Annotated in this window: 98 protein-coding genes, 1 tRNA gene, 1 other RNA gene and 1 pseudogene (1 of these 101 running past the window's edge); 42 read left to right on the top strand and 59 right to left on the bottom strand. The window is 62.3% G+C overall.

What is annotated here, in order from left to right:
• A protein-coding gene (locus E3N85_RS00495) for a DNA topoisomerase (ATP-hydrolyzing) subunit A (RefSeq protein ID WP_134458317.1) crosses the window boundary here: on the top strand, positions 1-1,330 show its 3' portion. The gene continues 1,160 nt to the left of window position 1, outside the view; the window shows 1,330 of its 2,490 coding nt (coding positions 1,161-2,490); its start codon lies beyond the left edge, outside the window; it ends in the stop codon at positions 1,328-1,330.
• Positions 1,331-1,356: 26 nt separating this feature from the next.
• On the opposite strand, the gene E3N85_RS00490 is transcribed toward E3N85_RS00495, so the two are convergent.
• A complete protein-coding gene (locus E3N85_RS00490; protein ID WP_134458315.1) occupies positions 1,357-3,492 on the bottom strand; it encodes a type IIA DNA topoisomerase subunit B in 2,136 nt (711 codons plus the stop codon).
• Positions 3,493-3,619: 127 nt separating this feature from the next.
• On the opposite strand from E3N85_RS00490, the gene E3N85_RS00485 reads away from it, so the two are divergent.
• A complete protein-coding gene (locus tag E3N85_RS00485) occupies positions 3,620-3,856 on the top strand; it encodes a hypothetical protein (RefSeq protein ID WP_134458313.1) in 237 nt (78 codons plus the stop codon).
• Positions 3,857-3,978: 122 nt separating this feature from the next.
• Here the strand turns inward: E3N85_RS00485 and E3N85_RS00480 are convergent, their stop codons facing one another.
• From E3N85_RS00480 to E3N85_RS00460, 5 genes are all read right to left on the bottom strand, one after another.
• On the bottom strand, positions 3,979-4,737 hold the full coding sequence (locus E3N85_RS00480) for a type 1 glutamine amidotransferase (RefSeq protein ID WP_134458311.1): 759 nt from the start codon (positions 4,735-4,737) through the stop codon (positions 3,979-3,981).
• Complete coding sequence (locus E3N85_RS00475) at positions 4,738-6,045, bottom strand: MurT ligase domain-containing protein (protein WP_134458309.1); 1,308 nt, start codon at positions 6,043-6,045, stop codon at positions 4,738-4,740.
• Between the two features lie 8 nt (positions 6,046-6,053).
• The gene (locus E3N85_RS00470; protein ID WP_134458307.1) at positions 6,054-7,334 is read right to left on the bottom strand and encodes an RNA polymerase sigma factor; all 1,281 of its coding nucleotides are present in this window, start codon (positions 7,332-7,334) and stop codon (positions 6,054-6,056) included.
• A gap of 196 nt (positions 7,335-7,530) precedes the next feature.
• On the bottom strand, positions 7,531-8,862 hold the full coding sequence (locus E3N85_RS00465) for a nitrate/nitrite transporter (protein ID WP_134458305.1): 1,332 nt from the start codon (positions 8,860-8,862) through the stop codon (positions 7,531-7,533).
• A 68-nt stretch (positions 8,863-8,930) separates the two neighbouring features.
• A complete protein-coding gene (locus E3N85_RS00460; RefSeq protein ID WP_134458303.1) occupies positions 8,931-9,854 on the bottom strand; it encodes a proteasome assembly chaperone family protein in 924 nt (307 codons plus the stop codon).
• Between the two features lie 115 nt (positions 9,855-9,969).
• On the opposite strand from E3N85_RS00460, the gene E3N85_RS00455 reads away from it, so the two are divergent.
• From E3N85_RS00455 to E3N85_RS00445, 3 genes are all read left to right on the top strand, one after another.
• A complete protein-coding gene (locus E3N85_RS00455; protein ID WP_134458301.1) occupies positions 9,970-11,463 on the top strand; it encodes a leucyl aminopeptidase in 1,494 nt (497 codons plus the stop codon).
• 100 nt (positions 11,464-11,563) lie between these two features.
• Complete coding sequence (gene lpdA, locus E3N85_RS00450) at positions 11,564-12,937, top strand: dihydrolipoyl dehydrogenase (protein ID WP_134458299.1); 1,374 nt, start codon at positions 11,564-11,566, stop codon at positions 12,935-12,937.
• A gap of 62 nt (positions 12,938-12,999) precedes the next feature.
• The gene (locus E3N85_RS00445) at positions 13,000-14,505 is read left to right on the top strand and encodes a 2-oxo acid dehydrogenase subunit E2 (RefSeq protein ID WP_134458297.1); all 1,506 of its coding nucleotides are present in this window, start codon (positions 13,000-13,002) and stop codon (positions 14,503-14,505) included.
• A 29-nt stretch (positions 14,506-14,534) separates the two neighbouring features.
• Here the strand turns inward: E3N85_RS00445 and E3N85_RS00440 are convergent, their stop codons facing one another.
• Positions 14,535-16,463 carry a protein kinase gene (locus tag E3N85_RS00440; protein ID WP_166783813.1) on the bottom strand — a complete coding sequence of 643 codons (1,929 nt, stop codon included), beginning with the start codon at positions 16,461-16,463 and terminating at the stop codon, positions 14,535-14,537.
• A gap of 150 nt (positions 16,464-16,613) precedes the next feature.
• Between E3N85_RS00440 and lipB the strand changes: the two genes are divergently transcribed.
• The 3 genes from lipB to E3N85_RS00425 are packed head-to-tail and all read left to right on the top strand — an operon-like array spanning position 16,614 to position 19,035.
• A complete protein-coding gene (gene lipB / locus E3N85_RS00435; RefSeq protein ID WP_134458293.1) occupies positions 16,614-17,294 on the top strand; it encodes a lipoyl(octanoyl) transferase LipB in 681 nt (226 codons plus the stop codon).
• Entirely contained in the window at positions 17,291-18,280 is a 990-nt protein-coding gene (lipA, locus tag E3N85_RS00430; RefSeq protein ID WP_134458291.1) for a lipoyl synthase, read from the top strand. The genes lipB and lipA overlap by 4 nt, the downstream gene beginning before the upstream one ends.
• Before the next feature lie 47 nt (positions 18,281-18,327).
• Complete coding sequence (locus E3N85_RS00425; RefSeq protein WP_134458289.1) at positions 18,328-19,035, top strand: DUF4191 domain-containing protein; 708 nt, start codon at positions 18,328-18,330, stop codon at positions 19,033-19,035.
• An 83-nt stretch (positions 19,036-19,118) separates the two neighbouring features.
• Here the strand turns inward: E3N85_RS00425 and E3N85_RS00420 are convergent, their stop codons facing one another.
• The gene (locus E3N85_RS00420) at positions 19,119-19,547 is read right to left on the bottom strand and encodes an RDD family protein (protein ID WP_134458287.1); all 429 of its coding nucleotides are present in this window, start codon (positions 19,545-19,547) and stop codon (positions 19,119-19,121) included.
• 144 nt (positions 19,548-19,691) lie between these two features.
• On the opposite strand from E3N85_RS00420, the gene glnA reads away from it, so the two are divergent.
• Positions 19,692-21,116 (top strand): type I glutamate--ammonia ligase, encoded by a 1,425-nt coding sequence (gene glnA, locus E3N85_RS00415; RefSeq protein ID WP_134458285.1) that lies wholly within the window; start codon positions 19,692-19,694, stop codon positions 21,114-21,116.
• A 137-nt stretch (positions 21,117-21,253) separates the two neighbouring features.
• Here glnA and E3N85_RS00410 read toward each other — a convergent pair whose 3' ends face one another.
• Together E3N85_RS00410 and E3N85_RS00405 are read right to left on the bottom strand one after the other, a co-directional pair.
• A complete protein-coding gene (locus E3N85_RS00410) occupies positions 21,254-24,349 on the bottom strand; it encodes a bifunctional [glutamine synthetase] adenylyltransferase/[glutamine synthetase]-adenylyl-L-tyrosine phosphorylase (RefSeq protein WP_134458283.1) in 3,096 nt (1,031 codons plus the stop codon).
• Between the two features lie 83 nt (positions 24,350-24,432).
• A complete protein-coding gene (locus tag E3N85_RS00405; protein WP_134458281.1) occupies positions 24,433-25,770 on the bottom strand; it encodes a glutamine synthetase family protein in 1,338 nt (445 codons plus the stop codon).
• Positions 25,771-25,869: 99 nt separating this feature from the next.
• Between E3N85_RS00405 and panB the strand changes: the two genes are divergently transcribed.
• Positions 25,870-26,754 carry a 3-methyl-2-oxobutanoate hydroxymethyltransferase gene (gene panB / locus E3N85_RS00400; protein WP_134458279.1) on the top strand — a complete coding sequence of 295 codons (885 nt, stop codon included), beginning with the start codon at positions 25,870-25,872 and terminating at the stop codon, positions 26,752-26,754.
• A gap of 24 nt (positions 26,755-26,778) precedes the next feature.
• On the opposite strand, the gene E3N85_RS00395 is transcribed toward panB, so the two are convergent.
• Positions 26,779-26,967, bottom strand: a complete 189-nt coding sequence (locus tag E3N85_RS00395; RefSeq protein ID WP_134458277.1) for an SPOR domain-containing protein — start codon at positions 26,965-26,967, stop codon at positions 26,779-26,781.
• Between the two features lie 12 nt (positions 26,968-26,979).
• Here E3N85_RS00395 and map point away from each other — a divergent pair, with 12 nt between their 5' ends.
• Positions 26,980-27,843 carry a type I methionyl aminopeptidase gene (map, locus tag E3N85_RS00390; protein ID WP_134458275.1) on the top strand — a complete coding sequence of 288 codons (864 nt, stop codon included), beginning with the start codon at positions 26,980-26,982 and terminating at the stop codon, positions 27,841-27,843.
• A 30-nt stretch (positions 27,844-27,873) separates the two neighbouring features.
• The gene (gene ppgK / locus E3N85_RS00385; protein ID WP_134458273.1) at positions 27,874-28,632 is read left to right on the top strand and encodes a polyphosphate--glucose phosphotransferase; all 759 of its coding nucleotides are present in this window, start codon (positions 27,874-27,876) and stop codon (positions 28,630-28,632) included.
• A gap of 69 nt (positions 28,633-28,701) precedes the next feature.
• On the opposite strand, the gene rnpB is transcribed toward ppgK, so the two are convergent.
• From rnpB to E3N85_RS00365, 4 genes are all read right to left on the bottom strand, one after another.
• Positions 28,702-29,094, bottom strand: an RNA gene (gene rnpB / locus E3N85_RS00380) — RNase P RNA component class A.
• Between the two features lie 48 nt (positions 29,095-29,142).
• Positions 29,143-29,880: a zinc ribbon domain-containing protein gene (locus tag E3N85_RS00375; RefSeq protein ID WP_134458271.1), complete on the bottom strand. Its 738-nt coding sequence runs from the start codon at positions 29,878-29,880 to the stop codon at positions 29,143-29,145.
• A gap of 59 nt (positions 29,881-29,939) precedes the next feature.
• Positions 29,940-30,758, bottom strand: a complete 819-nt coding sequence (locus E3N85_RS00370; RefSeq protein WP_134458269.1) for a Nif3-like dinuclear metal center hexameric protein — start codon at positions 30,756-30,758, stop codon at positions 29,940-29,942.
• Positions 30,759-30,840: 82 nt separating this feature from the next.
• Positions 30,841-31,176: a hypothetical protein gene (locus tag E3N85_RS00365; RefSeq protein WP_134458267.1), complete on the bottom strand. Its 336-nt coding sequence runs from the start codon at positions 31,174-31,176 to the stop codon at positions 30,841-30,843.
• Between the two features lie 1,222 nt (positions 31,177-32,398).
• Here E3N85_RS00365 and E3N85_RS00360 point away from each other — a divergent pair.
• Complete coding sequence (locus tag E3N85_RS00360) at positions 32,399-34,270, top strand: PA domain-containing protein (protein ID WP_134458265.1); 1,872 nt, start codon at positions 32,399-32,401, stop codon at positions 34,268-34,270.
• Positions 34,271-34,655: 385 nt separating this feature from the next.
• On the opposite strand, the gene E3N85_RS00355 is transcribed toward E3N85_RS00360, so the two are convergent.
• Together E3N85_RS00355 and E3N85_RS00350 are read right to left on the bottom strand one after the other, a co-directional pair.
• Positions 34,656-34,728, bottom strand: a tRNA-Val gene (locus tag E3N85_RS00355).
• 70 nt (positions 34,729-34,798) lie between these two features.
• A complete protein-coding gene (locus tag E3N85_RS00350) occupies positions 34,799-35,269 on the bottom strand; it encodes a peroxiredoxin (protein ID WP_134458263.1) in 471 nt (156 codons plus the stop codon).
• Between the two features lie 258 nt (positions 35,270-35,527).
• Here E3N85_RS00350 and aceE point away from each other — a divergent pair, with 258 nt between their 5' ends.
• The 7 genes from aceE to E3N85_RS00315 all read left to right on the top strand — a co-directional run bounded on the left by aceE (position 35,528) and on the right by E3N85_RS00315 (position 44,765).
• Complete coding sequence (gene aceE / locus E3N85_RS00345) at positions 35,528-38,254, top strand: pyruvate dehydrogenase (acetyl-transferring), homodimeric type (RefSeq protein WP_134458260.1); 2,727 nt, start codon at positions 35,528-35,530, stop codon at positions 38,252-38,254.
• A gap of 6 nt (positions 38,255-38,260) precedes the next feature.
• Positions 38,261-39,463 (top strand): CdaR family transcriptional regulator, encoded by a 1,203-nt coding sequence (locus E3N85_RS00340; RefSeq protein ID WP_241978230.1) that lies wholly within the window; start codon positions 38,261-38,263, stop codon positions 39,461-39,463.
• A gap of 90 nt (positions 39,464-39,553) precedes the next feature.
• On the top strand, positions 39,554-41,041 hold the full coding sequence (locus tag E3N85_RS00335) for an amino acid permease (RefSeq protein WP_134458258.1): 1,488 nt from the start codon (positions 39,554-39,556) through the stop codon (positions 41,039-41,041).
• A gap of 134 nt (positions 41,042-41,175) precedes the next feature.
• The gene (locus E3N85_RS00330) at positions 41,176-42,096 is read left to right on the top strand and encodes an ACP S-malonyltransferase (RefSeq protein ID WP_134458256.1); all 921 of its coding nucleotides are present in this window, start codon (positions 41,176-41,178) and stop codon (positions 42,094-42,096) included.
• A 17-nt stretch (positions 42,097-42,113) separates the two neighbouring features.
• Positions 42,114-43,118 (top strand): beta-ketoacyl-ACP synthase III, encoded by a 1,005-nt coding sequence (locus E3N85_RS00325; protein ID WP_134458254.1) that lies wholly within the window; start codon positions 42,114-42,116, stop codon positions 43,116-43,118.
• Positions 43,119-43,176: 58 nt separating this feature from the next.
• On the top strand, positions 43,177-43,425 hold the full coding sequence (locus tag E3N85_RS00320; RefSeq protein WP_104129202.1) for an acyl carrier protein: 249 nt from the start codon (positions 43,177-43,179) through the stop codon (positions 43,423-43,425).
• Positions 43,426-43,529: 104 nt separating this feature from the next.
• Positions 43,530-44,765 (top strand): beta-ketoacyl synthase, encoded by a 1,236-nt coding sequence (locus tag E3N85_RS00315; protein ID WP_134458252.1) that lies wholly within the window; start codon positions 43,530-43,532, stop codon positions 44,763-44,765.
• Between the two features lie 188 nt (positions 44,766-44,953).
• Here the strand turns inward: E3N85_RS00315 and E3N85_RS00310 are convergent, their stop codons facing one another.
• The 4 genes from E3N85_RS00310 to E3N85_RS16600 all read right to left on the bottom strand — a co-directional run bounded on the left by E3N85_RS00310 (position 44,954) and on the right by E3N85_RS16600 (position 47,228).
• Positions 44,954-45,475: a DUF3145 domain-containing protein gene (locus E3N85_RS00310; RefSeq protein WP_134458250.1), complete on the bottom strand. Its 522-nt coding sequence runs from the start codon at positions 45,473-45,475 to the stop codon at positions 44,954-44,956.
• A gap of 241 nt (positions 45,476-45,716) precedes the next feature.
• The gene (locus E3N85_RS00305; protein ID WP_134458248.1) at positions 45,717-46,403 is read right to left on the bottom strand and encodes a haloacid dehalogenase type II; all 687 of its coding nucleotides are present in this window, start codon (positions 46,401-46,403) and stop codon (positions 45,717-45,719) included.
• 160 nt (positions 46,404-46,563) lie between these two features.
• Complete coding sequence (locus E3N85_RS00300) at positions 46,564-47,037, bottom strand: class I SAM-dependent methyltransferase (protein WP_241978229.1); 474 nt, start codon at positions 47,035-47,037, stop codon at positions 46,564-46,566.
• The gene (locus E3N85_RS16600) at positions 47,034-47,228 is read right to left on the bottom strand and encodes a hypothetical protein (RefSeq protein WP_241978228.1); all 195 of its coding nucleotides are present in this window, start codon (positions 47,226-47,228) and stop codon (positions 47,034-47,036) included. The genes E3N85_RS00300 and E3N85_RS16600 overlap by 4 nt, the downstream gene beginning before the upstream one ends.
• An 83-nt stretch (positions 47,229-47,311) precedes the next feature.
• Between E3N85_RS16600 and E3N85_RS00295 the strand changes: the two genes are divergently transcribed.
• Positions 47,312-48,745 (top strand): NAD(P)/FAD-dependent oxidoreductase, encoded by a 1,434-nt coding sequence (locus tag E3N85_RS00295; protein ID WP_134458246.1) that lies wholly within the window; start codon positions 47,312-47,314, stop codon positions 48,743-48,745.
• A 153-nt stretch (positions 48,746-48,898) separates the two neighbouring features.
• On the opposite strand, the gene E3N85_RS00290 is transcribed toward E3N85_RS00295, so the two are convergent.
• Entirely contained in the window at positions 48,899-50,782 is a 1,884-nt protein-coding gene (locus E3N85_RS00290; RefSeq protein ID WP_134458244.1) for a bifunctional 3'-5' exonuclease/DNA polymerase, read from the bottom strand.
• Between the two features lie 162 nt (positions 50,783-50,944).
• Complete coding sequence (locus E3N85_RS00285) at positions 50,945-51,454, bottom strand: hypothetical protein (protein ID WP_134458242.1); 510 nt, start codon at positions 51,452-51,454, stop codon at positions 50,945-50,947.
• A gap of 208 nt (positions 51,455-51,662) precedes the next feature.
• On the opposite strand from E3N85_RS00285, the gene E3N85_RS00280 reads away from it, so the two are divergent.
• Positions 51,663-52,265, top strand: a complete 603-nt coding sequence (locus E3N85_RS00280) for a HutD family protein (RefSeq protein WP_370288911.1) — start codon at positions 51,663-51,665, stop codon at positions 52,263-52,265.
• A gap of 47 nt (positions 52,266-52,312) precedes the next feature.
• On the opposite strand, the gene E3N85_RS00275 is transcribed toward E3N85_RS00280, so the two are convergent.
• The 7 genes from E3N85_RS00275 to E3N85_RS00245 form a co-directional block, all read right to left on the bottom strand.
• Entirely contained in the window at positions 52,313-53,536 is a 1,224-nt protein-coding gene (locus E3N85_RS00275) for a NarK/NasA family nitrate transporter (protein ID WP_134458240.1), read from the bottom strand.
• 2 nt (positions 53,537-53,538) lie between these two features.
• Positions 53,539-54,291 carry a respiratory nitrate reductase subunit gamma gene (narI, locus tag E3N85_RS00270; RefSeq protein WP_134458238.1) on the bottom strand — a complete coding sequence of 251 codons (753 nt, stop codon included), beginning with the start codon at positions 54,289-54,291 and terminating at the stop codon, positions 53,539-53,541.
• Between the two features lies 1 nt (position 54,292).
• Positions 54,293-54,913, bottom strand: coding sequence for a nitrate reductase molybdenum cofactor assembly chaperone (narJ, locus tag E3N85_RS00265; RefSeq protein ID WP_134458236.1), 621 nt, complete (start codon positions 54,911-54,913; stop codon positions 54,293-54,295).
• Positions 54,910-56,667 carry a nitrate reductase subunit beta gene (narH, locus tag E3N85_RS00260; protein WP_134458234.1) on the bottom strand — a complete coding sequence of 586 codons (1,758 nt, stop codon included), beginning with the start codon at positions 56,665-56,667 and terminating at the stop codon, positions 54,910-54,912. Before narH ends, narJ begins: the two co-directional genes overlap by 4 nt.
• Positions 56,667-60,386 carry a nitrate reductase subunit alpha gene (locus E3N85_RS00255; protein ID WP_134458232.1) on the bottom strand — a complete coding sequence of 1,240 codons (3,720 nt, stop codon included), beginning with the start codon at positions 60,384-60,386 and terminating at the stop codon, positions 56,667-56,669. The genes narH and E3N85_RS00255 overlap by 1 nt, the downstream gene beginning before the upstream one ends.
• A gap of 166 nt (positions 60,387-60,552) precedes the next feature.
• Complete coding sequence (locus E3N85_RS00250; protein ID WP_134458230.1) at positions 60,553-61,194, bottom strand: NADPH-dependent F420 reductase; 642 nt, start codon at positions 61,192-61,194, stop codon at positions 60,553-60,555.
• A gap of 285 nt (positions 61,195-61,479) precedes the next feature.
• Complete coding sequence (locus E3N85_RS00245) at positions 61,480-62,382, bottom strand: glycerophosphodiester phosphodiesterase family protein (RefSeq protein ID WP_134458228.1); 903 nt, start codon at positions 62,380-62,382, stop codon at positions 61,480-61,482.
• A gap of 595 nt (positions 62,383-62,977) precedes the next feature.
• On the opposite strand from E3N85_RS00245, the gene E3N85_RS00240 reads away from it, so the two are divergent.
• A complete protein-coding gene (locus tag E3N85_RS00240; RefSeq protein ID WP_134458226.1) occupies positions 62,978-63,325 on the top strand; it encodes a DUF3140 domain-containing protein in 348 nt (115 codons plus the stop codon).
• A 116-nt stretch (positions 63,326-63,441) separates the two neighbouring features.
• Here E3N85_RS00240 and E3N85_RS00235 read toward each other — a convergent pair whose 3' ends face one another.
• The 3 genes from E3N85_RS00235 to E3N85_RS00225 all read right to left on the bottom strand — a co-directional run bounded on the left by E3N85_RS00235 (position 63,442) and on the right by E3N85_RS00225 (position 65,242).
• Positions 63,442-63,897, bottom strand: a complete 456-nt coding sequence (locus E3N85_RS00235) for an SRPBCC family protein (protein WP_134458224.1) — start codon at positions 63,895-63,897, stop codon at positions 63,442-63,444.
• Positions 63,898-64,080: 183 nt separating this feature from the next.
• Positions 64,081-64,521 (bottom strand): nuclear transport factor 2 family protein, encoded by a 441-nt coding sequence (locus E3N85_RS00230; protein WP_134458222.1) that lies wholly within the window; start codon positions 64,519-64,521, stop codon positions 64,081-64,083.
• Between the two features lie 13 nt (positions 64,522-64,534).
• A complete protein-coding gene (locus tag E3N85_RS00225; protein WP_134458220.1) occupies positions 64,535-65,242 on the bottom strand; it encodes an SDR family NAD(P)-dependent oxidoreductase in 708 nt (235 codons plus the stop codon).
• A 273-nt stretch (positions 65,243-65,515) separates the two neighbouring features.
• Here E3N85_RS00225 and E3N85_RS00220 point away from each other — a divergent pair, with 273 nt between their 5' ends.
• Both E3N85_RS00220 and E3N85_RS00215 read left to right on the top strand, forming a co-directional pair.
• The gene (locus E3N85_RS00220; protein WP_134458218.1) at positions 65,516-65,968 is read left to right on the top strand and encodes a hypothetical protein; all 453 of its coding nucleotides are present in this window, start codon (positions 65,516-65,518) and stop codon (positions 65,966-65,968) included.
• Positions 65,969-66,027: 59 nt separating this feature from the next.
• Positions 66,028-69,159, top strand: coding sequence for a beta-phosphoglucomutase family hydrolase (locus E3N85_RS00215; RefSeq protein ID WP_241978227.1), 3,132 nt, complete (start codon positions 66,028-66,030; stop codon positions 69,157-69,159).
• Positions 69,160-69,341: 182 nt separating this feature from the next.
• Here E3N85_RS00215 and E3N85_RS00210 read toward each other — a convergent pair whose 3' ends face one another.
• Positions 69,342-69,899 (bottom strand): hypothetical protein, encoded by a 558-nt coding sequence (locus E3N85_RS00210; RefSeq protein WP_134458216.1) that lies wholly within the window; start codon positions 69,897-69,899, stop codon positions 69,342-69,344.
• Between the two features lie 286 nt (positions 69,900-70,185).
• Here E3N85_RS00210 and E3N85_RS00205 point away from each other — a divergent pair, with 286 nt between their 5' ends.
• Together E3N85_RS00205 and E3N85_RS00200 are read left to right on the top strand one after the other, a co-directional pair.
• A complete protein-coding gene (locus E3N85_RS00205; RefSeq protein WP_134458214.1) occupies positions 70,186-70,509 on the top strand; it encodes a putative quinol monooxygenase in 324 nt (107 codons plus the stop codon).
• Between the two features lie 108 nt (positions 70,510-70,617).
• Complete coding sequence (locus tag E3N85_RS00200) at positions 70,618-71,256, top strand: MBL fold metallo-hydrolase (RefSeq protein ID WP_134458212.1); 639 nt, start codon at positions 70,618-70,620, stop codon at positions 71,254-71,256.
• Between the two features lie 420 nt (positions 71,257-71,676).
• On the opposite strand, the gene E3N85_RS00195 is transcribed toward E3N85_RS00200, so the two are convergent.
• The 6 genes from E3N85_RS00195 to E3N85_RS00170 form a co-directional block, all read right to left on the bottom strand.
• The gene (locus E3N85_RS00195) at positions 71,677-74,121 is read right to left on the bottom strand and encodes an HAD-IC family P-type ATPase (RefSeq protein ID WP_241978225.1); all 2,445 of its coding nucleotides are present in this window, start codon (positions 74,119-74,121) and stop codon (positions 71,677-71,679) included.
• 475 nt (positions 74,122-74,596) lie between these two features.
• Positions 74,597-75,250, bottom strand: coding sequence for a DedA family protein (locus tag E3N85_RS00190; RefSeq protein ID WP_134458208.1), 654 nt, complete (start codon positions 75,248-75,250; stop codon positions 74,597-74,599).
• A gap of 89 nt (positions 75,251-75,339) precedes the next feature.
• Positions 75,340-76,143, bottom strand: a complete 804-nt coding sequence (locus E3N85_RS00185) for a hypothetical protein (RefSeq protein ID WP_198412020.1) — start codon at positions 76,141-76,143, stop codon at positions 75,340-75,342.
• A 131-nt stretch (positions 76,144-76,274) separates the two neighbouring features.
• Positions 76,275-77,318 (bottom strand): sensor histidine kinase KdpD, encoded by a 1,044-nt coding sequence (locus E3N85_RS00180; protein WP_134458204.1) that lies wholly within the window; start codon positions 77,316-77,318, stop codon positions 76,275-76,277.
• Entirely contained in the window at positions 77,290-77,475 is a 186-nt protein-coding gene (locus tag E3N85_RS17050; RefSeq protein ID WP_370288920.1) for a helix-turn-helix domain-containing protein, read from the bottom strand. The genes E3N85_RS00180 and E3N85_RS17050 overlap by 29 nt, the downstream gene beginning before the upstream one ends.
• 126 nt (positions 77,476-77,601) lie before the next feature.
• Complete coding sequence (locus E3N85_RS00170) at positions 77,602-78,354, bottom strand: phosphatase PAP2 family protein (RefSeq protein WP_134458202.1); 753 nt, start codon at positions 78,352-78,354, stop codon at positions 77,602-77,604.
• A gap of 650 nt (positions 78,355-79,004) precedes the next feature.
• Here E3N85_RS00170 and E3N85_RS00165 point away from each other — a divergent pair.
• Complete coding sequence (locus E3N85_RS00165; RefSeq protein WP_166783812.1) at positions 79,005-80,240, top strand: acyltransferase; 1,236 nt, start codon at positions 79,005-79,007, stop codon at positions 80,238-80,240.
• Positions 80,241-80,532: 292 nt separating this feature from the next.
• On the opposite strand, the gene E3N85_RS00160 is transcribed toward E3N85_RS00165, so the two are convergent.
• From E3N85_RS00160 to E3N85_RS00155, 3 genes are all read right to left on the bottom strand, one after another.
• Positions 80,533-81,825, bottom strand: a complete 1,293-nt coding sequence (locus E3N85_RS00160) for an esterase family protein (RefSeq protein WP_241978224.1) — start codon at positions 81,823-81,825, stop codon at positions 80,533-80,535.
• A gap of 45 nt (positions 81,826-81,870) precedes the next feature.
• The gene (locus tag E3N85_RS16140; RefSeq protein ID WP_166783811.1) at positions 81,871-82,044 is read right to left on the bottom strand and encodes a hypothetical protein; all 174 of its coding nucleotides are present in this window, start codon (positions 82,042-82,044) and stop codon (positions 81,871-81,873) included.
• A gap of 90 nt (positions 82,045-82,134) precedes the next feature.
• The gene (locus E3N85_RS00155) at positions 82,135-84,648 is read right to left on the bottom strand and encodes a glycosyltransferase (RefSeq protein ID WP_134458198.1); all 2,514 of its coding nucleotides are present in this window, start codon (positions 84,646-84,648) and stop codon (positions 82,135-82,137) included.
• 174 nt (positions 84,649-84,822) lie between these two features.
• On the opposite strand from E3N85_RS00155, the gene E3N85_RS00150 reads away from it, so the two are divergent.
• The 5 genes from E3N85_RS00150 to E3N85_RS00130 all read left to right on the top strand — a co-directional run bounded on the left by E3N85_RS00150 (position 84,823) and on the right by E3N85_RS00130 (position 92,110).
• On the top strand, positions 84,823-87,321 hold the full coding sequence (locus tag E3N85_RS00150) for a glycosyltransferase (RefSeq protein ID WP_134458196.1): 2,499 nt from the start codon (positions 84,823-84,825) through the stop codon (positions 87,319-87,321).
• A gap of 326 nt (positions 87,322-87,647) precedes the next feature.
• The gene (locus E3N85_RS00145; RefSeq protein WP_134458194.1) at positions 87,648-88,991 is read left to right on the top strand and encodes an esterase family protein; all 1,344 of its coding nucleotides are present in this window, start codon (positions 87,648-87,650) and stop codon (positions 88,989-88,991) included.
• A 538-nt stretch (positions 88,992-89,529) separates the two neighbouring features.
• The gene (locus E3N85_RS00140; RefSeq protein ID WP_370288907.1) at positions 89,530-90,123 is read left to right on the top strand and encodes a Chromate resistance protein ChrB; all 594 of its coding nucleotides are present in this window, start codon (positions 89,530-89,532) and stop codon (positions 90,121-90,123) included.
• Entirely contained in the window at positions 90,120-90,899 is a 780-nt protein-coding gene (locus E3N85_RS00135; RefSeq protein ID WP_241978223.1) for a phosphatase PAP2 family protein, read from the top strand. Before E3N85_RS00140 ends, E3N85_RS00135 begins: the two co-directional genes overlap by 4 nt.
• Complete coding sequence (locus E3N85_RS00130; RefSeq protein ID WP_134458192.1) at positions 90,899-92,110, top strand: MFS transporter; 1,212 nt, start codon at positions 90,899-90,901, stop codon at positions 92,108-92,110. The genes E3N85_RS00135 and E3N85_RS00130 overlap by 1 nt, the downstream gene beginning before the upstream one ends.
• Before the next feature lie 319 nt (positions 92,111-92,429).
• On the opposite strand, the gene E3N85_RS00125 is transcribed toward E3N85_RS00130, so the two are convergent.
• From E3N85_RS00125 to E3N85_RS00105, 5 genes are all read right to left on the bottom strand, one after another.
• Complete coding sequence (locus tag E3N85_RS00125) at positions 92,430-92,786, bottom strand: VOC family protein (protein WP_134458190.1); 357 nt, start codon at positions 92,784-92,786, stop codon at positions 92,430-92,432.
• A gap of 409 nt (positions 92,787-93,195) precedes the next feature.
• Positions 93,196-94,608, bottom strand: coding sequence for an Ig-like domain-containing protein (locus tag E3N85_RS00120; RefSeq protein WP_134458188.1), 1,413 nt, complete (start codon positions 94,606-94,608; stop codon positions 93,196-93,198).
• A complete protein-coding gene (locus tag E3N85_RS00115; protein ID WP_370288905.1) occupies positions 94,598-95,311 on the bottom strand; it encodes a TIGR03943 family protein in 714 nt (237 codons plus the stop codon). The genes E3N85_RS00120 and E3N85_RS00115 overlap by 11 nt, the downstream gene beginning before the upstream one ends.
• 28 nt (positions 95,312-95,339) lie before the next feature.
• Positions 95,340-96,230 carry a permease gene (locus E3N85_RS00110; RefSeq protein WP_241978221.1) on the bottom strand — a complete coding sequence of 297 codons (891 nt, stop codon included), beginning with the start codon at positions 96,228-96,230 and terminating at the stop codon, positions 95,340-95,342.
• A gap of 595 nt (positions 96,231-96,825) precedes the next feature.
• Positions 96,826-97,410, bottom strand: coding sequence for a helix-turn-helix domain-containing protein (locus tag E3N85_RS00105; RefSeq protein WP_134458181.1), 585 nt, complete (start codon positions 97,408-97,410; stop codon positions 96,826-96,828).
• A gap of 300 nt (positions 97,411-97,710) precedes the next feature.
• On the opposite strand from E3N85_RS00105, the gene E3N85_RS00100 reads away from it, so the two are divergent.
• The 3 genes from E3N85_RS00100 to E3N85_RS16135 all read left to right on the top strand — a co-directional run bounded on the left by E3N85_RS00100 (position 97,711) and on the right by E3N85_RS16135 (position 100,325).
• The gene (locus E3N85_RS00100; protein WP_134458179.1) at positions 97,711-99,159 is read left to right on the top strand and encodes a cytosine permease; all 1,449 of its coding nucleotides are present in this window, start codon (positions 97,711-97,713) and stop codon (positions 99,157-99,159) included.
• Positions 99,160-99,171: 12 nt separating this feature from the next.
• Positions 99,172-100,026 carry a nitrilase family protein gene (locus tag E3N85_RS00095; protein ID WP_134458177.1) on the top strand — a complete coding sequence of 285 codons (855 nt, stop codon included), beginning with the start codon at positions 99,172-99,174 and terminating at the stop codon, positions 100,024-100,026.
• Positions 100,027-100,118: 92 nt separating this feature from the next.
• The gene (locus tag E3N85_RS16135; protein ID WP_166783810.1) at positions 100,119-100,325 is read left to right on the top strand and encodes a hypothetical protein; all 207 of its coding nucleotides are present in this window, start codon (positions 100,119-100,121) and stop codon (positions 100,323-100,325) included.
• A 209-nt stretch (positions 100,326-100,534) separates the two neighbouring features.
• On the opposite strand, the gene E3N85_RS00090 is transcribed toward E3N85_RS16135, so the two are convergent.
• Together E3N85_RS00090 and E3N85_RS00085 are read right to left on the bottom strand one after the other, a co-directional pair.
• Positions 100,535-101,158, bottom strand: coding sequence for a maleylpyruvate isomerase family mycothiol-dependent enzyme (locus tag E3N85_RS00090; RefSeq protein ID WP_134458175.1), 624 nt, complete (start codon positions 101,156-101,158; stop codon positions 100,535-100,537).
• A gap of 96 nt (positions 101,159-101,254) precedes the next feature.
• A complete protein-coding gene (locus E3N85_RS00085) occupies positions 101,255-101,653 on the bottom strand; it encodes an IS30 family transposase (RefSeq protein WP_198412018.1) in 399 nt (132 codons plus the stop codon).
• A 268-nt stretch (positions 101,654-101,921) separates the two neighbouring features.
• On the opposite strand from E3N85_RS00085, the gene lepB reads away from it, so the two are divergent.
• Positions 101,922-102,341, top strand: coding sequence for a signal peptidase I (gene lepB, locus E3N85_RS00080; RefSeq protein ID WP_241978220.1), 420 nt, complete (start codon positions 101,922-101,924; stop codon positions 102,339-102,341).
• On the opposite strand, the gene E3N85_RS00075 is transcribed toward lepB, so the two are convergent.
• The 3 genes from E3N85_RS00075 to E3N85_RS00065 all read right to left on the bottom strand — a co-directional run bounded on the left by E3N85_RS00075 (position 102,325) and on the right by E3N85_RS00065 (position 104,109).
• Complete coding sequence (locus tag E3N85_RS00075; RefSeq protein ID WP_134458171.1) at positions 102,325-103,068, bottom strand: hypothetical protein; 744 nt, start codon at positions 103,066-103,068, stop codon at positions 102,325-102,327. The genes lepB and E3N85_RS00075 overlap by 17 nt on opposite strands.
• 437 nt (positions 103,069-103,505) lie before the next feature.
• The gene (locus E3N85_RS00070; RefSeq protein WP_134458169.1) at positions 103,506-103,847 is read right to left on the bottom strand and encodes a HipA N-terminal domain-containing protein; all 342 of its coding nucleotides are present in this window, start codon (positions 103,845-103,847) and stop codon (positions 103,506-103,508) included.
• Positions 103,840-104,109 carry a helix-turn-helix domain-containing protein gene (locus tag E3N85_RS00065; RefSeq protein ID WP_134458167.1) on the bottom strand — a complete coding sequence of 90 codons (270 nt, stop codon included), beginning with the start codon at positions 104,107-104,109 and terminating at the stop codon, positions 103,840-103,842. Before E3N85_RS00065 ends, E3N85_RS00070 begins: the two co-directional genes overlap by 8 nt.
• Before the next feature lie 305 nt (positions 104,110-104,414).
• Between E3N85_RS00065 and yidC the strand changes: the two genes are divergently transcribed.
• The 3 genes from yidC (at position 104,415) to E3N85_RS00050 (ending at position 109,071) form a co-directional block, all read left to right on the top strand.
• Positions 104,415-105,245, top strand: a complete 831-nt coding sequence (gene yidC, locus E3N85_RS00060) for a membrane protein insertase YidC (RefSeq protein ID WP_134458165.1) — start codon at positions 104,415-104,417, stop codon at positions 105,243-105,245.
• A 412-nt stretch (positions 105,246-105,657) separates the two neighbouring features.
• Positions 105,658-107,472, top strand: coding sequence for an amino acid transporter (locus E3N85_RS00055; protein ID WP_241978219.1), 1,815 nt, complete (start codon positions 105,658-105,660; stop codon positions 107,470-107,472).
• A 690-nt stretch (positions 107,473-108,162) separates the two neighbouring features.
• On the top strand, positions 108,163-109,071 hold the full coding sequence (locus E3N85_RS00050; protein ID WP_166783809.1) for a glycerophosphodiester phosphodiesterase family protein: 909 nt from the start codon (positions 108,163-108,165) through the stop codon (positions 109,069-109,071).
• 183 nt (positions 109,072-109,254) lie between these two features.
• On the opposite strand, the pseudogene E3N85_RS00045 reads toward E3N85_RS00050, so the two are convergent.
• The 3 genes and pseudogenes from E3N85_RS00045 to E3N85_RS00035 form a co-directional block, all read right to left on the bottom strand.
• Positions 109,255-109,523: pseudogene (locus tag E3N85_RS00045) on the bottom strand (recombinase family protein); the annotation flags it as partial.
• Positions 109,483-109,716, bottom strand: coding sequence for a DDE-type integrase/transposase/recombinase (locus tag E3N85_RS16595; protein ID WP_241978231.1), 234 nt, complete (start codon positions 109,714-109,716; stop codon positions 109,483-109,485). The pseudogene E3N85_RS00045 and the gene E3N85_RS16595, both read right to left, overlap by 41 nt.
• A gap of 389 nt (positions 109,717-110,105) precedes the next feature.
• Entirely contained in the window at positions 110,106-110,306 is a 201-nt protein-coding gene (locus E3N85_RS00035; RefSeq protein ID WP_134458157.1) for a hypothetical protein, read from the bottom strand.
• 360 nt (positions 110,307-110,666) lie between these two features.
• On the opposite strand from E3N85_RS00035, the gene E3N85_RS00030 reads away from it, so the two are divergent.
• Both E3N85_RS00030 and E3N85_RS00025 read left to right on the top strand, forming a co-directional pair.
• Positions 110,667-111,935, top strand: a complete 1,269-nt coding sequence (locus E3N85_RS00030) for a PxKF domain-containing protein (protein ID WP_134458155.1) — start codon at positions 110,667-110,669, stop codon at positions 111,933-111,935.
• Between the two features lie 366 nt (positions 111,936-112,301).
• Positions 112,302-112,904, top strand: coding sequence for a DoxX family protein (locus E3N85_RS00025; RefSeq protein ID WP_134458153.1), 603 nt, complete (start codon positions 112,302-112,304; stop codon positions 112,902-112,904).
• Between the two features lie 553 nt (positions 112,905-113,457).
• On the opposite strand, the gene E3N85_RS00015 is transcribed toward E3N85_RS00025, so the two are convergent.
• From E3N85_RS00015 to E3N85_RS00005, 3 genes are all read right to left on the bottom strand, one after another.
• A complete protein-coding gene (locus E3N85_RS00015; protein ID WP_134458151.1) occupies positions 113,458-113,640 on the bottom strand; it encodes a hypothetical protein in 183 nt (60 codons plus the stop codon).
• Between the two features lie 326 nt (positions 113,641-113,966).
• A complete protein-coding gene (locus E3N85_RS00010) occupies positions 113,967-114,758 on the bottom strand; it encodes an MBL fold metallo-hydrolase (RefSeq protein WP_198412017.1) in 792 nt (263 codons plus the stop codon).
• 114 nt (positions 114,759-114,872) lie between these two features.
• Positions 114,873-115,238, bottom strand: coding sequence for an arginase family protein (locus E3N85_RS00005; RefSeq protein ID WP_134458147.1), 366 nt, complete (start codon positions 115,236-115,238; stop codon positions 114,873-114,875).
• Between the last annotated feature and the right edge of the window lie 105 nt (positions 115,239-115,343).

Genomic DNA, 115,343 nt, shown 5'->3' with positions numbered 1-115,343 from the left:
GCACCTCGTGCTCGGTCTGCTCGTGGCAATCCTCGACATCGACGAGGTCATCCAGGTCATCCGCGCAAGCGACGACACCGAACAAGCCAGGGCCAAACTCATCGATGTGTTCGACCTCAGCCAGATCCAGGCCGAGTACATTCTCGAACTGCGGTTGCGGCGCCTGACCAAGTTCTCTCGTATTGAACTCGCAGCCGAACGCGACCAGCTGCTCGCCGAGATCGCGAAACTCGAGAAACTGCTCGCGTCCAAGGCCGCCATCCGTTCCCTGGTCTCCGAGGAGTTGGGCGGGGTGGCCGAGAAGTTCGGCACCCCGCGCCGCACGGTGCTGACCGAGGCCAAGCCGAGCATCGCGGGACTGTCGGCGGCCGCCGCCAAACGCCAGGCCGCAGTCCTCGAAGTGCAGGACATCCCCACCCGGGTCTTCCTGAGCGTGACCGGGCGCATTGCCCGTGTCGATCTGGTCGCGGTCGACGACGCCATGCCTCCTCGGATCCAGCCGCCGCAGCGCCGCAGCAAGCACGATGCCGTGCTGTCGACGCTCGACACGACGAGCCGCACCGAGGTGGGCGCGGTGACCAGCCGGGGCCGGCTCATCCGCTTCTCCCCCGTCGACCTTCCGGTGATGCCGCCGACGTCCATTCAGTTGGCGGCCGGCGTGCGGATCAGCGAGTACCTCGTGCTGCCCGATAAAAAGGAACATGTGCTGGCCATCGTCTCGCTCGACTCTGATCGGGCAATCGCGCTTGGCACGCGGCAAGGCGTCGTCAAGCGGGTCACTCCCGGCGACTGGGCCAACAAACCCGACTTCGAGATCATCGCGCTCAAGCTGAAGGACGACGTGGTCGGTGCCGTGCAGGGCGCCGAGGACGACGACCTCGTCTTCATCTCATCGGATGCGCAGCTGCTGCGGTTCGCCGCGTCGGGTGTGCGCCCCCAAGGCCGAGCTGCCGGAGGCATGGCCGGAATCAAACTGACGCCGGGCGAAACCGTCGTGTTCTTCACCAGCCTTTCGACTGAGGACGTCACCACCGCCGTCGTGGCCACAGTGGCATCGAGCAGTCAGACGTTGCCAGGCACCGACCCCGGCAGCGCGAAGCAGAGCGATTTCTCGGAATATCCGGCCAAGGGACGCGCCACCGGCGGCGTGCGTGCCCAACGCTTCCTGAAGGGCGAAGACACCCTCGCGGTGGCTTGGGTCGGCCGCTCCCCCGCCCGCGCCGTCGCACCGGACGGCATCCCGCGTACCCTGCCGGAGTCCGGATCCCGCCGCGACGCCTCCGGGGTCATGCTCGACGCCATCATTGGCGCCATCGGGGCCGAAATCTAGCCTTCCGTGGTCGTGAAAGCGACTGGTTAGACGTCGATACGGTCGCGGGAGAGTTTGTCGGAGCTTTCGATGATGAACTCCTTGCGTGGGGCAACGTCGTTGCCCATGAGCAACTCGAACACCCGTCCCGCGGCCTCAGCGTCATCCACGCGCACGCGCCGCAGGGTGCGGTGGGCGCGTTCCATGGTCGTGGTCGCGAGCTGGTCGGCATCCATCTCACCGAGACCCTTGTAGCGCTGGATCGGGTCCTGATATCGGCGGTTCTTCTTCTCGAGTGCGCGCAACACCGAGTGCAGTTCGCTCTCGGAGTAGGTGTAGATGGTCTCGTTGGGCTTGCTGCCGGGATTCATGACGACGACCCGGTGGAGCGGCGGTACGGCGGCGAAAACGCGGCCCTCGGTAATCATGGGTCGCATGTAGCGGAAGAACAGTGTGAGCAGCAGGGTGCGAATGTGTGCACCGTCAACGTCGGCGTCGCTCATGATGATCACCTTGCCGTAGCGCGCCGCTGACAGGTCAAAGCTTCGACCGGAACCGGCGCCGATCACCTGGATGATGGAGGCACACTCGGTGTTGGAGAGCATGTCGGCAACGGAGGCCTTCTGCACGTTGAGGATTTTACCGCGGATGGGCAGCAGTGCCTGGTGCTCGCTGTCGCGGGCGAGTTTCGCGGTGCCGAGAGCCGAGTCGCCCTCCACGATGAACAGTTCGCTCGTGGACACATCGTTGCTGCGGCAGTCGACCAGCTTGGCCGGCAGGGAGGAACTTTCCAGGGCGTTCTTCCGTCGCTGGGTCTCCTTGTGCGCCCGGGCCGAGATGCGCGATTTCATCTCAGCGACGATCTTGTCGAGCAGCAACGCTGACTGTGTCTTGTCGTCGCGTTTGGGCGAGGCGTACCGCTCGGCCATAGCCTTCGCGACGACGTTCGCGACGATTGCTCGCACCGCGGGGGTGCCGAGCACTTCCTTGGTCTGACCCTCGAACTGCGGTTCGGGCAGGCGCACGGTGAGCACGGCGGTGAGGCCGGCCATCACGTCGTCCTTGTCGAGTTTGTCGCTGCCGACCTTGAGACGGCGGGCGTTCAGGTCGACCTGCGCTCGAAGAAACTTCAGCAGTCCCAGGTCGAAGCCGGCCTGGTGGGTGCCGCCCTTAGGGGTGGCGATGATGTTGACGAAGCTCTGCACGATCGTGTCGTAGCCGGTGCCCCAGCGCAGCGCGATGTCCACCTCGCAGTCTCGCACGAGCTCGGTCGGGACCATGGCTCCCTTATCGGTGAGAACGGGGACGGTCTCGCTGAAGGTTCCGCTCCCGGTCAGCCGCCAGGTGTCGGTGATGGGGGCATCCGGTGCGAGGTGTTCGACGAATTCGGAGATGCCGCCGTCGAATTGGAACAGGCTGATCACCGGCTCATCGGTGCGCCGGTCGGCGACCTCGATGGCGAGCCCTGGCACCAGGAATGCGGTCTGGCGGGCACGATTGAGTACCTCGTCGGTCTGGAACGTGGCCCCCTTGGTGAAGATCTGACGGTCGGCCCAGTAGCGGATGCGGGTTCCCGTGACACCGCGCTTGACCTTGCCGATCACCCGCAGTTCGCTTTGATTCTCGAACGGGGTGAACGGGGCATCGGGGCTTTTCTCTCCCAGGTCGGCAAACAAGCCCGGTTCGCCGCGGTGGAACGACATCGCCCAGGTCTTGCCGTCGCGGTCAACCTCGACATCGAGACGCTCGGAGAGCGCGTTGACGACGGATGCGCCAACGCCGTGCAGCCCGCCCGACGCGGCATATGACCCACTGCCGAACTTCCCGCCCGCGTGCAGCTTGGTGAAGACGACCTCGACGCCGCTCAGGCCGGTCTTGGGTTCGATATCGACCGGGATGCCGCGGGCCGTGTCGCGCACTTCGACGCTCTGGTCCGGGTGCAGCTCGATATTGATGCTGGCGCCGTGCCCGCCCAGGGCCTCATCGACGGAGTTGTCGATGATCTCCCACAGGCAGTGCATCAGTCCGCGCGAGTCGGTAGAACCGATGTACATGCCGGGGCGTTTGCGCACTGCCTCCAGTCCCTCGAGGACTGAAAGATGGCGCGCGGAATAGTCAGAGCTCACAACACCCAAGAATACCGGCCGCAACCGGCAATCTTTCGCGCCGGACTGGTCGGTCATTGCCGAGCGCCGCCCAGTGCACGTCTACGCGGTAAGCGAAATACCGGCCGTTCATCTCGTCATCTGCCCCACGGCGTGTTTACATTAGCTAAGAGGGTTCATGCATTTCAGTTTGGAGGAGGAGAATATGTCCCAAGACGTCACCGAAAATGGTGCGGTAAACAACCAGGGCCGCCCCCACCAGCTCACGGCAGCAGACCGCTGCGACGCGTGCGGCGCCCAGGCTTACATTCGTGTCGTCGTGAAGAACAGCGAACTGCTGTTCTGCGCGCATCACGGCCGGAAGCACCAAGAGAAGCTCGCGAGCATTGCCGAGAGCTGGCACGACGAATCAAGTCGTCTGCTCGAGGATCAGCGCTCCTAGCCGCTTACGCCGGTCACGCAGTGACCGCAAAACGATACCGCGCAGGCGGCTGGCTCCGGCCAGCTGGCTGCGCGGTTCTTTCGTATCCGGGATCGTGATTCGGATTCGATATTCATGATGTGTTATTCGGGGCTGTGGCCCACCCGCACGGCGACCTGATTGCGGGCGGCCTGCGCGGTCTCATCGACTGATTCCGCCGCTGTGCCACGTGAATACTCAAGTCCGTGGCGGGTGAACACCGCCCGCAGCAGGTGGTCCGCAAGTGCGGGGTTCCGCGCGAGTACGGGGCCGTGCAGGTGGGTGCAGAACACCTCCCCCATGGTCAGGCCCTCGATCCGTGGTCCGGATGTCCGATCGCCGTTGCCGGAGCCGTAGACCACCCGGCCGAGCGGACTGGCTACGGCGCCGACATAATCGCGCGCGTGGTTTTCGAACCCGATCAGACGCCCGTATTTCGATGCGACGATGATGTCATCGGTGGCGCGGGTCACCCGGGGCACGGCCTGACCGGCCACAAGACCCAGACCCTCCAGAACGGTGCCGTCGGCCAGGTCGATCCCCCAGCTGAGCAATTCCCAGCCGGTACCGACGGCCAGGATGGGCACGCCGGAGTTGGACCAGACGCGCAGATCCTCAACCAGGGTTCGTAGCGCGTCTCGGGCTGGCACGAGCGCAGCATCCGTTCCGGAACCGATCGACACTGCGTCCACGTGTTCGGGAAGGTCAGCGCGGGAGTGCACGTCGACGACCTGCGCGTCGTGACCGCTCCAGCGAATCCGCTGAGCGAGCACCCGGGCGTTGCCGGCATCACCGTTGGTGTCGAGCAGGCGCGGCAGCAACGAAACGACCGTGAACGGACGCTGAAGCGAAGTGACGGTCATTTACGATTCTCCAGCATTCGAGACGAGGCCGAGGTGCGCGCGGGTGCGCCGCATGCCGTCGGCGGAGAAGATAATGGTTTTCACCCCGGATGCGGGATCGGGCAGCGCCAGGAACGCATCGAGTGCGGTCGGGACATCGGGTTCAATGCGGTCCACCGTGACGTTGTCGTAGGCCAGCTGCAGGGCGATGTCGTGTGCCTTGAGCCCGGAGGCGATGAGCACATGGCCGAGGCCTGAGGTGTCCACCGGCCAAAAATAGGACGGGTCACGGACATCGGATCCGATGATCACGAGAATCTGCTCGGTGCCGGATTCGAGACTGTCGACGTTCAGCTGAAAGCTCGATGGGTTTTGTACGAGCACGAACTCGATGGTCTTGCCGCCAACGGTGACGACCTCGCCGCGACCGAAGACGGCCGGCATGGCTGACAATGCGGCGCACGCTCTGGCCGGATCAAAAAGCTGCCCCAGCGTTGCCTGTGCCGTGCTCAATGCTGTCAGGGCGTCGACGGCATAGTGGATGCCGCGGGCCGGCAAGCGAATGCTGTGGGCAACAGAGTCGAATTCCACGTCAGCGTCCCGACCGAGAACGCGGGTGAGCTGCATTCCGGTGCCGTGCGGCAGGCGGGTCGATGCGGTCTCGGCATAGCCCAGGCCGCGAGGATACTGGGCGAGAACCTCGGCGGAAACCCCGTACCGGGCCACCGGCACAGTGGGTTCGAGGGCGTCGCCAAGGTCGGCGAGGTATCGGTCATCGGCGTTGATCACGACGGTGTCCGCCGCGCGAGCGGCGATTTTCGCGAGCAGGGCGGCGACCATTTCGGAGTCGTGGAATCGGTCGATCTGGTCGACCATGACGTTGGTGAGGGCGACAACTCGCGGAGTCAGTGACGCGGCAATGAACGCCCCGTGTCCTTCGTCCATTTCCAGCACGGCGACATCACCGGTGATTCGCCCGGACAGGGAGACCCGTTCCAGGAGAGCGCTGGTCAGACCCTGGCTGATGTTGGCCGTCGACTGATTGGTGAATACGGCCAGGCCGTGGGCACGCAGGACAGCGACGAGCATCTTGGTCGTCGTCGATTTGCCACTGGACCCGGTCACGATAACAAGCCCGAGGGGAAATCCGTTGAGCGTTGTGGTTAGGAAGCCCGGGGCGATGCGGTTGACGACGACCCCGGGGATGGCTGAGCCACCGCCCGGTTTGCGCCAGCGAGCCAGAACCCGTACGCCACGACCGATGAGAATCGCGGGGGCGTACCGCAGGGACCGCACGAACCCGGTGTTGCGATGGGCTGGCCCTGTCACTGTCACGTTTACTCGAGGTAGTCGCGCAGGGACTGCGACCGGGATGGGTGACGGAGCTTGGCCATCGTCTTGGATTCGATCTGGCGGATGCGCTCGCGGGTGACACCGAAGGTGTCGCCGATCTGGTCGAGTGTCTTCGGCATGCCGTCGCCGAGGCCGAAGCGCATGCGGATCACGCCGGCTTCGCGCTCAGACAGCGAGTCGAGCAGGCTTTCCAGCTGTTTCTGCAGCATGGTGAAGCCAACGGCATCCGCCGGCACCACGGCCTCAGTGTCTTCGATGAGGTCACCGAATTCGCTGTCGCCGTCTTCACCGAGTGGCGTGTGCAGGGAGATCGGTTCGCGTCCGTACTTCTGTACCTCGACGACCTTTTCGGGTGTCATGTCGAGTTCGCGGCTGAGCTCTTCTGGGGTGGGTTCGCGACCAAGGTCTTGCAGCATCTGGCGCTGCACCCGGGCCAGCTTGTTGATGACCTCGACCATGTGCACCGGAATGCGGATGGTGCGCGCCTGGTCGGCCATGGCGCGAGTGATCGCCTGACGAATCCACCAGGTGGCATAGGTGCTGAACTTGAAACCCTTGGTGTAGTCGAACTTCTCCACGGCACGAATGAGGCCGAGGTTGCCCTCCTGGATCAGGTCGAGGAACTGCATTCCACGGCCGGTGTAGCGCTTGGCGAGCGAGACGACGAGACGCAGGTTGGCGCCGAGGAGGTGACTCTTGGCTCGCGCGCCGTCCTTGGCGACCCACTGCAGCTCGCGTCCGAGGGCGTTCTTCTTCTCGGCGTCGGTCATCTCCGACAGCTTGTCTTCGGCGAACAGGCCTGCTTCGATGCGCATCGCCAGCTCGACCTCTTCGGCAGCGTTGAGCAGGGCGACCTTACCGATCTGCTTCAGGTAGTCCTTGACCGGGTCGGCCGTGGCCCCGGTGATGGCGCTGGAATAGACCGGGACTTCGTCGTCGTCGTCGACGAGCGAGAGCACGAGGGCTCCCTTGGGCAGCGGTTCCGTGGACGCCGATCGCTTGGTGCTGTCATCGTCAGAATCGTCGTCGTCGGGTTCAGAGCCGCCCTCGACGTCGGCCTCGTCGTCTTTCTTGACGACCTTGGCCTTGGTAGCGCGCTTCTTCGGTGCCGCCTTCTCGGCGACCGCGCCGACAGCTGCAGTCTCCTTCGTCGCGGCGGCCTCGGCCTTTGCCGCTGCGGCCTTTGTGACGGCCTTCTTGGCCGCCGGTACGACGGAAGTCGTGACGGACTCGTCGGTCACCTCGGTCTTGACGGTGGTTACCATTCGAACACCTCTCATACGGAGTCTTACCTGCTTCTGATACCCGACGGGAGGCAGAAGCGTTTTTGGGCAGAACTTGGACCCATGTCAAGTCCGGGGATGCTCACACCGAAATGAATTCAGCGTTCCCCAGACCAGAACGGGTCCTAGCTATAATTATTGCACGGTTTGTCTGGACGACAAGCCACGTCGCGTACTACTATCGAGGACCTCGCCGTTTCCAGATGCGTGATAATGCAACCCAGACCGGTGCGACTTCTATTCCCTCGTCGCGGGAGAGTTGGCGCCGGGTTCGCCGCCGGGCCTGCACTAAGAAGCCGACGCCGATTCCGACGACGATGTATTGAACCGAGAACGCTACCCGGAACGCGTCGAGCGTATACAGGTCACTCGCCGCTCCCCCGGCGACGCGCCATCCGTTTTGCAGGTCGAGCAGCAACCCGATCAGGTACATCATGACGAAGCTCGCGGTGAAGCCGCCGACATTGACGACGCCATTGGCCGAGCCCTGGCTGCGCTGTGGGTTGAAGGTGCGCGCGAAGTCGAAACCGATGAGGGAGCCGGGGCCGCCGATACCCAGTACCACCAGCAAGAGCACGATCGTCCAGAGAGGTGGAACTCCAGGCCAGAGCAGCACGACCGCCCAGGCGGCGCCGATACCCGTCACGATGCCGAGCACGATGTTGCTGCGGCGCAGCGGGTAGCGCGCCGTCAGCAGGCCCAGGATCGGGCCGAAAACCAGGCCGGCTCCGACCAGCACCGTGAGCATTCCGGCCGCGAACGTCGGTTCATAGCCCAGGCCGAAGACCATGAACGGATAGCCCCAGAGCAGCGTGAAGACGGTACCGGTGGATTGGCTCACGTAGTGGGACCAGAATCCGAGTTGGGTACCGGGGCGTTTGAAACTGTGCCGCAGCTGGGTCAGCGCGATGCCGAGGCTGTTGGCGTGCACGTGCTCGGTGACATTTTTCGGCCGGTCCTGCACAAAAATGATCACCACGATCAGGGCGATCACCGCCACGGAGGCCGCCGACAGGAAGGCCGGCGTCCAGCCGCTCGTGTGGAGCAACCAGGCGAGGGGAATCGCGGAGAGCACCTGGCCCAGTTGGCCGATGTTGCCCATCCACTGGGACAAGAGTGGAACCATGCGACCGCTGAACCAGGAGCTGATGAGGCGGATCATCGAGATGAAGATGGTCGCGTCGCCTGCGCCGACCAGAATGCGGCCGATGACGGCGACGGTGATGTCCGGAGCCAGTGCCAGGGCGATCTGGCCGGCGACCATCAGCGCCGTGCCGGTGATCATGAGAACCCTCGGACCGTACCGGTCGATCAACACGCCCACCGGAATCTGCGCGGCGGCGTAGACGATGAGTTGAACGACGGCCAAGCTCGAGAGAATGGCGGCCGAGCCCCCGAATTTTTCTGTGGCGGCTACCCCCGCGATGCCCATTGACGTGCGCTGCAGCACGGCCGAGAGGTACGCGAAGGACCCGATGATAAAGATCAGGGTGGAGCGACGAGAGTTCACTCAATCCAATCTATCGCGTCCACCCGACGGAGAACTGGGTTTGCGGCCGCTGGCGATGGACAGCGAACCTAGCTCGCGGCCCCATCGTCACGGCTGCGACGCAGGGCGAGAAAATTCTCGAGTTCCGCGGCGATCTCGTCGGCCGACGGGAGTTCACCGTCTTCGTCTGTGAGTGGCGACCGCAGCTGACTGCCTTCCATATAGGCGTCGTAGCGTTGTTCGAGGGTGCCGACGAGTTTCGCCAGCTCCGGATTACTCTGCACCTGGTCGTCGATGCGTGCGACGAATTCTCGATTGGCTTCACGCAGGCGATCGGTCGGAAAGATCAACCCGGTCGAAGCACTCGTGCTCTCCAGTGCGCTCAGGGCCGCCGCGGGAAATTCGGTATCGCCTAGATAGTGCGGAATGAGCAGCACGTACCCGACGGTGGAGGCACCACGTTCCTGCAGCCGGAATTCCAGCAGGTGCAGGGCGTTGGCCGCGACCTGGGTGTGCGGTCGCCAAACCGAGCGATTCTCGATGAGATCGGAGCGGTTGCCGCTGACCGTCACGCCGATCGGACGGGTATGAGGAACAGGCATAGGAATGGCATGCACCCAGGTCGTCGAGGCGACCGTGAACCGATCGACGAGCTGCAGCACGGCCGCGGTGAACTGTTCCCAGCGAAAGTCAGGTTCGAACCCGGTCAGGAACAGGAACGGTTGCCCGATCTCGTCGTGGGCCAGGTACAGCTGCAGTGTTGGCGGCTGGTAGTCGGTCAGGTGATCCTGATCGAAGTAGATGATCGGGCGCCTGGCGCGATAGTCGAGCAGGGTGTCGGTATCGAACGTCGCCACTACGGTGTGATCCAGTGTGGTCAGGAGGTAGTCGGTGAACTGCGCGACCGCGCCACCGGCATCCGCGAAGCCGGTGAGTCCAGCAATCAGGTGTAATCCTTCCGGCACGCCATCGGCGTCGGCGGTGAGTGCGTACAGCTCCTCGGGGTCTAACATTCTTTAACTCTAATCCGGGGGCCTCGTTTGTGCTGTGTTCAGGGGCTTTCAATATCGTGCCTAGAGCGAACAGCCGCGACCATGTGCGGGCTGCGGCGATGGTTACCATCGAGACATGACTGTTCCCACGTTGTCCCTGTCCACCGAGTCCGCGCGTGACTCTGCCGCCGACATGCTCATCCTCGCTTCACTCCAAACGGATGATGGGGCGCAGCTGCTCGCGGACGTCACGCTCGGCGACGCCCTGATCGCGTCGGTGACAGCTCAACTGCCGTTCTTAAATGTGACCGGAGCGCGTGACGAGGTGGTGCGCCTGGTGGCCGCTGTCGGTACGCCGCGCAGCATCGCCATCGTTGGGCTCGGACGCCGAGTCAGCACCGATTCCCTTCGACACGCGGCCGGTTCGGCCGTACGCCAGCTGACCGGTGCGGTCTCGGTGGCCTTCGCGCTCCCTCTGCCCGATGCAGACCAGGTTGAAGCTGTACTGGAAGGTGCAGCCCTCGGCGGCTATTCATATACGGCGTATCGGCACAGTTCGTTGGCCGCAGCCAAGCTGCCAGCCCAGAACGTCGTGGTGCACACCGCGACACCGGCACCATCCGCTGTAGAACGCGCCCGGATCAGCGCCGAGGCCATTCGTTTGGTCAAGGACCTGGTGAACATGCCGCCGCTCGACCTGTACCCGGCCTCGCTCGCCGACCTGGCAGTCGAGGCCGCGAGCGGCCTGCCGCTCACTGTGACGGTGTGGGATGAGCAGCAGCTCGCTGCCGACGGGTTCGGCGGCATCGCGGGCGTTGGGGCCGGGTCAACCCGCCCTCCGCGCCTGGTCAAACTCAGCTATACCCCGGCCGAAGCCAGCAAGCACCTCGCCCTCGTCGGCAAGGGAATCACGTTTGACACCGGCGGGCTCTCGCTGAAGTCGCCGGCCTCGATGGTCGGAATGAAATACGACATGACCGGTGCCGCCACGGTGCTCGCGGTTGTGGTTGCCGCTGCCAGGCTCCAGCTGCCGGTGCGCATCACCGCGTGGATGTGCATCGCTGAGAATATGCCGTCGGGGTCAGCCATTCGTCCTAACGACGTGCTGCGCCTGCGCGGCGGACGCACGGTCGAAGTGCTCAATACGGATGCCGAGGGTCGCCTTGTGCTTGCCGACGGCCTCGTCGCCGCGGCTGAAGAACACCCGGACGCCATCATCGACGTCGCCACCCTCACCGGCGCCGCTGTCGTCGCGCTGGGAAACCGGTATTTCGGCACGATGGGTGATGACGCTCTCGTACAGCACGTGCTCGCCGCCAGCGCCGCGGTCGGCGAGACGGCTTGGCCGATGCCGTTCCCCGAGGAGTTGCGCGCCACTCTCAATTCCGACGTTGCCGACATCGCCAACGCCAAAATTGGCAGCTCGGCCGGAGGCATGCTGCTCGCCGGGGTTTTTCTTCAGGAATTCATCGGAACGGATGCGGCCGGCCAGAGGATACCGTGGGCCCATCTCGATATCGCCGGACCGGCGCAGAACTCCGGATCCAGCTGGGGATTCACTGCCGCCGGACCGACCGGGGTATCTGTTCGGGCACTTCTGCGACTGGCCGAGGACTTTTCACGCCCGTAGTACAGTCGAAGGGGCAAGAAAAGCTTGTCAAACCACGCGGCCGATCAGCACAATATTGTCGGCCAGCGTGGCGAAGCGTAAAGCGCGAGGGAGTAGCTGAGTGTCGGATCAGAATTTTGACATTGTCGTTCTCGGTGGCGGAAGCGGTGGATACGCAGCGGCGCTGCGGTCCGTGCAGCTGGGATTCACCGTTGGTCTGATCGAGAAGGGCAAACTCGGCGGCACCTGCCTGCACGTCGGTTGCATTCCGACCAAGGCCCTCCTGCACTCGGCTGAGGTCGCCGACGTCAGCCGCGAAGCCGCGAAGTACGGCGTCAAGACCGCGTTTGACGGTATCGACATGGCCGCCGTCACCGCGTTCCGCGAGGGCATCGTGGCGAGCAAGTACAAGGGACTGCAGGGCCTGGTCAAGGCGCGCGGGATCACCGTCATCGAGGGCGAAGGCCGCTTGGTCTCTCCCACCACCGTTCAGGTTGGCGACGACATGATCGTCGGCAAGAACGTGATTCTGGCTACCGGTTCCTACACCCGTTCACTGCCCGGCCTTGAGCTCGGCGGCCGTGTGATCACCAGTGAGACCGCACTCGCCCTGGACTACGTCCCCAAGAAGGTCGCCGTGCTCGGCGGTGGCGTCATCGGCGTTGAATTCGCGAGTGTCTGGAAGTCCTTCGGCGCCGAGGTCACGATCATTGAAGCCCTGCCGCACCTGGTTCCCAATGAAGAGGAGTCAATCTCCAAGCAGCTGGAGCGCGCGTTCCGCAAGCGCGGTATTGAATATTCTCTCGGTATCCGCTTTCAGAGCGTCACTCAGTCCGACGCTGGTGTGGTCGTCACCCTGGAGAACGGGGCGACCGTCGAAGCCGACCTGCTGCTCGTGGCCGTCGGCCGTGGACCGGTCACTGCGGGGCTCGGCTACGACGAAGTCGGCGTCACCATGGACCGCGGGTTCGTCATTACCGACGAACGCCTGGCCACGAACATCCCCGGCGTCTATGCCGTGGGCGATATCGTTCCCGGCCTGCAGCTGGCACACCGCGGTTTTCAGCAGGGCATCTTTGTCGCGGAGGAAATTGCCGGGCTAAACCCGATCATCGTCGAGGACCTGAATATCCCCAAGGTCACCTACTCGGATCCCGAAGTGGCCTCCGTCGGCTACAGCGAAGCCAAGGCCGCTGACAAATTCGGTGCCGACCAGATCTCCACCTACGAGTACAACCTCAGCGGAAACGGCAAGAGCTCCATTCTTGGCACCGCCGGTTCGGTCAAGCTCGTGCGCGTCAAGGACGGCCCCATCGTGGGCATTCACATGATCGGCGCGCGCGTCGGCGAACTCATCGGCGAAGGCCAGCTCGTGGTGAACTGGGAAGCGTACCCGGAGGACATCGCTCCGTTCCTGCACGCCCACCCGACGCAGAACGAAGCGCTGGGCGAGGCTTTCCTGGCTATTGCCGGCAAACCGCTTCACGCGATGTAGACGGTTCTCACAATTTTTATCCAATTTTCAGACAAGCAAACGGTTTTAAAGGAGACATACGCATGAGCGAATCCGTCAGCCTCCCCGCACTCGGAGAGAGTGTCACAGAGGGCACGGTCACCCGCTGGCTCAAGAGCGTGGGCGACCGCGTGGAGGTCGACGAGCCGTTGCTCGAGGTATCGACCGACAAGGTGGACACAGAAATTCCGTCGCCGGTCGCCGGCATCATCGAAGCCATCCTGGTGCAGGAAGACGAAACCGTCGAGGTCGGCACCCCTCTAGTCACGATCGGCGATGGATCCGGCGCCGCCGCTCCCGCGGCTGAGGCGCCCGTTGCTGAAGCGCCCGCGGCTGAGGCCCCGGTCGCAGCGCCGGAGCCCGTTGCGGTCCCGGTCGCAGCGGCCCCCGCACCCGTTGTAGTTCCCGAGCCCGTCGCTGCCGCACCGGCACCGGTCGTTGCCGCACCGGCCGCGGCTGCACCCGCACCCGTCGCGGCTGCACCGGCACCCGTCGCGGCTGCACCGGCACCCGTCGCGGCTGCACCGGCACCGGTCGTTGCCGCACCAGCACCCGTTGCCGCACCAGCACCCGCTGCCGTACCAGCACCCGTTGCCGCACCAGCACCCGTTGCCGCACCAGCACCCGCTGCCGCCTCCCCCGCGGCTCGTGGCTCACACGCCGGAACCAGCGGGTACGTCACCCCGATCGTGCGCAAGCTTGCGAATGAAGCCGGCGTTGACCTGTCGACGATCAGCGGCACCGGAGTGGGCGGACGCATCCGCAAGGAAGACATCGTGCTCGCCGCCTCGGCTGTTGGAACGGCCCCGGCCGCCCCGGTTGTCGAGGTATCGCCGCTGCGAGGAACCACCCAGCCGATGTCCCGCCTGCGCAAGGTTGTCGCCGAGCGCGCCGTCATCTCAATGCAATCGTCCGCTCAGCTCACGACCGTGGTCGAGGTTGATGTCACGCGCGTTGCGATGCTCCGCGACCGGGTCAAGGGCGCGTTTGCCGAGAAGACCGGCAACAAGCTCTCGTTCCTGCCGTTCTTCGCCCTCGCGGCAGCCGAGGCCCTTCGTGCCATCCCGATCGTGAACGCCACCATCGAGGGCGACACGATCGTGTACCCGTCCCAGGAGAACATCAGCATTGCCGTCGACACCGAACGTGGCCTGCTGACTCCGGTTGTGCGCAACGCCGGAGAACTCGATCTGGCCGGTTTCGCCGCCCAGATCGCTGACCTCGCCGCCCGCACCCGGGACAACAAGCTCAAGCCCGACGAACTGAGCGGCGGAACATTCACGCTGACCAACACCGGTTCGCGCGGCGCTTTGTTCGACACGCCCGTCGTGTTCCTGCCGCAGAGCGCAATTCTCGGCACGGGGATCGTCTACAAGAAGCCTCTCGTTGTCACCAATGATGGTCTTGATTCGATCGCGATCCGATCGAGTGTCTATCTCGCACTGTCCTACGATCACCGCATCATCGACGGTGCGGATGCAGCCCGCTTTCTCACCACGATGAAGTCACGGCTTGAAGCCGGTGCGTTCGAGGGCAACCTCGGCATCTAAGGGCACTGCATCATCGACACCGAGATCGCTCAGTAGTCGAAAATCTCACGAAGACGCCAGCCGCCCTCGCCCTTGACCACAAGGACCGAGGCCGGCTGGCTTTTTTCTCGTCCGGGTGCCGGGGTCAGGGCAACAACGGCCACATCCCCGCTTCGTTCAGCGAGGGACGGCACGTAGCCCGCATAGTCGATGAGGGTCCGTCCGGATCCGCCTTGCTGACGCTCGCGTGCGGCGTAGCTGTCTGATGCCAGCATGGCCGACCCGGTCTGATCCACGTCGGCCAGGCAGACGAGTGACGCAGAGGCCAGGCAGGTCGCTCGACGGGCGAGCAGAGCCAGCACGGCCGACACCGGGTCATCCCCCGCTATCGCCGTAGTGTCGGTGTCCGCGGCGGAACCGCCGCGGACAGGCTGATCGTCGCTCTGGCCCGGGGAGGCGTCGGCGCCCGGGGTCGCTGAGCCGGCGGCGTCCACTGGTACGTCGGCCGGAACTCGTGCTGCGGCTGTCGGCTCGTCTGTAGCCCCCTCGTTGCCACTGAGTCCTGATTCACCGGCGAGTCCTGATTCACCGGCGGGCCCTGATTCACTGGCGAGCCCTGATCCACCGGCAGGTCCAGACCCCGGCAGCAGGGTCAGTGCAAGCACGAGAAGGCTCACGCCGCCGATAATTGCGACCAGAACGGGCCGCTGATGGTCGTGCAACCGTTGGCGTAGAGCGTGCCCGGCAGCTTTGATCGGATGCGAGTCGACCACGGCTGCGAGTGCTCGACCAAGCCTCGCCAGCGGGTACGGTCCCCGCGCGAGGTCAGCGTCCCGCCTGGGGAGTCCGCGCATCGCGTCACTCCCGTGGCCGAAGCGCCCGCGGGGCAACCCGACGGCGAGGTCGTCGTCGAGGTCAGCGTTCAATCGATCGGTAGAATCATCGGTAACGTCGTCGTCGGAGTGCTTCTCGTTGGCCGCCACCACGGGCGCGAACGGATCGGGTTCCCACGCGGTGGGCAGTTCTACTGGGCCGATCGGCCCGTGGCGGAGCCGAGCACCGCTCACGTGCCGAGCTCCCGTCTCAACTGCTTTTTCGGCCTGTTCGTGGGCATCCGGCCGGGTAGCGGGGTAAAAGCCTCGAAGGGGCTCGGCGTCGGCCCAGTCGAAGAGGTCGTGCTCCAGTGTGCCAAGAACGGAACCGACGTGCGCTCCGGCATCGGCCGTTCCTGAGCCTGATCGCTCCACCGTCGGGTTCACGGCCGCCTGGAATCGACGAAGCAGGGCTGTCCCGCCAGCGTGGAGCGCGTGCGTTGCATCGACCGCGTCGACGAGATTCTCCAGCACCATGCCGAGGCGTTCGTAGTCGGCCCGCAACAGGCGCATCCGTTCTCGGGGCTCGTCGCTGAACTGTCGAACGGCGCCGAGACCGGCCAGCACGGCACGACCATTCCCATCGAGCAAAATTGTGGCCTGGTTCACGTTCCCATGCGCGAAGCCCGCCGCGTGCATAGCGTCAAGGCCCACGGTGACGGGTGCAAGGAGGGTCACGGCCTCACCGGGCGACAGATTCGGATGGTCGACCAGATACCTGGCCAATGATCCCCCGGTCAACCGTTCCTGAACCAGGCAGATGCGTCCATCACCGAGCTGCGCAACGTCGAGCAGACGCACGAGTCCGGGCGCTGCCGCCGACGAGAGCACGGCGATATCGAGTTCGATGCTCGCCGGCTCGGTGTCGGCGTGGAAAACCTTGAGGGCCACCGGGCTCCCCGTACCGGAATGACCCAGGTACACCACGGCTCGATCCCCCGTGCCAAGCAATCGGATCACGTGGTGTCCGGCGATGACCCCATCGGTGTGCACCGTTGGCGCACCTCCGACCTCGTCGGGAACTCGGCGTGGAGCCTGCCGGCGGCGGCGGGCCAGCGAGGCCGTTTCGTCGACCGAATTCGAGGTGGGTCCAGTGCGTCGTTTCACGCGACCATGATCGAGCGTGCGCTCAACGGACTTACCCGCGGGCCGCTCATTCGTGCAATGGCGGAGACGGGCGCCGCTGTGGAGGAGAAGTCGCCGCGCCCTGACACTCGCTGCGCCCCGAGCAGCTCCCGTGCCCCCTAGACTGAGCAGATGCTCGACTTTGTCGTCGCGGGGCTAAGCGCCAACTCCGTGCCGTATGTTGAGGGCCTTGAGCTCCAACGCGCAGTCCATCGCTCCGTCGTCGCACTGGAGCGACCGGACACCGTCCTCCTTTTGGAGCATCCGGCCGTGTACACCGCCGGAAAACGCACCCTGCCCGACGAACGGCCCGTGGATGCCACGCCGGTCATAGACGTCGACCGGGGTGGCAAAATCACCTGGCACGGCCCGGGACAGCTGGTCGGTTATCCAATCCTGCACCTGCAGGAACCCGTCGACGTCGTCGGCTACGTTCGGTCACTCGAAGGCATCCTGATCGAGGTGTTGATCGAATTCGGTATCGCTGCAATCCGCGTCGCCGGACGCTCCGGGGTGTGGGTCGGTTCAGCTGGCCACGAAGATAAGATCGCCGCCATCGGAATCCGCGTCGCCCAAGGCGTCACCATGCACGGCTTCGCGCTTAACTGCAGTAACTCGCTCGAACCATACTCTCGCATCATCGCCTGCGGAATTCGGGATGCCGGCGTGACCACAATGTCACGCGTGCTCGGGCGCACCGTCGACCCGGGTGAATTAGTCGACCCGATCACGGCCGCCTTCCGCCGGAACACGAGCATGAACCCCGCCAGTATGACCCCCGCCAGCCTCGACACCGTCAGGACGAACGCATGAGCGCAGTACCCGAAGGCCGCAAACTCTTGCGCTTGGAAATTCGTAACGCCGAAACGCCGATTGAACGCAAGCCAGCCTGGATCAAGACGGTCGCCAAAATGGGACCGGAGTATCAAAAACTACAGGGCCTGGTCAAGAGCGAAAATCTGCACACCGTCTGCCAGGAGGCGGGCTGCCCGAACATTTTTGAATGTTGGGAAGACCGCGAAGCGACCTTCCTGATCGGTGGCTCACAGTGCACTAGACGGTGTGACTTCTGCCAGATCGATACCGGCAAACCCGCCGACTATGACACCGACGAACCGCGCCGCGTGGGCGAATCCGTTGTGACGATGAACCTGCGCTATGCAACCGTGACCGGCGTCGCCCGCGACGACCTGCCGGATGAGGGAGCCTGGCTCTATGCGGAAACGATTCGTCAAATTCACCAGCAAAGCCCCGGTACCGGTGTCGAGATTCTCGTGCCGGACTTCTCCGGCAATCCGGAGCACCTCGCCCAGGTGTTCGACGCCAAACCGGAGGTTTTCGCCCACAACGTCGAAACCGTGCCGCGCATCTTCAAGCGCATCCGCCCGGCATTCCGGTATGACCGTTCACTCGACGTGCTCACTCAGGGTCGCAACGCCAGGCTGATCACCAAGTCCAACCTCATACTCGGCATGGGTGAGGAACGCGCCGAGATCACCCAAGCGCTGCACGACCTGCACGAGGCCGGCACCGACATCATCACTATCACGCAGTATCTGCGCCCGAGCGCGCGGCACCTGCCGGTCGCCCGCTGGGTGCGCCCGGAAGAATTCGTCGAGCTCAACGAGGAAGCCAAGGAGATCGGCTTTCTCGGCGTTCTCTCCGGGCCCCTCGTGCGCTCGTCCTATCGTGCGGGTCGACTGTGGGCGCAGTCGATGGTCGCGACCGGACGGGAAATTCCCGCCGAATTACGCCAGTTGGCTGATGCTCAACTCGGGTTTACCCAGGCCGCTTCGTGACGCAATTCGGTCACGCGGCATTCGAGTGACTGGGTAGTCTTATACCTATGGCACGCAGCAAGGAAAAGACCCCAAAAAAACCAAAACAGCCCGGCCGCCTGAAGCAAATGTGGCAGGTTTTCCAGATGACGAGACGCTACGACTCGAACATCGTCTGGATTCTGGTTGTGGCCTTCGTCGTACCCATTCTGATCAGTTTGGCACTGGCCCTGTTGATTCCGGGCAGCAACGTTTTCACTTTGGTGCTGTGGATCATCGCCGGCGTGCTCGCCGGTATCCTGGCGATGCTGATCATTCTTGGACGACGTGCCGAAAAGGCCGCGTACTCACAGATCGAGGGTCAGCCCGGAGCGGTAGGGGCCGTGTTGCGCAGCTCGCTGAAGCGGGGATGGGTCGGCAGTGAGATGCCGGTGGCCGTCAACGGCAAGACGCAGGATGCGGTCTATCGTGCGGTTGGCCGCGGCGGCGTCGTACTGATCAGTGAGGGTCCCAAGACGCGCACTACCCGCATGCTCGACGAAGAAAAACGCAAGATCGTGCGCATCGGTGGGAATGTCGGCGTGACGGTGATCTCGGTTGGCCCTGACGAAGACGCCGTTCCGCTACATAAGCTCGCTCGCCGCCTGACCCGGATCAAGCCCACCCTGACCAAAGCCGAAGTGCTCGCCGTCAACAACCGTCTCAACTCCATGGGCACGAAACTTCCCATTCCCAAGGGCGTCGACCCGATGAAGGCCCGCCCTCAGCGCGGCTGATCGCCACGAAACGATGAAGGGGCCGGGCGCTGCGCGCCCGGCCCCTTCATCGTTCTCGCTCATGTCGTTCTCCCTGTTTCGGACTATGACCGAATGAGAGCCGTCCCCGCGATTTTGTCGTGGAAACCACGTTGGTCGGAATCCCAGACCAGCGCGGGCAGCGCGATCCCCAGCAGCACCGTGCGCACAAGGGGACGCCACAATCCGACCCATCCGCCATGGATGGAAATGATCCGCAGCCCCACGAGCCGATGACCGATGCTGGCGCCGATCGTGGGTATGAACGCAATCTGCAGGATCACGAAGATGATCAGGTTCGCGGCCGGGTCGTAGCTGAAGAAGATCGAAGATACCCCGATCGCGATGCCCCAGTCGATGGCGAAGCCAAGCAGGCGTCGCCCGGGGCGACCTATGGAACCGGACCCGGTCTGGGGCAATCCGAGGCGCTCCCCCGGCCATTTACTCGGTGGAAGCTGACCAAATGTGTTCGGGCGGGAGTTGGAGTCTGGCACCCGATGAGTCTACCGAGAGGGCGTCCCTGTAACATGGGCGAAACATAAGCGTCACGGACAAGTAACGCGGCGCTACTAATCTCAGGGGAGCCGTTGTGTCCGATTCGGCCATTTCCACGCCCTCGTCGTCTGGAGTTATTCCGCATGTTCCGCGATTCGTCCGAAGTGCTTAAATTCATCAAAGAGAATGACGTCAAGTTTCTTGACATCCGTTTCACCGATCTCCCCGGTGTGCAGCAGCACTTCAACATTCCGGCATCCACCGTCGACGAAGAGTTCTTCACCGTAGGCCAAATGTTCGATGGTTCCTCGATCCGCGGCTTCGCGTCGATTCACGAATCCGACATGCAGCTCATCCCCGACGTGTCGACCGCATACCTCGACCCGTTCCGCACCGAGAAGACGCTCATCATGCTCTTCGACATCTACAACCCGCGTAACGGTGAAATCTACTCCAAGGACCCGCGCCAGGTCGCCAAGAAGGCCGAGAAATACCTCGCTTCCACGGGCATCGGAGACACGGCCCTCTTCGGTTCTGAAGCGGAGTTCTACATCTTCGACGATGTGCGCTACGAAGTGAACCAGCACACGAGCTTTTACTCCGTTGACTCCGGCGAAGGCGCCTGGAACTCCGGCAAGAAGGAAGTCGGCGGAAACCTCGCCAACAAGACGCCGTTCAAGGGCGGATACTTTCCGGTCAGCCCGGTTGACCAGCACGTCGATATGCGCGACGACATCTGCCTCAAATTGATTGAATCGGGCCTCATTCTCGAACGCAGTCATCACGAGGTCGGCACCGGCGGCCAGGGTGAGATCAACTACCGATTCGACACGATGGTTCACGCCGCCGACGACCTGCTGAAGTTCAAGTACATCGTCAAGAACACGGCGCACGACTGGGGCAAGACCGCAACGTTCATGCCCAAGCCGTTGTTCGGCGACAACGGCTCTGGCATGCACACGCACCAGTCCCTGTGGGCTGATGGCAAGCCGTTGTTCTACGATGAGGCCGGCTATGGCGGACTGTCCGACGTGGCTCGCTGGTACATCGGAGGCCTGCTCAAGCACGCCCCGGCCGTGCTCGCGTTCACGAACCCCACGGTCAACTCCTACCACCGTCTCGTTCCCGGATTCGAGGCCCCGGTCAACCTGGTCTACTCGGCCGGTAACCGCTCGGCGTCGATCCGCATCCCGATCACCGGAACCAACCCGAAGGCCAAGCGTCTTGAATTCCGCGCTCCCGACGCGTCCGGTAACCCGTACCTCGCCTTTGCCGCACAGCTCATGGCCGGCCTCGACGGAATCAAGAACCGTACCGAGCCGCACGAGCCCGTCGACAAGGACCTCTACGAGTTGCCGCCCGAGGAAGCGAAGAACATCCCCCAAGTTCCCGCGTCACTCGAGGAGGCCCTGCAGGCTCTCGAAGCAGACCACGACTTTCTGCTCGCCGGAAACGTGTTCACGCCCGAACTGATCGAGACCTGGATCCAGTACAAGCGCGAAAACGAGATCAAGCCGCTCGCCCAGCGTCCGCACCCGTTCGAGTTCGAGCTGTACTACGGCGTCTAAGCCACAGCAGTCTGAGCCCGGTCCGCAGGGGCCCGGCAAACGAGCAGGGACCGCATCCTCGGATGCGGTCCCTGCTTCGTTGCGGTGCGGGGTGTGTGTGGCGTCCGACGGCGGGCGTGCACCAGCCGCCCGGACGCTCAACCGACCATGGGCCCCGGACGATCTACCGGACCGTAGAAGAGGCGCTCGAATACGGCGCGGGCACGTCGGGTCACGGCGAGGTAGTCGTCCTCGAGTTGGTTGCCAGACCCGGGTGGGTATTCCATCACCCGGGCGATGCCCTCGAGGGCCGCGCGATCGCTGGGCAGCACGTTCGAGGTGTGATTCGTCCACAGTGTGATGGCGGAGCGGGCCCGAGACGTGAAGATCCACGCGCTGCGCAAGACCGCGGCATCCGCTGCCGGTATCAAACCGGCGCTGACGGCCTCGGCCAACGCCGACAGGGTGGACGTCGTGCGTAGCACCGGAATTGCCGCGGCATGCTGCAGCTGAAGCAGCTGGACCAGCCATTCCACGTCGCTGAGTGACCCCCTACCCAATTTCAGGTGCCGGTTCGGGTCGGCGCCCTGCGGCAGACGCTCGTTCTCGACCCGAGCCTTGATGCGGCGAACCTCGCGCACGGCCTGCTCGCTGATGGCGGCGGGGTACCGCACCTCGTCGGCAACGGCCTCGAAGTCCCGCAGCAACGCCGCGTCGCCAGCCACACCACGACCGCGGAGGAGCGCCTGGGCTTCCCAGGTGAGTGACCAGCGGCGGTAGTACGCCTGATAGGAGTCGAGCGACCGAACGACCGGCCCATTGCTGCCCTCTGGCCGCAAGCCGATGTCCAGATCGAGCGGCAAACGCCCGTCTTCGCTGAGTCGGTTCAGTTCGCGCACAATATAACGAGCACGTTCGTTGGCCGCTTCTCCGTCGAGAGTGCCGGCGCGAAACACGTACATGACGTCGGCGTCGGAGCCGAAACCGAGTTCGGCGCCACCAAACCGGCCCATGCCGATCACACCGAATTCAATCCCGTCACCGTCGGACGCGCCATCGTCCGCCCCGTTGGCACCTCCCTGACGTATCAGGGCTCCCCCACGAATGGCAGCGATGACGCCCTGAATATAGGTCGCGTTGACATCGGTCAATCCGCGCCCGAGCTGATCGAGATCGATCTGACCGAGCAGCGCTGCGAAAGCCAGTCGAAGCATCTCGCGCCGGCGGGCCGCACCCAAGATGGTTGCGGCGGCGTCCGGACTTTCATGCCGGCCCAGCACCGCGCGGGCCTCGTCCTGCAAGGCTTTCAGCGGCCGTGGCTGCAGGTCGGCCTCGTCTTCAAGCCAGGCCACTGCTTCCGGGATTTTCTCCAACAGCTCGCCGATGTACCGGCTTCCAGACAATACCCGGGTGAGACGCTCGGCGGCACCTGAGGAGTCGCGCAGCATCCGCAGGAACCAATAGGTCGAACCGAGGTTGTCGCTCAGGCGCCGGAAGGCCAGAAAGCCGTAGTCGGGATCGGCTCCCTGTGAGAGCCATTGCAACAGCACCGGGAGCAGATGCCGCTGAATCGCCGCGCGTCGAGATACTCCGCCGGAGAGGGCCGCGATGTGCGCGAGAGCGCCCTTGGTGTTGAGAAAACCGATGGCCGCCAGACGAGCCTCGGCCTGCGCACTCGTCAGGTTGAGGCCTTCGGCCGGAAGCGACGCTACCGCCGACAGCAGAGGACGGTAGAACAGCCGCTCGTGCAAGCCGCGCACCCTGTGCTTGGTCTCCGACCAGCGAACGGTGAGCCCCGCTGCGCTGGTGGCTAAGCCGCTCGACCGGGCCAACACCCGCAGATTTGCTTCGTCGCGCGGCATCAGGTGGGTGCGGCGCAGCTTGTGCAGCTGCAGCCGATGTTCCATCAGGCGCAGCATGCGATAGTCCTGCGCGAATTCGGTCGCTTCGGCCCGGCCGACATACCCGGCGTTGGCGAGAGCGATCAAGGCGGGGAGGGTGCCGGCCTGGCGCACGTCGGGGTCGGCCTGGCCATGGACGAGCTGGAGCAGTTGTACCGTGAACTCGATATCGCGCAGCCCGCCCGGGCCGAGCTTGAGCTGCACATCGACCTCATCGTCTGGGATATTCTCGGTGACCCGCTCCCGCATCCGCTGAACGGATTCGACGAAGTTCTCACGACTGGCGCTGCTCCAGACTTTGGGCATGACGGCGTCGATGTAGCGGGCGCCGAGCTCGCGGTCACCGGCCAGTGTGCGGGCCTTGAGCAGGGCTTGGAACTCCCAACTCTTGGCCCACCGGTCGTAGTAGGCCAGGTGTGATTGGATCGATCGCACGAGCGCGCCACTCTTGCCTTCCGGACGCAGATTCGGATCGACCTCCCACAACTCCGGTTCAATGGCGGATTCGCCCAGGCCGCGCATGATCAGTACGGCAAGCCGGGTAGCGATTTCAACGGAGCGCGCGCTGCCCAGGCCAGCAGATTCGTCGCCGTCGGCGACGAAAATGACGTCGACGTCGCTCACATAGTTGAGCTCGCTCGCGCCGGCCTTGCCCATGCCGATAATCGCGAAGCGGGTAGCGCGTACCTGTTCGGTCGTAAATACGCCGCGCCCGGCAGTGTCGCCGCTGGACATCGTTCGGGCGACCGCGAGGGCGGCTTCGAGCGCGGCGGTAGCGAGGTCGGACAGGGTGCGGGCGATACCGTCGAGCCCTGCTACGGGGTCGGTTTGTTCGAGGTCGTAGGCCGCAAGCTGTGCCAGGCGTCGGCGATAGCGCACTCGGAGGGCGATCCAGGCCGCATCACCGACCAGAAGGGAGAAGCCGTCGGCCGCTCTGACCGAGTCCAAGAGGTCGTTCACCAGATCGTCGACGCCGGGAAGAACAGCCAGCGGTGTCGCCAGGACCGACAATTCGTGCGGGTGCCGGAGGAAGAATTCGCTGAGCCCGCTGGACGCTCCGAGGACTTTGAGCAGCCGCGTGGCCGAGGCGGGTGTCTGGAGGAGTTCGAACAGTTCAGCGGATCCCTGCCGGAGCAGCGCGACCAGCGCGACGAGGGCGGCATCCGGGCTTGCCGTTGCGGTGAGCAGCGGTAACAGCACGCGCGTATCGGTCAACCGACCGGTCGGCCCGGACGCGGTGTGCGGGATGGCCGCCCCGAGCGTGGCAACCTCGTCGAGCCGGCCATGCACCTCCCCGAGGTCAACGAAACCGACCCGCACAAGTTCGGTCAGGGACAGTTGCAAACGCTCCATCGCGGGCGATTCCTTCGACTGGTCGGGTCTGGTTTTTGAAGCTGGGTGCGTCTGCCGAATCGTCCTCAAACGCGCATGACGCGCTAGAGCATCTCGAGGTTCTTTTCAAGTTCGAACGGGGTGACCTGCGACCGGTAGTCACGCCACTCCTGCCGCTTGTTCAGTAGAACGTAGTTGAAGACCTGTTCGCCGAGCGTTTCTGCGACCAGCTCGGACTCTTCCATGAACTGGATAGCGTGATCGAGGCTGGCCGGCAGCTGCGTGTAGCCGAGCGCACGGCGTTCGGTGTCGCTGAGGCTCCACACGTTGTCTTCAGCCTCGGGTGGTAATTCGTAGCCCTCATCGATCCCCTTGAGGCCGGCAGCCAGCATGAGCGAATACGCGAGGTAGGGGTTGGCCGCAGAGTCAATGGCGCGGTACTCGACGCGGGCGCTCTGGCCCTTGTTGGGTTTGTAGAGCGGCACGCGCACCAGAGCTGAACGGTTGTTGTGACCCCAGCAGACGAAGCTCGGGGCCTCGTCGCCGCCCCACAGCCGCTTGTACGAGTTAACAAACTGGTTGGTCACGGCCGTGATCTCGGGGGCGTGTTTAAGCAACCCGGCGATGAACTGGCGGCCGATCTTGGAGAGCTGGTATTTAGCACCGGGCTCATAGAACGCGTTTGCGTCACCCTCAAACAGCGACATGTGCGTGTGCATGCCGGAACCGGGGTGCTCCGACATGGGCTTGGGCATAAACGTCGCGTAGACGCCCTGCTCGATCGCGACTTCCTTGACGACGGTACGGAAGGTCATGATGTTGTCGGCGGTGGTGAGTGCGTCGGCATAGCGCAGGTCAATTTCGTTCTGGCCGGGACCCGCCTCGTGGTGGCTGAATTCCACGGAAATTCCTAGGTCTTCGAGCATGCGCACGGAGCGACGACGGAAGTCATGGGCGGTTCCGCCGGGAACGTTGTCGAAGTAGCCGGCCGAGTCGACCGGAGTCGGACCGTTCTTGCCATACTTCGACGACTTGAGCAGATAGAACTCCACCTCGGGGTGGGTGTAGAACGTGAAGCCGCGGTCGGCCGCTTTGGCCAGGGTGCGCTTGAGCACGTTGCGAGGGTCGGCGACGGCGGGCTGGCCGTCGGGTGTGGTGATGTCGCAGAACATGCGGGCGGTGGGATCGACTTCCCCGCGCCAGGGCAGAATCTGGAACGTGGTGGGATCCGGGTGAGCCAGGACATCCGCTTCAAAGGAGCGGGTGAGGCCCTCGATGGCGGAACCGTCGAAGCCGAGGCCTTCGTTGAACGCGCCCTCGACCTCGGCGGGTGCAATGGCCACCGATTTGAGGGTGCCGACGACATCGGTGAACCAGAGCCGAATGAACTTGATTCCTCGCTCCTCGATGGTCCGAAGAACGAAGTCGCGCTGCTTGTCCATTCACGCTCTTTCTGATTGCTCCAACACGTACCTACCTGGGTAACTACTATCTAGGGTACTGGCTCCAAGCACGAGTGCTTGCCTGACTACACTTGTCGCATGCCAGAGTTGACAGCACCCGAGCCGGACCGCGCGGTTTCTCCCGCTGATGCTGCGGGGCAGTATCCCTTCAATACGGCGGCCGGGCCCAAGCGGGTGCGTACCCGCCACTTTCAGACTGCCAAGTCGCAGGGCATCCCGATTACGGGCCTGACCAGCTACGACATGCTGACCGCCCAGATCTTCGACGAAGCAGGGATCGATTTTCTGCTGGTGGGCGATTCGGCCGGCAACAACGTGTTCGGGTATGAGACGACCCTCCCGGTCACCGTCGACGAGCTCATCCCACTGTCGCGTGCCGTTGCTCGCGCGGTCAACCGGGCACTCGTCGTCGCCGACATGCCGTTCGGTTCGTACGAGAGCGGGCCGGATCAAGCCCTGGCGACCGCCGTGCGCTTCATGAAAGAAGCCCAGGTACACGCCGTCAAGCTCGAGGGCGGCCAGCGCAGCCACAAGCAGATCAGGCGTATCGTCTCGGCCGGCATCCCTGTGATGGGGCATGTGGGATTCACTCCGCAAAGCGAACACGGCTTGGGGGGCCACATCATTCAGGGGCGGGGGGAAGCCGCCGAGGAACTCCTCGCGGACGCTCTCGCCGTGCAGGACGCCGGGGCATTTGCCGTCGTGCTGGAGATGGTGCCGGCGAGCGTCGCCGCACGCGTGACGGAACAACTGGCGATCCCGACCATCGGGGTCGGAGCGGGGCCATCCGTTGATGGACAGCTGCTGGTGTGGACGGACTTTGCCGGTATGACGAGCGGGCGGGTGCCCAAGTTCGTGCGTCAGTACGCCGACGTGCGGGCGGTGCTGGCGGATGCTGTGCAGCGGTTCACCGCGGACGTCAAGTCCGGCGCCTACCCTGCTCCCGAGCACAGCTACGAGTAGCCCCTGCCGCGGGCTAGGCCGGAATCAGCGGGCGTCGCGCGCGTCGTCTTCAGACCACTTGGCGCTGTTCGCGCGCAACTTCTCGAGAGCATGGGCGGCCTCGTCGCGTGTTGCAAACGGCCCCACCCGATCCAGCGACGTCGATTGAAAACCCTGCTCCACTTCGCCGGTGCGCATGTTGTACCAGAATGCGTGTTCTTTGTCCTCGGCCATAAGCTTGATCCTATGCCTAAGGATTCAACTGGTCACCTCATCCCGGGAACGGTGTCATCGACCCGTTTCGTTCCGTCACACATCGTTCGCCCGGAGTATGTGGGCAAGAAGGGCCCGAGCACCTTTACCGGCTCGGACGTCTACTCGAGCGAGAAGATCGATCTCATTCGGGAGTCCGGTCGCATCGCTGCCGAGGCCATTGCCGCTGTGGGACGGGCAATTGTTCCCGGCGTCACAACCGAGGAGCTGGACCAGATCGGTCACGACTACCTCGTGGCCAACGACGCCTACCCCTCCACACTCGGTTACCGCGGCTACCCCAAGTCGTTGTGCAGTTCGGTGAATGAGGTCATCTGCCACGGAATCCCCGACAATACGGTGCTCGACAATGGTGACATCGTCAACATCGACATCACGGCGTACAAGCACGGTGTGCACGGCGACACCAACGTGACGTTCATCGTCGGCGACGCCAGCGCGGAGGTGACACTGCTGGTCGAACGAACCCGGGAGGCGCTCACCCGGGGTATCAAAGCTGTCGCCCCCGGTCGCGAGGTCAACGTCATCGGACGCGCCATCGAGTCCTATGCCAAACGGTTCGATTACGGTGTCGTGCGCGACTACACCGGCCACGGCGTCGGCGAGGCTTTCCACTCCGGTCTCATCATTCCGCACTACGACGCGCCACAGTACAACACGGTCATGGAGGTCGGGATGGTCTTCACCATCGAGCCGATGCTCACCCTCGGAACGAGCGATTGGGATATCTGGAGCGATGACTGGACGGTGCTCACCCGTGACCATAGCGTGACCGCGCAGTTTGAACACACCCTCGTGGTGACCGAGCGCGGCGCCGAGATCCTGACCCTGGCCTGACCGACTTTCTCTTACAGATAGGGTCAAGTCATGACTGCAACGACGGCAATCGGCATCGACATCGGCGGCACGGGAATCAAAGGAGCGGTGGTCGACCTGTCGACCGGCGCGCTCCTCTCCGAACGGGTGAAGCTGCCCACGCCCAAGGGCGGTCGGCCGCAGGACATTGTCGAGACCACCCGCACCCTGCTCGACACCGTCTCGAAGGACGTCGGCGAGCTGCCGGTCGGCGTCTGCTTTCCCGCCGTCGTGAAGAACGGACACACCATGTCGGCGGCGAACGTATCGTCGAAGTGGATTGGCCTGGCCGCCGAAGCCCTCTTTGAAAAGGCTCTCGATCTGCCGATTCACTTCGTCAACGACGCGGATGCCGCCGGTTACGCGGAATCACAATTCGGTGCGGCCAGGGGCGTAGCCGGCGTCGTCCTGCTGACCACCCTCGGCACCGGCATCGGCTCGGCACTGATCAACGACGGCGTCCTGGTGCCCAACACAGAACTGGGACACCTCGAGATTGACGGCCAGGATTACGAGACTCGCGCGGCCTACTCCGCCAAGGAGCGTGAGGACCTCAGCTGGGAAAAGTGGGCCACACGCCTGCAAAAGTATTACTCGACGCTGGAACGGCTCTTCTCCCCCGATCTGTTCATCGTTGGCGGCGGTGTATCCAAGCACCACGAGAACTTTCTGCCCCTGCTCAATCTGAGGACGCGGATCATCCCCGCGGTGCATCGCAATAACGCCGGAATTCTCGGCGCAGCGGCTTTGGCAGCCCGGTTTCCCGGCTGATTCAAACGCCCCGGCCCGGCTGGCCCGGTGTGCGGCGTGTGGCGTGTGGCGTCAAAGGCATTACGGGGTGGAATGGGCCAGCTAGTACGCCGGGTTCTGTCCAGGTGTTTGCACACCGTCGACGGCCATCTATCTCGTGACTACGTTGCCGCAGCCCTCTAGCGGTCTACCCGAAAGCTCGGCGAGCCGCCTCAACGCTTTCTGTCTGACCTTGCTCCGGACGAGGTTTACCAAGCCGACCAGGTCACCCTGGCCTCTGGTGGTCTCTTACACCACCGTTTCACCCTTACCACCAGCCGGGCCCGAAGGCTCGACGTCGTGGCGGTCTACTTTCTGTGGCACTGTCTCGCGGGTTGCCCCGGGTGGGTGTTACCCACCATCCTGCTCTGTGGAGCCCGGACGTTCCTCGGCATCCGCTTGGCCCGAAGATCAAACGAATGACGCGACCGTCTTGCCGACCCATTCCGAAGAATAAGTCTACAGGGCGGGCAAGACAGCGCTGAACCCGGGTTAGATTCCCGACTCTTCGGTGCGCACCAGTACGGCGCCACAGTCGGGGCAGAAGATGACGTCGTCGGTCGGCGCCTGGCGGGCATCAGCGAGGTCGCTCCCGGTCAGGGTCATCGTGCATCCGCTGCAGGTACGGGCCCGAAGCAGGGCTGCGGCGTTGCCGTGGCCAGTGATGCGCAGGCGCTCGTACAGTGTCGCGAGGTCTTCGGGGATGGTTGCGGCCACGGTGGCACGGTCTCGAACGAGTTCGTCGAGCTGACGCGTGAGGTCTACCAGCACCTCGTCGCGCGCGGACTCGGTCAATTTCACTCGGTCGACGATGGCAGCACGTTCCTTTTCCACTACGGCGACGGCCGCTTCGTGCTCTTCCTGACGCTCCAAAACAGCGATCTCGATCTCTTCGAGATCAAACAGGCGTTTCTTGAGCGAGGCGATTTCAGAGTCCAGAGCCTGGATGTCCTTGATCGAGGAGGTGTGCTGCAGACGGTCTGTATCGCGGGCGATGCGCTTCTCAACGACCTCGACGTCGCTCTCAATGCGTCCCAATTCGGTGCGCACATCGTCGAGTTCGCCCGACCGACCGAGCAGCTTCATGCGGCTGGCTTCCGCCTCACGATTGAGCGAGGCCAGCTCGGTGTGCTGAACGAGCGACTTTGACTGGTGGCTGAGCTGAAGAACCTTGATGTCGAGGGCCTGAAGCCGCAGAAGTTCCTTCTGCTGGAGTGGTGATGCCTTCACGATGTCCTGACCTAACGCTGGAAGTGAGATGGAGTGCGGGAAAATGGGGGACTCGGAGATCAGTGCACGACCGCGAAGTCCCACGGGTCGGTATTCAGCTCGCTCACTGTGACCACCATCCCCGGCAGCGCCTCACGCAACTGCGCCGCGGCCGGTTCCAGCCAGAGCCATTCGCTGGCCCAGTGCGACACATCCATGAGCGCGGGACCGCCCGTACAGAGCGCCTGCTCGCGAGCCTCGGAGGCCGGGTGATGGCGCAGGTCGGAGGTGATGAAGACATCCGCCGTGAGTACCTTGGGCTGACGCAACAACGAGTCGCCCGCGCCGCCGCAGAGGGCGACAGTGGTGACCGGTGTGGAGTAGTCGCCGGCGACACGCACTCCCGACGCCGTCGCCGGCAATAATGCCAGCAGGGTATGCGCGAGATGTCCGAGGGTCGTCGGGTGTGCAAGTCGACCGACACGGCCGATGCCGGTGCCGGGCGCGGTGCTGTTGGTGATGGGGGCTGTATCGAACAGACCAAGTCGGGTGGCGATAATGTCGGACACCCCATCAGCAACGACGTCAGCGTTGGTATGCGCGGCCAGCAGCGCGCATTCGGCCCGGATCAGCCGACTGAGAAGCGCGCCCTTGTAGCGATCTTCGGCAACGCTCGTTATACCGCGAAGGAGAAGGGGATGATGCGTCAGGAGCAGGTCGGATCCGCTCGTGATCGCCTCGTGAACGGTGAGGGCGACGGCGTCGACAGCAAGATGGATAGTGCGAATCGGCTGCGACGGATCGCCACTGATCAGGCCCGGACTGTCCCAGTCCTCGGCACCGTCCAGGGGCCACAGGGTGTGGGCGACGCGGGTAACGTCTGCTAGCGAGAATGGCACTCGATTAGCCTACCGGGAGACCGGCGTCGGGACTTCGCCGGACACGGTGCAACCCGATGCCCGGCGCCCGCCAGTAAATGTGTCAGAAGTCGTAGTCGTCGAGCAGCACGGTGGCCGACTCTTCCCTGGTCCAGGCCGCAGGGATCATGGCACCGGTTTGGGCTTTGCGGTGCAGAAAATCCGTGGTTTCCGGTTCGATCAGTTCCGGCGACAGGCTCTCGGCGGTCACACTCATCAGCTGGCTCGCCGACCCGATCAAAAACTGAGCGCGCAGGAGGCACCCCTCGTCACCCATCACGGGGATGTCCACGACATCGACTTGGCGACGGTTGCAGAGTGCCTCGGCATAGAGCAATACGGCATCAGCGAGATCGCTGCCTGTCACTACGGAACCGCCCGGGTAAAATATGCGTTTCATGGTCGCCCCTCCAAAGCTCACGGAAATGTCACGTGCGTCCAGGGTCCGGGGTCGCCGTAACAGTATATGCCGGGTCTACCCCAAAGCAATGGAATCTCGGCGATCTCGCATGTTGAGCCGATGCGACCGACGGAAGACGCCGGACCCGTCTGATTCAGGCGACGGAGCGAACTCAATGTGGGCCCTACCGGGCTCGAACCGATGACATCCACGGTGTAAAAGTCCGGTCGCACACAAACTCAATGAGGATCCGCAAGAACACGGGCTCGCGAGAGACTGCGCATTTGCGGTAACTTGCCCGAAAATCCGGGATTGTGGCGAATCCTGCTGCTGGAACACCAAGGCCTCAACAACTCAAAACACCCAGCAGATTTGTTCTGCCTGTACGCAGCACTAGCCGAGCATTACGAGCTCGGCGGCACCGAACACCGGCGGTGCCGCTGGTCGTGACCCGGGGCTCCCGCGGACCGAGGGCGTCAGGCCCTCAAGAGGCCACAGAATTCAAGAGTCCATAGGACTTTCCCCCACGGGTTCTGGTCGCGCTCTCGGCCGTCCTGCTGTCCGTTGACCCACGCTTGCGATTATCAAGCGTCCGGCAGAAATGCGGTGAGTACCGAGTCCCACTCGAACCCGCCGACAGCGTGACAGCCCGCGCCCTCGCAACCCGCGAAGCTGTGTCCCGAGCACAGACGCGCTCTCCAACCACCTGTGAGCGCTGCAGCCGCACCCCGGGCACGATTGATTGGTCACAGGAGTGGATCGAAACCCTGTGCCGCTGGCACCACGAGTCCCGGCGCACGTGTAACCCCGCGGTCTAACGCCCGCGCCGGTTCAGGGCATCCAGCCGCACGCACGGCAGCGAGCACACATCGTCGACCGGAAGCTACGCTCGAACAAAACGAAGCGCCTGCACGATGCGCGTCGGATCGTAGAGAATCACCCGCCATGGTCCCTCGCCGTCCATAGCCAAGACCTCCAAAAGTGTCCCCATTGCGCTCGATGCACACGGCCCGCGGCGAGGGGGTGATTTCCGCGAGGCGCAGTTCATCGCCCGACAGAGAATTCGGTTCGAAGGCCACCGCGAGGGGTAGGCCATGGCGACGCATGCGCACCGCGTCGCCGTGGCGGCCACATCCTGGTCGATTTGTACTTCCTTGCCAAAGCGTGTAAGGGCGGACTACGGTTCGAACATTCGATTTAAATTCCGCACCGAAGGAGTGTCATGGTCAAATCACCTGCCATTCGCGCTGGACTGACGCTGGTGTCCGTCGCAGCGTTGATCCTCGCCACAACATCCGTTGCATCGGCCCGGCCCGGGGACGACGGCGCGCTATCGACCGCCGACGGCGCTCGCGACGCCCACCAGCACGGCGGAACGGCCGGTCATCTGCCGGCAACACAGTCCAATGTCAACGTAGTCTCCAAACTGAAGATGAAGAACGCGGTGCCCGAGAAGATCGCCGATGTGGGCGTCTTCAAGGACTATGCCTACCTTGCTGCGTGGGGCGTCGTGTCGTGCACCTACAACGGGGTGCACGTCGTGGATATCAAGGACCCCGCGAAGCCGAAGGAGGTCGCGTTTATCCAGTCCAAGGAGGGCAGCTACCCGGGCGAGGGTGTCCAGGCCCTTCAACTCGATACGCCAGCCTTTACCGGCGACGTGCTCGTCACCAATAACGAGAAGTGCAAGGACAAAGCAGGGTTCGGCGGCATGAATCTCTATGACGTGACGAATCCCGAGCACCCCACACCACTCGCCGTGGGCATTGGCGATTCAACAGCCGATGGTCAGGGCAAGAAGACCTCCAACCAGACCCACAGCGTCTTCGCCTGGGATGCCGGCGACAAGGCGTACGCGGTCATCGTTGACAACGAAGAGGGCACCGATGTCGACATCATGGACATCACCAACCCGAAGAAGCCGTTCCTTACCGCCGAATACGATCTGGACAAGACCTTCCCGCAGATCCTCCAGAACGCACCGTCGAATCTGACCGAGGTGTTTCTCCACGACCTCGTCGTCAAGCAGATCGCCGGAAAACAGGTGATGCTGTTGTCCTACTGGGACGCTGGATACGTCACCGTCGACATGACCGACGTGCACAACCCGATCTATGTCGGCGATACGGACTTCGCCAACCCCGACCCGCAGCTTCAGGAGTCGGCAGGCCTGATCGAGAAGCCTGAAGGCAACGGCCACCAGGGCGAGTTCACCCTCGACAACAGGTTCGTAATCGGTGCCGACGAGGACTTCGCGCCCAACGGCGCGGAGGGCACCACGGATGACTCCGCGACACCGTTTCAGATCTCGCAGGGCAGCGACACACCGCAGCTGCAAGGCGGGGAGTCGCTGACCGGTGATGCCGTCTACGCGGGACAAGCATGTTCCGGTGATCCGGTTGTGCCACCGGCGGCGGTCACCGCAAGCGGCAGCCAGATCGCGATCGTCACCCGTGGTCTCTGCGCATTCACCGAGAAGGTGGCGAACGTTGAAGCGGCTGGCGGCTATGACGGAATCGTCATCATCAACCGCGAGGGTACCGACGGATGCGGCGCGTTCGGGATGAGCGTCGCCGGCAACATCCCGACCTCTTCGGTCGACCGTCAAACCGGATTCGGTTTCTTCGACCTCGAGGCCTCCTACGATAACGCGGCCTGCCTCGCCGGTGCTGCCAGCCTGATTCCCGGCCTGAGTCTGGGCGCCGTCGGAGACCTCGTTTCCTTGCGCGCGTTCTTCGACGGTTGGGGTTATGTGCACCTCTTCGACAACTCGACGGGAAAGATGTCCGAGCTGGACACCTATGCAATTCCCGAAGCCATGGACCCGGCCTACGCTGTGGGCTTCGGCGACCTCTCGGTTCACGAGGTGGCCACGTCCAAACAGCGGGCCGACCTGGCGTACTTCTCGTATTACGCGGGAGGATTTCGAGTGACCAAAATCATCGACGACAAACTCGTCGAGACCGGTCGCTTCATTGACGAGGGCGGCAACAACTTCTGGGGTGTGGACGTGTTCGAGAACAACGGCGTCGAATACGTTGCGGCCAGCGACCGTGATTTCGGGCTCTACATCTTCCGATACACGGGCAACTGAGCCGACAGCCTGATCTGAATTACCCACACGAAATCGCTCCTGAGAACCCCCTCAGGAGCGATTTCGTGCGTCCCGGTGGCGCCGTAGGACGCGGCGGGCCATCTCGCCTCGCCGGGTCAGCGGGGCAGCACCAGGGCGCCGTCCATGTGACGGGGTATCGTGTCGTGGTGCTGAGCCCATGACAACCGAAACTCCCGTCGGGAAGCCGTTGAAGACCAGACGACCCCTGGTCGGTGCGAGCGTGTCGCTGATCTGACGCACGAGATCGGGCACGTTGCTGTTGTGGCGCACGCGCACCGACGCCTAACCAACTGACAGGTCGATTTGTGAGCCGACTCTGCGAGGCGGTACCTCAGATGGTTTCTCTGATCAGGCATTTTACTTGTGGGCCCTACCGGGCTCGAACCGATGACATCCACGGTGTAAACGTGGCGCTCTACCAACTGAGCTAAAGGCCCCGGCGACGCGTCGGTCGTGGGTTCACTCAGTATAGGACAGACTCGGCGCGCGTTTGGCGACCCATCGAGTTCAGAGGACCGGTGTGAGTTGCCCGAGTGCGGCTCGGTAGGCGTCGATCGATCGCGCTTCACCCGGGGCGGTGATGAAACTGGCGCGAATAATGCCGCTCGGATCGATCAAGAATGTCGCACGGTTGGCGAAACCCTTCTCCTCGAGAAAGACGCCGTATTCTTTTGCGACCGCGCCGTGGGGCCAAAAGTCCGCAACCAGGTTGAAGGTGTATTTTTCCTGCTCGCCGAAGGCACGCAGGGCGTGTCGCGAGTCGACCGAAATTCCGATGAGTTCGACGCCGCCGTCCTCGAACAGAGACAGGTTGTCGCGCAGTTCGCAGAGTTCGCCACTGCATATTCCCGAAAAGGCGAGGGGGAAGAAGACCAGCGCGACAGATTTCACTCCCCGGTATTGGCTGAGCTGCACGCTTTCGCCGAACTGGTTGATGAGCTTGAAGTCGGGTGCCTGGGTGTCGTTCTCGAGAGCCATATGGGCTCCTTTCCTAGTGCTGCGGTGGCGCGCGGTTGGGCCGGTGACATACTCTAGCCCGGCAATGTGCGCGAAGTCACAAAACCCGCAGCTTGTCGGCGGCGGGCACCCGTACGCGGACAACGGGCGAAATCTGTAGGCTTACGTCGTGCCGCTGGTTGCAATCCAACCTGCTCATTTACGGCACGTGCCACCGTGGCGCCGCACCATGTCACCGCGGAGCACCATCGCTGCACGAACCCCAGAGAGAGGTCGACTGTGACGGTCAACGACCAGGACCCATACTCGACGAACAACGCCGACTCCGATCCGGAGGAAACTGCGGAGTGGTCGCAATCCCTCGATTCGCTCGTTGCCGAACACGGCCACGAACGCGGACGCGAGATCATGCTCAGCCTGTTGAAGCGGTCGAAAGAGCTGCATCTGGGCGTTCCCATGGTTCCGACAACGGACTACATCAACACCATTGCGCCGGAGAACGAACCCGATTTTCCCGGCGACGAAGACATAGAGCGCCGCTACCGCGCCTGGATTCGCTGGAACGCTGCCGTTCTGGTGCACCGCGCTCAGCGCCCCGGCATCGCCGTTGGTGGCCATATCTCCACCTACGCGTCATCCGCTGCCCTGTATGAAGTTGGTTTCAACCACTTCTTCCGAGGTCAGGACCACCCGGGCGGTGGCGACCAGATTTTCATTCAGGGTCATGCCTCCCCCGGCACCTACGCGCGCGCCTTCCTCGAGGGCCGGCTGACAGAGAACCAGCTTGACGGTTTCCGTCAGGAAAAATCGCACGCTCCTCATGGCATCTCTTCATATCCGCACCCGCGCCTCATGCCGGAATTCTGGCAGTTTCCCACCGTCTCCATGGGTCTCGGCCCGATCAACGCGATCTATCAGGCGCAGCTCAACCGCTACCTGACCCACCGGGGCATCAAGGATGCCAGCGACCAGCAGGTCTGGGCATTCCTCGGCGACGGTGAAATGGATGAGGTGGAAAGCCGCGGCCAGTTGCAGGTCGCGGCCAACGAGGGCCTCGACAACCTCAACTTCGTCATCAACTGCAACCTTCAGCGCCTCGACGGCCCGGTGCGCGGTAACGGCAAGATCATCCAGGAGCTCGAAAGCTTCTTCCGCGGTGCTGGCTGGAACGTCATCAAGGTGGTCTGGGGTCGGGAGTGGGACAGCCTCCTCAAGAACGACGTAGACGGCGCCCTGATCAACCTGATGAACGTCACGCCCGACGGTGATTACCAGACGTACAAAGCCGAAAGTGGCGCCTACGTGCGCGAGAATTTCTTCGGACGCGACCCGCGTGCGCGGGCGCTCGTCGAGCACCTCAGCGATGACGAGGTCTGGAACCTCAAGCGCGGTGGACACGACTACCGCAAGGTCTACGCCGCATTCAAGGCCGCGTCGGAGCACACCGGCCAGCCGACCGTCATCCTGGCGAAAACGGTCAAGGGCTACGGCCTCGGTCCCAGTTTCGAAGGCCGCAACGCGACCCACCAGATGAAGAAGATGACCCTCGACAACCTCAAGTCGTTCCGTGACAGCATGCACGTGCCGATCACGGATGCCCAGCTCGAGGAAAACCCCTACTTGCCGCCCTACTACACCCCCGGCGACAAGGACGAGGCGATCGAGTATATGCACGAGCGTCGGCGTGCGCTCGGCGGCTACCTGCCAGAGCGACGCACCACACACACCAAGCTCAACTTGCCCGGAGATGAGACCTACGCGGTCGCCAAGAAAGGGTCCGGAACGCAGGAGATCGCCACGACCATGGCGTTCGTGCGACTGCTCAAGGAGCTGTTGCGCGCCAAGGACTTCGGAAACCGCATCGTTCCGATCATCCCCGACGAGGCTCGCACCTTCGGCATCGACGCGTTCTTCCCGAACGCGAAGATCTACAACCCCAACGGGCAGCACTACACCTCGGTCGACCACGCCCAGCTGCTGGCCTACAAGGAGAGCCCGCAGGGCCAGATTCTGCATGTCGGCATCAACGAGGCCGGCGCCGCCGCAGCTTTCACCAACGTGGGCACGTCCTATTCCACGCAGGGCGAACCGCTCATTCCGATCTACGTGTTCTACTCCATGTTCGGTTTCCAGCGCACCGGAGACGCTTTGTGGGCCGCCGGTGACCAGATGAGCCGCGGGTTCATCGTCGGTGCCACGGCCGGTCGCACGACGCTGACCGGGGAAGGTCTGCAGCACGCCGACGGTCACTCACCGTTGCTGGCGTCGACCAACCCGGCCGTCGTCTTCTACGACCCGGCATACGGCTATGAGATCGGCCACATAGTGCGCGCCGGACTCGAGCGCATGTATGGCGGCACCCACACAGACCCGAACGTCATGTACTACGTGACGGTCTACAACGAGCCGGCCGTGCAGCCGGTCGAGCCCGCTGACGTTGATGTGGACGGCATCCTGCACGGCATCCACCGGGTGAGTGAGTCCGCTGCGAGCGGACCGAAGGCACAATTGCTCGCCTCCGGCGTTGCCGTACCGTGGGCACTGGAGGCCCAGCAGCTCCTCGCCGACGACTGGGGCGTCTCGGCCGACGTCTGGTCGGTCACCTCGTGGACCGAACTGCGCCGCGATGGTCTGGCCGCCGAGGAGCACAACTTCCTTAATCCCGACGCCGTGCCCCGCATCCCGTACGTCACCACGAAGCTCGAAGGTGCTGCCGGCCCCTTCGTCGCAGTGTCTGACTTCATGCACGCCGTTCCGGACCAGATCCGACAGTTTGTTCCGAGCGACTTCGCGACGCTCGGTGCCGACAGCTTCGGCTTCTCGGACACCCGCCCGGCCGCACGCCGATTCTTCAAGATCGACGGTCCGTCGATGGTCGTGCGCACTCTGGAGCTGCTCGCCCGTCGCGGCGAAGTAGACCGCAGCCTCGCCGGCCAGGCGATCACCAAGTATCGCCTGCACGATGTAAGCGCGGGCACCACCGGCTCTGCCGGGGGCGAGAGCTAAGAAACCGTGGCACCGGCGCCCAAAACGAAGGAACAGACCCTCAACTGGCTGCGCACCATTTCTGGTGAGCTGTCGACCCAGACGCTCAAACGACTCGAAGACACGCTGTCCTGGTATGGCGATATGCCACCAGGGCGGCGGTCAGCCGTCGGCCTGGTCGCCCAGGCCGGGATCACAAGTTTCATCTCCTGGTTTGACGATCCACGGTCAACGCCGTGGATCGCCGCGGACGTCTTCGGTGCTGCCCCGCGAGAGTTGCTGCGCTCGGTGAGTCTGCAGCAGACGCTGCAGCTCATCCGCGTGACGGTTGAGGTCGTCGAGGAACGCGTCAAGGACGGCGGCGAGGCGCTGCGCGAAGCGATTCTGCTCTATTCGCGAGAGATCGCCTTCGGGGCAGCAGATGTCTATGCTCGTGCTGCCGAGGCACGCGGCCTCTGGGACGCGCGGTTGGAAGCTCTCGTCGTTGACTCTATTCTCAGTGGGGAATACGACGACGAACTGCCAAGCCGAATTGCGGCTCTCGGCTGGCATGGCCACGGTGAAGTCTGCGTACTGGTCGGCACCACCCCGCAGATGCTCGACGTCGACCAGTTGCGCCGCGCTGCCCGGCATATGGCCGCCGACGTGCTCATCGGCGTACAGGGGAACCGCCTCGTGCTCGTGATCGGTCGCGCACGCCCGGTCCAGGCGGACAGCGAAGACGTCGGCACCGCTGCGGCGCTCACGTTCATGGAGATCGCCATGCAACTCGAACCGATATTCGGGCCCGGGCATTTGGTGCTCGGTCACGAGGTTCCCAATCTCGTTGACGCATCCAAGAGCGCGAAGGCCGCCCTAGCCGGGTTCGCCGTCGCGCGGTCGTGGCGGAATGCGCCCCGGCCCGTCCAGGCCGACGATCTGCTCCCCGAGCGCGCCCTCGCCGGGGATCCGCTCGCCCGCGCGACGCTGATCCATCGCATCTATCGGCCGCTGCAGGCGCACTCGACCGAGTTGCTCACCACCCTGTGGTGCTATCTCGACAATGGCCGCTCGCTCGAGGCCACCGCGCGCGAATTATTCGTGCACCCCAACACCGTGCGGTATCGCCTGAAACGAGTATCCGAAGTCATTGGCTACGACGCCACGGGAGCCCGAGAGGCGCTCATTTTGCAATCGGCCCTGATCATCGGCTCGATCAGCGACCACGACGGTTCCACCCGCCGTCGCTGATGGTGTGTCGTCGCTGCACCGGCATCCGTCGGCACGGCGGTCACACGTCTCGCGGGATCAGACCCGCCCTATTCAGACTTGGAGCGTGTCATGCCCACATCCCGGAAATCCGCCACAGAAGGCGCCGCGGAACCGGATGTCGACGTTAGCGTCGCCCCGCAGCCTAGAGAGCTGACCCGCAGCCTCAAACCCCGCCACCTCTCGATGATCGCGATCGCGGGAGTCATCGGGGCTGGCCTGTTCGTTGGTTCTGGTGCGGCGATCCAGCAGGCCGGTCCTGGAATTCTCGTGGCCTACGCCGCCGCTGGCCTTGTCGTCATCCTGGTGATGCGCATGCTCGGCGAGATGGCGGCGGCGAGTCCGGAGACCGGGTCGTTCTCGACCTACGCCGACCGTGCACTCGGCCGCTGGGCCGGGTTCAGCATCGGCTGGCTCTACGCCTGGTTTTGGATCATCGTCCTTGGAATCGAAGCAACTGCGGGCGCGGCGATCGTGCATCGCTGGGTACCCGAGGTCGATCAATGGGTGTGGGCCCTCCTGCTCATGGTGCTACTCACGCTTACGAACGTGGCCTCGGTGAAATCATTCGGGGAGTTTGAATTTTGGTTTGCCTCGATCAAGGTCGCGGCCATTGTGGTCTTCCTCGTCCTCGGGATCGCGGCGATCCTGGGCTTCATGCCCGGTGTGACCGCGCCCGGCCTCGACAACCTCACCAATCGCGGCGGATTCTTCCCCAACGGTGCCGGAGCGGTGCTCGGCGGAGTGCTCGTGGTGGTTTTTTCTTTCTTCGGCGCCGAAATCGCCACGATCGCCGCGGGGGAATCGCAAAACCCGGTAGCCGCTGTTCGCCAGGCGGTGCGGTCCACCGTGTGGCGAATCCTGATCTTCTACATTGGCTCGATCGCCATTGTCGTCACCCTGCTGCCCTGGGACAGCGCCTCCGTAGCAAAGAGTCCGTATGTGGCGGCCATCGAGCTCTACGGCATTCCCGGTGCCGGCACGATCATGGATGTGATCGTGCTCACCTCTGTGTTGTCCTGCCTCAACTCGGGACTCTATACCGCCAGCCGTATGCTGTTCTCCCTGTCGACGCGCGGCGACGCTCCCCGCTCCTGGGGAACGATCTCCGCCAGAGGCGTGCCGCGCAGCGCTGTGCTCGCGTCGACCATCGTGGGGTTCGTGACCGTCGGCCTCAACTACGTCGCCCCGGACACCGTGTTCCTGTTCCTGGTGAACACTTCCGGCGCCATTGCCCTGTTCGTCTGGCTTGTGATCGCGGCCTCGCAGTTGATCCTGCGTCGCCGCATGGGACCGGACGCCGCAAGGGCACTTTCACTCAGGATGTGGGTCTTCCCCTACCTCACGTGGTTCGCCATCCTCAGCATCCTCGCCCTGCTCGTGGGAATGTTGATCGTCCCCGAAACGCGGGAATCCCTCGCGCTGTCCCTCGCGCTGGCCGGGCTGCTCGTGGGCGTGGGCCTGTGGCGTTACCGGGGCGGGCGTGGCTCGAGCCGCGAAGCTGCGACCCAACCGGTGATCGGTTCGGCGCATTCCGAATCAAGCCAACGCCAGGATTGATCCCGCCAGCTGCCACGAGTTGAGAAATCGGGATTCGTCCCGGGGAGTTTTTCTGCAGGACCCTACAAAGGAACCCGGAATACTCAGTGCGATTTGTACACTCATTTGCGCCATCAGGTTGGAAGACTGAATAGATGATCGTTGTCGTCTGCCCGGGTCAGGGCTCCCAAACTCCCGGATTCCTCGAACCCTGGCTGGCTCTGCCCGCCTTCCATGCCGGCCTCCGGCATATCTCCGACGACGTCCACCTAGACCTCGTCGCTCACGGCACGGTCAGTGATGCCGACACCATTCGCGACACGGCGATTGCCCAGCCCCTCATCGTGGCCGCCGGCATCCTCACGCTCGAAGCGCTGCTCGCGGATGGCCGGCGAGACCGCATCTCCGGGATCGCCGGGCACTCGGTCGGTGAGCTGACTGCCGCCGCGGGCGCTGGCATCCTGAAAACCACCGATGCGGTGCGTTTCGTCCGAGAGCGTGGCGTGGCGATGCAGGCCGCCGCCGCCCTCGTTCCCACCGGCATGAGCGCAGTGATCGGTGCCGACGAGACCGAGCTGCTCGCCCGAGTGATCGAGCTCGGCCTCGAACCCGCCAACTTCAATGGCAGTGGTCAGATCGTCGTCGCCGGTGCGCTCGACGCTCTCGCCGAACTCGCCGCGGCTCCCCCGCATCGCGCCAGGGTCATCCCACTGCAGGTTGCGGGTGCATTCCACACCCGGTATATGCAGCCTGCCGTTGAACGGATGACCGTGGTCGCCGACTCGCTCAGCCCCACCGATCCGACTCTCCCGATTTGGACCAACCGTGACGGAGTCCGCGTAACCGAGGGCATCCGATTTGTGGACCTTCTCGTCGGCCAGGTGTCGTCGCCGGTACGGTGGGACAGGTGCATGGAGGCCTTCGCAGCCGCGGGAGTCACCGGAATCATCGAGGTCGCGCCGGCTGGCGCGCTCGTCGGTCTCGCAAAGCGCGCCCTCAAGGGCGTTCCCACCGTCGCTATCAAGACCCCGGACGACCTGCCCGCCGCCTGGGCCATGATCGACCAGCAGTCCTGAATCTGATAAGAGAGACAATGACCAAGCCAACACTGAAGCAGTCCCACGGGTCGCAGTACACCCGCATCCTCTCGATCGGCGCCGCCCGCGGTGACCTCGTCGTACCCAACGACGAACTGGTCGCCGCGATTGATTCCTCCGACGAGTGGATCCAGCAGCGCACCGGCATCATCACCCGCACGCGTGCCAGCGAGGACATCGGCGCGGTCGACATGGCAACGGATGCCGCCCGCGAGGCCATCGAGAAAAGCGGCATCGACCCGGCACTCATCGATGCCGTGATCGTGGCCACCATCAGCAACGACCGCCAGACACCCTCAATGGCCGCCGTTTTGGCCGACCGCGTTGGCAGCAATCCGGCCGCCGCCTACGACATCAATGCAGCCTGCGCCGGCTATGCCTACGCCATCGCCCAGGCCGACGCCCTCATACGCACGGGGGCTGCGCACTATGCACTCGTCGTCGGCGCGGAGAAGCTCTCTGACCTCGTCGACCCGGCCGACCGGACCATCTCGTTCCTGCTCGGCGACGGTGCCGGCGCCGTCGTCATCGGCCCGAGTGACTACCCGGGCATCTCCACCACCGTGTGGGGATCGGATGGATCCAAGGCCGACGCGATTCACATGAATCACACCCTGCAGGGATACCGTCGCGGCGACGCCGACTGGCCAACCCTGCGTCAGCAAGGACAAACGGTCTTTCGCTGGGCCGTCTGGGACATGGCCAAGGTCGCCAAGAAAGCCCTCGAAGTCGCGGGGATCGAAAGCTCCGACCTGGCCGCATTCATTCCGCACCAGGCCAACATGCGCATCATCGATGAGTTTGCCAAGCAGCTCAAGTTGCCAGAGTCCGTTGTCATTGCGCGCGACGTCGCCACGACTGGCAACACCTCCTCGGCGTCTATTCCCCTCGCCACCCACCGCCTGCTCGAGGAACATCCAGAGCTCAGCGGCGGACTCGCGCTGCAGATCGGCTTCGGTGCCGGACTCGTGTTTGGCGCGCAAGTCGTTGTGCTGCCCTAACCAACCCACCCCCTAAACTAGGTCTCGGTCAACCGAGACACCCTCAAGGAGAAATAACATGGCATTGTCCACCGCAGAAGTTCTGACCGGCCTGGCCGAGCTCATCAACGACGAAACCGGAATCGCAACCGACACGGTTGAGCTGGGCAAGTCGTTCACCGACGACTTGGACATCGACTCCATCTCGATGATGACCATTGTCGTCAACGCAGAAGAGAAGTTCGACGTGAAGATCCCCGACGAAGAGGTCAAGAACCTCAAGACTGTCGGCGACGCTGTCGAGTTCATCGTGAAGGCACAGGACTAGGCCCAAGCCGGAACCAGGTCGGCCGGAAGTCGGCCGACCTGTTCACTGGGCTGGTGCCACAACGCGCCGGCCCACACGTTTGTCGTCCCATGGAGAGTTGACTTATGACCAAGAAAATCGTTATCACCGGTATCGGTGCGACTACGCCGCTGGGCGGCACGGCGGTGGAGACCTGGACGGCCCTCCTGGCCGGCGAATCGGGCGCTACCACCCTCGAGCAAGCCTGGGTCGCTGAAACAGCGATCCCGGTAACCTTCGCCGCACAGGCGCGCGTCAAGACCGCGGATGTGCTGCAACGATTCGAGGTCAAACGCCTCGACCCGTCCAGCCAGTTCGCCCTGATCGCTGGCCGTGAAGCCTGGGCAGATGCCGGCTCTCCCGAGGTCGAGCCAGAGCGCCTCGCCGTGGATTGGGCGACCGGAATCGGCGGAGTGTGGACCCTGCTGGACGCCTGGGACACCCTGCGCGAGCGAGGCCCGCGCCGCGTACTGCCCATGACCGTGCCGATGCTCATGCCGAACGGCCCGGGAGCGGCCATCGGAATGGACCTGCACGCCCGTGCCGGCATCACCACGGTGGTCTCCGCGTGTGCGTCGAGCACCGAAGCGCTGGTCAACGCGTACAACCGGCTGCAGGCTGGGCTCGCTGACATCGTCATCGCCGGGGGTTCCGAGGCCGCAATCCACCCGCTGCCGATCGCTTCCTTCGCGGCGATGCAGGCCCTGTCGACTCGCAACGACGACCCGGCGACGGCAAGTCGCCCCTACGACGTGACCCGGGACGGTTTCGTTCTCGGTGAGGGCGCCGCAGCCCTCGTCATTGAAACCGAAGAACACGCGAAAGCGCGCGGGGCCCACATCTACGCCGAACTGCTCGGCGGCGTCGTCAACAGCGATGCCTACCATGTGACTGCACCGGACCCGGAGGGGTCCGCCGCCGCCCGCGCAATGGTGTCGACCATTGAGAACGCCGGTGCGTCCCTGGCCGACGTGTCCCACATCAACGCCCACGCCACGAGCACCCCGGTCGGGGACATTGCCGAGTACAAAGCCCTCAGGCGCGTTTTCGGGGATCTGCTCGACGGCATCCCGGTGTCGGCGACAAAGGCTTCCACCGGCCACCTGCTCGGTGGCGCCGGCGCCCTCGAAGCGTTCTTCACGGTCAAGGCACTTTCTGAGCGCATCGCACCGCCGACGATCAACCTCACGTCTCAAGACCCGGAAATCACGCTCGACGTGGTCACCACTCCGCGGGCGCTACCGGCGGGAGACCTGCTCGCACTGAGCAACTCCTTCGGCTTCGGCGGCCACAACGCCGTCGTGGCATTCCGTTCGGTCTAGCGTTCGGTTCTATCTTTGCCCGTTGTGAATGACCCCGTCCGGTTTGGACGGGGTCATTCTTGTGGGGTGATCAGGCGCATCTGGCTGTATCTGACATCGACTGTGACGCGTGGGATTGCCGCCGGCACGGTCACCGGTCGACAGCCCACACTCCCACGCGGGAACGGCACGCGTTGGAGCAGTGTCGATCAGCCCACCTGGTGCAGCCAGACGACGGCGTTCAGATCGCTCGCCTGCCGGAACGGTTCTAGTTCGTCGTCCCAGGACTGCCCGAGAGCCAGGCGCAGGTGCCGGTGCAGTTCGATGGTATTGGCCCCCGCACTGTCCATCGCGGATCGAATGCGATCTTCCGGCACGACCATATTGCCCACGCTGTCCGTTTGAGCATGAAAAATACCCAGCTCCGGCGTGTGCAACCAGCGACCGCCATCTGATCCGGGCGCTGCATCTTCGGTGACTTCGAAACGCAACTGCTCCCAGCCGCGCAGAGCGGATGCCAGTGCGGCGCCAGTACCCAAGGGACCCTCCCAGTAGTATTCGGCGCGGTATGAACCGGGCAGGGCCGGCTGTTCCGACCAATCGAAATTGACGGCCTCGCCGAGCGTGCGTCCAGCCGACCACTCGATATGTGGGCACACAGCTCGCGGGGAAGAATGCACGAAAAGCACCCCCCGCGCAATCGGCGCCCGACGGTTGTATGTTGCATCCATCGTGATTCTCCGTTCCTAGTAGGTGCGTCTTCCCCAACGACCTCGGAACAACCGGACTCGCACAGTACAAGACTGTGAGCACGATGGCAGATATGAAGTTATGCGACCACTCGTCAGCACCCCTGAGTTGGTACTGGCCCGGCCGATAGCGCAATTATGCCCCAGGGACCTGCCGATTGACAAGCGGCCGAGGCATGAGAACGGCGGTGGAACAGATGAGGTTGCGGCTTGGGCAGCGGGGTCAGCGTTTGCTGGCCGATATCCTGACGGCGAGTTCGCCCAGCGCGGTGAGGGTGTAATCCGGTGCCGCAAAGTAGCTCGGGTAGGCCTCGCCGGTGCGGTTCAACCAGGCGGTGCTCAAGCCCGCTTGCGCCGCACCGTGGATGTCCCAGGGGTGCACGGCGACCAGGAGCATATCGCCCGGCGGCACCCCACAGACAGCCGCGGCATAGTCGTAGGCAGCCCGTACCGGTTTCCACGCCGGGGCGTCTTCCACCGTGAGCAGAGCTTCGAATTCGTTCTGGAGCCCTGCCCTGGTCAGGAGCGTCCTGGCCACCTGCACGCCTCCATTCGATAAGGTCACGAGGCGCAGCCCAGTGGTCTTGAGCGCCCGGATCCCGTCTTCTACGTCTGGGTAGAGGTTCAATGCAAAGAAGCCGGTCATAATGTGCTCCACAGCATCGTCGAGGTTGCCGGTCAGGGCGACGTCGCGGAGGACTCCGCGCAGGATCTCGGAGCTGATTTCAGCGAATTTTGCGGCACCACCGGCAGCGGCGAGGGCGAACCCGTCCCTGAGCAAGGATGCGAACCAGATCCCGGCCAGGTGCGAGGGGGCGCCGATATCCACAAAACGAGCCTTCATGGTCGACATGTCTGAGAGGGTTTCGTTGACGTCGAAAACGATCACTGACGGCGTGTTGCTGTTCATAACGTGGGTCCTCCAAGGTTCGCGATGTGGTGGTGCCCTATAGATGCATCCGTTCGGCGATGCCACCCACTCGCGGCGCGGCCCTCACCCACGACTCAGAGAACGCGCTCAGCCGTCAGGCACCAGAGTAGCTGGTGTTGCAGACAGGAGAGTGAGCCTTTCATCCGAGGGATAGTCCAGGTTGCGGGTTAGGGGGGATCGTGGCTGCCGCGACGCGAATGTGCCCGCCGCGCACCGCCACGGAGCGCACATCCACGCCCTCACGTTCGATGATGGTCCACGGGCGAGCCTTGAGGTCGGCACCGCCGACCGCGGCTGCGATCCGCGCGAGCGGCGAGAACACCCGGTAGATCTTCACGGGCGACTGCATGTCTACAATGCACGCGCGACCACCTGGCCGCAGCAGGGCACGCATCCGGTCCCAAGCCGGATGCCAGTCTGTGAAGACGCTCATTGCATAACTGGAAAAGACACCGTCGACGCTCCCTCGCGCCGCCGGGAGCTCTTTCACGACGACCATCGGGTCAAATGTCATGGCATCCGCCTCGACCAGGCGCACGTTCGTCCACCCGTTCGATTTCACCCGGCGGCGCGCCATCTCAAGCATCTCCCGGCTGCGATCCAGCCCGATCACGGCGCCCGCGGGCCGACCGCATCGACGAGCAGAGCAAAATTCAGGCCGGTACCGCAGGCTAGGTCCAGGACAGTGTCGCCCGGACGCAGCCCCAGGAGAGCCACGCCGCATTCTCGGCCGGCCCGGTAGACGACTCGTTCTCCGGAAAGAGCGTCGTAGAAACGGGCAGCGGCCCCGTAGACGTTCGCCATGGTGCAGACCGTCCTTCCTTTTTTCGCCAGCCTAACCAGCCCACAGTCGTCTTGAACACCGGCGACCGTCTACGCTCACAGTCATGCGAGAACTCGACAAATTTGATCTGGTCGTCATTGGGGGCGGAACTGCTGGCTTGATTGCCAGCCGCACGGCGGCGAGCTTCGGAGCGAGAGTGGCTCTGATCGAGGACAACCTCCTCGGCGGGGATTGCCTGTGGACCGGGTGCGTTCCATCGAAATCGCTCATTGCCGCCGCGAACGTCGCAGCGACGGCCCGATCCTCCGCTCGACTCGGAGTGCGGGTGGGCGATGTCGTCGTCAACTTCGCGCAGGTCATGACGCACGTTCAGGACGCGATGCAGGAAATCGCACCGGTCGATTCCGCCGAGTCTCTCGAGCGGGACAATATTGACGTGGTCATCGGGAGGGCACGATTCACCGGTCCGGACAGCGTCAACGTGAACGGCCGCGAACTCCGGTTCCATCAGGCGCTGATCGCCACCGGTGCCGCAGCGGCCCTGCCGGACATCCCCGGAATCGACGCGGTCGATCTGCTTACCAGCGAAACGTTCTGGGACCTGAGGACTGCCCCGGAACAACTCGTGGTGTTGGGCGGCGGGGCTCTCGGCTGTGAGATCGCCCAGGCCATGGCTCGCCTCGGTACGGCCGTGACGCTCGTGCACCGGGGGCCACGAATCTTGCCGAAGGAAGACGACCGGGCCAGTTCCCTCATTCAGGCCGCGCTCATCGCTGACGGAGTCGACGTGCGCACCAACTTCACCGTGATCGCGGTCACCTCCACCAACCGCCTCGCCGGTACGTTGTCCCTCGATGATGGGACCGCCCTGACTTTCGACCGGCTCTTCGTAGCCGTGGGTCGCCGCCCGAACACCGCCGGCCTCGACCTGCACTCCGTGGGAGTGCGCCGGGATGGGCACGGTAACATCATGGTCAATTCCAGGATGCGCACTTCCAACCCGCGCATCTGGGCCGCCGGCGACGTCACCGGACTGCCCCGGTTCACGCACACCGCCGGTGTGAACGCCAACCTGGCTGCAACAAACGCGATCCTCGGACTGACCCGCCCCGTCGACAAGGAGGCGATCCCCCGAGTCACGTTTACCTACCCTGAAGTCGGTGCCGTCGGCCTGCAATCCCGGGATGCGGAATCCGGGGCCCACCGAATCGTCACCTGGGAGCATGAACAGGTTGACCGCGCGGTGACGGAGGCGAAAACAGGCGGGTACACCCAGCTCATCGTCAACAAACGCGGCCGCATACTTGGCGGGACCGTCGTGGGCCCCCGGGCCGGTGAGACCCTCGGCGAGATCTCTCTGGCGGTGAAGAACCGGCTCACCACGAGCAGTATCGCCAGCACGACGCACGCGTATCCCACGTACAACGACGGCCTTTGGAGCGTGGCCGTGGCCGACGTGCGTCACCGGCTCGGTTCCAACCTGGTTTTGACCGCCACGCGGATCCTTCGACGTCTGCGTAAGGCGCGGCTACGCTGACAGTCTGCCCCGCACAGGGCTGACTCCCTGGGTCGGACCGCTTCCAGAATTCTCGCGGAGACCAAACGGCCCCACCGGCAGAGCGCCCGCCGGGCCCGGCGGGCTGCCTGCGCGATGCGTAGATCGTTGCCTCGGATCGAAGGCGGTCTGCAGCTATTTTGCCTGGCCGTAGTTATCGACGGTGGCCACCGTCAGCATGAAGTCGACCGGAAAGTCGCCGAAGAGCAGCCGCCCAGCGGTTTCGGCAGCCGTAGCGATGATCTGTGCGACGGCGTCGGTCTGCTCCGAGGGCGTGTGCACGATCACCTCGTCGTGCAGAAAAAAGACGAGGTGCGGTTGGGCGTGAAATGGCGCACGAGCCCGCGCAGCCGGGGTCACCGCACGGTGGGCTCCTGGAGGTCTCAGGCGAGCAGCATCGTGTACGGCATCCGCTTGGCTGCCGGGAGCAGGCAGTGCCGTGAGCTCGCGCCGGATCTCTGCCATCCAGCACAGGGCCCATTCAGCCGCGCTGCCCTGCACGATGAAGTTGCGGGTAAAGCGCCCCCAATCCCGGGCCTGGCTGCGGGCTCGCCGCTCATCAATCGCCGTCGCCGCCGGGTCGTAGGCCTGTGCCTGCACCTCATGCCAGCCCGTGCCTGGTATCGGTGACGAGCGCCCGAGTCGGGTCGTCACCACTTCGCCACGCTCGCCGGCGCGTGCCGCCGACTCGGTGAGCGCGATCGCCCGGGGGTAGGCACGGGCCAGGCGCGGCATCAATCGTGCGCTTTCCCCCGTCGTGGCCCCATACATGGCGCCGAGCATCGCGACCTTGGCGTGGTCGCGGGTCTGGGCGACACCGCTCGACACGATCCCGGTATACAGGTCGGTGCCGCGGCCAGCCCTGGCCATGTTCGTATCCTGCGCCAGCGCCGCGAGGATGCGCGGCTCCAGCTGCGCGGCATCCGCGACGACGAGTTTCCAGCCCGGGTCAGCGACGACAGCACCCCGAATCTGTTTGGGCAGCTGCAGCGCTCCCCCGCCGCGCGTGGCCCAGCGGCCGGTGACGACACCTCCGGGCACGTAGTCGGGGTGGAACCGGCCGTCGACGACCCAAGATTCCATCCAGGCCCAGCCGTTGGCGTTGTGCAGCCGGGAGAGTTTCTTGTACTGCAACAATAGTTCGATGACCGGGTGCTGCAACTTCTCCAGCTCCCAGCCCCGCGTCGAGGTGATGGCGAGCCCGGCACGCTGCAGCGCTTTGAACAGTTCCTGGGGCGAATCCGGGTTGAGGCTGGCGTCGTGCAGTTCTAAGCGGATGCGCCGGGCCAGCACTTCCAGACGCTCCGGTCGGACACCGGGTGCGACCCGCGGTCCGAGTTCGCGGGTGAGGAGGCGATCGTGCACGTCGGTGCGCCAGGGCAGGCCGGCGTAGCGCATCTCCGCGGCCACGAGCGCGCCGGCGGACTCGGCGGCAAGCAGGAGCCGTAGGCGCCCCGGTTCGGTAGCGGACGCCACCGCGTCGAGTTGGCGGCGAAACTCCTGCGCTGTACTCGACTCTCGGGCGCCCGGCGCGGCAGGCCCGCCTGCCGTCGTACCGGCAGCTGCAGGGTTCATGATATCCGCGGCGCCAGTGCTCGAAACCGGGTCACCGTCATCGTCCGCCTCGAAGTCGAAGAGTGTCACCCTGGGCTCGGCTTGGTCACTCGCTCCTGTACTCGCGACGTCCCAACGGTCCCGCGCGGCCTGGGCGAGTTCGCTCGTCGTGGTCAGTGCCGAATTCTTCAGGATCACATGGCACAGACGAAGATCGTGGCAGCGCTGCACTCGGATGCCCGCGGTGAGAAGTACCGAATAGATCCGGGCGGTATCGTCCCAGACCCAGCGCGGCGTGGCGGGTTCGCGGGTGATCGATTCCCGGGCGGCTGCTTCGAGCGATGACACGAACGACCGAAACTCGGTCAGGGTGAGGCGGTGTGACGCGTCGATCGGGAGGCCGGCGTCGTCCAGCGTGTTGACGAGCAGTGCGCCGCCAGTTGTTTGCCGAACCAGTACATACACTGTCCTATTCTGCCCGGTGCCGGCCGGGTGCAGCACCGCGCCTATCGGCTTCGCGGAGCCGATAGGCGCGGTGCCCTGCGGGAGATCGCGTCGGTTACGACGCGCTCGGCACGGTGCCCTGGGGGAGATCGCGTCGGTTACGACGCGCTGGGCGTACCTTCGCTAGCCGGCGATCTTGTCTCCGTTCGGAGCGACCACCCACCAGACGCCGCCAACACCTTCCCCGGTGGTGTCACCGGCAGCAGCGTCGCCCGCCCAGTAATAGAGGGGAAGTCCGTTGAGGGTGACCTGTTTGGTGCCGTCCGTGCGCGTGATGACACCGACCTTGCCGGTAACACCCGCGACGGTGGGCGTGTCGGATTTGGCTACGACGGCTGGCCATTTGACCAGGCAGTCGCCCTCGCAGGTGCTCGCACCGGAGTCTGCAACGTCCTTGTCGAAGACATACAGGGTCATCCCTGCCGTATCGACGACGATCGTGCCGAGCGAACTGTCTGCGGTAGCGAGCGCCGGCTTGACTGCGGCCTCACTCGGCGCGCTGGACGAGCTGGACGAGCTCGACGTGTCGGCCGCCGGAGTCGTCGCTCCCTGCGAGCATCCGCTCAGCGCGAGAACGCTGAGCACGACCGCCCCGACGGCCGGCCCGACCTTGATCCATATTCTGCTGTTCATGATTGCTTCCTTCTCTCGGTGCTATTCGATGAAGTGCTATTCGATGAGGTGTTTTTGACGTTGTGCTTTTTACACGCTGTGGTGCGCAGTGCGGTGGTGCCAGATGGAGAACTCCTGGAGTTACCACGAGCTACAGCAGGGAATGGTTCAGCACTCCAGGTTGGGAGCCACACGGAGCACCGGTCCGCGTGGATTAGGCTGCTAACCTGTGCGTGAAACCATGGACATTATTCGATACAACGAGGTACGTGCCATCCCTGGGCGCAACGACGGCGGCCAGACCCGCGAGCTGGTTTCTTTCCCGGTAGGCGCGGCTGACTTCGACTGGCGAATCAGCATCGTTGATGTCATCGTCGCCGGCGATTTCTTCGTCTATCCGGGTGTGGAACGCATATTCGCCCTGGTCGAAGGTGAACTCCTGGTGTTGATAGTCGATGGTGTCGAGCACCCGATGGAGCAGTATCGTCAATTTCGCTTCTCCGGCGACAGCGTCACCAGCGCCACCCTGCCGGTCGGCGCAACGACAGGCCTCAACGTGATGGCAAGACGCGGAGAATACAAGGCCTACATCTCGATCATCGAGTTGTCCAAGAAGCGATCCCAGCCCGTGTTCGGTGACCAATTTGCCATTCTGCTTCAGGGGAACGCGGCGGTCTCCGCGCCCGCTTCTAATGCCGCCGGTACAGGTCAGGGCGAGATCGATACAGCGGAGCTGCACAAATTCGATACCGTCCGCGGCCATGATCCGGCACCGGAAGTTCTGGGGCGAGGATTTCTGGCCGTGATCACGCTCGAGGCCGAATCCGCCTGATCGGGGCCACCGTCGCCGTGGCGGCGCTGGTGTGTCCGGCGACAGGATCAGCGTCTGGGGCCCGCGAGCTGGCTGGGGCGTTCGTGCACGCCGAAGATGGTGAAGATTAAGGCCACCGCGGCCGTACCGGCCAGCAGAAGAAGACCGATCGCGTAGCTATTGTCGGTGGCGTTATAGGTGGCCCCCATCACGAGCGGCGGAAAATAGCCACCCAGGCCTCCGGCCGCACTGACGATTCCGCTGATTGAACCGACCTTGTCGGGTGGTGCATTGCGTCCCAGCCAGGCGAAGACTCCCCCGGCTCCCAGACCGAGGGCCGACGCCATTGCCACGAACGTGAGCCCCGCCGGAATTTCCCCATCCGGACGCAGATTCACCGCCCAGGCAAGCACAGCGACGGCGCCCAACGAAACGATGACGACCGGCTTGGGACCGACTCGATCGGCTAGAATTCCACCGACCGGGCGCAGCAGAACGGCCGCAGCGGCGAAACCGGCGGTTCGGGTGCCAGCCGCGGTCAGGTCGAAATCGTAGATGTCTCGCAGATAGGTCGGCAGGTAGGTGGAGAACGCAACGAACCCGCCGAAAACCAGCCCATAGAGAGAACACATCTGCCAGGTCACGCCGAGTTTCGCGGCCGCGACGAGCTTTGGTACGAACGGCTGGGCATTGGAAACCCAACTCGGCGCATTTCCCATGCAGGTCCAGACGAGGACGGCGGTCACGATCAGCAGCAGCGCCAGAATCAGGTGGGTGGGAACGTATCCGAACCAGTCAACGAAACGCGGCGTGAAGAAGGCGGACAGGGCCGTGCCGCCCATACCGGCACCAAAAACACCCGTCGCGAAGCCGCGCCGAGAGAGCTCATACCAGTTACTGACGAATGGGATTCCAACTGCGAAGACCGTTCCAGCGACGCCGAGCAGCAGCGCGCACAACACAAGAATCCAATAGACCCCCACGGTTCCGGCGAGCGCCACGAGCAGCAGGGCCGGAACAGTGGCCAGCAAGATCAGGGTGAACATGATCCGCCCCCCGAACCGATCCGTGAGCACTCCCACCGGAATACGACCGATCGAACCAACAAAAACAGGCATGGCCACCAACACGGATGCCTGCGCTGACGACAAATCCAGCTGCAGGCTATACCGCACCCCGAGTGGGGCAATACTCGTCCACGCCCAAAAACACACCACTGATGACAGGGTCGCCAGCGCGAGGTTGAACCCCTTACTGGTTCGGACCCGTTCCCGCACGGTGACCGTCGCCATGGCTATCGTTTGTCCCGCGCTCGGTCCTCGGTTCCGATCGGTGCCCAGCCGCGTCGGATGGGCCTGACCTCACCCGGTATTTTGTCGCGCGAACGATAGACGATGTAGGGCCGGAAGAGGTAGTGCAATGGCGCGGTGAACGCGTGCACGAGCCGGGTGAATGGCCAGATGGTGAACAGCACCATGCCCACGAGGGTGTGGATGTGGAAGGAAAACGGGGCTGCAGCCATCGCCGCGATATCTGGCTGGAAGATGAACAACGACCGAAACCACGGCGCGACGGTCTCCCGGTAGTTGTGCCCGTCTTCGCCCTCGAACACGCTGGCCAGAGTCGTCCAGAGTCCGAGGATGATCGCGGCGGCGAGCACCACGTACATGACCTTGTCGTTCTTCGTGGTGGCCATGAAAACCGGGCCGGTCTTGCGCCGACGGTAGATCAGGATGACGATTCCGCCGAGCGTGCCGATCCCCGCGATCCCCCCGACCAGTAGTGCGTTGAGATGGTAGAAATCCTGGCTCATCCCCACGAACAGGGTCCAGCTCATCGGAATGACGAGGCCGAAGAAGTGTCCGGCGATCACGGCCAACAATCCGAGGTGGAAGATCGGCGATCCGATGCGCAGCAGCCGGGATTCGTACAGTTGTGACGACCGGGTGGTCCACCCGAACTGGTCATAGCGGTACCGCCAAATCGATCCGCCGATCAGAATGGCCACCATGACGTACGGCAGTACGCCCCAGAGCAACAGGTCCATCTCAAGCTCCTTGCAGCGGTAGCAGGCGCGGGTCATAGGGTTCGAGCCCCACCGATTCGGCGGGCGGTCCGTAGCCGGCCATCTGTTGCACTGCTTCGCGATCGGATGGCGACGCCCCGGGGAGGGTGTCGCACACGCCGGTCAGGACCTCGGCGTAGGGCGATTCATGTTCGGACAGGGCGAGCCGCAGCAGTTCCAGGCTGGGACGGTACTTCAGCAGCAGCTCCCGACCGGCTTCCTGGTTGACGATCGCTGCGAATTCCAGCACCAGCGGAAGAAAGTCCGGCAGTTCGCCGTGCGTGTTCGTCAGGTAGTCGCTGTTGCGATACACCTGTTTGAAGGCGGCCAGAACGTTCCCGCGCCGTCGTGTGTCACCGTCGGTCCAGTACGACAGATATAACGGATGGTGTTTGCTGAGATCAAAGGTGTCGACGTAGCCGCGCTGCAATACAGCGAGTTCCGTGCATTTCAGATAGCGCAGGAATTCCGCGAGTTTCGGCGCATTGCGCTTCTGTTCGGCGAGCGCGGCCTGCATGAGGTCGATGTGGCCGATGAGCTCGGTATCGGGGTAGGACAGGCACCAGGAGGCCGCCTGGTACAGAACCCGATGATCGCGCTTCATGGGGATACCGACGGCCTGCCCGCCGAACCGCCGCTTGAACCGGTGCCCGGTCCGCGGCCGTTGAGATCTGCTGGCGAGGGCGGCGCGGTGCGCGGCTGATCCCTGCCGTCGGGGAACAGCCCCTCCGGACTGCCGTTTCCGTCCCAGTTGAGTAGATTGACCCGGTTACGCAGGCTGCGTTCTCCGGTGGGGGTGTCTGAAGTCTGCCGGTCCTTCAGCGCATAGAAGTTCTCGACGGCCACCGGCGTTGGCCGCCCGCTGGCCTCACCAAACGGGGAGTCCTCGTACATACCCGGGCCGCCCTCGAAGTCTACGGAACATCCCATTTCCTCGAGATCATGCGCCTGTTCAACGTGGGCCTTCGGAATGACATAGCGTTCCTCGTACTTGGCGATGGCCATCAGCCGGTACATCTCGTACATGCTCTCCGGCGTCATCCCCACAGCTTCGGGGATGGACCGGTCAGGCTCATCCCCCATGGTGATTCCGCGCATGTACGCGCGCATGGCTGCGAGTTTGCGCAACACATCAGTGACCATGTCGGTATCCCCGGCGGTGAAGAGCTCTGCCAGATATTCAACGGGGATGCGCAGTGCGTCGATGGCGCCAAACAGATTTCCTCGGTCTTCTCCATCGTGACCCTGTTCCGTGAGCAGGTCGACGATGGGTGAGAGCGGGGGAACGTACCAGACCATGGGCATGGTGCGGTACTCGGGGTGCAGGGGCAGGGCCACCTTGTACACCTTGGCGAGTGCGTAGACCGGTGACCGTCTGGCCGCGTCCAGCCAGTCGGCGGGAATTCCCTGCGCGGTTGCGGCGGCCGCCACGGCAGGATCGTTCGGGTCGAGGAGTACATCCATTTGCGCTTGGTACAGGTCTTTCACGTCGGTGACAGCGGCCGCGTCGGTGACCCGGTCGGCGTCATAGAGAAACAGGCCCAGATAGCGCAAGCGCCCGACGCAGGTTTCAGAACACACGGTGGGCAGTCCGATTTCGACACGTGGGTAGCAGAACGTGCACTTCTCGGCCTTGCCCGTCTTGTGGTTGAAATAAATTTTTTTATACGGGCATCCGGTGATGCACTGACGCCAGCCTCGACACTTGTCCTGGTCGACCAGCACGATGCCGTCTTCGACCCGTTTGTAGATTGCACCCGATGGGCATGACGCCATGCAGGAAGGATTGAGGCAGTGCTCGCAGATGCGCGGCAGATAAAACATAAAGGTCTGCTCGAAGGCGAATTTGATTTTATCTTCGGATGCCTTGCGCACTTTTTCGACGATGGGATCGAGGTGTCCCATCTCGGGCGCACCGGCGAGGTCGTCGTCCCAGTTCGCCGACCAGGTGATTTTGGTGTCCTTGCCGGTGATCAGGGACTTGGGGCGGGCTACCGGAAAATCATCGCCCAGAGGGGCATCGATGAGCGTCTTGTAGTCGTAGGTCCACGGTTCGTAATAGTCCTTCAGCTCGGGTTGAACCGGGCTAGCGAACAGTCCGAGAAGCTTCTTGATCCGACCGCCGCTTCTGAGCACCAGGCGGCCTTTTTTGTTCAGCTGCCAGCCTCCGCGCCATTTGTCCTGATCCTCGTAGCGTCGCGGGTAACCCTGGCCGGGCCTGGTCTCGACGTTGTTGAACCAGACGTATTCCGTGCCGGCGCGGTTCGTCCAGGCCTGCTTACAGGTGACCGAGCATGTGTGACAGCCGATGCACTTGTCGAGATTCATCACCATGCCCATCTGGGCCATCACTCGCATCAGTACGTTACCTCCTGTGAGCGCCGACGGATCGTCGAGACGATGTCCCGCTGGTTACCGGTGGGGCCTAGATAGTTGAACGCGTAGGACAGCTGCGCGTAGCCGCCGATGAGGTGCGTGGGTTTAACCAGCAGCCGGCTCACCGAATTATGGATCCCGCCACGCCGTCCGGTGGCCTCGGACTTGGGTACATCGATGGTGCGTTCCTGAGCGTGGTAAACGTATACAACTCCCTGTGGCATCCGGTGGCTGACGATCGCGCGGCCCACCAGAACACCGTTCATACTGACGCATTCGACCCAGTCGTTATCGAGGACCTTGATGGAGTCGGCATCTTGGGGACTCATCCATACGGTCGGCCCGCCGCGGGAGAGTGACAGCATGAACAGGTTGTCCTGGTACTCCGAGTGGATCGACCACTTGGAATGCGGAGTCAGGTAGCGCACCGTCACCTCTGTATCGCCGTTCGGACCGAACTTGGGTTCGCCGAACAGGCGTTGCATGTCGAGGGGGGGCCGGTAGATGGGTAGGGCTTCGCCCAGGTCCATCATCCAGTCATGGTCCAGGAAGAAATGCATTCGGCCGGTCAGGGTGTGCCACGGTTTCAGCCTCTCCACGTTGATCGTGAACGGCGAGTAGCGGCGGCCTCCGGTTTCTGAGCCAGACCATTCCGGCGACGTGATCACCGGTACCGGCGCGGCCTGGGTTTGAGCGAACGTGATCCGTTTCTCCGCGGACCCCTCGGCCAGGTCGGCCAGGCGCATTCCGGTTTGCTTCTCGAGCTCGCGGAATCCCTGCACGGCGAGCTCTCCGTTGGTCGTGCCGGAAAAGCTCAAAATTGCCTGCGCGAACTTCGCATCGGTGTCGATCGCTGGCCGCCCATGACCCGCACCACCCCGCATCACACCGTTGCTTTGAGCCAGTCGCGGAATCTCGTGTTCCATGCGGAATGTGACGTTCTTGACGGTGAAACCCCGCTGCTCCGCCAATGGCCCGACCGTGGCCAGCTTCTCGGCGATCTGGGTGTAATCGCGCTCCACGAGTTGGAAGACCGGCATGTTCTGGCCGGGCACCGCGGGAATATTCACCTGGCGCCAGTCCCTGACCACCCCACCCGGCTGCGCGATCTCGCCGGGGGTGTCATGCTGCAGGGGCACGCTGACGAGGTCCCGCCGAGTGCCGAGATGCGTCTTGGCCTGCCGCGACACTTCCTCGGCGAGCAGGTGAAACATCTCGAAATCGGTTTTCGCTTCCCAGGGAGGATCGATGGCCGGGGTGAAGGCGTGCACAAAGGGATGCATATCGGTCGAGGAGAGGTCATGTTTCTCGTACCAGGTTGCGGCGGGAAAGACGATGTCGGACAGGAGCGTGGTGGACGTCATGCGGAAATCGGCCGAGACCAGCAGGTCGAGTTTGCCCTCCGGTGCATTCTCATGCCACACCACGTCGCGAGGCCGTGCCGCGTTCACGTGGTCCTGGCCCAGCACATTGTGGTGGGTACCCAGCAGATGTTTGAGAAAATATTCATTGCCCTTGGCCGAGGAACCGAACAGGTTCGAGCGCCAAAGCACCAGAGTACGCGGCCAGTTCCCGGGGGCATCGACATCATCGATGGCACTTTTCAGCTGCCCGGATTTGAGGGCCGCTGCGACGTAGCTGGGGGCATCCGTCGCATCACCACGCTCAATCGCCGCCTGCACCTCGTCGGCGAGGTCGAGCGGGTTGCGGTCGAATTGCGGGTAGAACGGCATCCACCCGAGCCGAGCCGACTGGGCGAGGGTGTCGGCGGTGTGCATTCCATCAAAGTGCCCCTCCGCGAGCGGAGATTTCAAGGAGTCGGCGGAATATCCGTCGGAGCGCCACTGGTCGGTGTGCATGTACCAGTAGCCGGTGCCGATCATGGTGCGCGGCGGCCGGCTCCAGTCCAGGGCGTTGGCGAGCGAGATCCACCCCGTGATCGGTCGGGTCTTTTCCTGCCCCACATAGTGCGCCCAGCCGCCACCGTTGCGTCCCATGCATCCCGTCAACATGAGCATCGACAGCACCGCTCGGTAGGTGGCATCACCATGAAACCACTGGCAGATGCCAGCCCCCATGATGATCATGGAGCGGCCCTTCGACTGTTCCGCATTGCGGGCGAATTCCCGGGCCACCCGAATGCACGCCGCTGCCGGAACGCTGGTGATCTCAGCCTGCCAGGCGGGGGTGTACGGCGTCGAAGCGTCGTCGTATCCCGACGCCCAGTCCCCGGGAAGTCCCGTGCGCCCGACGCCGTACTGTGCCAACATCAGGTCAAAAACCGTCGTCACGAGATGCCCAGCGACCCGGCAGACTGGAACGCCGCGGGTGAGAATCGAACCCTCGCCCGAGGGCGCTTCGAAACACGGCAACCGGATGCTGGCGGTCTCGCCATTCGCGAGCCCCAGCAGCGACAAGGCAGGGTCGACCCCTTCCAGGTCGAGGTTCCATTTGCCCTGTCCGGCTTCTCCATAGCGAAAGCCGATTGATCCGTTCGGCACGACGGGCTCCCCCGTTGCCGCATCCAGCAGGATGGTCTTGAATGCCGCGCCCTCGGCTGCGGCCTGATCCGGCAGGTCGGCGGCGGTCAGGAATTTAGTCGGCACCAGGCCGAGTCCATCCGAGTGCTGTTCGAGCCGAACGAGGAAGGGCAGGTCGGTATACCGGCGCACGTAACCCTCGAAATATGGGATCCTGCGTTCGACGAAGAATTCCTTGAGAATGACGTGCCCCATGGCCATCGCCAGTGCGGCGTCGGTGCCAGCTTGGGCCGGTAACCACTCGTCGGCGAATTTGGTGTTATCCGCGTAGTCGGGACTGATGGCAATGACTTTCGTGCCTCGGTAGCGCACCTCCGTCATCCAGTGGGCATCCGGCGTGCGGGTCACGGGGACATTTGAACCCCACATCATGAGATACGTGGCGTCCCACCAGTCGCCCGATTCTGGAACATCCGTCTGGTCTCCGAAGACCTGCGGGCTCGCCACCGGCAGGTCCGCGTACCAATCGTAGAACGACGTCATGACGCCACCGATGAGCTGGATGAACCGGTTGCCCACAGCATGAGAGACCATCGACATGGCCGGAATGGGCGAGAATCCGGAGCAGCGGTCGGGGCCGTAGGTCTTAATGGTGTGCACGTGCGCAGCAGCGGTGATCTCGACCGCTTCCGACCACGGAATGCGAATCAACCCACCTTTGCCGCGCGCCTGCTGATATCGGCGACGACGTTCCGGGTCATTCACGACGTCCGCCCAAGCCGGGACGGGGTCGGTTAGGCGAGACTTTGCCTCGCGGTACATTTCGACGAGAACGCCGCGCGCATAGGGATAACGCACCCGGGTTGGCGAGTAGGTGTACCAACTGAACGCGGCACCGCGGGGGCAGCCGCGCGGTTCGTACTCGGGGCTATCGGGCCCCACGGAGGGGTAGTCCGTCTGCTGGGCCTCCCAGGTGATGATCCCGTCGCGCACGTAGACCTTCCAGGAGCACGACCCGGTGCAGTTCACCCCGTGGGTAGAACGCACGACCTTGTCGTGGCTCCACCGGTCGCGGTAGAACACGTCTCCTCGACGGCCGCCCTCGCGGAAGACCGCGCGTCCATCATCTGTGTGTTCCCACCGGGTGAAGAAACGGCCAAGGGCCAGCATCGTGTCCGATGCTTTTCCGTCTAACCCGGCAGGTATAGGACCAGCTGCCATGCGGACAGCCTAGGTCGACAGTCCTCAATGCGCTAGGGGAAATTCCGTTGCATCCCTGGACGGTTCGCCATGGTCGCCTAGGGGCGAGAAGCCAACGTTTATTTCCGGCACGCCGAAGATGTCCGGTGATTCAGATGTCCCACCTGCGCGCGAACGCGCCGAGCAATCAGACGGTGCGCGGTGCCTTCGCCAGGTTGGCCTCGAGCTCTGCAACGGTCTGACGTATGCCATACGCCGGGCGGTCGCGCTCGACGCGCCAGCTCTCGTCGAGAGGCCCGATGTTTACGGTGTCGAAGCCGAATTCGTCGTAGAGCTTCGTAACGAAGGCGGACGCATCCTCGAAGTCGGACGACGTGGCCAGCGCTCGCCGCGCCGGGTCACCGGCGGGAAACGAGTCCGCTGTGATGTCGGCGGCCATGATGTGATTGAAGCCCTTCGCAACGCGTGAGGTCGGCAGGTGCTTCTGCAGCAGCCCGGTCACGGTCACCTCGCCATTGTCGAGGGCCGCGATGTGTCCGTCGCGTTCGAAATAGTAGTTATTGGTGTCGATTACGATCTTGCCGGCGAGTTGCTCGACGGGCACGTCCGCATAGGCTTTGAGCGGCACAGTCACGACCGCGACGTCGGCAGCCTGAGCGGCCTGCGCTGCGGTACCGGCTGTCGCCTTGGGACCCAGCTCGGCGACGAGGGCTGCAAGCGTCTCCGGTCCCCGTGAATTGCTGATCACCACGTCGTAGCCACTCTCGATCGCCTTGCGGGCGACTTGGCTGCCAATGTTTCCTGCACCGATGATTCCGATAGTTGTCATGGTGGCCACAACGAGGGCAACGCCGAAAATGTTCCCGCGCTTCCAACAATGTCCGACCCGCCGCGCCCGTCGTCGAAGCCGCGGATTACAGTGTCGGTAGATCTCCTGACACCCGGCGATACTCCGTTGGTCTGGGTGATTCACGCGGGCCGTAGAGCCCGACCGTCGTGTTCGCCCCGAGAACCTCCGGTGTGAAATAAGACTCTCATTGTCTTCACCGAGCACCGGAGGTCCTCTTTTTTAATCCCTCGAGTCACTAGCGTGATGACCGGGTACCGCCAGCTGCTAGCGCTCGGGCTCGTTCTCGAGCAGGGTGTTCAGCACGTCGGGGCGGTTGGTGATCACGCCGTCAACGCCCAGCTCGATGGCCCGCACCATGTCCGCCTCCGAGTTGACCGTCCACACGAGCACGTCCATGCCGAGGCGGTGAACCTCAGCCACGTAGGCCGCGTCAATTGATGTGTGGTACGGGTTCACCTGATCTGCCCAGGTGGCAAGTTCCGGAAGTTGATCGATGCGCGGTGTGCCGAGGAGGCCCACCGGAACGGTCGGTTCGAGTTCGGTGAAAGTTTTCATGGAGTCGAAGTTGAACGACTGCACCACGAGCTTGTCCTGGCCCACGGCGGACTGCACGTAGCCGCGGGACTCACGAAGTGCGGAGGATATCTCGGCCTCGATACCCGTGTACAGCTCGGGTGCCTTGATTTCGAGCAGCATGCCAGAGCCGCTCTTCCGAATGACCTCGATCGCCTCGGCGAAGGTCGGTAGCTTTTCGCCGGTGAACTGGGCGCCCTTCCACGAGCCGGCGTCGAGGGTTTGCATCTCTGCGGCGGTGAAGTCGCGCACATTCCAGGGTGCCCGGTCGGGGAAAAGGTCCTCCGCGTTTGTGGTTCGGGTCAAGTTCGTGTCGTGAATGACCACGAGTTCTCCGTCGGCGGAGCGTTGGACGTCGATCTCAATCAAGTCGGCACCCTGGTCCGTTCCGGCACGGAAGGCGGCGAGGGTGTTCTCGGGAGTAGATTGGCTCGCGCCGCGATGCGCGGCGTTGATCACGTCATCAGATTCGCTCGCGAAGGCGCTGGGTGCCGCGCCGACGGACAGCCCGGCGACCAGGGCCACGGCAGCGGCGACGGCGGCGCGACGGCGCCGAAACGTTGCGGCGGGAACGGTGAGGGTGGTCGTGCTCATAAGATCTCCTTGCGTTGGAAGCGTTGAACGTTTTCAGGCTGCCGCGTGAAGATGACGCCGAGGTGTCCTGCCGATGGATCAGGGGTGGAGCGCACCTGTCGGGGAACACCTCGCGGGGAATACCTCGCGGCGTCTGCGCAGCGACGGCACTCGCGGTGATGAACGCGACTACTTCGACCGAGGCGCTCTGTAATCTGGCATACCCGATACGAGAAGCGATCCTGGAGATAACGGCAATCCCTCCCCGCACTCCGAACTCGTAACCGGCGCTCCGCCCGGCCTTCTGCATTCCGGCCGTGCTGGAGAGACCTTTTGATGCCTGGCTCCCCTCCGCGCGAGAAACGCGTTCGCTGCGACGTAGCCCACCGCACCTGCCTGACAACAGGCCGCTGCCGGCCACAGGCCCCCGACGCGGGCCGCGTCATCAACCCCATCAAAGACCAGAGCGGATATCAGCACGCCCACAGGTGGACATCCGTGCAGACGACTCAAGAAATTGACTGTCGGGCTCGACTCTTCTCGCGAAAGGAAGAATCAACCCACGAAGCCTGAACGAGCCCTTGTTGCCGTGCAACATCACCGCAATGATTGATCTATGGCAGATAAAGCGAACGATGTCGATGCGATCTGGGATGACTGGAAAGACGCGGTCACGATGACCGCTAGTGAGATCAAGTCGTGGCTCGATACCGACGAATCCAAGGAGGTCGGACAGAAAGACGATGGCAGCGGGGAATCCATCGGGCATAAATCCGGACGCAGGATCGTGACAATTCTTGGAAAGAAGAAAGCCGATCTAACCGCGTCCGATGTAGAACACATGCATAAGGTGGTCGGCTACGTGAAGCGACATAGGGCACAGGGACCAGATTCCGATATCGAGCACTCACGATGGCGATACTCGTTGATGAACTGGGGAAATGATCCTTGGACAAAGGTATGACGCCAAAGGATGAAACATAGAGCACTCAGACGCATCGCCACCGCGTACGGGATCGGCTTTGCGACGATCCGAAACTGGCTCGCGAGCTCACGGCCGCTAGCCTCGTGTTGGCGGTATCAAGCCTGGACGTCTCCGCGCCATCCGCCGTCGTCGGCTCCCTTGGCCTCGATGAACTCCTTGAAGTTCGCAAGTTCTTTCTTGATGGCGTGATTGTCCACGCCGAGAGCAGCTCCGGCCTTCTCAAGCAGCCCTTTCGCCTCCCAATCAAGCTGCACCGTCACGCGAGTCACGTTCTCGGCCAACTTGTGGAACGTGACAACTCCCGCATGATCGACCTGGCCGCCGGTACTGTTCCAGGCCACGCGCTCGTCGGGGTGCTGCTCCGTTATCCGAGCCTCAAACGTGCGCTCCACGCCGCCGACTTTGACCTTCCACTCGGTGAGTGTGTCGGTCACCTGCGTGATGGATTCGACGGCGCTCAGGAACGTCGAGAACTCCTCGAATTTCGTCCACTGGTTATAAGCGACGGAAACAGGAACGTTGACGTCGACAGTCTCGATGGCGTTGGGCATGATGACCTCCTGGTGCGAATTCAACGGATGGGCTTGTTTCCGCTATCCGCGTTCACAGTACCGAAGGCTCGCGCAAGGTCAACCCCGCAAAGAAAAGACACCCGTGTTTCCATCCCTCCCCCGCGTCGAGGAGGCCATGAGCTCGCCATGCCCCGCGCTGGCACCCGCTACGACGAATCGCTGCTACTCGACCTGTGAAACATGGTAATGGCTGATGAGCCAAGAACCACCGACGTATTGCAGCACAGCCGTCAGGTGAACGGGAATGACGACGCCATCGGGATGAGTGAAGTCGACGTCGATATAGGAGATCAGTGTCGAGTCGGAGAGTTGGCGGTGTTCCAGGATTCGGAACGAGGGACTCAGGCCCTTAGGCTGCTCGTCGTAATAGGTGACCACACCGAGCCTGCCAATGGAATGCGTCGGCGCGACGCCCTGGAACAGGGCGTTTTCGGTGAAATAGGAGGCGACACGCTCCGGCTCATGTTCACGGATTCCGTTCGCCCACCCATTCAAGACTTCCGTCAAGATGCGAACCTGAGCGATGCTATCAAGCGCGGTCATCGGTTTCTCTCCCGTTTGTTTTTCTATCGTCGAAGACGAGACAGCCAGTTCAGGCTGCACGTCGAATCACGACTCAGCTTCCGGCGCTCTGTCCGCCGTCGATGTGTAGGAACTCGCCAGTAACGAACGGGGCCTGTTCAAGGTACAGGACGCCACGGGTGACATCATCGATCGTGCCAATCCGTCCGACCGGGTGCCAGCCTGCGAGCATTCCGTGCGTTTCTTCCGGGTGCATCGGCGTGTGGATAACTCCCAGAGAAACGGCGTTCACGCGGATGCCGCGACTGGCGTACTCGATCGCCAGGGACTTCGTGACGGAAGACAGTCCACCCTTGGTCAGTGAGGCGAGAGCCGACGGGGCGTTCGAGTTCGCATATTCACCCAGTGTCGTTGTCACGTTCACCACGTGGCCCGCTCCCTGTTCGACCATCTGCGCGATGGTCTTCTGCGTAATGTGGAAGAAACCGCCGAGGTTCACCTGAAGAATGTTGTTGTAGTCCTCCTGGGTGTACTCGGTGAATGGCTTACCGATGAAGATTCCGGCGTTGTTCACGAGCGTGTCGATTCGACCGAACTTCTCCATCGCAGCACTGATGACCTTCCTGGCCACAGCGGGGTCCGAAATATCTCCGGGTACCGTGATGACGTCCGAGTGTTCGGACGCCGTGATGGAGCGTGAATTAGCGACCACTGCATAGCCGAGCCCGCGGAATGCGGAAACCAGACCTGCTCCGATGCCCTGGGAGCCCCCCGTGATGATGGCTACTTTGCAGGTTTTCATGGTCAGAATCCCTAAGAGGTAATCGGTCTACAACATTCATGTCAATTTTAGCCGACGGGTCATACTCGAACAGCCGCGGTAAAACTGCGCAGAGACATTTGCCGACGACTGCGATTCCCGAACCACGACGACAGGGACTCGCCGGCAGCGAGGATGTGCCCCGCCAGCCCAACGGTGGGGACGTTCGCCTATAGTGTCCACACGGCATCGGCAGCAACATCATTTCAGGGGCTGTCCCCGAGATTCAGGGTGTCCCGAGGAGATCGGACCGGCGTGCGTTCCACGACCATCAACACCATCCCGAATCGCCGAGACTTCGGTACGGGCCCCTTTGCAACGTTCGCGCTCACTGACGGACACTTCGATCGTGCTGTCAGGCAAGTCCCTGTACTCGAAGTTTTCGGCGTCCAGGTCCTGTCCTTCCCGGTCATTTTCTACTCGTCGTGGATCTTCTTCGACGGCGCCATTTGCACGCTCCTCGACTTGGCACCCCCTCGAGCCGTCGTCAGTCGCGCTGACGAACCCGTTGAGGTATCGACCGCCAGGGTCGCCGACCTGCAGGCCGCGGGCAAGCGGGTAAGGACGGTAGGCGACGGTGTCGTTATCGTCGCTGTCAACGCACTCCTGCTCAAGCGCCTCCGGTCACCGGAATCCGATTCAGCCACAGCGTCGACACCACCTTCGAGCAGTGGCACGCTCTCGCGTACTCGTCACGCCGGTCAGTAGTCGTGATTGGCAGGCACGGCTCCCGAGGAGCACATGATCTCGATGCGGTCTACGACGCGGTGCTTTTTGACATGGACGGCGTGGTCACCAACACAGCCCTGGTTCACGCGACGGCCTGGAAACGGTTGTTCGACGAGGTATTTCAGGACCCGCGTGTTCGACCAGACGATCCGGAGCAATCCTTCGACGAAGTGACGGACTACCGAAGGTACGTCGATGGCCGTAGCCGCGAGGACGGCGTCAGAGACTATCTAGGCGCCCGCGGGGTGTACCTTGCGCCCGGCGACCTCGACGATCCCCCCGAGGCGTGGACTATCGCCGGGCTGGCAGCCCGCAAGAATGACCTGTTTCTGGCCGAACTGCAGCAACAGGGATTGCGCTCCTACCCGGGGACGACAGCGTTGCTGCGTCGTCTGCGCGAAGCCGGTGTTCCCGTCGCCCTCGTCACCGCCAGTCGCAATGCCCGCCAGATGCTCGCAGCCGCCGAGCTGACGGAAATGTTCGACACCGTCGTGGACGGTCAGGTCGCGATGGAGCTCCGACTGCCCGGTAAGCCCGATCCGGCCATGTTCCTCGAGGCGGCCAGACGGCTGGGCGTGCGGCCCGCACATTCCGCTGTGGTCGAAGACGCGGTTTCCGGGATCGAGGCCGCTCATCGCGGTGGATTTGGGCTCGTCGTGGGAATCGACCGTCAGGGCCACCGGAACGAGCTTGAGGCCGCGGGCGCGGATGTCGTACTCAACGATGCCAGCGAACTGGACCTCGGCCGCTCGACCACCGACCCGTGGGTGCTCGTCTATCACGGATTCGATCCGGCCCACGAGGGACACCGGGAGGCCTTGACCGCACTGGGCAACGGATACATGGTCGCTCGCGGTGCCAGACCGGAGCACACGGATGACGGAACGCACTACCCGGGTACCTACCTGGCAGGGGTGTACAACCGCTTGGTCAGCAACGTCCACGAGCGGCGTGTTGAAGAAGAGCACCTCGTCAACACACCCAACTGGCTCCCGCTCGATATTAGGATCGGAAACGGCCCGTGGTGGTCGAACGGCACGATCAAGACGCAAGACGAACGGCGGGAGCTCGATCTTCGCGTGGGCGTATCGATCCGCCACGTGACGCTGGTAGGACCACAAAACCATCGACTGACCGTCGTCCAGCGTTCCTTCGTCTCGATGGATGACCCACATCTGGCGGTCTTGGAAACCACACTCGTTCCGCTTGGGTGGAGCGGAACGATCACCCTCCGCACCGGCATCGACGCGAGCGTGCGCAATACCAACGTCGCCGCCTACATCGGGTCGGACACCACCCATCTGGCTCCCCCGAAGTTCACCGCCTCGAGCGACACTGACACTCTTCTGTGTGAGGTCCAGACTAGGTACAGCGAGGTTCTGATCGCGACGGCCATCCACCTTCATATTGCCGGTGCGGTAGGCACCTGGGACGGCACGGGTTCCAGAATCGGACGTGACTATCGCAAAGAGATCAAACTGTCTTTAGTGGATGGGAAACCAGCAACTCTGACCAAGACCGCTGCAATATACACGTCCCGCGACCCTGCAATCGCGTCACCTGGTGTCGCCGCCTTGGGTCGACTCCGCGACCATGCGGCAGACACCGCGGGCGCGCTCCAACGCCATGGGGCAGCCTGGCAGCGCCTCTGGCAGCGGTTTGGGACGACCCTTGAAGCTGACCCACTCAGCCAACTCGTCCTAAACCTGCACATCTTCCACCTGCTGCAATCCCTGTCACCGCACACGGCCGACCTGGATGCGGGCGTACCCGCCCGAGGCCTCCACGGAGAGGGATATCGAGGCCACGTCTTCTGGGACGAGTTGTTCGTACTGCCCGTGCTCGACCTGAGGCTACCGAACGTGGCCCGCGCCCTTTTGGACTACCGGTGGCATCGACTGGACGCCGCCCGCACGGCGGCGCACGCGATAGATCGGCCGGGAGCGCTATTTCCCTGGCAGAGCGGTAGCGATGGTCGGGAGGAGACACCGACCCAGCTGTACAATCCCCAGTCCTCGCGGTGGATGCCCGACAACTCACGCCGTCAGTGGCACGTGGGGCTGGCAGTCGCCTTCAACGCCTGGCAGCATTTTCAAGTCACCGCCGACCGTGACTGGCTGGCCGACCGAGGTGCCGAGCTCATCATCGAAGTAACGCGCTTCTTCGCTGCTTCCGCCGTACATGATCCGGCGGACGACCGTTTCCACATTTCCGGCGTCATGGGACCCGATGAGTACCACGACGGCTATCCCGAATCTCCTGGCAAAGGACTACGTGACAATACCTACACGAACGTCATGGTCGCCTGGGTGTGCCAGCGGGCCGGAGAGGTGCTGCAGACATTGGGCGGGCACGCCCGCGCGGATGTCATCGACCGTCTGCAAATCGGCGATGCGGAACTCCATCTCTGGTCACGGCTCGGACGGAGCTTGTTTGTTTCGATCCATGCCGACGGGATACTCAGCCAATTCGACGGGTACGAGGCTTTGCTTGAATTCGACTGGGCCAAGTATCGAGATCGGTACGGGAACATCGGCCGGCTTGACCTCATTCTCGAGGCCGAGAGCGATAGCACCAATCGCTACAAACTGGCTAAACAACCCGACGTCATGATGCTCGTCTACCTGCTCGGCCAGAAAGGTCTGAGGCAGCAGCTCGCGCGACTCGGCTACCCATTGTCACAAGCAGACCTCGCTCGCACTGTCACCTACTACCTCGAGCGCACCTCGAACGGCTCCACGCTCAGTCGAGTGGTCAGCGCCTCAGTCCTGGCCCAACTTGACGAATCCCGGTCGTGGTCACTATTTCGTGAAGCCCTCATCGCCGATCTGGACGACACCCAGGGAGGAACCACCCGGGAAGGCATCCATCTTGGAGCAATGGCGGGCACCGTGGACCTCGTCGCACGCTCCTTCGCCGGCCTGCAGTTCGATTCGAAACGGATCAGCTTCGCACCACGGCTTCCGGCGCGACTTCTGAACGTGTCTTTTCAGTTCGCCTACCGCGGGCACCGGATCGACGTTGATCTAAACCATGACGCCCTGCGCCTTCAGCTACTTCCCAGCACAGCCGAGCCCATCCGGTTCGATTTGGGCTCGATTCAGGTGTCCCTAGGCGGAGGTGAATCTCATAATTTTGCTTTAGTCAGTATCCCGTCGTCGCTGGACTAAATGAACAAGTCACATCCATGACTCATGTCACAGCCGTTCTGAGCGGTTTTGAGGTTACGACATTGCGCCGGAGACTTGTATCGGCAACCTCACAGTTTAACGCAGCCCGCACCAACTCGTGGTCAAAGCTCACAGCCCAGCAACCATTTCGTCGCTTTTGTGCTGTGGCGTACTACAAGGGGTCAGACCACCCATTCGAATGACTCATCGAAGGTGTCCCGACCGTCATCGTCGTCGAACACGTTGGCGACCAAGTGAGTGACGAAGAGCGCAAAGCCCAGTGCAATCTCGTTGAAGAGGTCGGTATCGAAGGTGCCGTACCAGGACACACCGCCCCGGCTTTCCGGATCCAGGTCCAGCCGGTTCACGGCACAGTCCTGGTCGAGGGAGAGCACGACAATGCGTAGCGACTGCCAAGGCGGAGGTGTACCGGTGAGATCGCCGAGAGTTTTTGCTTCCTCCGCATTGGCGGCGAGGATGTGAGAGAGCAATACTGCGTAGTCCGCCGAGTATTCGGCTGCCGACGCAAACCTCAGGTAGCTGCGCTTGTCGCCGGAGACCATGTGGATGGCGTCGGGTTGTTCCGAGAGACGCCGATAAGCCAGGATGTCGAGTGCTGCGCGCACTAGACCGGTAAGTACGCGGCCGGCGGTTTTACTGTCGGTGATCCCGCTGTAATCGGGCGCTTCCTGTTCCCACACCGAGCGCACCGCCTCCCGAGTGGTGGGGATGATCACCATAAGTGGTTTTCCTTGCATGTTTATGGCGCGGTGACCGGTCTCATCTTACCTACGCCACAAGGCCACGTCCGTGTGGCTCGGTATCGCCGTGTACAAGTTCGTCGCGAAGTGCGCTCGCCCATCTTGAGCTAAAAAGCTCAGGGGTTCGCGTCCGCGAACGGTGAGCCCGTTGAGGAAACGGTGATCCTTCCCGAACTCGCCGCCGCCTAAACTAGGACAACTCACCGTCAGGTTTTCAGGAAGCGCCGCCCTTGAACGGGACGTGACCGAGGAAAGGAACCATTCCATGATTTTCATCGTCGCCAAGTTCACTGTAAAACCAGAGTGGAGCGATCGTTGGATGGACCTCACACGAGACTTCACCGAGGCCACACGCCAGGAACCAGGCAATCTGTGGTTCGACTGGTCGCGCAGTGTCGACGATCCTCACCAGTTCGTCCTCGTCGAGGCATTCCACGATGACGCCGCGGGATCTCACGTGAACAGCGCTCACTTCTCGGCGGCCATGAAGGCGATGCCTCAAGCGCTCGTAAAGACTCCAGAGATCATCAGCGAGCGTATCGATGCTGAAGGTTGGGGCCAAATGGGAGAAATGACGGTGCACGAGTAGCCAAAGGTCGGGTGATCGCTGAGTTGGTCGACGTGACTCCCCCACGATCTGCCGCTAACCCCGCGACGCCGCCGTTTGAGACCCGCAACCGGTTACAGGAACAGGACTATGCACGATCTCGATGCCCTCACGGTTCGCAGCATTTCAGTATCTGAGATGAGCAACAACGTTTATGTACTCACCTCGAAATCCACCGGCACGCAGGTACTGATCGACGCCGCGGACGATGCACCCGCCATCTTCACCCTCCTCGAAGATGCCCAGAAAGACACGAGTGCCGTCGCCAGGCTGGCCCTCATCATCACCACACACTCGCACTGGGACCATGTGCGGGCACTTGGCGAGGTCAGGGAGCTGACGAAGGCACCAGCGGCAGCGGGTCTCGACGATATCGCGGACATTGCCGTACCCACGGACATACCCTTGCACCACGGGGACGTCAGGTCCATCGACGGCATTGAACTCGAAGTAATCCACCTACGCGGACACACCCCCGGATCGATTGCCCTGCTCTACCGCGATCCGCATGGTCCCGCCCATCTGTTCTCGGGCGATTCGCTCTTCCCCGGCGGAGTTGGAAACACCAACGGTGATGCCAAGCGTTTCTCATCGTTGTACAACGACATCGTCACCCGAATCTTCGACTACCTTCCGGACGACACACTGGTGCACCCGGGCCATGGAGTAGGCACAACGCTCCGAGCCGAGCGGAGCGAGCTCTCCGAGTGGAAACAACGCGGCTGGTGATGACGGCCGCCGCCTACCGCATCCAATTGTTCTTGCTGTGCCTCCCGGTCTTTCGCCATGGGTTCTGTCGATCATCAGTTTCGTACTTGACAGCGACCCAAGACCGGTAAGAGGGCAAGAATGACCAACTCTCCCGCGAGGCCATGTCTCGCGAGACCAGGGCCCTCTACGTCGCTGCCGGGGCGAACCCGCTTATTTCCGGTTGCACTCTTGACGATATACGGACCTGGCAATGTCCCCGGCTCACCGGCGGGCTCGACCGAACACAACGACGCCCACTGATCATCCCCGATCGGTTACGCGCTGACCGCTGATCGCTGATCGCTAAGTGCTGATTGCCTCAGGCCTGAGCACTTAGGCGTTGTCAGAGTGTGATGATTCTTGGCGGCCCGGGTGCACCTCGCGCTCAGCGGTGCGAGCTCAGCCTCCGGGCGAGTCCGGATTGCGTCTTTGACGGATTCGTTGGATGATTTCGATTCCTAAACACCCTGCGATTGCTACGCCAATAGCTACGGCTAGGAGGTCGCCAGTTGGAAGCTCGAGGTCGAAGAAATCGCGGATGATGGGCACTGTGAGACAGGCGAACAATCCGAGGTACATGATCGCGAGGATCAGTGTCCGCCATCGGTTTAATGGCCGGATCAGTGCGGCCAACACCCAGAGGCCTGCCAGGGATACAGCGATGAAGGATGCTGTTTGGGCGGCGTCCTGAGTATTGCCGACGGTGACACGCGAGTATGCGTCGACAGCCAGGATTACCACGCTGATGACGACTCCGGCGGGGATGGAGAATGCCAACGAGCGTCGCAGGAATCCTGGGATGTACCTGCGCTCGTTGGGCAGAAGCGTCAGGAAAAACGCGGGGATACCAATCGTCAGCCCATCGGCGGCGGACAGTTGGCGGGGCAAGAATGGGAATTCCCAGAGCAATAGACCGAAGGCCAAGCTGAGCAGTACGGCGTACGCGGTTTTCGTTAGGAAGAGTTTCGAGACCAGTTCGACGTTCGCGATCACGCGTCGTCCTTCGGCCACCACTTTGGGCAGGTGGGAGAACTCGCCATCAAGCAGTACCAACCGGGACACCGCTTTCGTGGCGTCAGCGCCGGATCCCATAGCAATTCCGATGTCCGCTTGTTTGAGCGCGAGGGCATCGTTCACTCCGTCGCCCGTCATCGCCACGACATGCCCGCGTCGTTGCAAGGCATTGACCATGTCTCTTTTCTGGGTCGGAGTGACTCTGCCGAACACGTGGTGCTGTTCGAGCACTTCCTCCATCGATGCCAAGTCCTCAGGCAATGTCCGGGCATCGTAGCCATCGCCCTCGAATTGCAGGCCGACTGCGCGGGCCACAGCCGCTACCGTGAGCGGATTATCCCCAGAAATCACCCGAAGCCGGACCCCCTGTTCTTGAAAGTAGCTCAGAGTCTGCGCAGCGTCGGGACGCACCTTTTCCCGAAATGTGACGATTGCCACCGCGCGTAAGCCATCAGGTAGCCGTTCCTGTGCAGCCTCGGACACGTTCATCGGATGGAGGGTATGGGTCAGTGCCAGCGTCCGCTTGCCCTCACCGGCGAGTCCCGCCGCGGTGCGCAAGACCGCGACGTCGTCGGAAACAGAGGTGTTCAGAATCATTTCCGGAGCTCCGAGTACCCAAGTTCCCGCGGTGTCCTCGGCGTCGAATGCGGCGGATCCCCATTTTCGCGTCGAGTTGAAGGGCAGTACGGACAGGGGTCGCAGCCCCCCGGCATCGTCGAACTCGACGGCCAGGGCGCGGGCTGTGGCGTTGGCGTTGGCGTTGGCGTCCGCGCCGAACCACCCGAGAACCTGACGCCACCGGGGAACTGATGGGACCTGAATTTCCAGTACGTCGTCGAAGACAACGGACCCTTCGGTGAGCGTGCCCGTCTTATCCAGGCAGACCACGTCGACCCGGGCTAGACCCTCCACGGCCGGCAGCTCCTGGACCAGCACTTGGTTGCGTGCCAGTTTCACGGCCGCCAGCGCGAAGGTGACGCTCGTAATCAGTACCAGGCCCTGGGGAATCATACTGATTGTGCTGGCCGTGGCGCTGACCACGCCCTGTCGCCATGTGCCGGTCTCAATCGCCTGAGTCCACCCTCCCAGCGCCTTCATCTGACCATTGACGACCAACGCGGTAAGCGGGACGAGAGCCCAGCTGATCCAACGAATTATGCGATTTATCCCATTGCGCAGCTCCGAGTTGACCAAGGAGAACTGCTTCGCCTCCCTCGTCAGCTGATTGGCAAAAGAGTCCGCGCCCACCCGTACGACTCTGGCCCGGCCGTACCCCGCCACGACCGCCGAACCGGACAGCACGTCCCCCTGAACAGTCAGCGCGACCGGGTCGGCTTCTCCCGTCAACAGGGATTGATCAATTTCGAGGGCGTCGGCCTGCAAAACAGTGGCGTCGGCGGAAACTTGATCGCCGGCTCGGAGCACCAAGACATCGTCCAAAACAACGTCCGCAACAGCAATCTCCGTCACACGTCCCTCTCTCAACACGCGCGCGTGCGGTGCGTGGAAGAGGGTGAGCTTGTCGAGTGTGCGTTTTGCGCGGTATTCCTGAACGACACCGATGAGCACATTGGCAATGACGGCTAGTCCAAAAAGTGAATCCTGCCACTGTCCTAGCGCGAGCAGGAGAATGAAGGATCCTCCCACGATTGCGTTGAACAAGGTGAAGAGATTGCCGCGCAGGATGTGCCACAGGCTCCGGCTCGAATCCGCAGCCACCCGGTTGTCCAAGCCCGCCTCGACCCGAAGTCTCACGTCGTTCTCACTCAGACCGACGTCGAGCAGCCGCTTCGCGTCGAGGAGGGGAAGCGCCCGCCGCGCCGCTTGCAACGTCCGCTCCCGGGCTGCCGTTCGTTCTGTCATCCGTTCTGCATCCCTCCGATCCAGCGGCTGGAACTATCGAGCAAACTCAATGAAATATGGAACCAGAGTGGTACTGAATGTAAAATAAGGCACAGACAATGGACTAACTTGACGTGCCGTCGCAGTGAAGTTTCTCAGACGATAGCCAGGTATGGGATTGTCACTGTGACTGTGCAGCCGCCTTGTGGCTGATTCTCAAAGTGAACCGAATCGTTCGCCCGACCTGATGCCCGCTGTTACGCATTCTCGACCACGATCGCGGTCTGGATTCACGGTCCTATTCCTGATGCTTCTGCGGGAAACCCCACCGCATTCCGGTCGGGTCGGGCTCAGGGTGACGGCCATAGTTTCGACCCTAGACCGTCGCCGATGAGACCACGATGGGGCACCCTACAACCCCATGGTTCCGGACGGTCGGCGCGGCAGGAGAGCCCGCTGATGGTCACACCCGAGAATTCTGACGGCGTGAGACGACGGTACGGATGATGATGGGCACCACGGAGAGTATGACGATGACGATCAGTACGAGGTCGATGTATTGCGCCGCGAAGTCGGCGACACCCGGGATCTGAGCCAGCCCGAATCCCAGAAGCAGAACCCCGGTCGCCCACAGCACAGCACCGACGATGTTGAACATTGTGAACACCCGCCGGGGCATTTTGCCGACGCCAGCCGCGACGGGCGCGAAGGTGCGCACGACGGGAACGAAGCGGGCGATCGTGACGGCCGCCGGTCCGAACCGATCAAAGAAGCCCTGCGTTCGCGCAACGCTTGCGCGGCTGAACAGGCCGGAGTCGCGGCGGTCGAATATGCGCCGGCCCGTCGTGCGCCCGATCGTGTAGCCGAGCTGGTCGCCCAGCACGGCCGACAGGGCAATTGCCGGGATGACGACCCAGAGCGGCTGGCTGATCACCCCGCTGAATGTGAGAACGCCGGTGAAGAACAGCAGGGTATCGCCGGGCAGGAAGAACCCGACGAGTAGGCCGGTCTCCACGAACACGATCGCGCAGACCACGACGAGGCCCCAGACGCCGGCACCGGAGATCACCGATTGCGGGTCCAGAAATCCGGAGGTGGGCAGTGCGGTTATGGTCATAGTATTCATGCTGCAATGGCTCTCTTTGAGTTTTCTGAAGACCGGCCCGGCATCCGCTGTCGCACGCGGTAGTGAGACGACGTGGTGGTTTAGACGGTGGCCGTCAACTGGGGGTCTGTGGTGCGTGCGCGGCGGGTGAGCACCATGACCAGGATGAGGATTACGGCCAGGAAGAGCACGCTGGTTCCCGTGGTTCCGAGCCCCAGCCCGCCGTCGGCAACGGGCTGGGAAAGCAGATCGCCGGTGGACGCGCCCAGCGGGCGGGTCAGGATGTAGGCGATCCAGAAACCGAGCACAGCATTGAGGTGGAAGACGAAGTACGCAACGGCGACCAGCGCGATGGCGGCGGCGAAGACGAGCAGGGCGACGAGGAAGCCCAGATTGAGTCCCTCAGCGACGAGGTCACCGGCCGCGGTGCCGAGGGCGAACGTGAACAACACGGCCAGCCAGTAGAAGGTCTCCCGGCGGGTCGTGAAGATGGAGTGGATCGAGAGAGTCTTCTCTGAAATGGCCCAAACGGTGAAGGTCGCCGCGAGTGCGACGGCGAAGACGACCGTCGTCACCCACAGAGGCACGCCGAGGCTATCGGTGAGGTTATCGGTGATCAGAGTACCCACGACGCTGATCAGCACCACGGCCAGCCAATAAACGGCCGGGGTGTATTTATGCAATCTGAACTGCACGACGAGCGCGGCAACGAGCAGGACCGCCATGATCACCGAAGTGATCGAAAGGCCCAAACCGAGGTCGACGTTGAGGAAATCCGCGGCGGTCTCCCCCACGGTGGTCGCAAGCACCTTGATCACCCAGAAGATGAGGGTCACCTCGGGCACCTTGGTCAGGATGTGCCGCGCGGGTGAAACGGTGGCGGAGCGGGTTGAGGTCGTGGACAAGTGTTCCTCCTTGGATGGGGTCGGTAGCACTAGCGAACACGGCGTCGTCTAAGACTTCTCACAGAAGCCAATAATCGCCGCAGGAGATCTACGAATTCGCGGTCATTCGCTCGACGAACGACTTGCGTCGGTCACAGCGCAGATCGGGTCTGCTTCGCGCGCGGAACGGTGAGGCAAAGTGCTGTGCCCGCGGCAGTGCTAGTGACGACGTGCACGGATCCGCCGTAGCGCACGGCAATTTCTCGTACGAGGGACAGACCGATTCCAAACCCGGTGCGGGCCTCATCGCCGTCGGCATCCGGCGGCGCGGAGTGGGCGAACCGATCGAAGATGCGGGCGTGGTCGATGCCGCGGATGCCGGGGCCGCGATCGTGCACGGTGACCGCCACCGTCTTCTTGGTCACGGCCACGGCCACCGTGATGGCCGAGTCGCGGGGGGTGAACCGCACAGCGTTATCCAGTAGCGCCACTACGCATCGGGTGATGCTGGATGCTGGCACCCGCACGGGCCCGGGCTGAGGAGCATCAAGTTCGATGGTGATGTGTTTGTCGATGGCGATGAGTGCCATCGACTGCACCGCGGCATCAACGGCAGCGACCAGATCGACAACGGCGGTGTCGTGCACTGCAGCGCCGCCGATTTCGGCCGATTCGAGAAGCTCGTTGACGATGTGGATGAGGTCCTTCGCGTCGCTGCGCAAGTCCGCGACGACCGAGGAGGACGGGTCGCCTGTTGGCAGGGCGCGTTGCAGAATTTGCAGGCGGGCATCGAGCACCGCGAGCGGGGTGCGCAGTTCATGGCTCGCGTCCGCGACGAAGGCCCGCTGGATGCGCAGCACCTCACCAAGGGGTTGCACAGCCCGATGAGTGACCTGCCAACTCAACACACCGGCCAGAACGATCAGGGCCACGCCCAACACTCCGGCAGCGCGCAGCAGCTTCCCAGCGCTGATCTGCAGGTTGTCGGTGTCCGGCACCGGTTCAAACAGCTCGCCGGGCAAAATTTCGGAAAGGATGTAGACAAAAACGGCAACGATGACCACCGCGACGACGCCAGCGCACGCGATCGCGATTCGGGTGCCGACGATCCGGGAGGCCCGACGGATGGCGAGGGTATCGCTGTCGATGACGGGGATTTTCGGCCGGTCATGGTTGTCCCAAGCGGTAGTCCTCACCGCGCACGGTGAGGACTATGTCCATGTCGGTCTTGCGCCGAAGATAGTGCACGCAGGTTTCCACCGTTCCGGCAGTGGCCGCAGGGCTGAAACCGGTTTGCAGTATTTGTTGGTCGGAGAACGTGCGTTGCGGGGCATCCGCTAGAAGTTCGAGCAGTTCGTCCTCCTTGACCGACAGCTGGACACGCCCGTCGTACGGGGAATAGATCGTTCGACCGCCGGCGACCGGGGTGGCATCGTCGACTTCCGTGAGCCCGTCCTTTCATAGGGGCCGAGCCTGGGATCATCCTCGATCACACGCAGTCGGAGTCGCACCATGATCTGAGCGGGCATCCGACATTTTTCTGTAGTCGGGTCCAGCGTGAAGGCCGGAGCGACGTACGCTCCAGTGCGCCAGTAGCAGCGTCCAGGCCGCGTTCACCAGTGCCACAGCAGCGATCGAGTACACGATCGACGCCACCACATCGGACGGATAATGCACCCCCAAATACACTCGGGATGCTGCCGTGGCGAGCACGATCACCGCGGTCGTTCCGATCACAAACGGATGCCATCGGTGACCGGCCGTGACAAGGACGATCCCGAGCAGGAAGCAGGCGGCGAAGCTGCTGTGACCGCTGGGAAAACTGAGCCCCCCCGGTTCGCGCAGCAGGATGTGCGCGAGCGACGGAATATCACGTCGTGCCCGGTGCACCAGCAACTTGATCACGTCGGCGCCCAACGTAGGAATCATCACAACCAACAGGAAGTGGATCGCCGCACCACGTCGCCGGGTGGCAACCAGCACCGATCCGGCTGCCAGCAATACGAGAACCGCGCCCACGGCCGGGCTGAATAGCCAGTCAATACCCAGGGCCACCGCGTCGAGTGGCGCGGTGTGGACAGTATTCACCTGTCGAAGCAAATCCATCTCCACGGCCGTCCATCCCGCCGATCCACTCAGCACGAACCCGCTGATGATGACGGCGAGGATGACTCCGGCTGCGGGAATGGCGGTCCGGGCGAACCGACGGTGTGGTCGGAGATCAATGGTCATTCTCCTAGAGTGACCCCTGACGTCACAGGACCTTCTAAGAATCGTTTCTGCCGGGTTCTTCCCGTCTCAGCGCATTGTGTAGGCCGTTCAAGGGCGAACGGCGGAGACCATCGTCGTCGACGACTCCACAGACGATACCCCGGCCGTCGTGTTGACTGTGGCGGAATCCTCCCCGATCCCGGTGCGGCTCATTCACCGGCTCCAGCCGCATGGCGGTCTGTCCGGTGCTGTGCTGTGCCACGACGCTGGACGATGTCGACCAGCACACAGCACCGGTGGACTCGGACAGTGCTCACTCCCTCGCCAGACGCCACCCGTCTTGTCCTTCCCAGCCTGGAGTTCGTGGCCACATCCTGGCTCCACGTCCCCACCCTTGCGCTGATGGCCGGTGAGATTTTTTTGGGCAGATTTCGCGGCCCGTTACGCCTCCGACAACGCTCCCGTTGCCGCGCTTGTGATGGCGTCCGGCCTGGCTTGGCTTGGCGGCATCAGGGCGTTGGAGAGCCGTGGTTTCGTGAAGTCAGCCAAGTTCACTAGCCACCGCAGCGTGATCTACGAGTTCACCCGTCAGCACACCTCGGCCTGGGATTTCAGGACTTTCGGCCGGTCTCTGCGTGGAACACCCAGAAACAGGCGATAGCCTCCGGCAAGTGACATTACAGACGACAGCCGCGCGACCGTCTTCGTCGGCGCCCGTTCCAACAGGCCGTCTGACTTCCCTGGACGGTTTGCGAGGCGTCGCTGCTCTTGTCGTCATGTTCCACCACCTGTATCTGGTGGCGGTGCCCTCAATCGTGGCCGCCGGCGGATCACAACCGGGAAGCGTCTACTGGTGGGTTTCCCGAACTCCTTTGAAGATCCTCACCGCCGGGTCAGAGGCCGTCCTGGTTTTCTTCGTGCTCAGCGGGCTCGTGGTTGCCCTGCCCGCGCTGCGCAAGTCCCGGTACTCTTGGGCGGGGTTTCTCAGCGGCCGGATCGCGCGCATCTATCTGCCGGTGTGGGCCTCCTTGGCGATCGGCACCGCTCTCATCTGGCTTCTGCCGCGCGACCTTGGGGCGGTGACGCCGGGTTCGTGGCTTGCCACCTCGAACGCAGCATCGACCACGCCGGCATCGCTGCTGAATCAGATGAGCCTCACGGCCGCATCGTATGGCGTGAACAATGTGCTTTGGTCTTTGCGGTGGGAACTCGCGTTCTCGGTGCTCCTGCCGCTGTTCGCGGCGGTCGCGTTCTTGGTCCGGCGTCGCTGGCTGCTCGCATTGTGCGTCGCACTTGCGCTCAGTCTGCTGGGGCTAGTCACCAACATCGATGCCCTCCGCTACCTCCCGGTGTTCTTCGTCGGAACCCTCATGGCGGTGCGCCTGGACGCCATCCGGGAGTGGACACGGAGACGCCTTCAACGCCCGCACGCGCGCTTGTGGGGAATCGTCCTGGTTGTCGGCTCGCTTCTCCTGCTCGTCGCTGGCTGGCTGGCCCAGCCGATCGCCGTGCCGGGAACGCTTCCCGGCCGAGTTTTCACCCAGCTAGCGGTGTGCGGTGCAGCCGGCCTCGTCCTGGCCGCTGTCGGTGTGCCGTTCCTGCGCCGGGCTTTGGAATCCCGCCCGAGCCAGTGGCTCGGGCGAGTGTCGTTCAGCCTCTATCTTGTCCACGTCCCCATCCTGGCCAGCCTCAGCTTCCTGCTCGGTGACGACAAGTGGTGGCTGGTAGCGCTAATCACGATCCCCCTCGCCCTGCTCGTGGCCTGGGGATTTTATCTGGCGTTCGAGCGGCCCTCCCACCGTCTGGCCAGGCATACCTCGCAGATCGTGGCGAGAAACGCGGCCCGGCTCAGCGAGAAGGCCTCCAGGGGCGGGGCACGGATCGCCGTCAAGTTCGCCAGGCGATAGCGCCAGGGTGGTCCACACCGGCGATCGGCCGCGGACGGCGCGCCGGTGGATGTCGGCGGGACGCGTTCAGTCCTTGCCGCGAAGGAGGGTGGTGGCCTGCCGAACGGGGAGGGTGGGAGGGTAAGCCCACACGCTCGGGGCAGATACGGCGACCAAGGTCCGCCAGGACCCCATCAGAGTCAAGAACATAATGCTCGCCGCAACCGGCACGGGACCGCACGCGTCGCGCGAGCATCGCTGCGGTCTTGCGCAACAGGACCGGCCGGGTCCGGAGGTGGAAAGGTATCGTCCATTATTCCAACCCAAGCCGCGCGGCGAGTTCGGGCAGCGCCTCCGCGATCACGTACCGCACAGTGGTCCAGTCGTGTGCCGACTTCGGAGCCTCGATGAGCTTTGTTACCATGCCGGACCGGTCGGCGGCAGCGCGGACGAGGCGCTGATTCTTTTGATACTTGGCGTCGAGTGCGCCCACCCCGAAAATCGCGACGGTGTCTGCGTACGGAGCCCGAGCAGCCAACACGTTGACGGGCTTCACCGCGTCGTAGGCCGCGGTCGAGCCGCCGAAGGCTCTCGCTACCGTGGTCGACCCGATCGTGGGTTCCGCCTCCCCGGAGATGTCGAGGATTGACCGGAAGACCTCCGGATGGCCCGCCCCGAGTTGGATCGAGCACGTTCCGCCCTGTGAGAATCCGCCGACCGCCCAATATCGAGGGTCGTCACTGACCCGAAGATAGGACCGAATCCACTTTGGAACATCCCGGGCGAGGTACGTTTCCGAATTGCCCAGCGGTGAATCGACGCACATCGGATTCTGATTGGCGCGGCCAAGCTGATCGGGGGCGACCACGATTGGCGCGAGGCCGTTGTGGCTGGCTGCGTACGCGTCCATGGTGGAAGCGAGGCGTCCCGCGGTGAACACGGCCGCTGGCGAGCCCGGCTGCCCTGCGAACATCACAAGGACAGGAAGCACGGGTGGGTTCGGGCCGAGAGCGGCAGGCGGCAGGTAGACCAGGGCCCCACGCGCGACGAAACCGGAGGTTGTCCCCGGGATTGTGACGGTTCCGACCGTACCGCGGGTGGGCATGCCGGGGGGAGCCTGCCACGTGCGCCCGATTGCCGGATTCATTGTGCCGGCCCGGCCCGACAAGCGCGACACGTCCATTGGTCCGTAGGGTGAAATACCCAGCGCATCCTGGAGATTGCGATATTCGCCGAAGTCGACATTGATCGCCGCAGCGGTACTGACCAGGATCACGGGGATGGAAACGAGCGCGATCGTCTTTCGCCACCAATTGGTTCCCCACAGGTTTACGATGACCAGCGACAGGGCGGCAATCGCGGCGGAAAACCAGAGTCGCGTGACCAGGGTCAGCGGCAGACCGAAAACATTCCACACGTCGCTGACGAGCCAGGAGACCAGCAAGCCGAGCAGTGCCCCGAGCACCAAAGCCGCCGCGACGCGTGGTATCCAGGATCGCAGGGGAATCCTCACCAGCAGGTAGACCATGAGCACCACGGCAAGGATGTCAATCGGAATCAGGAATGTGCCCGTGTCGATCTGCATGGTGAGAAGCCAATTCAACATGGTTACTACGCTACGACACCGGCGGGTCTGTGAACTCTTGCGCCGTCACATCTCCAGGTGGGTCACTCCGCCGGGCGCTAGCGAAAGGCGCACAACGATGACGGCGACAGTCTGACCGTCCGACCGGTGCTCAACGGTGGCCAGGAAGCCCTCCGCCGTCAGTCCGCGCTGCAACGCGTCGACCATAACGACTTCGTCTTGAACGCGAAGTATTTGCATTGCACTCCCCCACCCGACGAGAACCGGGATGCGCGCGATCGACACAGTCAGCATCCCCTCACGCGGTAAGGAGATGCTGAGCCGCGTTCGTTACTGATTCGTGGGGGTCGCCCCGATGGCACTCTGGAACTGATCCAACGACGCAGCGTTATAGTTCAGGTCGTCGAATTTCGCGGTCGGAACCGATCCGGCCAGGAATGCGCTCATACCCGCTGCCAGCCCCTGCTCTGTGGCCGGCACGATGAGCCCGACACCCTCCGGTAAAGCATCCCGAGCGGAACCGAACGCTACAGTGACGATGGGAAGATTGAGTATAAGTGCTTCGAGTAGCACCATCTGCTGTCCCTCATGGTCGCTGGAGAGCACGAAACAGTCCGCCGCGGCCATGATGGCATATGGGTTCTTCTGGTGCCCCGCAAGTGTCACCGAATCATCGATACCCAGCTCACTGATCAGATCTTCCAAGTGCGTTCTCAGCGGCCCGTCGCCGACGATCACCAATCGGGTGTCAGAACGCTGCACGTGCAGCTGAGCGAAGGCCCGAATTAGCTGCGCGTGGTTCTTTGCAGACGACAATCGCCCAACGGAGACAAAATGCACCAGCGCGGACTTCCCCGCGAGGCCGTTCGCCCAACTGGGCACCTCTCCCGTGGTGCTGACCCGAACGGCTTCCCTGATATCGATGGCGGCATCGCGGCGGACCTGAGCGGCATTTACCAGATTGCGCGCTGACACGAACTTCTCTTGAGGTGCAAATTGGGCAAGCTCGTCGGCATTGATTTCCTCGAGAGCCGGAGAAACGGAGACGAGATGGTCATACTCGCGATACAACGAAAAAATGCTCGTGAGACTTTTCAGCTGCCGGCGTCGCTTGTTGATGCTCCGGTGTGAGTCCGCAGTCATGGTGTTATGCAACCAAATAGACCGTTTCGCAAGCGGCGCATGCAGCATCAGGGTTGCCCAGAGTGGGTCGTACCCGCTGAAGTCGATGGCGTAATCGAACCGACTGCTGCCAAAACACCGCGTCCATTCGTCATCCCACAGTCTCTTCTGCCGAGGATCGTGCGAGTGAGATTTCAGGTCACCGCGGTACCAGTGGAGCCGCCGAATGAAGTGATCAATCTTGGAACCGTTCATCCCCCCAACCCGGACAAATTGGCGGACCGAGGAATGGATTTGCCCTTGCTTCTCCAAGACAGCGGACGCACGACTGTTTGAAAAGACGGCAGAAACGTCGAACCGGTCATGATCGATGGCCGTCAGTAGGTTCAAGGCAGACGTCGTGATACTGTTCGGCCTCAGGCTGCCGACGTGAACAAGTATTGATGGTCGCTCGTCGCGGGCCACGGGCCCCACCGTGTAGCCGTCTCGCCTGCCCCGAAAAACGATGTCGATGACCCGGTCCGTTGCACCGCCATCCTCGTGACCCGAATACTTCTTCCGCATAGCGAGGTATCTCGGGGTGATTTCAGTTCGCTGCCCAGAACGAGCGATCAAGTTCAACTCAACGGCAAGTTCCCTCACGGTTCGCACCACTGGCCCCGGCCATTCCTCCGGCTCCATATACAGGCCGCGGTACCCCGCGTAGTCGCGGATATCCGGAGTCAGGAATGCGATGGGTCGCCCAGTTGCCAGGAAATCGAAAAAAGTACTTGAGTAATCGGTTACGAGAATGTCTGTTGCAGCTAGGACAGCGTTCGTCGGGATTTCGTTGGGCACCAGCCGCCCCTGAAATTCTGCGCGCTCTGCGGCGAATTTATACACCACCTGATGAACCTTGAGGAGGACAACGTATTGGTTCGTATCTATCAGCGCTTCCAGTTCGGTCACCCGACTGATCAGCTCGTCCGCGTCGTCTTTGGGCTTGGCGAACGACTCCCCTTTCCATGTCGGCGCGTAAAGGATGATCTTCCGCCCGTCGATCGGTAGGCCGGCCCCTCCGAGTCGGTGAGTTATCGATGCGACACCGCTCGAATCCGTGAACTGATGGTCGATCCGTGGATACCCCTCCTCGATGATGTCGCCTCGGTAGATATTGCGCAACAGATGAGCGTTTTCATACATCTGCTCGGTCATAAAGCGGTTTGCCGCGAGTAAATAGTCTGCGGAGAGGAAGTTCCGGATCACATTGCCTACTCTTGAGGCGTGATCACCGATGTCATAGCCCATGCGTTTCAAGGGAGTGCCATGCCAGGTGTTGAGGTAGACCTGCCCGCCGCGCTTGCTGAATTGCACCGGGAAAGTTGCGTTGTTGATGAGGTACCCGCTTGTGGCCAAGGCTCGGTAGTAGCCCAGTGAGTCGGGACGAACAAATCGCACTGATGGATCAGCAGCAAATTCATGGACGACGGTGAGGTTTTCTCGCTCGTTCGCGAGCACCCAGACATGCTTGAGGTGCGTGAAATCAGGTGCCGCACGCAAACCTCGAAAGATCGCCTCGGGGTTGTCCAGCAGGCCGTTGCCGGAGAACGACTCATAGAGGACGACGCTCCGATCGATCGGACGCCTGCGCCAGAACGCGTAGACCTCGGATACAGCGGCCCGGCGAAGCCTGCTGACGAACCGTTTGACACGGACAAGAACGGTACGCGGCAGGATCTGCATTTCTTCATAGTATCCAGCGCTCACAGTTGACATAGTCTCTCAAATTGCCCAACAGCAAGCCGACGCTGATGTGTGAGACGATTCCAGCGTGGAATCGAAGGAATGCTGGCGAGCCCGAACAGTATGAAGACCACATGCTCCAACGAGGTATAGCGCGATAGGACACTAATACGGATGAAAAGCCTTATTTCACGGGCCAACCGATTCGTCCACTCCCAATTCCACGCCCATTGGCGCACCGAACCGATCAAACCGGGAACGGTCCTCTACGAGTCGTTCAATGGCAACGGAATGCTCTGCAATCCGGAGGCGATCTTCCGCCAGCTTCTGGCAACGCCGGACATGCGCCAGCTCAGACACATTTGGGTCCTCGCTGACCTACGCCAATTTCGCTCGACGGTAGCGGAGTTCGCGGGAGCGCGAAACGTGACGTTCGTGCGCTACGGGACACCGTCGTACTACCGTGCCCTTGCCACGAGCGAATACCTCATTAACAATGCGACCTTCCCGCCCCAATTCAGCAAGAGACCTGGCCAGACGTACCTCAACACCTGGCATGGCACGCCCTTGAAGCGCATGGGCTACGACATCGACCGTGGTGCGCTGGGAACAGCCAATATCATCCGGAATTTTGTTGCCGCTGACTATCTGCTCGCCGCAAACCCGTTCATGGCCGAGCTGATGTACGAGAAGGCGTACAAGCTCAGCGGCATCTCCCGCAGCCTGATCATCGAGGAAGGGTATCCACGGATCGACCGGCAGGCGCTCGACACGGACAGCGTTGCGGCTGGCCGAGCACGTCTGAATTCCGCGGGCATCCCTCTCGGTGACCGCACGATCGTGCTCTACGCACCGACCTGGAAGGGGGCGTCCTTTGCCCGGCCCGAGGACGATATCGACCAGCTGCTCGATCACATTGCCCGGCTAACGGCGCAGATTGACACCAGCAAGTACGTGGTACTCCTCAAAACGCACCAGATCGTTCACGCCCTGGCCAGATCCCGGCCCGAACTCTCGCGCCTGCTCGTGCCGAACAACATTCCAACCAATGTCGTCCTTGGCCTCACCGGAGTCCTCATCACAGACTATTCGAGCATCTTCTTTGATTTCCTGGCCACTGGCCGCCCGATCCTCTTCTTCACCCCGGACCTTGCGGACTATTCAGACAGTCGCGGCCTCTATTTCGAGCCCGAAGACTGGCCCGGTCCGGTCTGCCGAACCACCGACGAGTTGGCGGTTGAGCTCGCTGAAATCCTCGTGACGGGTACCCTTCCAGCTGGCTCAGCCGCACGTTATCGCACGAGCCAGCAGGAATTTTGCGGCCAGGAAGATGGGCGGGTGAGTGCACGGATCATCGACATCGTCTTCCGCGGCAACGCCCGTAGACACCACGTCCGACCCGCAGTTTCCCAGAACCGCCCATCAATTCTGATGTACCTGGGCGGGATGCGCTCAAATGGGATAACCACATCCGCTCTCAACCTGCTCAACAACATCGACCACTCCCGGTTCGACGTATCTGCCTGCTTCATCCAGAGCAAAGCGCCCGCCTCGATTGACAACCAACTCGCGATCAATCCCGCCGTTCGCCAGTTCCCACGCGTCGGCGGAATGAACGGCTCCGCGCTCGATCAGCTGGCCCGGCATCTCGACTTTCGTCGAGGCAGAATCAGCCGGCACCAGGACCAACCCACACAGAAAACTCTGTGGGACGACGAATGGACGCGATGTTTCGGCGACAGTCACTTTGACTTCGTCGTCGACTTCAGCGGCTATGGTCCGTTCTGGGCCGCCCTGCTTCTTCATTCCCCTGAGTCGATTCGCTCAATCTGGCTCCACAACGACCTGGCCGCCGATGCTCATCGCAAGATCACGGGCAAGAAGAGAATGCTGCACAGCCTCACCCAGATTTTCACGCTCTACGAGCAGTACGACCACCTCGTGTCTGTCTCGCCCACACTGTCGGCAATCAACAATCGCCAACTTGCCCCGTATGCAGCCCCGGCAAAATTCACGTTCGCACTGAATACGGCAGATGCCAAACAAATCCTCAGCGCCGCCAGCCAGGATCTGCGGGAGACGACTCGGAACTTAGAGACCGGGATAACTCCTGATTGGGTGGAGGTCCTCCTCGCCGACGATAAGACAACGAACTTTGTTTCAGTGGGGAGACTATCCCCCGAAAAGAATCAGGCACGCCTCATCCGCGCGTTCAACATCGTCCATACAGCAACGCCGACAACGCGACTCGTGCTCGTTGGAGATGGTCCGCTCAGAGGCCAGCTAGAGTCCCTGATCAGAAAGCTGGGGCTTGAAGAGTCAGTCATTCTCACGGGTGAGATACCCAATCCGTACACCGTACTTGCCGCATCGGACTGCTTCGCCCTCTCCAGCAACTACGAAGGCCAGCCCATGGTCATCCTCGAGGCGCTGGTACTCGGTCTACCGATCGTGACAGTCGAATTCGAGTCGGTGAAGAATGCACTCCCGCCCGGCTTCGGATTGGTCGTGCCGCAAACTGACGAGGACCTCGCCGAGGGACTCAACGCGTTTCTCACCGGGGAGGTACCATCGGGCACATTCGATCACGCTGCATACACCCGACTGGCCGTCGAGCAGTTCTACAGTGCGATCGGCGCCGCCAGACCCGAAGATCTCACTCAACAGATGTGACGGCGGTCAAACCCACAAATGCGCTCCACGCCACAGGGTGGCTTCGATCGGAAATATCCGCGCCACCTCCGCCTGTCGGCCATTTCATCGAACTATGTCGCACGTACGGTATCTCTTCCACCCCGTGGGCCTCAGTAGAAGGAGCCTGTCAGGTGGCTCTCAACCACGCCAACAGTGGCTCTGAACGGCACGATCCGCGGGTGGAGCAACGGGTCTGACCCGCACCACACCTGCACCCCTGAGGGGCGAATATTCATGTCAGAGTCGCCCCTGGAGCCACAATTGCAGCCCACAGCAGTAGAGTTTCGGCGAGCTATTTTCCATCTATGGGAACTGAGCCCACAAGCGACGGCGCAGAAAGGACACTCATCAACGATCTCAGCACATCCCTGCTACGCATCGATATCGTCAATGGCCCGCTGCTGTATGTTGTGCTTGGCCTGGCCAGTATGCAGCTCCTGTATCTTTTACTGCGCGCCCCGACCAAAACGTGGATCTTGACGGTCGTGATCGCGGTCGCCGGCGGCGTCAGCGTCGCCGGCGTGACATGGTTCGTTGTGGTGACGATCGTTGACGCTTTCGGAATGTCGCCCGGTCTGGTCAGTTTTCTCTGGTTTGCCGGGACTTGCACGGCGGTAGCAATTGCTATAGCAAATTTTTGGAAGTCGCGCCTGCATCGCAAGATCGCGGCCGCGGCATCCGTCATGCTCTTCCTTATGGCTGGAACGCTAGCGATCAATGCGAGCTTTGGGCTAAACCGCACGTTGGGGTCGCTCTTCGGGATGACGACAGAGTCGGCAATCGCGCTACCCACCGTCAGCGGGCCCAAGGAAAGCGGGCCGCTCTACCAGAGCTGGGAGGCTCCGGCCGATCTACCCGTAAAGGGTACGACCGGTAGCCAAATCATTCCTAACACGGTCTCGGGATACACCTCCCGGCCGGCCGGGATTTACCTACCGCCCGCGGCGCTCATCTCCAACGCGCCGGCCTTGCCACTAGTCATCTTCCTCATGGGGCAGCCCGGTAACCCCGATCCGTCCTTCATCGCGGCGACACTCGACCGTGATGCTGCCGCTCACGGCGGTCTTGCACCGATCGTCATCGTCGCGGACCAGCTTGGCGACCCCTCGAAGGATCCGCTGTGTCTTGATACGCCGAACTACGGCAACGCGGAGACCTTCATCACCACGGATGTCGTCAACTGGGCGAAAAAGAACCTGAACATCATCAACGACCCACGGTATTGGACCATCGCCGGGTACTCGAACGGCGGACAGTGCGCTATCTCCCTCGCCGTCAAACACCCAGACCTATTCGCGAACGTCGTGGACATCTCCGGCGAGGAATTCGCCGGATCAGAGATCGAGGCATCGACGCTCGCCGATGTCTTCCACGGTGACCAAGCCGCCTATGACGCGGTGAAGCCTCTCAACCTGCTCGCCTCAAAGAGATTCTCCGACACAGTCGCCATATTCACCGTTGGGTCCAACGACGCAGGATTTATACCCGGACAGCAACGGATGGCGTCCGCGGCCTCGGCAGCAGGAATGACGGTTACGTATTGGGAATCTCCCAACGGCGGGCACGCACTTCCGGCCCTCACTGACGGTCTCGACGAGGCATTCGTCGTGCTCTACCCGCGGCTCGGGCTCGCGCCGCCCACCGCCTGAACCAGTCACCAACTGAGAACAGGGCCACTGTCGTTTAGTTCCAGGGCGTCGTAGTTGTGGCAGGTCGGTGTTGCGTGAGGCGCTAGCTCACGCCTTTGAAGCTGATTACGTCGGCGTGGTGAACGATGCGATCGATCATGGCGGAGGCGATGACTACGTGAGCCCCTCGTGTGCGCCGTTTGCTTTTAGGAAAGCTCGAAGCGTACTCCTCGGGTGTTCGACCAGGTCCCGCGGCCTGGTGCTCCCACACGTGATCCACCAGACCGTGCTCCTCAAAGTACCGCAGAATATGTCGTGGCTAGCAGGCACACTGCTCCGCCCTTTTGGGCGCTCATGCAGCTGCGGTGTCATTGGTCATGCGACGACGCTTTGCCCGGTGGATACCGTATTCACGCCCAATGAGGTACACGATGCAAATGTCGAACGCGGTCAATGAGGTCAAGCCCCAGGAGAAAGATGTTTAATCGAGCAGGGTCGACGCTGCTCTTGGTATATTCACGAACCGCCACTTTATGTAACCGTTATTACAATATGTGTTGTGACGAAAAATATTAGTTGGGTGTTGATACTGCTTCAGTTGCCGTCCGAGCCTTCCCGGCACCGGGTCGCCGTGTGGCGAGAACTACGAAAAGCCGGCGCAGTGCCCGTGTCGCCGGGCACCTGGGCGCTCCCGGCCGGACCATCCTTTCAACCCGCACTGGATCGGGCGGGTGAGTTGACCCGGAACGGGGCCGGCACGTTCGCTGTGATCGACGCTTCTCCGCGTGACGACGCCTCCACCAGCTTGATTCGTGATGCCTTCGCCGCCGCCCGGGTCGACGAGTGGACTGAATTCGTGGCCGATTGCGGGAAGTTTGAAGCCGAGATCGCACGCGAGTTCGCCAAAGCAAAATTCACCTTCGGAGAGCTTGAAGAAGAAGAACAGAGCCTTGACCGGCTGAGGCGCTGGTTCCGCGACTTGAAGAAGCGCGACGTCCTTGCACTGCCCGAGGCCTTGGCCGCCGAAGAGCACCTTCGAACCTGCGAGAGCGTGCTCGACGGGTACGCCGAACAGGTGTATCAAGTCATGCGCGGGAGCACCCCGGCAATCGACACGCCCCCTGAATCTGCGAAAACCGGATCTGTCCGATGAGCGCATTAACGCCTTCCTCCGATCCCCGCGGTCGCCTGGCCCGCCTGCCGCAGCTGCGACGATGGATCAGCGTGCCATTACTCTTGGTGCTGGTCACCCTGATCCTGGGTTTCGCGGTCAAACTGAATCCCCGCCTGTCCGGAGCAGAATTCCGCATCGATGAGCTACTGAGCCGGGATCACATCGCTGTCGGAAACGCGATCGCCTTGACGATCGACGCACTGTTGTCCCCGCCGGGGATCATCATCATCCTGCTCGTGCTGTTCGTCTTCCTCTTGGTCGTGCGTCGCTCGCCGGTGAACGCGTTCGCCGTCACGTCAGTGGCCACGGTCGGGTGGCTCTCCAGCGAGGTATTCAAACTGCTCGTGGCGCAGCCCCGGCCGGATGAACACCTTCTGCACAACCCCCTCATCCCTTCGGACGGTTCCGGCAGCTTCCCAAGTGGCCACACCACGTTCGCCGTCGCGATCGCCATCGCGATCTGCTTCCTCGCCCGTGGTACTCGCTGGGCTGCCCCGGCCGCGATCGTCGGACTCGGCTTCGCGCTCCTCGTCGCAGGCTCTCGCCTGTATCTGGGCGTGCACTATCCCAGCGATGTTCTCGGATCCTTCCTCGTCGCACCCGCCGCGATCTGCCTCTACACCGGATTGTGGAACCGATACGGAATGCGCGTACTGAACTGGATACCGTTCCTGGATCGCATCGGTCCAATCCCGTCACGGCTTCAGCTGCATGACCGTCCTGCAAGAAGGACAGCTGCGCCGGAAGGGCTCTGATGCCCCGCGGCACCCCCGCCGCTCTCGGTCCATCGCCAGCGCGCAAAGTCGTTGCTCCCCTATACTTAGCGGGATTCACGACCGCGTTCGGCGCGCACGGAATCGCCGCCGCTCTCGGTGTCGAAACCGGCGACATCGGACTAAGCATCCTCACCTTCGGGATTCTGCTGGCCGTCTACGATCTGGCCGAAGTAGTCCTCAAGCCCGTATTTGGTTCCCTTAGCGACCGGATCGGTTCCAAACCCGTGATTGTCGGCGGTCTGATTGCTTTCGCCGCCGCGTCGTTCTTCGGAATCTTCGCGGGCACTCCGATTCTGCTGGGCGTGGCTCGCCTCGGTCAAGGAGCGGCAGCAGCGGCATTCTCGCCGGCATCATCGGCCGCCGTTGCCCGACTAGCCGGACCTGGTGCCGCGGGACGATACTTCGGCAAGTACGGCTCATGGAAAGGCCTCGGCTATGCCCTCGGCCCCCTGATTGGTGCCGCATTGGTCGGGCTGGATGGCCTCCGCGCACTGTTCATCGCGCTGACGATCCTCGGCGCCGCGACCGCAATATGGGTTATCGTCGCTGTCCCACGCCTCCCCGTCCTTCCCCGCCTTCGATACACGCTCCGGGATCTGGCCAAGCAGACCGTCGACCGGTCCTTCCTCATCCCGACACTCGTACTCGCGGCCAGCACCGGCGCTCTGGGGGTCGCGGTCGGATTCCTCCCCCTGCTGGGAACCACGCTCCACCTCGGGCTGTTCGGCAGTATGGGCGCGGTGACCGTGCTCGCGATCGCCTCCACGCTCACGCAGCCTTTCGTGGGCCGGCTCCGCGACGACGGCCGCATCAGCACACGAGCAGGTACCACGGTCGGCCTCCTGCTGATCGCTACTGGAATCGGTGCACTCGCTGTTATCCCCACGCCGGCCACCCTCTACCTCGCCGCACTGACCATCGGCACGGGGATTGGTCTGGCCACCCCGCTGGCATTCGCACACCTAGCCGCCACCACACCAGCCGAGCGGATGGGACGCACGATGGGCAACGCCGAGCTCGGTCGCGAAGTCGGCGACGCCGGCGGCCCCCTCCTCGTTGGCGCAATAGCCAGCACCCTGACCCTGGGTGCTGGGCTCGGTGTACTCGCTATCCTCACGGTCGGAGTTGCCTCACTCGGCGGCATCGCGCTGCGCACCAACGCCACCCAAGAAAGGGGTCTACCCGTATAAGTCGATTGGCTGAGCCAATCACACGGGCGGACTGCTACGCCAGATCCTGAGAAATACTCTCACGCAGAGCCAATGCGATCGCGCTGAATTAACCCATGATCTCAGCGGGTCCAGGCGCGGCTGCACCTTCCTAGTCGAGGCGCCGGAGGGAGATTTCGACGGCCCGCATGATTTATCGGCGGGATCCCCTGCTCCGGAAGACTGACCAGCGACGTGCACGAGTGCGGGACAGTACTCGTCAGGTGTGCCCGCACGCCTGCTTCCTGCCCATGGATAATCGACCGCGGCGGGGTGCGAGTCGCCGGTGGCCTGCGAGCCTTCAGTCGGCACGATCAACGACGCAGAACCGATTGCCCTCGGGATCCGCGAGGATCACGTAGTCAGCATCTGCTGGCCGCTTGTCACTAAGAATCTCGATCGCGCCGAGCGCCAGTAGTCGCGCAACCTCTGCTGGCTGGTTGTCGGTGTACAGATCGAGATGGATGCGAGGCGGAATCTGCGCCACGGAAGTGTGCAGGTCAAGCGAAATATTGGGGCCGCTCCCCACCCGCGGTCGCAGCACGGCGAAATCGCCGCTCGGCTCATCCCGCGGGACGTAGTCGAGCGCCACAGTCCAAAACGCGAGTTGGCGACGCAGGTCGTCTACGCGCATAACAATCGAGCCCACCCGGATCATGTGATGAACCTACCCCACTGTCGAAACAAGACAATGGATGATTTCCGCAAGCCGGGCGCTCGCCGGGACATTGAGACGGCGGATGGACATCAGCCCATGGGTCGCGTTGCCAGGATGGCTCGTGCTACCCGATTCGAGCCACGCGACCGGACACTACGGTACGACCCGAAAGGTCTGCGAGGTCCCGTCCGGCAGCGGTATGGGTGCCGAGCTGCAATGGAGTCGTTCGGCGATCGCTGAACAGACGTGCAACCCAGTTCTGATCCATCGGCACCAGGGCCCAATCTACGCATTGGTCGAGGACAGCATCCAAGCCATCCTCGGCAACCTGCCATTGCGTGAGCCACACATCAGTATCGTGCGGATCCCCAATCGGTCTCGGCTTGTTTTGTGTGCGTAGCGAGCCGGGTTATTTGCACCAGTGCGGTAGGAATCCGTTGATGCTGCGGTTGCTGACACCGGTGCTCAGATCTACGAAGGTGGTCATCATCGCGGAAGAGCCAGGCAGAGTCGGGTATTGATCGCTTACGCCGTCGCGAGGGAAGGTCTCCACAGCCACATATTGACCGTTCGGGGATACGCAGAAATCCCTGATTTCGGTGTCCTTTGAAGCTGGCACGTAGACGAAAGAACTGCCTCCATGGTCAGAGAGAGCCAGGAGCGGGCGGGATGTTCCGTCAGTGTCCCACGCGTAATACAGGCGGACGTATTTGCCGTCTTGGTTGAGGACCTCAAGCTTTGCGGGGATGGCGTCACCGAGCTCATCATCGGCGGGTAAATCCAAAGGCGTCACGGTACTGTCGCTGAGATCTATTGACGCGCCTTGGGTCGGATCAGCAACCACCAGAGAGTTTGTTCCCGGGATCAGGCCCCTCATCTCGACATGCTGCCCGAGGGGAACTATGTCGCCCTCAACAGTAACGTCGATCAGATACAGGACCCCTTCCAGACCCTGCGCCACCAGCGATGTGGTGTCGGGAACGAAAACGTAATCCGTTACCGGTAGGGGCTGCTGGTCTACCCCGACAACTGCTTGTGGCACTGCTGTCTGCTCGTTGACGTCGTATGTGTAGAGAGTGCCAGCCGGATACTCGTCCCCACCAACTGGCACACCCGTTAGCGTGAAACCAATCAGGTTCGTCGTGCGTGATGTTTGAAGATCTTTCAAAACCGTGTTAGAGGGCAGCACAATTTCAAGCTCGGTCTCCTCTGTGAGAGAAAACAATGTCAGGTGATTGACATTTTCCTGATCCAACGTCACCACGGCGAGATGCCCCGGAAGCACCGCGAATTCTTGTATTCGTTCCGCCGTGAATAAGGCTCGCCCCGCACCAGTACCAAGTAGTGTGTCGCGCCTTATTTCGTCCGGTCGCTTCGTGCCATCACCGGTGGTTCCTGAGTCTCGATGCAGAGTGTAAAGGTCCACATCGTCGGTGGTGAAGTCATACTCAATGGATGACTGAGCACCTTGGAATAATCCGATTACCGGGTCGATGTTGACCCGGTACTCGGTGTTGTAGTTGAGGGCGTCTTCGAAGGTGATGGTTACGACTGTGCCGTCTACGGCGACCGATACCGGGACCTTGGGGGTCACCGTGATCTGATCCCGGTTGATGCTGGATATCGGCTGGTCGGTGTTGAGCAGCAATCGTTGCCCCGGGTGAGCGATGACACTTCCGAGGTTGATGGCCGCCGATTCTAATCTGGGTCCTCGCGTGGTGTTGAGCAGTGCCAGTGTGCCCGCCAGCAGGGCGAGGACGATGACGGTCGTGAGCAACATCCGCGTGAAGTCCCGGCCGGATCGGGTGGAATCAGTAGACATAAGGCTGTTGGGGTTGGTCGACGGCGGCTAGGACTTCAGGAATGATGACTATTCCCTCAGTGCTGGCGACGCTTGGATTCGCGGCCAAGCCGCCAGAAACGCCCACCCAGCTGTCAAGGGAAAATTCGTCCTGCCACCCCGGCCGGTACACCGGTACTCCCACGGGCTGGGCATCGACCACGCAGTGGCTCACGACGAACCGTGCCACGTAGAACACGTTCTGCGGATCATCCGTGTCGGGCGTCACGAATCCGGTGAGCTGGGCTTTCTTTCCGGCGTAGAATTCGGCCCCGGCGCCTTGCCGCAGCAGTGAGGCCCAGTCTTTCACCGAAAACTTCGACGCGTCCCCCCCTGTCAACTCAGCCGAAGCTTCCTCGGTCAGAGCTGCGGCGGACCCATTTAAGTCGCGCTGCTCCAATGTGGTTGTCGTCAGGGTTGTGGGTGGCAGAACCAACAGTGCTACCACGGAGGCCGCGATCACTACGACGCTTGCGCCTCCCCAAAAACGCTTGCGCCCGGTTTCGGCTTCGTGATCGTGATCGGGTTCCTCATCTGGAGACAGCGCGAATGACACGATAACGACCACGGCGGCCACGACCGCCATGATGATCGAAAAAGCAAAATACCGGGGATGGATGTAGAGGCCCAATTGACCAGTGACGCCCAGCCACACCGTCGCGACAATTCCGATCAAGCTCAACACGGCTCCTCGCCATCGAGCGACCAGACGGCTAAGCGACATAATTCACCGCCAGCCCCAGCACGGCCGAACAGAGTGCTACAACGCTAGTAATTTGAATTAACGTTCGCGCCGTGAACGTGGTTCGCATCAGAACGAGCATTTTGATGTCAATCATCGGGCCGAAGACCAGGAAAGCCACAATCGCGCCGGGAAGGAACGTCGCTCCAAACGACAACACGAAGAACGCGTCCACGTTAGAACAGATCGATACGACGAAGGCCAACACCATGAGCGCCAGGACGGACCACACCGGATTGGTGCCCAGAGTAACCAACACCTCACGGGGTATCCCCACCTGGATCACTCCGGCAATGGCGCAACCGATGAACAACGCCGGCATCATCGCGCTGGTTTCTTTCGTGAAAAGACGAACACTGCGCTGCAGTTTGCCGGCAGCCGCGTGATGTTCCCCCTCGCTGGCGCAGGCCGCCTGGAACTGCGACGTGAGCAGGGTGTCCTGCCGGGGGTGACGGCTGTATATCCAGCCGATGAGGTTTGCAATCAAAAACCCGCCAGCGATACGACTGACGAGGATGCCGTTATCCCAGCCGAACGCTTGATACGTCGTGATGATTGTGATCGGGTTGAGAATTGGTGCGGCAAGAAGGAACGTCATCGCCTCGGCGACCGACAGGCCCTTCATAATCAGGCCGCGTGTGAGCGGTACGTTTCCGCATTCGCACACAGGTATGAGAACGCCGATCAGCGAAACCGCAAACCGCCGCAATACTCCCCGACGGGGCAGGTGGCGCAGTAGAAAGCCTTCCGGAAGCCAAACCTGCACGACGACAGACAGAAAAATGCCCAAGAACACAAACGGTAGTGACTCGATAAGTACGCTGACCGCGAGTGTGACGAAGTCCTTCGCGGAGTCCGACATCCCTGCTGCCAAAGACTGGGGTGCCGACATGCGAAGTACAGCAAGAAGAGCTACTACGGCGAGCCCCAGGAGCAAGCCCTTCAGCCTGCGACGTCGATCCCCGAATCTTTCACTACCCCGTTGAACAGCTGTGCTTGGACCCGCCGGACCCCGATCGGTCAACAGCACGGACTCTTCTGGATGATTACCGATAGTTCTACTCATTTCATCCGCAAAGCGCCTGTCCTGAATCGACCGACGTTAGTCAGGATTCTGACCCCATACTCAATTAGGTGCAGAGTCAGCCTCTCACAAAGTATCGTGCCAACCGATCGCGGGAGACCACGTAGCGAAATGACGTTCTTTCGGCAATGCGACTTGGGCGCATTGAGCTAAGTGCCGCGCTGCTTTGGAGCAGGTATCCGTGTCTTGTATGCCATGTTATTTGACGCCCATTGGTCATGAGACGCCGCCAATTGATTGCACCGGGTCGATGTGTTCGTCCAAAAAGGGTGACTGTCCCTGGGCGTTTTGCGAACGATCGATACCGAATGCCACAAGACACAAGACACAAGACCTTAGCGTGGGACATTCGACCGATTCAAAGTGCACCCCACTAGACCGTCCCGCTCCAGGCTGCGGGCACGAGCGTCCACAGAATTTCGGCAATTGAGGGGCCCGTGTTGCGCCAGCTGTGCAGCTCGTGCCCTGAAAAAGTCAGGGTGTCGCCAGCCGATAGGCTCACAGTCTTGTCGGAGAAGCGCACATCCACTTTCCCGTTTATAACGTGCACCACCTCGACGTCGCAGTTGATTGTGTAGAGCTCGTCGCCACCGTCCGCCCCCGGCTGCAGGGTAGAGCGCAGCACCTGCACGTGCGATTGCCCGCGCGGAGTGATCATGCGCTCAACGGCACCGCGACCGCCCATGTTGATCAGCGGTGCGTCCGCCAACGTCACCACCTCCGTCTCAGCCCCTTCAAAAAGCGAACCGATCGGCAAAGATAGCACCTGGCATATTGTGACCAGCGTGGCGACGCTGGGCGAGGTCTCGTCCCGTTCCACCCGGCTGATGAACCCTTTGGTGAGGTTCGTGGCAGACGCGAGCTGTTCGATGGTGAGCCTCTGGGCCTGCCGGCTCGCCCGGAGACGCGCACCGACGCGAACGCGATCTTCGGACGGAGTCGGGTGCACAGGTCTCATGTCACTCCTTGCGATTCACGCCAGTGGGACTTATATCTTGACAGGCAGCAGGTATGCCTTCAGAATCGGATCCAATAAAAGTTCTCTAATAGACACATATTGTTGCATATTGGTACTACATATACCGCGTCACGAAAGCAAGGAAGTGACCATGGTCGAGAATGAGCAACCTGTCGGGCCGGACGACGCGAGTCTGGCGCCCCGGTTCGCCGGTATCGCCTGCGTCCCACGTGGCGTACGAAATCATCTCTGCCATGAGCCCCACCAAATAAGTCAACCCGCTCAACTAAGAGGACAAAGATGTCTAGCGCAACCACAACAGTTACGACTCGCGATAGCGTGATCGAGCAACGCTCCATCGACTACGTGCCCCGCTCCGAGCGGCACGGGAAGGTGTGGCACCAGGGACCGTTCTGGTTCACTGGCAACTTTGTTCTGCCCACTATGGTGACGGGGTTCATCGGGCCGGTGATGGGTTTGAGCACCGGTTGGAGCATCCTGGCCGTTGTACTGGGCGCCACATTCGGAACCTTCTTCATGGCCTTCCACGCAAACCAAGGGCCACGAATGGGCCTCCCACAGATGATCCAATCCCGCGCTCAGTTCGGTAGCCGTGGCGCGATCGTTCCTTTTACTGCGACGGTCTTCGTCTACATCGGCTTCATGGTGTTTGACACGATTCTCGCGACGGAGGGTCTTCAGCTCATCCTGCCGGGTGAAAAGATCGTCTGGTATCCGATTCTGATCGCGGTATCAATCGTCATCGCCGTTGTCGGGCACGACCTGTTGCACTTCGTGCAGCGGTGGCTGACCTACCTGTTGGTGATCGTGTTTGCCATCCTCACCGTCCTCGCTATCGTGCATTTCAGCGGTGTCGGTGATACGGCAGCTTCCGCCAGCACGGCGGGTTGGGACGGCACAGCATTCCTCGTACAGTTCTCCCTGGCCGCCGGCTACAACATTAGTTATGCCGTGTACGTCTCGGACTACACTCGTTATCTGCCCGAGGAAGTGTCGGCGCCCAAGCTGATCTCCTGGGTGTACGTGGGGGCTGCCGGGTCGGCAATCTGGCTGATGTCGCTTGGCGCACTGCTCGCCAGCAATATTCCCAACGCGGATGCGATTGGCGCGATCAAGCAGATCGGTGATCTGCTGTTCCCGGGTTTCGGCACCTTTGCCGTGCTGGTCTCGACGGTTGCGCTGCTGTCGATCATGGGGGTCAACGCTTACGGTGCGATGCTCACCGGGGCGAGCGCCGTTGACGGCTTCCGGCAGGTTCGCCCTACCGTGAAACTGCGCATTATCGGCTTGGTCATCGTCGGGCTGGCAACGCTGGCGATCGCCTTGCTGATCCCGGACGACTATTTGGGCAGCTTTAGCGACTTCGTGATCATGATGCTGTACTTCCTGGTGCCGTGGACTGCGGTCAACCTGGTGGACTTCTATCTCGTGCGACACGGCGAATACGCGATCACCGAGATTTTTAAGCCGAAGGGCATATACGGGCGCTGGGCATGGCGCGGAGTCACCGCCTACCTGATCGGTTTCGCCGCAATGATTCCGTTCTTCTCCACCACCTTTTACGTCGGGCCAGTCGCCCAGACGCTCGGGGGCGCAGACATATCATTTGTGGTCGGATTAGTCGTTTCCGGTGTTCTCTACCTGCTCTTTTCGCGCAGCATCGACCGCACGGCAGAAGCGGAAGCACGCAGGGAAAGCGAACTGGAACTCAAAGAACCTGTCGAGTAAAGGCATTTGATTATGAGTGAAACAAAAATCGTGGTCGCCTGCTGCCAGCTCTCGCTGGCGGTGGGCGACGCCGACGGTAACCGCGCCAAGGTCCGGTCGGCAATCTCCGACGCGGCGCGCGCCGGCGCGCGCGTGGTGGTACTCCCTGAGCTCGCGAACACCGGATATATGTTCGCAGACATCGATGAGTTGCGCGCGGCAGCCGAACCATTAAACGGCCCGACCATCACGGAGTGGGCGAATCTGGCAGCCCAATACGGGCTCATCATTGTGGGAGGATTCGCGGAATCAGGCGACGGCGACCTGGTCTACAACTCGGCGGTACTGATCGACGAATCTGGTGTGCGCACGCGATACCGTAAGGCACACCTCTGGAATCGGGAGAAGGACAACCTGTTCACCCCCGGCTCCGACCTGCCTCCGGTGGTGGACACGGCGGTGGGCCGCATCGGCGTCATGATCTGTTACGACCTCGAGTTCCCGGAGTGGATTCGCATGGTCGCCCTCGACGGCGCAGAGTTACTCTGCGCTCCGGTCAACTGGCCGCTGTACCCGGCTCCCGACGGGGAGCGGCCCACCGAAATCGTGAAAATTCAGGCTGGGGCAACGGTCAACCGCATGTTTATCGCGGCTGCAGCCCGAGTAGGCCAGGAGCGCGGCCAGGCCTGGCTCGGCGGCAGCGTGATCGTGGACGCGGATGGTTTCCCGCTCACCGAGATACAGCTGGACACAGAGACCATAGTGCTGGCAACAATCAACCTGGCGGACGCCCGCGATAAGGCGATCAGCGAACGGAACAACGTCCAGACCGACCGACGCCCCGAGCTGTACTCCCGGATTGGAAAACCTCTCGAGGTCTCTCCATAGCTCGCCCGCGACGACGGTAGCGATCGTGCAGCATCCGCTGGCTGTTCTCGACCTGGTGGAATCTCTGCGACGGGCATCGCAGTATGTAGCCGATGCCGCCGCCCGCGGTGCGCAACGCATCATATTTCCTGAAACCTTCGTTTAACGTCACCGCGACGAGCGATCCGCTCGTGTGGCAGGTCGAGGAGCGGTTCGAGCACGCAGCCGCCTTTGAAACTCATCAGGAACGTGTCGCCAGCAGCGAGTGGGGTCAAACTACCTCAGGCATCGAACGCCGTTACTCCGTGACCGGACTCTAGCCCTTCACCCGTGTCAGCAACTTATCCTGCACCGGGAACCCGACTTGTCCCGGTCAGCGTTCCCCTTTGCGGAGCAGACGCGCGAGCATTCCGCGATAGTCCTAGTGGCCGAAGCAGGGAGCCAAGGAAATGAAAAACTCGGGACTGCCGAGACGAAGGATCGACTCTAAAATCGACCATCTGACTTGACTTGTTGATAGTACTCATCGTCAATTAGTTCCCGTCAGCGACAGAGCGCCTGGCCCCATGAGTTCTCCCGTGTGGACTGGCCGACCAGATGCTGCGAGCAGCAACGCAAGTGCGGTGCCGTGTACCTCTTTGCCGACACCTTCGTCGAAGACCGTATCTGTTGCGATGAGGCGTAGCCCCTCAAGGCGTTCCTTGCCTCCACCGAGTTTGACGCTGGTCTTCGCTTGGTATCGAAGTGCAGTAGCCACCTCGGCGACCGGATACTCATGGTCGATGCCGAGAGGGCGTCGGATGTCCTCTCCGTGCACGAATACCTCAACCAACCGAGTGACTAAGGGTGCAGGTGCACTCGTTGTGCGGCTGCGGACACCCTGGAAGTTTGCCAGTGTCTGGGTTGGATCGGTGGACCGCTCCCGTGCAATCCCCGCGGCGTTGATTCGATCGAAGTCGAAGCCAGCGGCAATCATCCTGCTGACAAACCCGATACGAGTGGTCTTGGCGTCATAGACGAGGTGAGCCAGAACGGCATGGATATCCCACCCGGGGCACAAGGATGGCATTGTCCACTGCTGTGTGTTCAATGCCGTCAGATCTTGAATCAGTGCGTCACGTTCCTTGTGTACTACTGCCCACATCTCATTCATAGAGCTTCCTCGGTCGGTTCTACGAGTCTCGTAGTTATTCAAACGACCCTGCCGGGTCGGCCTCAGTGGGACGGTGCTCGCAACCCAATGGCGGATTCAACCGGTCGTCGCAGCGATGGGCTTTTCTGGCTCTGACAATAGTCGTTGCACGGCTTGAGCGGGTGTGCCGTCGCCCAGTGTTTTACGGGGTCGATTGTTGAGTTCGAAAGCGACTTCCCGTAGCCGCTCGGGCGAAAAAACGGATAAGTCGGTGCCTGTGGGGAAATACTGGCGTAGCAGCCCGTTGGTGTTCTCATTAGTGCCCCATTGCCACGGCGTATGCGGACCACAGAAGTAGATAGCCATTGTGGTGGCCATCGTGATCTGCCGGTGCTGGGCCAGCTCGGTTCCCTGATCCCACGCCAGAGTCATAGCCAAGTGCTCAGGGAGGGTCTTGACGGCGGCCGACAGCCCATCGCTGCAGTCCGTGTCGAGCCTTGAGTGATCAACACCCAAAACCGCGCCTGTTTCTCCACCAGCTCATACTTCGACCACACGTACAACACCTCACAAAAAAATCGAGTGGTGCGACGACCAGTTGAATCCGCCTTCCGCATACGGTGACGGGGAAAAAACTAACCGCGATGTGTTCGAGGGTCCGCGCGGATTACGCGGTCGATATCAGCGTCAATGGCTGCCCTAGGATCAGGGAATGATTCCACCCGACAACGCCACACATTCTGCGCGGCAGCCGGGTCGTGTGGGATCTCCTGCATTCAAGTTCGTGCGAGATCTCGTTGTCATCGTTGTTGTGGCGATCCTGATCTCAGTCCTTCTAAAGACGTTTGTCGTTCGTTCGTTCTACATCCCCTCTTCTTCGATGGAGAGCACGCTCCAAGTCAATGATCGAATCATCGTAAATGAGCTCGTTCCCAATCTGATGCCGATTGAACACGGTGACGTCGTCGTCTTCACCGACCCGGGAAACTGGTTACCACCGCAGCAACCCGCCCCGCTGAATCTTCTGGCCGCAGTGGATGCCGCGCTGACCGCCGGGGGACTGAGTACAGGCGACAGTAACAACCACCTCATCAAAAGAGTCATCGGCATTCCCGGGGACACCGTGGTCTGCTGCACGACGGCCGGGCAGCTCAGCATCAACGATGCGATTGGTCCGCCGTCAGAATCTAGACTGCGCGCGTGACATCGGCCGTGTGCGGCGCGCGCCGTATCCGATGAGAGACCACTGCGGCGATGAGCAGCATGACTGCAGCCGCCGCCGTCGAGGAAGCGACGATCGTTTCGGTGAAAGGGGTCATGTCATGGGATTGGTAGCCGACGATCTCGGGCGCGATCGTGAAGTTGGCGAGCATAAGTCCCGGCAGGGTAGACCCGAGCAGCATCACGCACGCGACGGATGCCGGCCACGACTTGCGCACAAAGCGCACCCCGAGGACGATCAGGCCGACGAAACCGACCGCACTCAACAGCAGCTGCACGGGCAGGTACTGCAGCGGGGTTGGCATGCCAATCACACCGGAGACGAGTGCATGAGCTCCGGTGAGGGCGAAGGACGTGGCAGTAACGCTAGCGAGCATGCGGGTGGCACGGTCGCCGTGAGGCCCGGCGCCACGAGCCAGCGCCAGAATTCCGAGTGCAAGGAGAAGGAGACCGACGCCGAAGACTTGCGCGGTGGTACCGAGATTTTCCCACGGGTCTGCGGGGTAGTAGTAGTCGAAGAGGTGATCTTCGATGGTGCCGTCGGTGCGCGCACCGGCGAAGGACACCCATCGCTCCAGCGACGCAACGATGTGCAGCACTGCCGAGGCGAGAAAAAGCCCGGCAGTGAGAAGTAACCAGCCGAAGGCTGGCACTCGGGAAGCGAAATGGTCAGGCGTCGTGCGAACATCAGGACCTGCAATGGCTGCCATGGGGTCAGCTTACCGAGACCCTACCTGTCGAGACGAGTAACACCAGATGAACGTCATCGCCAAACCTGGCCAGACCTGGCCGCCCAACCGAGTTCCCATCTGCCTGCACGATGTGTGCTTCATGGTGCCATCGGCGTTTTACTCGCCTATTTGCCCAAAAGATGCATGGTGCTTCCGGCCCCTACGCCTCGTCATCGCTGACCTGATACGCAACGTCGTTACGGCTACGCCTAATGCGACCGCGATTGCCCGCGGAAAGTGTGCAGCAGCACCCAGTGACGTCAGGGCGTTCACGAGCAGATCATGCTTGCGATGTTCTATGCAATGACACCCCAATGCGTTAGCTGCACCGACCAAACAAACGACGCTCACGCCAGCGGATCACGTCCTCGGCTGGCCTGTGGAGTTATCCGACAGCGAGGAGGTACATTTCACGGCTAATCCAGCTGTCCCGGGCTGGCGTGCGCGGCTCCCCCGGCGACGTCTCGGCCGAATTGGGCCAACAGCGCAATGGTGACGTCAGCGGAGACCCTGGACTCGGCGGCGAGATTGTCGAGCGCGGTGCCCTCGGGCAAGAGTTCGGCGAAGAAATTGCGTCGACGCGCTGCCCGGCTGCGGGTACTGATGCGGTCGAACGGCACCGATGCGGAGAGGGTCATGTTGCCGAGCCCAAAAGTCTCGGTGGCATGCCTTGCCGTGACGAAATCAAAAGTGCGACGGTCCGGGCCGACCAGATGCCCGACCAGCTCGCCGGAGAGTTTCACGCGCAAGTCACCCACGGGGCTCGTCCAAACTGTCGTCGCGGGGCTCGTCGACGACGTCATCGACCTCCATGTACATTCGGATACCGGTCTCCCGCATGATCGCGAAGATGCGCTCGAGCACGATGGTGTTCTTGCCCGATTCCAAACCCCAGATGTACTTCTGATCTGTCTCCAGTCTCTCGGCGAGGTCGCGCTGCGTCAGACCGCGCACGAGGCGGCCCTGCTGCAGTATTCGGCCACGACCCTCGCGGCCCTTCACTACTCCTCGTGCTGCCATGACGTTCTCCTAGCGACGGTCATATTGCCTTCAGTCAAATTGATGGTGCTATCGCCGTCAAAGCGGGCGATGGTCATGTGCCCGTCAACATATCGGCCGAGGTGGTCTAACCCGATCCCTGGCCGGGCTCTCGCCATGGCGCTTAACGAGAGTCCTGATCGACGCTGAACAGAATGACGCCCAATCCGCATTGACTGGGGCACACGACTGCGATGGAGAGCTTTTCGGTGTGCCGATCATCGCCCAATCTTTGTGCGTCCCGTTACATTGGGTGGCAGCAGTGATTGAAGGGACCGGATTCCAGGATGGATGTCATCGGCACGATCCTCTGGCCCGTGAAATGGATCGTGGAGCTGCTACTGGTCGGTTGGCACTGGTTACTCTCATATTTCGGTCTCGAACCGGCCGCCGGCATCACGTGGGTACTGTCGATCATCGGCCTCGTACTTGTGGTGCGCGCCGCTCTCATTCCTCTCGTCGCGCGGCAGATTAGGGGCCAGCGCAAGATGCTGCAGATTGCGCCGGAGTTGAAAGCGATCCAAGACCGGTACAAGGGCAAGAATGACCAACTCTCCCGCGAGGCCATGTCTCGCGAGACCATGGCCCTTTATGCAGCTGCCGGAACGAACCCGCTGACTTCCTGTCTTCCGCTCATGCTTCAAGCGCCCGTCTTCCTCGCACTATTCTCAGTCCTCAACGACGCCCAGCAGGGAAAGGTCGGCATCGGCCTGCTCAATGAGACCCTCGCCGTGCAGTTCGGCAGGGCACAGCTCTTCGGCGCCGCCGCTCTGCACGACTCCTTCGCCTCACAATGGTCATTGATGACGGCTGTCCGGCCATTCGAGCCATCCGTCTTGTGGATCGCCGCGACGATGGTCGCGCTCATGACGGCGTCACAACTCATCACACAACAGCAGATTACCTCGAAGAACCTGTCGCCGGAGAATAGGGCGTCTCCACCGTTTCGCCAGCAGCGGATCTTGACGTATCTGCTGCCCGTTATCTTTGTCCTCTCCGGAGTGGCCTTTCCCCTCGGTGTCTTGTTCTATTTCCTCACCTCTAACCTCTGGTCCTTGGTCCAGCATGTCATCGTCATACGGAGCATGCCACCGGCTGGCGCAGGACCGCCCACGTAGTCGCCTTTCAGCCGCGCTGCCAGGTGACGGAGGAACGAGCCAAGCTCGCTCGACGTCCCCTACCAGCGCCTACGCCAGCTAGAGGAAGGACAACGCGCTGACACGGACCCGAAAACCGGCTTCAGCGCATGGCTCGACGACAGACCCCGACAACCGAATCCAGTCCCAAAAATCGATTGACAACAATCGAAGCATCCACCCAGGGTGACGTGATTAAATGCGCCGATCGCTGGTGACCTGCGGTCGGAACTTACTGTGATTTGCGAGGGCGTAAGGTGTGGTCGTGAATATACCGCGGGCTTCGGCCGGGAGTCTCAAAGCCTGGCTCCTACAAGAAAGTGGAGACCGGCAGGGCGTTCGGGTGGGCCCGCACGCGGCCACGGCTGACAAGACTCATTCATGGTGGCGTGTCATGTGCCTGACCGGTGTCGACTATTTCTCCACGTTGGGTTATCAGCCGGCGATCGCGGCTCTAGCCGCGGGTCTACTCTCGCCCATCGCCACCATCGTGCTGGTCGCCCTCACCCTGTTCGGCGCGTTGCCGGTGTATCGGCGGGTGGCTGCTGAAAGCTTCCGCGGATCCGGCTCCATCCATATGCTGGAGAAACTGCTGCCGTGGTGGTCCGGCAAGATTTTCGTACTGGTTCTGCTCGGATTCGCTGCGACGGACTTCATGATCACCATCACCCTGTCGGCGGCCGACGCCACGGCCCACGCAATTGAGAATCCGTTTACACCGCCCTGGCTGCACGGCCAGGAGGTACCCGTCACATTGCTCGTGATCGCGCTGTTGGGGATTGTCTTCCTCCGCGGTTTCAAGGACGCCATCGGCATCGCCGTCGTCCTCGTCGTGGTGTATCTGCTGCTCAACGCGGTCGTTATCCTGGTCGCAATCGCGCATGTGGCCACGAATAATGTCCTGATTACGGATTGGTGGGCGGCGCTGACCGTGCAGCATGGAAATCCGCTCGTCATGGTGGGAATCGCGCTGCTGGTGTTTCCCAAACTGGCCCTGGGCCTGTCCGGATTCGAGACCGGGGTGGCTGTGATGCCGCAGATCAAAGGCAGCCCGACCGACACTGACGATGATCCGGCGGGCCGCATCCGCGGCACGAAGCGGCTCCTCACCACGGCGGCACTCATCATGAGCGGTTTCCTGATCACGTCCAGCATCGTCACCACACTTCTGATCCCGCAGGCTGACTTTCAGCCCGGCGGGCCGGCCAATGGTCGCGCTCTGGCGTACCTCGCCCACGAATTCCTCGGGCCACTTTTTGGATCCGTATACGACGTCAGCACCATCTGTATCCTCTGGTTCGCGGGGGCGTCGGCCATGGCCGGCCTGCTCAACCTCGTGCCTCGATATCTTCCGCGGTATGGAATGGCCCCGCAATGGGCCCGTGCCACACGTCCTCTCGTGCTGGTGTTCGTCGGGATCGGTTTCGTGATCACGATTGCCTTTCAGGCCAGCGTCGACGCTCAGGGTGGCGCGTACGCAACGGGCGTTCTCGTGCTGATGACGTCCGCCTCGGTCGCCGTCACCCTCTCGGCCCGGAGTAAAAGGCAGCGCTGGCCGACCATCGGTTTCGGTGCCATCGCGGCAATCATGGCATACACGACCGTCGCGAACGTCGTCGAACGCCCTGACGGGGTACGTATCGCAGCGCTCTTCATCCTCGGCATCATGGTGACCTCCCTCGTCTCGCGCGTACGTCGGTCCTTCGAGCTCCGAGCTACGTCCATCGTTCTAGATCCGTCTGCTCTCGATTTCGTGACCAGTGACGCCGAGGACTACGACGTCATCCGTCTCATCTCCCATGAACCTGACGAAGACACCGAAGTCGAGTACCGCAACAAGAGCCGCGATGAACACCGATTCGGCAACATCCCGGGCAACTCACCCATCATCTTCCTGGAGGTGTTGCCCTCCGACTCGTCGGACTTCGAAGAAGACCTCCTCGTACGCGGCGTGGTGAAACACGGGTACCGGGTCCTCCAAGTGACCAGCGGTAACGTGCCCAACACGATCGCAGCTGTACTGCTGGAGATCCGCGACCAGACCGGGACCATCCCGGAGATCTACTTCGAATGGACCCAGGACAACCCCATTTCCAACATGTTCAAATTCCTCATCACCGGCCATGGCGAGATCGCCCCGGTAACCCGCGAGGTCCTGCGCAAATCGGAACCCAAGGCAAAACGCCGCCCCCATGTGCACGTCAGCTGACCAAGCCAATGCAAACCCAACACCAAACGCCAACGCGCCACCTGCGGCCGCTCGGCGGAACGCAGCTGCAGCTCCTCCTGGCTGAACGCGACCAGCCCGCTGATCTATTTCTACGAACAAGATGTATCTAGAACAAACGCCCGCTCAATAATGAATCCCGATATCAATTCCAGCGGCTAACACCCTATGACACTGCCAAACCACTGGTCCTTCAACGGCCGCTAAACGGCCCAAGCACGGTACAAAAATCTGACCTCAACACTCGATAGGCCCACTGAAAGCACCTAAATCAGCAGGTAATTTAAACGGCACGCGACGGCCCCACATCGCACCCTTCAGAAACGGTCCAATGTCCACCATCTTCGATCGGGTCGACGTCCGCCTGGTTGGGGCGATCACACCTACCGCTACCTACAAGCGCTACTCGCCAAGCCAGACACGTTTGGTCTTATTTGATGCGCGCGGGTCTAATCGGACTCACAGTTTTTCTTGGTTGGCATGCGGCGCGGACGAAGCAACGGGTTTCCATTCTCGACGGAGAAGACGGCCGCCCATCCACATGAAACCTCGCTGCGTTCGGCTGCATTTCTGCCTCTTCACTCAGCGCCGTTGCCCCTCTTCTCCAGAACGCAGGTCACTGACGTGGAAGCAATAACGCCCCCACCCGTTTCCCCAACGCCTAACGGGGAGATGCGTGGAAAAACTGAACTTTCCCGTCGGGACCTCATCCGCAGAGTTGTCGGTATTGCGCTCATCACGGCGGTCGGTATGCCGACAATGTCGTCTTCTCTTGCCGGACCGTCCGGCAAGCTGGGAACGCCGTTGCTGGCTGCTCGGCCTTTTTACGTGGCTCACCGCGGTGGGTCGGCCGACTGGCCCGAAATGTCCCTGTACGCCTACGCGCAGTCCGTCGCCCGAAACGTCGACGCACTCGAAATCTCGCTGGCTCGAACATCCGACGGTGTGTGGTTCGGTCTTCATGACAAGACCCTCGACCGCACGTCGGGCACGCGGGGTTTCACCGCCTCCGCCCATACCTGGGCGGAGGCGCAACGATACAAGATCTCCGGGGCAAACACGCCTGACCCTACCCAGGCGGCCCAACCCTACATCTCGTTCGATCAACTCGTGAAAGCGTATGGAACAACGCACTCGATCTTCGTTGACCCGAAATGGGTGCCATCGAAGTTCTATCCAGAGCTCCTGAATATTATGGATGCGTCGGTCACCAATTCAACGCAGACCTTCATCGCCAAGGCTCACTGTACAAGCGTCGCGTGGGCGACCGCCGCACACAATCGCGGGTACCAGACCTGGGGGTATTACTACGGCACCAACGTTGATTCACACCTCACCCCCCTGGCTACGACACAAGGGTACTGGGACCTTCTCGGGATGGACTACGGCGGCTCAATTTCGGCGTGGACCGACGCCGCCTCGTACGGAAAACCGATCATCGGCCACGTCATCCCGAACAAAACCGCTGCCGCAACGGCGGTCTCCAAGGGTGCGGCTGGGCTCATACTTTCCGGAGTCGCCGAAGTCCTGGCCGAGAAAAAGTCGACTGAAGAAAGAGCTACCAACCACTATGGAGGTTGATCAATTGGGATAATTGGTCGAAGATACGGCAACTGTTTCAATGGGCCAGTACTCAAACGGGAACATGGGCCGACTGGCGTTCCTGAGTAGCATGGTCGTCTGATTTCACGCAAGCGACCTGCGGAATCTACAAAGAAGAAGCAGCTGCCTGCCATGTTTCGTACTCGTCTGCAGTCTGAATACTCAGGCGGTGTCGCCGGCTCGTTGGATTGCCCGGTAAACCGTGGACCTCCCAGCACTGAAAAGTTCAGCGATTTGCGCGGTCGTGTGTTCGCCACGCGGGTAAACGCCGACTAGGTGCTTCTCCCGCGCCTGAGACAGTTTGGGCTGCTTGCCCCGCAACCGACCGGCCGATTCGGCAACCTGCACATCCCCTCGCGAGTACGTGCGCGGATCAGGTCGGCCTCGAATTCAGCGACCATCGCGAGCACATTGAAGAGGAGCCTTCCGACGCTGGCTTGAGCAGCGAATGTTTTGCTTCTCGATCGTGTCGAACAGGAGCCGCTCAGCCAGCTCGGCGGACTCCCTGGTCGCGACCATCCAGCCGACTATGTGCCGCGAGTAAATGTCGATAATCGTATACAAGTGAAAGTACGACCATTTGGCCGGACCTTTCAACTTCGAGATGTCCCACGACCACGTCATATTGGGTCCCGTCGCGATCAGTTCGGGCTTGACCCTCGCCGGGTGCTCGGCCCGGGAACGACGGTCACCGGTCTCGCCGTGGGCGCGAAGCAGACGATACATCGTCGCTACCGAGCAGAGGTAGGTGCCCTCGTCGAGGAGGATCGCCTGGATCTCCGCCGGCGCCTTGTCCACGAACCGGGTCGACCGCAGCACGTCCAGAACAGCAGCGCACTCCAGCTCCGTCAGCGCCCGCAGCTGCTTCACAGCCTGTGGCCGGGGCCGCGGCGATGACGGCGGCCGTGGCGACCGCGGGTGTTGGCGGTAGTGCGTCGCCCTCGACCTGCCCACCGCCAAGCACGCATCCCGCGTGCCCACGAGAGGGACGAGTTCGGTGATGGTGGCGTCGATCATTTCTCGGTGTTCTGCTCGCTGCTGTTGGTCGAGAGTTGATCCAACAGAGCCGAGAGTTTTCCCTGGATCGCGATCACCTGCTGTGCGATATCCAACTCGCCCGACAGCCGGAGATTCTCTTTCCGCAGCCGAGCCGCGTCCTTCTCCGACGTACTGGCCTGAGGCGCTCCCGCGGGCCGCGCCAAAGCAGCCAGCACCCCCTTGTCTCGCTGGTCACGCCACGAGCTGACTAAAGAGGTATAGAGCTTTTCCCGGCGGAGCAGCGCGCCGCGGCCCTGCCGATCGAGGCTGTCGTACTCGGTCAGAATGTCGCGTTTGTACTTGGCGGTGTAGGTTCGCCGCCGTGCACGCTCGGGAACCTGGGATCGGGAACATCTTCCATCACTACAGCCTGCCCGGTCGAGCTGGATTCTGTCATTACAGCATTCGTCAAGGGAACTCCTTCCCCGCCTTCTACGACACTATTCGAGACGATCCCGGTGCCTTATCCAAGGTTGACAGAGAGGGCAAAGGCGGCCGTCATTTTGACTGACGCGACTTACCACGATCCGGGCCGGGTGGACGCGAGCACGTTGGCCTCTGTAGCCAAGCGAGCCCTGGAAATTGACCCGGTGAACGTGTACCCGATTGTGTCCTCGGGCGCTGCTTCTTTCTACACGGAATCGGCCGAGGCAACGACCGGTCAGGTCATCGTCAACGATGGGGATACCAGCGCCGCCTTGATGTCCGCACTGACTAAGTTGCAGACCCGGTCTGTGGTCCTGCTTCCACATCCGGACTACTACGCCCAACCTGGTCAAGAGATCACCTTCAATGCGTCGGCCTCCTACTCTCCCGGGTCGACGTTGGTGAAGTACGACTGGGATTACAACGGCGACGGCACGTTCGATGAGGCAACGACGAACCCTATCGCCAAGCACACCTACTCGGAAGTAGCGGAAGGTCTTATGCAGGTCCGTGTGACCGATGCGAACGGTGCGGCCTCGAACGCGTCCGCGTTCGTCCATATCGGCACCGGCCCGGATGCGGGACGGCCAGCTGCACCAACAAATGTGACGGCTGTGCCCGCTTCGAGCGCAGACGGGGTCAGCACTGTGCAGGTCTCCTGGGAGTCCTCCGACCCCGCGGTCTATCGATGGGGCCTGACTGTGGATGGCATTCCCGCCGGAATGGTCGAGGGGGCGTCAGACACGGTTTCAATTACGGATGTTCACCGCGAGACGGACGTGGAGATCGGCGTCGTTGGTTTTACGAAGGACGGGTTGATCGGCATGGCAAGCACCGTAATCCTGCCAACTGAAGGTCGGTACGCATTTACCGGGTTCACGCAGCCCGTCGACCCCCTTCCGACGGTGAACGCCGTAGCTGCGGGCCGGGCGGTTCCGATCAAGTTCGGGCTCGGGGCCGACTTCGGGCTGGGAATACTCTCGGCAGGCTCACCGTCCTCCGTCCGCGCGGGATGCGACACCACCGCGGTGCTGGACGAAGTGGAGTCGAGCGTTACGGCCGGCTCCAGCAGCCTCACCTACAGTGTGGGAAACGGAATTTATACCTATGTGTGGAAGACCGATAAAACCTGGGCAGGGACCTGCAGGATGTTCCAATTGACGCTCGATAATGGGTCACTGCACGAAGCGAAGTTTAACTTCGGCACGCAAGTCCACAGAGAAAGCCCTGGATCCGAGCGGGTTCAGGGTTTTCTGGTGCCAGCTCACGAAATGGGATACGAAGAAGCAAACCTCGCAATAACGCACAACCGGTGGAGGCGCCTCGTGCCACTCGTCGCTGTCGCTGTTACCGATTTCAACGTCTGTGCCCGCGCGTGACGACCACTGATTTAGCTGCGGGCTCAGCCTGGCGATGATCTGATCGCACTGCCTGTTCTCCGCGAGGTTCAACGCCGTGGGGACTGGGCAAACGAGCAGTGCCCTAAGAGACGATGATGGCGATCGGGGCAGAACTTCTCAGCGGCGTGACCGCGATGATAGGGCCGTGACGACAAAGAGGTCGCTCAAGAAGAACGCCGACATGACTATGACCAGTCCGTCAAGGAGCGGCGCGGCGCGGACACAACCTAGGGACGGTTCACTCCGCCTCTTCTGTCGGTGCGCAGAGGCAGCTAGCCTAGAAAGAAAGCGTTCTTCGCACCGGCGCCGGGCCCGGCGCCGCCGATGCACGTTGGAGGACAGATCATGTTGCACACATCCGCCACGTCCACAACGATTGCGCAAACGATTTTCCGAGTAGCGCTCGGGTCGGTGCTCGTCGCGCACGGTTCCCAGAAGCTTTTCGGTTGGTTCGGCGGCGGCGGCATTGCGGGGACAACCACGGCCATGAACGCGATGGGGTTCCGCCCCGCGAAGCAGAGTGCCGTGATGGCGGGAATCGGTGAAGCGGGCGCGGGCGCCGCCCTCGCCCTCGGGCTGGCGACGCCGGCTGCCGGCGCAGGGGCGGCGATCACGATGGGCGTCGCCGCGAGTGTAAACACCCCGAATGGTTTCTTTGCAAGCGAGGGTGGTCTCGAATACCCGGCCTTGCTGGGCGTCGCTGCCGCGGCATTCGCGATGTCCGGTGCCGGACCGATCTCGCTCGATGGAGTGACCGAGCGCCGTCTTGATCAGCCCTGGATGCGCGCTGTCGCGTTGATCGTCATTCCCATGGTGATCGGTATGCAAATCTATCGTCGCCGAAAAACGCTGGCAACGGTTGACGCCGCAAGTGACACCGAAAGCGGCCCCCAGACCGTGGCGAGCACCCCGGCGACCGAGTCCAGCAACCCGGGCACCAGACTGTAGTACGACCATGTTCCGCGCTTGCCCCGGACGGCACTTGGTGGGCCCGCGTCTGGAGCTCTTCAGGCGAGGTCATGTACGAGGCGCCGACCAATTGGAACGGGGAAAGAGGGTTCTACAACAACAACTTGATTTCGTGGTCGCGCACATCCCGCCCAGGTATGCCTACAAGGGCTCAGCGAGCTGGGAGGAGCTCGACGACGGTTCCTGCAGCACCGTCGTCCTGCATCGACTACTCCCGGGCTGCAGCTGAGGATGCTCCTCCCGCAAGACGGGGGACTTGTAAAAATATCCGACGCGAGTGCGATCTCTCGCCAGAGATGGCCCTGTCGTCGCTGCAGAATTGCCCGGTTCACAGCTAAGCCGTTGATCTCGCATGTGAGGTGTCTCTCCACGGGAGAAAACCTTTATTTTGGTGCGTACACGGCAACTGATACAAACCGACCCTTGTATTTCCGGGTTACGCGGAATCTCAAACTGGCGTCTTGCGAACGACCGTTACCTAACACCGCACACCCTCAGCGTCGGATATTCGACGGATTCATAAACTGCCCCTTCATGCTCGGCAGGCGTGGACCGAGGTGGCTTGTTTCCTCGTGCGCAGCACGCCGATGATCGTGGGAATCACAAACGTCACGATCGCGAGCAGCGCGACGATTGCGTAGAGAACGCGCGAGGCTAGCAGCCATACATTTGGTAGATACGTGGCGATGCCCGCGAGCGTGATTTGAACGAGCACTGAAACAACGAACCAATTTTCGCGTCGTCGCCTCCTGGGGTCCCGAGATGACGGCGTCAGAACATTCCGCGATTAGGGTGCCTGCAGTGAGTGACCCAGGTGCGCACATTTCGAATAAACGTCGTCAGTGTTTTTGCACTCAACAATGCCCGTCTTATGATCGCCCGACCTGCAACTGACTCAGACACCACGATGAACGATCTGCGGACACCTCATCGAAGAACGCATCGGCGAACATTGCAACTCGCTCAATTCCTTCACCATCCGAGTGGACAATTTCGTTTCATCATCACGCAGACCCGAGCCGCGCGCACAGCGCGGCGGGGTCAGAATGGCCAGAGTCTTCGGATTCGGGCGCGCAAATCCTGTCGTGTCATTTCGGATTTGCACGGCCCGTTAAAGATTGCGAAGTCCTTGAAGCGATGCGCGCCGGGGCGGGCGGCCACTGTGCGGGTGGCAGCGGTCACCGCTCGTAGTTGGTCGACGGTCATCGGGAGTGGCGCTTCGTGGGGATGGTAGGCGACGCCGCGTGCATAGTCGCGGCCCTCGCGGTTCGACATTTCGATATGTGCTCCCATGATCCGACTCACTGGGTGGAGCTTTGAGAAGGCGAGGAGCCGGTCGACGCTGTTCTGGAAGGCGGCGATGTCGTGCACATAGAGCCGGCCGGGGTAGACCGTGTCGCCGGTGAAGAGTAGCTCGGTGGTGGGGTCCCAGATCGCGATCGACGAGGCTTCGTGACCGGGGATAGCGAGGATCGCTAGCCGCCTCCCGCCGAGTTCGAAGTATGCCTCTCCAGCGGGCCAGTCGATGAGACCGAAGAACTCGGCGACGTCGCTCGGCGTGTGCCCAACGAGGACAGTTCGTGGTCTGTCTGCGAATTGCCCATCGGCGGCGATGTGGTCGCCATGGGAGTGACTGTGCGCAACCACTAGTTCGTAGTCATCGTGCGGATGCTGGGCAAGCCACTCATTGAACAGCCGGTCGATCAGCTGTCGGAGGGGGAAGAATGCAGGGTCGGACGTCGCTCCTGTGTCGAGCAGTATCGCACGAGCCTCGCCGAACATTAAGTAGAGGAAGGGTGCTTCGTAGTTGATGGCCATGCTCTGCCTAAGCACGATGGTGTTCTCATCAATCCAGTGGATCTGGATGAGCGGGTCGTTAGAGCGCCGGAACGGCGGTGCCCCGTGGTTCCACGTGACGTCGAGATCTGTCGGATTCGCTGGCACGGGTCAGGCCGGCTGGCCTGTGGCGCGCGATGGCTCCTGTGGCAACCGCGACAGTAACGTGATCAGCTCGTGTCGGACGCCGAAAGGGTATGCCTTGACTTCGGGGCGATAGGACCGCCCCATCCTGCTGGCCTCGCACATGTGAGCGGGCCCGAACCTGGCGTCGGGGCGGAACGTAACGCCCGGGTCGAATGCCGCGCCGAGCACGGCGATGTCTGCCTTTTCGTTCTCGGCGAGGCGAAGCAGGAACGCGAACGCGGCCAGGCCGGAGCACCGAGGGACTGTCGACGTGCCGACGGGACCGATGATCTCGTCGCGGACCGCCCGGAGAATGGCAGGTAGTGAGTGCTGGCCGTCATTGCTAGTCATGTTGGGGTGTGAGTGTCGACGTGTTCTTGTGCCATGGTGCTTGCTTCGCGGACGAGAGCCGCGTCGCGGCCGACTTTCGCTGCCGTGATGGCCCCGTCGTAGAGC

Source organism: Cryobacterium sp. Hz9 (assembly GCF_004402825.1).
GTDB lineage: Bacteria > Actinomycetota > Actinomycetes > Actinomycetales > Microbacteriaceae > Cryobacterium > Cryobacterium gelidum.
Note: the sequence above shows the minus strand (reverse complement) of the source record. Positions and strands in the feature narration are given on the sequence as shown.

Excerpts from the sequence above, each read along its gene's own strand:
- E3N85_RS00490 (WP_134458315.1), bottom strand. The coding sequence starts at position 3,492 with ATGACCGACCAGTCCGGCGCGAAAGATTGCCGGTTGCGGCCGGTATTC.
- E3N85_RS00485 (WP_134458313.1), top strand. The coding sequence starts at position 3,620 with ATGTCCCAAGACGTCACCGAAAATGGTGCGGTAAACAACCAGGGCCGC.
- E3N85_RS00480 (WP_134458311.1), bottom strand. The coding sequence starts at position 4,737 with ATGACCGTCACTTCGCTTCAGCGTCCGTTCACGGTCGTTTCGTTGCTG.
- E3N85_RS00470 (WP_134458307.1), bottom strand. The coding sequence starts at position 7,334 with ATGGTAACCACCGTCAAGACCGAGGTGACCGACGAGTCCGTCACGACT.
- E3N85_RS00460 (WP_134458303.1), bottom strand. The coding sequence starts at position 9,854 with ATGTTAGACCCCGAGGAGCTGTACGCACTCACCGCCGACGCCGATGGC.
- E3N85_RS00455 (WP_134458301.1), top strand. The coding sequence starts at position 9,970 with ATGACTGTTCCCACGTTGTCCCTGTCCACCGAGTCCGCGCGTGACTCT.
- E3N85_RS00445 (WP_134458297.1), top strand. The coding sequence starts at position 13,000 with ATGAGCGAATCCGTCAGCCTCCCCGCACTCGGAGAGAGTGTCACAGAG.
- lipB (WP_134458293.1), top strand. The coding sequence starts at position 16,614 with ATGCTCGACTTTGTCGTCGCGGGGCTAAGCGCCAACTCCGTGCCGTAT.
- lipA (WP_134458291.1), top strand. The coding sequence starts at position 17,291 with ATGAGCGCAGTACCCGAAGGCCGCAAACTCTTGCGCTTGGAAATTCGT.
- E3N85_RS00425 (WP_134458289.1), top strand. The coding sequence starts at position 18,328 with ATGGCACGCAGCAAGGAAAAGACCCCAAAAAAACCAAAACAGCCCGGC.
- glnA (WP_134458285.1), top strand. The coding sequence starts at position 19,692 with ATGTTCCGCGATTCGTCCGAAGTGCTTAAATTCATCAAAGAGAATGAC.
- E3N85_RS00410 (WP_134458283.1), bottom strand. The coding sequence starts at position 24,349 with ATGGAGCGTTTGCAACTGTCCCTGACCGAACTTGTGCGGGTCGGTTTC.
- E3N85_RS00405 (WP_134458281.1), bottom strand. The coding sequence starts at position 25,770 with ATGGACAAGCAGCGCGACTTCGTTCTTCGGACCATCGAGGAGCGAGGA.
- panB (WP_134458279.1), top strand. The coding sequence starts at position 25,870 with ATGCCAGAGTTGACAGCACCCGAGCCGGACCGCGCGGTTTCTCCCGCT.
- E3N85_RS00395 (WP_134458277.1), bottom strand. The coding sequence starts at position 26,967 with ATGGCCGAGGACAAAGAACACGCATTCTGGTACAACATGCGCACCGGC.
- map (WP_134458275.1), top strand. The coding sequence starts at position 26,980 with ATGCCTAAGGATTCAACTGGTCACCTCATCCCGGGAACGGTGTCATCG.
- ppgK (WP_134458273.1), top strand. The coding sequence starts at position 27,874 with ATGACTGCAACGACGGCAATCGGCATCGACATCGGCGGCACGGGAATC.
- E3N85_RS00365 (WP_134458267.1), bottom strand. The coding sequence starts at position 31,176 with ATGAAACGCATATTTTACCCGGGCGGTTCCGTAGTGACAGGCAGCGAT.
- E3N85_RS00360 (WP_134458265.1), top strand. The coding sequence starts at position 32,399 with ATGGTCAAATCACCTGCCATTCGCGCTGGACTGACGCTGGTGTCCGTC.
- E3N85_RS00350 (WP_134458263.1), bottom strand. The coding sequence starts at position 35,269 with ATGGCTCTCGAGAACGACACCCAGGCACCCGACTTCAAGCTCATCAAC.
- E3N85_RS00335 (WP_134458258.1), top strand. The coding sequence starts at position 39,554 with ATGCCCACATCCCGGAAATCCGCCACAGAAGGCGCCGCGGAACCGGAT.
- E3N85_RS00330 (WP_134458256.1), top strand. The coding sequence starts at position 41,176 with ATGATCGTTGTCGTCTGCCCGGGTCAGGGCTCCCAAACTCCCGGATTC.
- E3N85_RS00325 (WP_134458254.1), top strand. The coding sequence starts at position 42,114 with ATGACCAAGCCAACACTGAAGCAGTCCCACGGGTCGCAGTACACCCGC.
- E3N85_RS00320 (WP_104129202.1), top strand. The coding sequence starts at position 43,177 with ATGGCATTGTCCACCGCAGAAGTTCTGACCGGCCTGGCCGAGCTCATC.
- E3N85_RS00315 (WP_134458252.1), top strand. The coding sequence starts at position 43,530 with ATGACCAAGAAAATCGTTATCACCGGTATCGGTGCGACTACGCCGCTG.
- E3N85_RS00310 (WP_134458250.1), bottom strand. The coding sequence starts at position 45,475 with ATGGATGCAACATACAACCGTCGGGCGCCGATTGCGCGGGGGGTGCTT.
- E3N85_RS00305 (WP_134458248.1), bottom strand. The coding sequence starts at position 46,403 with ATGAACAGCAACACGCCGTCAGTGATCGTTTTCGACGTCAACGAAACC.
- E3N85_RS16600 (WP_241978228.1), bottom strand. The coding sequence starts at position 47,228 with ATGGCGAACGTCTACGGGGCCGCTGCCCGTTTCTACGACGCTCTTTCC.
- E3N85_RS00295 (WP_134458246.1), top strand. The coding sequence starts at position 47,312 with ATGCGAGAACTCGACAAATTTGATCTGGTCGTCATTGGGGGCGGAACT.
- E3N85_RS00285 (WP_134458242.1), bottom strand. The coding sequence starts at position 51,454 with ATGAACAGCAGAATATGGATCAAGGTCGGGCCGGCCGTCGGGGCGGTC.
- E3N85_RS00275 (WP_134458240.1), bottom strand. The coding sequence starts at position 53,536 with ATGGCGACGGTCACCGTGCGGGAACGGGTCCGAACCAGTAAGGGGTTC.
- narI (WP_134458238.1), bottom strand. The coding sequence starts at position 54,291 with ATGGACCTGTTGCTCTGGGGCGTACTGCCGTACGTCATGGTGGCCATT.
- narJ (WP_134458236.1), bottom strand. The coding sequence starts at position 54,913 with ATGAAGCGCGATCATCGGGTTCTGTACCAGGCGGCCTCCTGGTGCCTG.
- narH (WP_134458234.1), bottom strand. The coding sequence starts at position 56,667 with ATGCGAGTGATGGCCCAGATGGGCATGGTGATGAATCTCGACAAGTGC.
- E3N85_RS00255 (WP_134458232.1), bottom strand. The coding sequence starts at position 60,386 with ATGGCAGCTGGTCCTATACCTGCCGGGTTAGACGGAAAAGCATCGGAC.
- E3N85_RS00250 (WP_134458230.1), bottom strand. The coding sequence starts at position 61,194 with ATGACAACTATCGGAATCATCGGTGCAGGAAACATTGGCAGCCAAGTC.
- E3N85_RS00245 (WP_134458228.1), bottom strand. The coding sequence starts at position 62,382 with ATGAGCACGACCACCCTCACCGTTCCCGCCGCAACGTTTCGGCGCCGT.
- E3N85_RS00240 (WP_134458226.1), top strand. The coding sequence starts at position 62,978 with ATGGCAGATAAAGCGAACGATGTCGATGCGATCTGGGATGACTGGAAA.
- E3N85_RS00235 (WP_134458224.1), bottom strand. The coding sequence starts at position 63,897 with ATGCCCAACGCCATCGAGACTGTCGACGTCAACGTTCCTGTTTCCGTC.
- E3N85_RS00225 (WP_134458220.1), bottom strand. The coding sequence starts at position 65,242 with ATGAAAACCTGCAAAGTAGCCATCATCACGGGGGGCTCCCAGGGCATC.
- E3N85_RS00210 (WP_134458216.1), bottom strand. The coding sequence starts at position 69,899 with ATGGTGATCATCCCCACCACTCGGGAGGCGGTGCGCTCGGTGTGGGAA.
- E3N85_RS00205 (WP_134458214.1), top strand. The coding sequence starts at position 70,186 with ATGATTTTCATCGTCGCCAAGTTCACTGTAAAACCAGAGTGGAGCGAT.
- E3N85_RS00200 (WP_134458212.1), top strand. The coding sequence starts at position 70,618 with ATGCACGATCTCGATGCCCTCACGGTTCGCAGCATTTCAGTATCTGAG.
- E3N85_RS00190 (WP_134458208.1), bottom strand. The coding sequence starts at position 75,250 with ATGACCATAACCGCACTGCCCACCTCCGGATTTCTGGACCCGCAATCG.
- E3N85_RS00170 (WP_134458202.1), bottom strand. The coding sequence starts at position 78,354 with ATGACCATTGATCTCCGACCACACCGTCGGTTCGCCCGGACCGCCATT.
- E3N85_RS00160 (WP_241978224.1), bottom strand. The coding sequence starts at position 81,825 with ATGTTGAATTGGCTTCTCACCATGCAGATCGACACGGGCACATTCCTG.
- E3N85_RS16140 (WP_166783811.1), bottom strand. The coding sequence starts at position 82,044 with ATGCAAATACTTCGCGTTCAAGACGAAGTCGTTATGGTCGACGCGTTG.
- E3N85_RS00155 (WP_134458198.1), bottom strand. The coding sequence starts at position 84,648 with ATGCAGATCCTGCCGCGTACCGTTCTTGTCCGTGTCAAACGGTTCGTC.
- E3N85_RS00150 (WP_134458196.1), top strand. The coding sequence starts at position 84,823 with ATGAAAAGCCTTATTTCACGGGCCAACCGATTCGTCCACTCCCAATTC.
- E3N85_RS00145 (WP_134458194.1), top strand. The coding sequence starts at position 87,648 with ATGGGAACTGAGCCCACAAGCGACGGCGCAGAAAGGACACTCATCAAC.
- E3N85_RS00135 (WP_241978223.1), top strand. The coding sequence starts at position 90,120 with ATGAGCGCATTAACGCCTTCCTCCGATCCCCGCGGTCGCCTGGCCCGC.
- E3N85_RS00130 (WP_134458192.1), top strand. The coding sequence starts at position 90,899 with ATGCCCCGCGGCACCCCCGCCGCTCTCGGTCCATCGCCAGCGCGCAAA.
- E3N85_RS00125 (WP_134458190.1), bottom strand. The coding sequence starts at position 92,786 with ATGATCCGGGTGGGCTCGATTGTTATGCGCGTAGACGACCTGCGTCGC.
- E3N85_RS00120 (WP_134458188.1), bottom strand. The coding sequence starts at position 94,608 with ATGTCTACTGATTCCACCCGATCCGGCCGGGACTTCACGCGGATGTTG.
- E3N85_RS00110 (WP_241978221.1), bottom strand. The coding sequence starts at position 96,230 with ATGTCGGACTCCGCGAAGGACTTCGTCACACTCGCGGTCAGCGTACTT.
- E3N85_RS00105 (WP_134458181.1), bottom strand. The coding sequence starts at position 97,410 with ATGAGACCTGTGCACCCGACTCCGTCCGAAGATCGCGTTCGCGTCGGT.
- E3N85_RS00100 (WP_134458179.1), top strand. The coding sequence starts at position 97,711 with ATGTCTAGCGCAACCACAACAGTTACGACTCGCGATAGCGTGATCGAG.
- E3N85_RS00095 (WP_134458177.1), top strand. The coding sequence starts at position 99,172 with ATGAGTGAAACAAAAATCGTGGTCGCCTGCTGCCAGCTCTCGCTGGCG.
- E3N85_RS16135 (WP_166783810.1), top strand. The coding sequence starts at position 100,119 with ATGCCGCCGCCCGCGGTGCGCAACGCATCATATTTCCTGAAACCTTCG.
- E3N85_RS00090 (WP_134458175.1), bottom strand. The coding sequence starts at position 101,158 with ATGAATGAGATGTGGGCAGTAGTACACAAGGAACGTGACGCACTGATT.
- E3N85_RS00075 (WP_134458171.1), bottom strand. The coding sequence starts at position 103,068 with ATGGCAGCCATTGCAGGTCCTGATGTTCGCACGACGCCTGACCATTTC.
- E3N85_RS00065 (WP_134458167.1), bottom strand. The coding sequence starts at position 104,109 with ATGGCAGCACGAGGAGTAGTGAAGGGCCGCGAGGGTCGTGGCCGAATA.
- yidC (WP_134458165.1), top strand. The coding sequence starts at position 104,415 with ATGGATGTCATCGGCACGATCCTCTGGCCCGTGAAATGGATCGTGGAG.
- E3N85_RS00055 (WP_241978219.1), top strand. The coding sequence starts at position 105,658 with ATGTGCCTGACCGGTGTCGACTATTTCTCCACGTTGGGTTATCAGCCG.
- E3N85_RS00050 (WP_166783809.1), top strand. The coding sequence starts at position 108,163 with ATGCGTGGAAAAACTGAACTTTCCCGTCGGGACCTCATCCGCAGAGTT.
- E3N85_RS16595 (WP_241978231.1), bottom strand. The coding sequence starts at position 109,716 with ATGACGTGGTCGTGGGACATCTCGAAGTTGAAAGGTCCGGCCAAATGG.
- E3N85_RS00025 (WP_134458153.1), top strand. The coding sequence starts at position 112,302 with ATGTTGCACACATCCGCCACGTCCACAACGATTGCGCAAACGATTTTC.
- E3N85_RS00005 (WP_134458147.1), bottom strand. The coding sequence starts at position 115,238 with ATGACTAGCAATGACGGCCAGCACTCACTACCTGCCATTCTCCGGGCG.